This is a genomic window from Salmonella sp. NW177 (assembly GCF_051811585.1).
Taxonomy (GTDB): Bacteria; Pseudomonadota; Gammaproteobacteria; order Enterobacterales; family Enterobacteriaceae; genus Salmonella; species Salmonella enterica.
In genome coordinates this window covers 115,343-230,685 of the sequence record NZ_JAMMZV010000001.1, presented here as the reverse complement: position 1 = coordinate 230,685, position 115,343 = coordinate 115,343, and the positions used below count along the sequence as shown (strand labels likewise).

The 115,343-nt window shown below is 51.0% G+C and carries 118 protein-coding genes, 1 pseudogene and 1 other annotated feature (2 of these 120 running past the window's edge); of the genes and pseudogenes, 33 read left to right on the top strand and 86 right to left on the bottom strand.

Annotation, left to right across the window (positions count from 1 at the left end):
- From NA986_RS01185 to NA986_RS00990, 40 genes and pseudogenes are all read right to left on the bottom strand, one after another.
- Nucleotides 1-169, bottom strand: the start of a protein-coding gene (locus NA986_RS01185; RefSeq protein WP_022630975.1) for a phage baseplate assembly protein V. The gene continues 380 nt to the left of window position 1, outside the view; 169 of the gene's 549 nt are visible here — the first part of the coding sequence; the start codon lies at nucleotides 167-169; its stop codon lies off the left edge, out of view.
- Nucleotides 169-1,248, bottom strand: a complete 1,080-nt coding sequence (locus tag NA986_RS01180) for a phage baseplate assembly protein (RefSeq protein WP_000999499.1) — start codon at nucleotides 1,246-1,248, stop codon at nucleotides 169-171. The genes NA986_RS01185 and NA986_RS01180 overlap by 1 nt, the downstream gene beginning before the upstream one ends.
- Complete coding sequence (locus tag NA986_RS01175; protein WP_000219913.1) at nucleotides 1,245-2,573, bottom strand: DNA circularization protein; 1,329 nt, start codon at nucleotides 2,571-2,573, stop codon at nucleotides 1,245-1,247. Before NA986_RS01175 ends, NA986_RS01180 begins: the two co-directional genes overlap by 4 nt.
- 90 nt (nucleotides 2,574-2,663) lie before the next feature.
- On the bottom strand, nucleotides 2,664-3,158 hold the full coding sequence (locus NA986_RS01170; RefSeq protein WP_001219112.1) for a hypothetical protein: 495 nt from the start codon (nucleotides 3,156-3,158) through the stop codon (nucleotides 2,664-2,666).
- Between the two features lie 99 nt (nucleotides 3,159-3,257).
- The gene (locus NA986_RS01165; protein WP_023200330.1) at nucleotides 3,258-5,090 is read right to left on the bottom strand and encodes a phage tail tape measure protein; all 1,833 of its coding nucleotides are present in this window, start codon (nucleotides 5,088-5,090) and stop codon (nucleotides 3,258-3,260) included.
- Between the two features lie 141 nt (nucleotides 5,091-5,231).
- Nucleotides 5,232-5,501 (bottom strand): phage tail assembly protein, encoded by a 270-nt coding sequence (locus NA986_RS01160; protein WP_000661047.1) that lies wholly within the window; start codon nucleotides 5,499-5,501, stop codon nucleotides 5,232-5,234.
- Entirely contained in the window at nucleotides 5,501-5,857 is a 357-nt protein-coding gene (locus tag NA986_RS01155; protein ID WP_000090998.1) for a phage tail tube protein, read from the bottom strand. Before NA986_RS01155 ends, NA986_RS01160 begins: the two co-directional genes overlap by 1 nt.
- Entirely contained in the window at nucleotides 5,857-7,353 is a 1,497-nt protein-coding gene (locus tag NA986_RS01150; RefSeq protein WP_022630977.1) for a phage tail sheath subtilisin-like domain-containing protein, read from the bottom strand. The genes NA986_RS01155 and NA986_RS01150 overlap by 1 nt, the downstream gene beginning before the upstream one ends.
- Nucleotides 7,337-7,507: a DUF2635 domain-containing protein gene (locus NA986_RS01145; RefSeq protein WP_000497751.1), complete on the bottom strand. Its 171-nt coding sequence runs from the start codon at nucleotides 7,505-7,507 to the stop codon at nucleotides 7,337-7,339. Before NA986_RS01145 ends, NA986_RS01150 begins: the two co-directional genes overlap by 17 nt.
- An 8-nt stretch (nucleotides 7,508-7,515) precedes the next feature.
- Nucleotides 7,516-8,076, bottom strand: a complete 561-nt coding sequence (locus tag NA986_RS01140; RefSeq protein ID WP_000779279.1) for a phage tail terminator protein — start codon at nucleotides 8,074-8,076, stop codon at nucleotides 7,516-7,518.
- Complete coding sequence (locus NA986_RS01135; RefSeq protein ID WP_022630978.1) at nucleotides 8,073-8,579, bottom strand: hypothetical protein; 507 nt, start codon at nucleotides 8,577-8,579, stop codon at nucleotides 8,073-8,075. Before NA986_RS01135 ends, NA986_RS01140 begins: the two co-directional genes overlap by 4 nt.
- Complete coding sequence (locus NA986_RS01130; RefSeq protein ID WP_000702388.1) at nucleotides 8,554-8,964, bottom strand: phage head closure protein; 411 nt, start codon at nucleotides 8,962-8,964, stop codon at nucleotides 8,554-8,556. The genes NA986_RS01135 and NA986_RS01130 overlap by 26 nt, the downstream gene beginning before the upstream one ends.
- Nucleotides 8,961-9,284 (bottom strand): head-tail connector protein, encoded by a 324-nt coding sequence (locus tag NA986_RS01125; protein ID WP_000927719.1) that lies wholly within the window; start codon nucleotides 9,282-9,284, stop codon nucleotides 8,961-8,963. The genes NA986_RS01130 and NA986_RS01125 overlap by 4 nt, the downstream gene beginning before the upstream one ends.
- A gap of 2 nt (nucleotides 9,285-9,286) precedes the next feature.
- Nucleotides 9,287-9,486 (bottom strand): annotated as a pseudogene (locus NA986_RS01120) (hypothetical protein).
- Between the two features lie 49 nt (nucleotides 9,487-9,535).
- Entirely contained in the window at nucleotides 9,536-10,741 is a 1,206-nt protein-coding gene (locus NA986_RS01115; protein ID WP_021567480.1) for a phage major capsid protein, read from the bottom strand.
- Nucleotides 10,742-10,755: 14 nt separating this feature from the next.
- Nucleotides 10,756-11,406 (bottom strand): HK97 family phage prohead protease, encoded by a 651-nt coding sequence (locus NA986_RS01110; protein ID WP_021578635.1) that lies wholly within the window; start codon nucleotides 11,404-11,406, stop codon nucleotides 10,756-10,758.
- Nucleotides 11,384-12,625 (bottom strand): phage portal protein, encoded by a 1,242-nt coding sequence (locus NA986_RS01105; RefSeq protein ID WP_001514795.1) that lies wholly within the window; start codon nucleotides 12,623-12,625, stop codon nucleotides 11,384-11,386. The genes NA986_RS01110 and NA986_RS01105 overlap by 23 nt, the downstream gene beginning before the upstream one ends.
- On the bottom strand, nucleotides 12,625-12,807 hold the full coding sequence (ymfR, locus tag NA986_RS01100) for a protein YmfR (RefSeq protein WP_000605606.1): 183 nt from the start codon (nucleotides 12,805-12,807) through the stop codon (nucleotides 12,625-12,627). Before ymfR ends, NA986_RS01105 begins: the two co-directional genes overlap by 1 nt.
- A gap of 11 nt (nucleotides 12,808-12,818) precedes the next feature.
- On the bottom strand, nucleotides 12,819-14,552 hold the full coding sequence (locus NA986_RS01095) for a terminase large subunit (RefSeq protein WP_000088161.1): 1,734 nt from the start codon (nucleotides 14,550-14,552) through the stop codon (nucleotides 12,819-12,821).
- A gap of 13 nt (nucleotides 14,553-14,565) precedes the next feature.
- A complete protein-coding gene (locus NA986_RS01090; RefSeq protein ID WP_000929174.1) occupies nucleotides 14,566-15,051 on the bottom strand; it encodes a phage terminase small subunit P27 family in 486 nt (161 codons plus the stop codon).
- Nucleotides 15,052-15,176: 125 nt separating this feature from the next.
- Complete coding sequence (locus tag NA986_RS01085) at nucleotides 15,177-15,527, bottom strand: HNH endonuclease (RefSeq protein WP_001135098.1); 351 nt, start codon at nucleotides 15,525-15,527, stop codon at nucleotides 15,177-15,179.
- Between the two features lie 50 nt (nucleotides 15,528-15,577).
- The gene (locus NA986_RS01080; RefSeq protein WP_001005132.1) at nucleotides 15,578-16,132 is read right to left on the bottom strand and encodes a hypothetical protein; all 555 of its coding nucleotides are present in this window, start codon (nucleotides 16,130-16,132) and stop codon (nucleotides 15,578-15,580) included.
- A gap of 77 nt (nucleotides 16,133-16,209) precedes the next feature.
- A complete protein-coding gene (lysC, locus tag NA986_RS01075; RefSeq protein ID WP_001181625.1) occupies nucleotides 16,210-16,554 on the bottom strand; it encodes an Rz1-like lysis system protein LysC in 345 nt (114 codons plus the stop codon).
- A 207-nt stretch (nucleotides 16,555-16,761) separates the two neighbouring features.
- On the bottom strand, nucleotides 16,762-17,376 hold the full coding sequence (locus NA986_RS01070) for a glycoside hydrolase family 19 protein (protein WP_001005893.1): 615 nt from the start codon (nucleotides 17,374-17,376) through the stop codon (nucleotides 16,762-16,764).
- A 2-nt stretch (nucleotides 17,377-17,378) separates the two neighbouring features.
- On the bottom strand, nucleotides 17,379-17,720 hold the full coding sequence (locus NA986_RS01065) for a phage holin, lambda family (protein ID WP_162264800.1): 342 nt from the start codon (nucleotides 17,718-17,720) through the stop codon (nucleotides 17,379-17,381).
- A 200-nt stretch (nucleotides 17,721-17,920) separates the two neighbouring features.
- Nucleotides 17,921-18,610, bottom strand: coding sequence for a bacteriophage antitermination protein Q (locus tag NA986_RS01060; RefSeq protein ID WP_001097244.1), 690 nt, complete (start codon nucleotides 18,608-18,610; stop codon nucleotides 17,921-17,923).
- Entirely contained in the window at nucleotides 18,607-18,747 is a 141-nt protein-coding gene (locus NA986_RS01055) for a YlcG family protein (protein WP_000801757.1), read from the bottom strand. Before NA986_RS01055 ends, NA986_RS01060 begins: the two co-directional genes overlap by 4 nt.
- The gene (locus NA986_RS01050) at nucleotides 18,744-19,355 is read right to left on the bottom strand and encodes a recombination protein NinG (RefSeq protein ID WP_039501156.1); all 612 of its coding nucleotides are present in this window, start codon (nucleotides 19,353-19,355) and stop codon (nucleotides 18,744-18,746) included. Before NA986_RS01050 ends, NA986_RS01055 begins: the two co-directional genes overlap by 4 nt.
- A 2-nt stretch (nucleotides 19,356-19,357) precedes the next feature.
- The gene (locus NA986_RS01045; protein ID WP_001241019.1) at nucleotides 19,358-19,564 is read right to left on the bottom strand and encodes a hypothetical protein; all 207 of its coding nucleotides are present in this window, start codon (nucleotides 19,562-19,564) and stop codon (nucleotides 19,358-19,360) included.
- A complete protein-coding gene (locus tag NA986_RS01040) occupies nucleotides 19,564-20,166 on the bottom strand; it encodes a DUF1367 family protein (RefSeq protein ID WP_000929790.1) in 603 nt (200 codons plus the stop codon). The genes NA986_RS01045 and NA986_RS01040 overlap by 1 nt, the downstream gene beginning before the upstream one ends.
- Before the next feature lie 34 nt (nucleotides 20,167-20,200).
- On the bottom strand, nucleotides 20,201-20,449 hold the full coding sequence (locus tag NA986_RS01035) for a hypothetical protein (RefSeq protein ID WP_071841283.1): 249 nt from the start codon (nucleotides 20,447-20,449) through the stop codon (nucleotides 20,201-20,203).
- Between the two features lie 116 nt (nucleotides 20,450-20,565).
- On the bottom strand, nucleotides 20,566-20,799 hold the full coding sequence (locus NA986_RS01030; RefSeq protein WP_001217669.1) for a DinI family protein: 234 nt from the start codon (nucleotides 20,797-20,799) through the stop codon (nucleotides 20,566-20,568).
- A 488-nt stretch (nucleotides 20,800-21,287) separates the two neighbouring features.
- Complete coding sequence (locus NA986_RS01025; RefSeq protein WP_016062831.1) at nucleotides 21,288-21,920, bottom strand: Nmad5 family putative nucleotide modification protein; 633 nt, start codon at nucleotides 21,918-21,920, stop codon at nucleotides 21,288-21,290.
- Nucleotides 21,921-22,071: 151 nt separating this feature from the next.
- Nucleotides 22,072-22,986, bottom strand: coding sequence for a DUF550 domain-containing protein (locus NA986_RS01020; protein ID WP_046597594.1), 915 nt, complete (start codon nucleotides 22,984-22,986; stop codon nucleotides 22,072-22,074).
- A complete protein-coding gene (locus NA986_RS01015; protein WP_045718384.1) occupies nucleotides 22,983-23,483 on the bottom strand; it encodes an ead/Ea22-like family protein in 501 nt (166 codons plus the stop codon). Before NA986_RS01015 ends, NA986_RS01020 begins: the two co-directional genes overlap by 4 nt.
- A 109-nt stretch (nucleotides 23,484-23,592) precedes the next feature.
- Nucleotides 23,593-23,988: a hypothetical protein gene (locus NA986_RS01010; RefSeq protein ID WP_371062116.1), complete on the bottom strand. Its 396-nt coding sequence runs from the start codon at nucleotides 23,986-23,988 to the stop codon at nucleotides 23,593-23,595.
- Between the two features lie 151 nt (nucleotides 23,989-24,139).
- Entirely contained in the window at nucleotides 24,140-24,835 is a 696-nt protein-coding gene (locus NA986_RS01005; protein WP_045718387.1) for a replication protein P, read from the bottom strand.
- The gene (locus NA986_RS01000) at nucleotides 24,832-25,668 is read right to left on the bottom strand and encodes a replication protein (protein WP_046597590.1); all 837 of its coding nucleotides are present in this window, start codon (nucleotides 25,666-25,668) and stop codon (nucleotides 24,832-24,834) included. Before NA986_RS01000 ends, NA986_RS01005 begins: the two co-directional genes overlap by 4 nt.
- Nucleotides 25,669-25,759: 91 nt before the next feature.
- Nucleotides 25,760-26,134, bottom strand: a complete 375-nt coding sequence (locus NA986_RS00995) for a CII family transcriptional regulator (RefSeq protein ID WP_010835408.1) — start codon at nucleotides 26,132-26,134, stop codon at nucleotides 25,760-25,762.
- Nucleotides 26,094-26,336 (bottom strand): transcriptional regulator, encoded by a 243-nt coding sequence (locus tag NA986_RS00990; protein ID WP_000643689.1) that lies wholly within the window; start codon nucleotides 26,334-26,336, stop codon nucleotides 26,094-26,096. The genes NA986_RS00995 and NA986_RS00990 overlap by 41 nt, the downstream gene beginning before the upstream one ends.
- 99 nt (nucleotides 26,337-26,435) lie before the next feature.
- On the opposite strand from NA986_RS00990, the gene NA986_RS00985 reads away from it, so the two are divergent.
- The 11 genes from NA986_RS00985 to NA986_RS00935 all read left to right on the top strand — a co-directional run bounded on the left by NA986_RS00985 (nucleotide 26,436) and on the right by NA986_RS00935 (nucleotide 32,668).
- Entirely contained in the window at nucleotides 26,436-26,831 is a 396-nt protein-coding gene (locus NA986_RS00985; protein WP_000660736.1) for a helix-turn-helix domain-containing protein, read from the top strand.
- A gap of 58 nt (nucleotides 26,832-26,889) precedes the next feature.
- Nucleotides 26,890-27,729 (top strand): ParA family protein, encoded by an 840-nt coding sequence (locus tag NA986_RS00980; RefSeq protein WP_001111772.1) that lies wholly within the window; start codon nucleotides 26,890-26,892, stop codon nucleotides 27,727-27,729.
- Nucleotides 27,722-28,108 (top strand): hypothetical protein, encoded by a 387-nt coding sequence (locus tag NA986_RS00975; RefSeq protein WP_000356948.1) that lies wholly within the window; start codon nucleotides 27,722-27,724, stop codon nucleotides 28,106-28,108. Before NA986_RS00980 ends, NA986_RS00975 begins: the two co-directional genes overlap by 8 nt.
- Nucleotides 28,108-28,770 (top strand): hypothetical protein, encoded by a 663-nt coding sequence (locus NA986_RS00970; RefSeq protein ID WP_000950426.1) that lies wholly within the window; start codon nucleotides 28,108-28,110, stop codon nucleotides 28,768-28,770. Before NA986_RS00975 ends, NA986_RS00970 begins: the two co-directional genes overlap by 1 nt.
- A 348-nt stretch (nucleotides 28,771-29,118) precedes the next feature.
- Entirely contained in the window at nucleotides 29,119-29,319 is a 201-nt protein-coding gene (locus tag NA986_RS00965) for a cell division protein FtsZ (protein ID WP_039501146.1), read from the top strand.
- Between the two features lie 90 nt (nucleotides 29,320-29,409).
- Nucleotides 29,410-29,706 (top strand): host-nuclease inhibitor Gam family protein, encoded by a 297-nt coding sequence (locus NA986_RS00960; RefSeq protein ID WP_039501144.1) that lies wholly within the window; start codon nucleotides 29,410-29,412, stop codon nucleotides 29,704-29,706.
- Nucleotides 29,707-29,711: 5 nt separating this feature from the next.
- Nucleotides 29,712-30,497 (top strand): phage recombination protein Bet, encoded by a 786-nt coding sequence (bet, locus tag NA986_RS00955; RefSeq protein ID WP_001648679.1) that lies wholly within the window; start codon nucleotides 29,712-29,714, stop codon nucleotides 30,495-30,497.
- Nucleotides 30,494-31,174 carry a lambda exonuclease family protein gene (locus NA986_RS00950; RefSeq protein ID WP_000187056.1) on the top strand — a complete coding sequence of 227 codons (681 nt, stop codon included), beginning with the start codon at nucleotides 30,494-30,496 and terminating at the stop codon, nucleotides 31,172-31,174. Before bet ends, NA986_RS00950 begins: the two co-directional genes overlap by 4 nt.
- The gene (locus NA986_RS00945) at nucleotides 31,171-32,040 is read left to right on the top strand and encodes a DNA adenine methylase (RefSeq protein ID WP_039501142.1); all 870 of its coding nucleotides are present in this window, start codon (nucleotides 31,171-31,173) and stop codon (nucleotides 32,038-32,040) included. The genes NA986_RS00950 and NA986_RS00945 overlap by 4 nt, the downstream gene beginning before the upstream one ends.
- Before the next feature lie 5 nt (nucleotides 32,041-32,045).
- On the top strand, nucleotides 32,046-32,285 hold the full coding sequence (locus NA986_RS00940) for a DUF4060 family protein (RefSeq protein ID WP_001754984.1): 240 nt from the start codon (nucleotides 32,046-32,048) through the stop codon (nucleotides 32,283-32,285).
- 176 nt (nucleotides 32,286-32,461) lie between these two features.
- Nucleotides 32,462-32,668, top strand: a complete 207-nt coding sequence (locus NA986_RS00935; protein WP_000997833.1) for a helix-turn-helix transcriptional regulator — start codon at nucleotides 32,462-32,464, stop codon at nucleotides 32,666-32,668.
- Here NA986_RS00935 and NA986_RS00930 read toward each other — a convergent pair.
- Nucleotides 32,649-33,830: a tyrosine-type recombinase/integrase gene (locus tag NA986_RS00930; RefSeq protein WP_001007943.1), complete on the bottom strand. Its 1,182-nt coding sequence runs from the start codon at nucleotides 33,828-33,830 to the stop codon at nucleotides 32,649-32,651. The two genes, NA986_RS00935 and NA986_RS00930, sit on opposite strands and share 20 nt — an antisense overlap.
- A gap of 175 nt (nucleotides 33,831-34,005) precedes the next feature.
- On the opposite strand from NA986_RS00930, the gene sbcB reads away from it, so the two are divergent.
- Nucleotides 34,006-35,436: an exodeoxyribonuclease I gene (gene sbcB / locus NA986_RS00925; RefSeq protein ID WP_076735769.1), complete on the top strand. Its 1,431-nt coding sequence runs from the start codon at nucleotides 34,006-34,008 to the stop codon at nucleotides 35,434-35,436.
- A gap of 131 nt (nucleotides 35,437-35,567) precedes the next feature.
- On the opposite strand, the gene plaP is transcribed toward sbcB, so the two are convergent.
- The 4 genes from plaP to NA986_RS00905 form a co-directional block, all read right to left on the bottom strand.
- Nucleotides 35,568-36,926, bottom strand: coding sequence for a putrescine/proton symporter PlaP (gene plaP / locus NA986_RS00920; protein ID WP_001519005.1), 1,359 nt, complete (start codon nucleotides 36,924-36,926; stop codon nucleotides 35,568-35,570).
- Nucleotides 36,916-36,978: a membrane protein YoeI gene (yoeI, locus tag NA986_RS00915; protein ID WP_096335044.1), complete on the bottom strand. Its 63-nt coding sequence runs from the start codon at nucleotides 36,976-36,978 to the stop codon at nucleotides 36,916-36,918. Before yoeI ends, plaP begins: the two co-directional genes overlap by 11 nt.
- Before the next feature lie 233 nt (nucleotides 36,979-37,211).
- On the bottom strand, nucleotides 37,212-38,126 hold the full coding sequence (locus NA986_RS00910; protein WP_000803316.1) for a LysR family transcriptional regulator: 915 nt from the start codon (nucleotides 38,124-38,126) through the stop codon (nucleotides 37,212-37,214).
- 45 nt (nucleotides 38,127-38,171) lie between these two features.
- Complete coding sequence (locus NA986_RS00905) at nucleotides 38,172-38,996, bottom strand: SDR family oxidoreductase (protein WP_023216044.1); 825 nt, start codon at nucleotides 38,994-38,996, stop codon at nucleotides 38,172-38,174.
- A 162-nt stretch (nucleotides 38,997-39,158) separates the two neighbouring features.
- On the opposite strand from NA986_RS00905, the gene hisL reads away from it, so the two are divergent.
- The 9 genes from hisL (at nucleotide 39,159) to hisIE (ending at nucleotide 46,492) form a co-directional block, all read left to right on the top strand.
- The gene (hisL, locus tag NA986_RS00900; RefSeq protein WP_001364200.1) at nucleotides 39,159-39,209 is read left to right on the top strand and encodes a his operon leader peptide; all 51 of its coding nucleotides are present in this window, start codon (nucleotides 39,159-39,161) and stop codon (nucleotides 39,207-39,209) included.
- Nucleotides 39,185-39,308: a sequence feature (His leader region), on the top strand. (Overlaps the previous gene by 25 nt.)
- Nucleotides 39,309-39,355: 47 nt before the next feature.
- Nucleotides 39,356-40,255 carry an ATP phosphoribosyltransferase gene (hisG, locus tag NA986_RS00895; RefSeq protein WP_000886599.1) on the top strand — a complete coding sequence of 300 codons (900 nt, stop codon included), beginning with the start codon at nucleotides 39,356-39,358 and terminating at the stop codon, nucleotides 40,253-40,255.
- A gap of 102 nt (nucleotides 40,256-40,357) precedes the next feature.
- Nucleotides 40,358-41,662, top strand: a complete 1,305-nt coding sequence (gene hisD / locus NA986_RS00890) for a histidinol dehydrogenase (RefSeq protein ID WP_023216042.1) — start codon at nucleotides 40,358-40,360, stop codon at nucleotides 41,660-41,662.
- Nucleotides 41,659-42,738, top strand: a complete 1,080-nt coding sequence (gene hisC / locus NA986_RS00885; protein WP_023216041.1) for a histidinol-phosphate transaminase — start codon at nucleotides 41,659-41,661, stop codon at nucleotides 42,736-42,738. The genes hisD and hisC overlap by 4 nt, the downstream gene beginning before the upstream one ends.
- A complete protein-coding gene (gene hisB / locus NA986_RS00880) occupies nucleotides 42,735-43,802 on the top strand; it encodes a bifunctional histidinol-phosphatase/imidazoleglycerol-phosphate dehydratase HisB (protein WP_000080050.1) in 1,068 nt (355 codons plus the stop codon). The genes hisC and hisB overlap by 4 nt, the downstream gene beginning before the upstream one ends.
- Nucleotides 43,802-44,392 carry an imidazole glycerol phosphate synthase subunit HisH gene (gene hisH / locus NA986_RS00875; RefSeq protein WP_001103593.1) on the top strand — a complete coding sequence of 197 codons (591 nt, stop codon included), beginning with the start codon at nucleotides 43,802-43,804 and terminating at the stop codon, nucleotides 44,390-44,392. The genes hisB and hisH overlap by 1 nt, the downstream gene beginning before the upstream one ends.
- Nucleotides 44,392-45,129 carry a 1-(5-phosphoribosyl)-5-[(5-phosphoribosylamino)methylideneamino]imidazole-4-carboxamide isomerase gene (hisA, locus tag NA986_RS00870; protein WP_023216040.1) on the top strand — a complete coding sequence of 246 codons (738 nt, stop codon included), beginning with the start codon at nucleotides 44,392-44,394 and terminating at the stop codon, nucleotides 45,127-45,129. The genes hisH and hisA overlap by 1 nt, the downstream gene beginning before the upstream one ends.
- A complete protein-coding gene (gene hisF, locus NA986_RS00865; protein WP_000880128.1) occupies nucleotides 45,111-45,887 on the top strand; it encodes an imidazole glycerol phosphate synthase subunit HisF in 777 nt (258 codons plus the stop codon). Before hisA ends, hisF begins: the two co-directional genes overlap by 19 nt.
- Complete coding sequence (gene hisIE / locus NA986_RS00860) at nucleotides 45,881-46,492, top strand: bifunctional phosphoribosyl-AMP cyclohydrolase/phosphoribosyl-ATP diphosphatase HisIE (protein WP_000954845.1); 612 nt, start codon at nucleotides 45,881-45,883, stop codon at nucleotides 46,490-46,492. The genes hisF and hisIE overlap by 7 nt, the downstream gene beginning before the upstream one ends.
- Nucleotides 46,493-46,573: 81 nt before the next feature.
- Here the strand turns inward: hisIE and wzzB are convergent, their stop codons facing one another.
- The 36 genes from wzzB to NA986_RS00680 form a co-directional block, all read right to left on the bottom strand.
- Nucleotides 46,574-47,557 (bottom strand): LPS O-antigen chain length determinant protein WzzB, encoded by a 984-nt coding sequence (gene wzzB, locus NA986_RS00855; protein ID WP_000215255.1) that lies wholly within the window; start codon nucleotides 47,555-47,557, stop codon nucleotides 46,574-46,576.
- Nucleotides 47,558-47,699: 142 nt separating this feature from the next.
- Nucleotides 47,700-48,866, bottom strand: a complete 1,167-nt coding sequence (gene ugd / locus NA986_RS00850) for a UDP-glucose 6-dehydrogenase (protein WP_000704833.1) — start codon at nucleotides 48,864-48,866, stop codon at nucleotides 47,700-47,702.
- Between the two features lie 235 nt (nucleotides 48,867-49,101).
- Nucleotides 49,102-50,508 (bottom strand): NADP-dependent phosphogluconate dehydrogenase, encoded by a 1,407-nt coding sequence (gene gndA / locus NA986_RS00845; protein WP_000043533.1) that lies wholly within the window; start codon nucleotides 50,506-50,508, stop codon nucleotides 49,102-49,104.
- 251 nt (nucleotides 50,509-50,759) lie between these two features.
- Complete coding sequence (locus NA986_RS00840; RefSeq protein WP_023216039.1) at nucleotides 50,760-51,866, bottom strand: acyltransferase family protein; 1,107 nt, start codon at nucleotides 51,864-51,866, stop codon at nucleotides 50,760-50,762.
- 190 nt (nucleotides 51,867-52,056) lie between these two features.
- On the bottom strand, nucleotides 52,057-53,487 hold the full coding sequence (locus NA986_RS00835) for an undecaprenyl-phosphate galactose phosphotransferase (RefSeq protein ID WP_023216038.1): 1,431 nt from the start codon (nucleotides 53,485-53,487) through the stop codon (nucleotides 52,057-52,059).
- A gap of 71 nt (nucleotides 53,488-53,558) precedes the next feature.
- Nucleotides 53,559-54,992, bottom strand: a complete 1,434-nt coding sequence (gene rfbK, locus NA986_RS00830; protein WP_023216037.1) for an O-antigen biosynthesis phosphomannomutase RfbK — start codon at nucleotides 54,990-54,992, stop codon at nucleotides 53,559-53,561.
- Nucleotides 54,979-56,418, bottom strand: coding sequence for a mannose-1-phosphate guanylyltransferase/mannose-6-phosphate isomerase (locus NA986_RS00825; RefSeq protein ID WP_023216036.1), 1,440 nt, complete (start codon nucleotides 56,416-56,418; stop codon nucleotides 54,979-54,981). The genes rfbK and NA986_RS00825 overlap by 14 nt, the downstream gene beginning before the upstream one ends.
- Nucleotides 56,419-57,366 (bottom strand): glycosyltransferase family 2 protein, encoded by a 948-nt coding sequence (locus tag NA986_RS00820; protein ID WP_070793944.1) that lies wholly within the window; start codon nucleotides 57,364-57,366, stop codon nucleotides 56,419-56,421. It abuts the gene before it with no gap.
- A gap of 3 nt (nucleotides 57,367-57,369) precedes the next feature.
- Nucleotides 57,370-58,440, bottom strand: coding sequence for a glycosyltransferase (locus NA986_RS00815; RefSeq protein ID WP_000549718.1), 1,071 nt, complete (start codon nucleotides 58,438-58,440; stop codon nucleotides 57,370-57,372).
- Nucleotides 58,441-58,447: 7 nt separating this feature from the next.
- Nucleotides 58,448-59,626, bottom strand: a complete 1,179-nt coding sequence (locus NA986_RS00810) for an O-antigen polymerase (protein WP_000231471.1) — start codon at nucleotides 59,624-59,626, stop codon at nucleotides 58,448-58,450.
- A gap of 188 nt (nucleotides 59,627-59,814) precedes the next feature.
- The gene (locus NA986_RS00805) at nucleotides 59,815-61,353 is read right to left on the bottom strand and encodes a lipopolysaccharide biosynthesis protein (protein WP_001649976.1); all 1,539 of its coding nucleotides are present in this window, start codon (nucleotides 61,351-61,353) and stop codon (nucleotides 59,815-59,817) included.
- A gap of 346 nt (nucleotides 61,354-61,699) precedes the next feature.
- Nucleotides 61,700-62,230, bottom strand: coding sequence for a dTDP-4-dehydrorhamnose 3,5-epimerase (gene rfbC / locus NA986_RS00800; RefSeq protein WP_023215753.1), 531 nt, complete (start codon nucleotides 62,228-62,230; stop codon nucleotides 61,700-61,702).
- Nucleotides 62,231-62,234: 4 nt separating this feature from the next.
- The gene (rfbA, locus tag NA986_RS00795; protein WP_023215752.1) at nucleotides 62,235-63,113 is read right to left on the bottom strand and encodes a glucose-1-phosphate thymidylyltransferase RfbA; all 879 of its coding nucleotides are present in this window, start codon (nucleotides 63,111-63,113) and stop codon (nucleotides 62,235-62,237) included.
- 47 nt (nucleotides 63,114-63,160) lie between these two features.
- Complete coding sequence (gene rfbD, locus NA986_RS00790) at nucleotides 63,161-64,060, bottom strand: dTDP-4-dehydrorhamnose reductase (protein ID WP_001023658.1); 900 nt, start codon at nucleotides 64,058-64,060, stop codon at nucleotides 63,161-63,163.
- Nucleotides 64,060-65,145 (bottom strand): dTDP-glucose 4,6-dehydratase, encoded by a 1,086-nt coding sequence (gene rfbB / locus NA986_RS00785; RefSeq protein ID WP_000697840.1) that lies wholly within the window; start codon nucleotides 65,143-65,145, stop codon nucleotides 64,060-64,062. Before rfbB ends, rfbD begins: the two co-directional genes overlap by 1 nt.
- A gap of 376 nt (nucleotides 65,146-65,521) precedes the next feature.
- Nucleotides 65,522-66,415 carry a GalU regulator GalF gene (gene galF, locus NA986_RS00780; protein WP_000981469.1) on the bottom strand — a complete coding sequence of 298 codons (894 nt, stop codon included), beginning with the start codon at nucleotides 66,413-66,415 and terminating at the stop codon, nucleotides 65,522-65,524.
- Between the two features lie 177 nt (nucleotides 66,416-66,592).
- Nucleotides 66,593-67,996, bottom strand: coding sequence for a colanic acid biosynthesis protein WcaM (wcaM, locus tag NA986_RS00775; protein WP_070793941.1), 1,404 nt, complete (start codon nucleotides 67,994-67,996; stop codon nucleotides 66,593-66,595).
- A 10-nt stretch (nucleotides 67,997-68,006) separates the two neighbouring features.
- On the bottom strand, nucleotides 68,007-69,227 hold the full coding sequence (gene wcaL, locus NA986_RS00770; protein ID WP_023215899.1) for a colanic acid biosynthesis glycosyltransferase WcaL: 1,221 nt from the start codon (nucleotides 69,225-69,227) through the stop codon (nucleotides 68,007-68,009).
- The gene (wcaK, locus tag NA986_RS00765; RefSeq protein WP_023215900.1) at nucleotides 69,224-70,504 is read right to left on the bottom strand and encodes a colanic acid biosynthesis pyruvyl transferase WcaK; all 1,281 of its coding nucleotides are present in this window, start codon (nucleotides 70,502-70,504) and stop codon (nucleotides 69,224-69,226) included. The genes wcaL and wcaK overlap by 4 nt, the downstream gene beginning before the upstream one ends.
- A 21-nt stretch (nucleotides 70,505-70,525) precedes the next feature.
- Complete coding sequence (wzxC, locus tag NA986_RS00760) at nucleotides 70,526-72,004, bottom strand: colanic acid undecaprenyl disphosphate flippase WzxC (protein ID WP_070793940.1); 1,479 nt, start codon at nucleotides 72,002-72,004, stop codon at nucleotides 70,526-70,528.
- Nucleotides 72,005-72,105: 101 nt separating this feature from the next.
- A complete protein-coding gene (wcaJ, locus tag NA986_RS00755) occupies nucleotides 72,106-73,500 on the bottom strand; it encodes an undecaprenyl-phosphate glucose phosphotransferase (RefSeq protein ID WP_023217018.1) in 1,395 nt (464 codons plus the stop codon).
- A gap of 53 nt (nucleotides 73,501-73,553) precedes the next feature.
- On the bottom strand, nucleotides 73,554-74,924 hold the full coding sequence (gene cpsG / locus NA986_RS00750; protein ID WP_023217017.1) for a colanic acid biosynthesis phosphomannomutase CpsG: 1,371 nt from the start codon (nucleotides 74,922-74,924) through the stop codon (nucleotides 73,554-73,556).
- Between the two features lie 110 nt (nucleotides 74,925-75,034).
- The gene (gene cpsB, locus NA986_RS00745; RefSeq protein ID WP_072276115.1) at nucleotides 75,035-76,477 is read right to left on the bottom strand and encodes a mannose-1-phosphate guanyltransferase; all 1,443 of its coding nucleotides are present in this window, start codon (nucleotides 76,475-76,477) and stop codon (nucleotides 75,035-75,037) included.
- Complete coding sequence (gene wcaI / locus NA986_RS00740) at nucleotides 76,474-77,697, bottom strand: colanic acid biosynthesis fucosyltransferase WcaI (RefSeq protein WP_023206162.1); 1,224 nt, start codon at nucleotides 77,695-77,697, stop codon at nucleotides 76,474-76,476. Before wcaI ends, cpsB begins: the two co-directional genes overlap by 4 nt.
- Entirely contained in the window at nucleotides 77,694-78,167 is a 474-nt protein-coding gene (locus NA986_RS00735) for a GDP-mannose mannosyl hydrolase (protein ID WP_023217013.1), read from the bottom strand. Before NA986_RS00735 ends, wcaI begins: the two co-directional genes overlap by 4 nt.
- Nucleotides 78,168-78,169: 2 nt before the next feature.
- On the bottom strand, nucleotides 78,170-79,135 hold the full coding sequence (gene fcl / locus NA986_RS00730; RefSeq protein ID WP_001041701.1) for a GDP-L-fucose synthase: 966 nt from the start codon (nucleotides 79,133-79,135) through the stop codon (nucleotides 78,170-78,172).
- Nucleotides 79,136-79,137: 2 nt separating this feature from the next.
- A complete protein-coding gene (gene gmd / locus NA986_RS00725) occupies nucleotides 79,138-80,259 on the bottom strand; it encodes a GDP-mannose 4,6-dehydratase (RefSeq protein WP_000048160.1) in 1,122 nt (373 codons plus the stop codon).
- A 23-nt stretch (nucleotides 80,260-80,282) separates the two neighbouring features.
- Entirely contained in the window at nucleotides 80,283-80,837 is a 555-nt protein-coding gene (wcaF, locus tag NA986_RS00720) for a colanic acid biosynthesis acetyltransferase WcaF (protein ID WP_001153603.1), read from the bottom strand.
- 15 nt (nucleotides 80,838-80,852) lie between these two features.
- On the bottom strand, nucleotides 80,853-81,599 hold the full coding sequence (gene wcaE, locus NA986_RS00715) for a colanic acid biosynthesis glycosyltransferase WcaE (RefSeq protein ID WP_000480132.1): 747 nt from the start codon (nucleotides 81,597-81,599) through the stop codon (nucleotides 80,853-80,855).
- A gap of 12 nt (nucleotides 81,600-81,611) precedes the next feature.
- Nucleotides 81,612-82,826, bottom strand: coding sequence for a colanic acid polymerase WcaD (gene wcaD, locus NA986_RS00710; RefSeq protein WP_000091392.1), 1,215 nt, complete (start codon nucleotides 82,824-82,826; stop codon nucleotides 81,612-81,614).
- A complete protein-coding gene (gene wcaC, locus NA986_RS00705; RefSeq protein WP_001023845.1) occupies nucleotides 82,801-84,018 on the bottom strand; it encodes a colanic acid biosynthesis glycosyltransferase WcaC in 1,218 nt (405 codons plus the stop codon). Before wcaC ends, wcaD begins: the two co-directional genes overlap by 26 nt.
- A complete protein-coding gene (wcaB, locus tag NA986_RS00700; RefSeq protein WP_000888724.1) occupies nucleotides 84,015-84,503 on the bottom strand; it encodes a colanic acid biosynthesis acetyltransferase WcaB in 489 nt (162 codons plus the stop codon). Before wcaB ends, wcaC begins: the two co-directional genes overlap by 4 nt.
- Nucleotides 84,504-84,505: 2 nt before the next feature.
- Nucleotides 84,506-85,348, bottom strand: coding sequence for a colanic acid biosynthesis glycosyltransferase WcaA (gene wcaA / locus NA986_RS00695; RefSeq protein ID WP_000205695.1), 843 nt, complete (start codon nucleotides 85,346-85,348; stop codon nucleotides 84,506-84,508).
- An 86-nt stretch (nucleotides 85,349-85,434) separates the two neighbouring features.
- Entirely contained in the window at nucleotides 85,435-87,594 is a 2,160-nt protein-coding gene (gene wzc, locus NA986_RS00690; RefSeq protein ID WP_070793939.1) for a tyrosine-protein kinase Wzc, read from the bottom strand.
- On the bottom strand, nucleotides 87,591-88,040 hold the full coding sequence (gene wzb, locus NA986_RS00685) for a low molecular weight protein-tyrosine-phosphatase Wzb (protein ID WP_000482224.1): 450 nt from the start codon (nucleotides 88,038-88,040) through the stop codon (nucleotides 87,591-87,593). The genes wzc and wzb overlap by 4 nt, the downstream gene beginning before the upstream one ends.
- Before the next feature lie 5 nt (nucleotides 88,041-88,045).
- Complete coding sequence (locus NA986_RS00680) at nucleotides 88,046-89,185, bottom strand: polysaccharide export protein (RefSeq protein WP_000978077.1); 1,140 nt, start codon at nucleotides 89,183-89,185, stop codon at nucleotides 88,046-88,048.
- Between the two features lie 674 nt (nucleotides 89,186-89,859).
- On the opposite strand from NA986_RS00680, the gene NA986_RS00675 reads away from it, so the two are divergent.
- Nucleotides 89,860-91,440 carry a TerC family protein gene (locus tag NA986_RS00675; RefSeq protein ID WP_000454712.1) on the top strand — a complete coding sequence of 527 codons (1,581 nt, stop codon included), beginning with the start codon at nucleotides 89,860-89,862 and terminating at the stop codon, nucleotides 91,438-91,440.
- Between the two features lie 85 nt (nucleotides 91,441-91,525).
- On the opposite strand, the gene asmA is transcribed toward NA986_RS00675, so the two are convergent.
- From asmA to udk, 3 genes are all read right to left on the bottom strand, one after another.
- Nucleotides 91,526-93,382, bottom strand: coding sequence for an outer membrane assembly protein AsmA (asmA, locus tag NA986_RS00670; RefSeq protein WP_023216954.1), 1,857 nt, complete (start codon nucleotides 93,380-93,382; stop codon nucleotides 91,526-91,528).
- A 38-nt stretch (nucleotides 93,383-93,420) separates the two neighbouring features.
- Nucleotides 93,421-94,002 (bottom strand): dCTP deaminase, encoded by a 582-nt coding sequence (gene dcd, locus NA986_RS00665; protein WP_001234783.1) that lies wholly within the window; start codon nucleotides 94,000-94,002, stop codon nucleotides 93,421-93,423.
- Nucleotides 94,003-94,092: 90 nt separating this feature from the next.
- A complete protein-coding gene (udk, locus tag NA986_RS00660; RefSeq protein WP_000132082.1) occupies nucleotides 94,093-94,734 on the bottom strand; it encodes a uridine kinase in 642 nt (213 codons plus the stop codon).
- A gap of 329 nt (nucleotides 94,735-95,063) precedes the next feature.
- Here udk and NA986_RS00655 point away from each other — a divergent pair, with 329 nt between their 5' ends.
- Entirely contained in the window at nucleotides 95,064-98,054 is a 2,991-nt protein-coding gene (locus NA986_RS00655) for an MASE1 domain-containing protein (protein ID WP_198889132.1), read from the top strand.
- On the opposite strand, the gene alkA is transcribed toward NA986_RS00655, so the two are convergent.
- A complete protein-coding gene (gene alkA, locus NA986_RS00650; protein WP_023216952.1) occupies nucleotides 98,022-98,891 on the bottom strand; it encodes a DNA-3-methyladenine glycosylase 2 in 870 nt (289 codons plus the stop codon). The genes NA986_RS00655 and alkA overlap by 33 nt on opposite strands.
- Nucleotides 98,892-99,024: 133 nt before the next feature.
- Between alkA and yegD the strand changes: the two genes are divergently transcribed.
- The gene (yegD, locus tag NA986_RS00645; protein WP_023206606.1) at nucleotides 99,025-100,377 is read left to right on the top strand and encodes a molecular chaperone; all 1,353 of its coding nucleotides are present in this window, start codon (nucleotides 99,025-99,027) and stop codon (nucleotides 100,375-100,377) included.
- 97 nt (nucleotides 100,378-100,474) lie between these two features.
- Here yegD and ibsA read toward each other — a convergent pair whose 3' ends face one another.
- The gene (ibsA, locus tag NA986_RS00640) at nucleotides 100,475-100,534 is read right to left on the bottom strand and encodes a type I toxin-antitoxin system Ibs family toxin (protein WP_001805500.1); all 60 of its coding nucleotides are present in this window, start codon (nucleotides 100,532-100,534) and stop codon (nucleotides 100,475-100,477) included.
- Nucleotides 100,535-100,816: 282 nt separating this feature from the next.
- On the opposite strand from ibsA, the gene mdtA reads away from it, so the two are divergent.
- The 9 genes from mdtA to NA986_RS00595 form a co-directional block, all read left to right on the top strand.
- Nucleotides 100,817-102,058, top strand: a complete 1,242-nt coding sequence (mdtA, locus tag NA986_RS00635; RefSeq protein WP_023181959.1) for a multidrug efflux RND transporter subunit MdtA — start codon at nucleotides 100,817-100,819, stop codon at nucleotides 102,056-102,058.
- Entirely contained in the window at nucleotides 102,058-105,180 is a 3,123-nt protein-coding gene (mdtB, locus tag NA986_RS00630) for a multidrug efflux RND transporter permease subunit MdtB (protein ID WP_070793938.1), read from the top strand. Before mdtA ends, mdtB begins: the two co-directional genes overlap by 1 nt.
- A complete protein-coding gene (gene mdtC / locus NA986_RS00625) occupies nucleotides 105,181-108,261 on the top strand; it encodes a multidrug efflux RND transporter permease subunit MdtC (RefSeq protein ID WP_023216354.1) in 3,081 nt (1,026 codons plus the stop codon). It begins immediately after the preceding gene.
- Entirely contained in the window at nucleotides 108,258-109,670 is a 1,413-nt protein-coding gene (locus tag NA986_RS00620) for an MFS transporter (RefSeq protein ID WP_023216353.1), read from the top strand. The genes mdtC and NA986_RS00620 overlap by 4 nt, the downstream gene beginning before the upstream one ends.
- Entirely contained in the window at nucleotides 109,670-111,073 is a 1,404-nt protein-coding gene (baeS, locus tag NA986_RS00615) for a two-component system sensor histidine kinase BaeS (RefSeq protein ID WP_000870081.1), read from the top strand. Before NA986_RS00620 ends, baeS begins: the two co-directional genes overlap by 1 nt.
- Nucleotides 111,070-111,792 (top strand): two-component system response regulator BaeR, encoded by a 723-nt coding sequence (gene baeR / locus NA986_RS00610; RefSeq protein ID WP_000137854.1) that lies wholly within the window; start codon nucleotides 111,070-111,072, stop codon nucleotides 111,790-111,792. Before baeS ends, baeR begins: the two co-directional genes overlap by 4 nt.
- 268 nt (nucleotides 111,793-112,060) lie before the next feature.
- Nucleotides 112,061-113,263, top strand: a complete 1,203-nt coding sequence (locus tag NA986_RS00605) for a hypothetical protein (protein ID WP_023216352.1) — start codon at nucleotides 112,061-112,063, stop codon at nucleotides 113,261-113,263.
- Nucleotides 113,263-113,979 (top strand): DUF1266 domain-containing protein, encoded by a 717-nt coding sequence (locus NA986_RS00600; RefSeq protein ID WP_001650029.1) that lies wholly within the window; start codon nucleotides 113,263-113,265, stop codon nucleotides 113,977-113,979. Before NA986_RS00605 ends, NA986_RS00600 begins: the two co-directional genes overlap by 1 nt.
- Nucleotides 113,980-113,989: 10 nt before the next feature.
- Nucleotides 113,990-115,343 carry the 5' portion of a DUF4034 domain-containing protein gene (locus NA986_RS00595; protein ID WP_070793937.1) on the top strand. It continues 758 nt past the right edge of the window, so only the first 1,354 of its 2,112 coding nucleotides appear in the window; the start codon lies at nucleotides 113,990-113,992; the stop codon falls past the right edge of the window.

The window sequence follows — 115,343 nt, the reverse complement described above, 5'->3', positions numbered from 1 at the left end:
CCCTTGAGGTAAAACCGTAGGGTTCAAGATGTTCAACCCCGGCTTTGGGTTCACCGGCAATCAGGGACACATCCACGGTCTGACATTTCGTGGCGGCACTGATGCTTTTCACCACGGCCCGCCCAATCAGGCCGAGGAGTTGTCGCTGCATGGCTTCAATCGTCCTCATCAGAACGGGTCCTCCTGTACTCTGGCTTTTTTCTTTTTCCGCGCGCCGGGGGCTTCGGGTTCAGGCAGATAAGCATCAGGTGGGCCGACACGGATTTCCGTCAGGGTGCCGTTCTGGTCCTGAGTAAACGTGACTTCCGAAACAAGCAGTTCGGTATTGTCGAAACCACAGACCGGATCAAAGACAATCACCCGCTGGTTGGGCTGCCACAGCGTACCGTTACCCTGTCGCCAGCCCTGCACCACATAGGTGGTTTCATCCGTCCGCGCCGCCCGTTGTCGGGCTTCAAAGTCCGCACGGGCAATACAGCCTGCCCCCGTAGCCTGCCCTGTCTGCCTGATATACATCGGACGGTAACGGGCAATAAATGCGTCCTCTGTGCGGGCCCGCAGCGCGGTGGTGGTGGCCTCACCGAAATCATCGTCGTTTCCGGCACGCTGCCCCGCCACCTGGTAAACAGAAAACCGCTCCCGGATACTCTTCTCCGTATCGCAGGAAAGGATGTTTTCCCCGAGTACCAGCGCAGTATGTGCCCGCGTTGAGCCAATACCGCCAATCACCAGCCTGCCGTGCGGGTCGTCGTAAGCCAGTGCCTGCTGCTGACCGAGTATTTTGTTGATTACCTCAATCACCGTTTCACCGTGATCAGGCTGGACATCAGGAATAACACCCGACGGCGCACCGTTGTTCACCACCTCAATGCCGAAAGGCGCAGCAAGCGCCTGCGCAATCTGTACCAGCGATCGTCCATTAAACTGTGTCGGTTCGGCTGCACAGTCAATCAGGTCAGCGGTCAGACTGCGTCCGGCAATACCGGTGCTGACCGAACGGGCATCGTAACGAACGGGCGTCGCCTCCACCCAGCCGGTGATCACCAGCTCATCACCAATCAGCACCTCCACTTTTGAACCGTTTTTAATGCGCGGCTGAAGCGTGGTGATACCCTCATCTCCCGGCCACTGGCGGGTGATCTCCACACTGAAATCCCGCGCCAGCCGTTCAATACCGGCACCGATGCGCACCGATGTCCAGCCATTCCACTCCCGGCCATTTACCCGTAGCGTGACATTGTCGTTCATTGCACTGGCACCTTCAGAGGGATCACCGGCACAAAGCCGGGATGCGTAATGGCATTACGCCGGATAATGTCCGCGTCACGCGCCGCGTTATCAAACCAGGTCGCCGCCAGCACCAGCGCGGGTAAAACCTCATCCGGTGTGCGCTGAATGATCCGTGCAGACTGTTCAAGGCGCGTGTTGATATCCGCATTCAGATCTGCTTTCACCCGGCGCAGCGCCAGAAACAGCGCATCGCTGGTTGTACGGGACAACTCCTTATCAATTGCCGTATTCAGTGTGTCGCGAATGTCAGTCAGTTCTTCCCACGTCGGCAGGTCAACCGTGTTTTTCACCGCCGGTGCATTGTTCAGTGCCGGATGCGTGACGGAAGGCCAGCCAGTGCTCTGCGCGGGTGTTGTTGCCTGCCCCACTGCGGAATTCTGCATCACCGCGGAAGTTGTTGGCGCAGGCAATCGGGTGACGGCATACGCCGCTTCGCTGATTGCGGTCGTACGAAGGGTGCTGGCAACCACGTTACGCTGCTGCGTCGCCGTGGCGGTGGTTTTACTGTCCGTTTTCCAGACGCCGCGCGGTTGCAGATCGCTGCCGAGGCTGACACCGGAAAGCGTTTTGATCATGGTGACCAGGTCGCTGGCGTTACCATAAAGGCGTTTCCCGGTACGCCACATTTTCTGCACCTGCTCAACGAAATTTTTGCCTGACGATGGCGGCGGCAGAAGTACCGAGATATCCCCCTGCAACAGCCTGGCGGCATCCGATACGGCAGAATCCACCACTTTCATCGCATCAGAAACATACCCCAGCATTATGCTGGCATTACCGATAACGTCGTTCTGCACGAAATCCGCCACACCATCGATACTGAAACCGCTGAAGCTGTCACTGATGCAGTCATCCAGTGCAGAACAGGATGACATCAGCGTCTGCGCCGTCGCCGCACCTGATGTGGGGTAAGAGAGTTCTCCTGCTTCGACAAACTTCAGGTCAAAGCGGACAATACGCCCTTCACTTTTCGATGTGCTGACCCGAACTTCCCCGTCAACACAGACTTTCAGCTCACCATATGTCGGGTGGACAAGCGTGCCGGGACCGGGTTTATTCAGCGCGTCAATCAGGCGATCGCGCTGGTCAAAGCAGTCATCTCCCACCACATAAGCTGTGATGGACGGGCGGAAAGTGACTTTTCCCAGATCTTCGGTATAGGGCTTGTCGCGGTTCGGATATTCGTGTGTTTCCACACGGCGACCGGTTCCCGCACTTTCTTCTTCAACCTTAAACGGTACGCCGCGAAATGACGCATCCTGAAGCCTGTCTTTCCACGTCATATAAACTCCGGATACAAAAAACCCGCCAAATCTGCTTTGTCAGTTATTTACATCGCAGAAGATGTGGCGGGAACCTAATATTTTTAATTACTATCTGAGTTGAACATCAATGGAATAAATATCACCACTCTTTATAAATTTAGAATCTGTCCTTTCATCAAAAGATTCAAATGACTGTACCTTTAAAAACTTTTTCATTTTATTTTCAAAAATACTTTCATTAACACCAGTTAAATACTTGAACGCTCTACCAGCAAGGACCTCATTACTTAAATCCATTGTGTTTTTATTGTCTTTGAAAAACCAAACAATAACCTTTTGTGGGCATGATGGATTATAAACAGATATATAAAACTGCGGCTCATATTTTTCATCAGCGTCATCACTAAGCATTTCTTCAGAAGATAATTCTCTTCTGAATTCATATTGCCGCTTAGTTATTCCTTCGTCCTTTATTATCTCTTGCTTAACTGGTGCAATACCTATAGAAGAGATTAATTCTGACTCATTAAAGCTGAACTTACACTCTTCCGCAGCCAAGTTAAAAGATAAAAGTGCAGATATAAAAAAAACAAAGATACGCATAATCATCCCTTCAATCATTTGTAAGGAATGATTATATTAACTACTTAAAGCTGAAAACCCAAATTATGCCAGACAAAAACACATTAATCATTTTGTACACTACCTGAACCGCGTATAGCCAACATCATGGCTGACATCAAAACCGCTGGATCGCGTTTCCATAACCCGCATACCCGGAGGCGAATTCACAAAAGATACCTTGATCTCACCATCAACTTTTGGCACAGAAGCTTTGTTAATCATGAAGGGATTCGAGCCTGTGGCATCGGAGGCGTTGTTTGACTGAGCCGGATCCACCGCCGGATAAGGTGTGTATCCCCGCGCCGGTATTCCCGTCCCATAAGCATCATAAGCACCCGCGCCCCACTGCGCAGAGTTAATGGCATCGACCGTGTCACCGAAACTGTCGGTAAACCACTCAATAATTGGCTTCAGCTTGTCCCACATATCCTGAAACCACTTAACAACCGGTCCCCAGTTATTGATCACCATCCCCAGCGGCGACCAGGCAAAAACCTTCTTCAGAAGTTCCCAACCTGCCTCAAAATAAGGACCAATGGTTTCCCAGAGCTTCTTGAAATAAGGTCCGACAACATCCCAGTTAGTGATAATTAATCCCGCAGCCAGAGCAATCGCCGTCGCAATCATGCCAATCGGCGTCATCGACATAATCCTGCTGACAATACTGATGGCACTGCCCACGCCCATCAATCCCAGTTTCAGAATCGCAAGACCGGCAGCAAGCCCGACGACGCCGCGAATAACCCGGGGATTTTCATCCGCAAACTTCGTGAATTTCTCCCCCAACTCCCCCAGCCATTGTGTGATATTTTTAGCGTCACCAGAAAATGCGCCGCCAATAGCCGCAAGGCCGTTAGTTGCGGTCCCTGTCATTGCCTCCCACAGGTTGGACAGCGTACCAAGCTGTGCCTGAACACGTTTATTCAGGCTGGCCTGTTTATTCATCTTCTGCTGGATCTGATCGTAGCCATCCTTTCCTTTATCGATTAGTGCATTGACCACCTGAAGGGTTTCGGCATCATCACCAAATATTGCCTTAAGTACACCTGTTCGCTTAACGTCGGTCAGTTTTCGCAGCTTTGCCAGTTGCCTGAACATGTTATCAAGACCGCCAAAACTTCCTTTGCCGTCAGTAAAATCGAGCTGTACCCCGAGTTTCTGGCGGGCCATAACTTTATTAACGTCCCTGATTTTCTTAACGCTTAATCCGGACTGGATAACTTTTCGCAGGGCATTACCTGCCGACTCCCCGTTCATCCCCATCTGATCCATCATGACGCTGATGGGGGCAAGGCTCTGTGCAGCCTGAAGACCATCCTTGTTCACCATCTTCAGAACAGAACTGGTTTTAGTGAAGAAGGACAACATGTTGGTATCGTCAACGCCCAGATAAAACGCCTTCTGGATAGTGTCGAACAGCCCCATCATGTCTTCTGACGCCGTTCCGGTAGCATCCTGCATCTTTGCAGCAAACTCAGCAGCCGCTTCCGGTGTTTTTTTCAGTTGTACCGCAAGATAAGCTGTCGCTTTACCCACACCACCCAGAATGTTTTCTGCCGGGATCCCCTGACGCACCAGCATCTGCATCATGTTCTGGAAATCAGCCGTTGTACCAGGTAGCTGGTTACCCAGGCCAATAGCCAGTTTATTGATGTCCTGAAAGCTCTTTCCAACCTCGCCGTTCGCATCCATCATGGCGACTTTCAGCCCGGTGGCGGCGTTTTCCTGATCGGCATAAGATTTCAGGGAAAGCGTCAGACCCGCTGCCAATCCGCCCCCAAGCGCCAGCCCACCCTGTGACGCTTCTTCCGCCTGGCGTTTAAATCCCCGGATTTTCTTTTGCATTTTCGACAGCGCGGGAGAAAGCCTGTCGACACCGGTGATCAACGCCTTAAGCTCAAATTCAGCCATGTGTGCGTTTCTCCTGCTCTATCCTGTTTGCCTGACTGACCAGCAAGGGAATTTCACTGATCGGCATACTCAGCAATTCGAAGGGATTAATGCGCCAGTAGCTGGCGCAGTCAAAGAAGCGATCAGTGAGGTATTCAGCCGTCAGGCCTGGAGGAAAAAACCAGCCACAAGCCACGCCGCTGCATTCAGGTCTGCCGGAGACATCTGGTCGACAGAGCTTTGCGGCACTTTCGCCAGCCGCACAATGTATTTCGACACCACATGCGCCAGAAGTCTGACGGACTCATCCTGATTCATCTGGTAGGGATACCCCAGCTCGCGGACATCCTTCCCGGTGGGTTCATCAAACTCCAGTACGGAGAGTGTCTCACCATGAGCGATAATCGGTTTCTTTAACTCAAGCTCTTTCATTACTGGTAATCCCCTTCTTCACCGTGGAACTCAAGATCAACCGTGCCTTCTTCGGCATTATGGTTCGCTTCTCCGTGCAGCCAGGCGGACGACAATACATAGACCTGACCGTTCGCCAGCTCGGCAGTGATGGTCATCTCATCAGACGAGGTGATTTTGCTCACCGGAAAATTCTTCGGCACCTTGAAGGTCCCTTTGACATAAGGCGCACGGTGAGTTTCCTTGCGGTCCACTGAACCGTCCAGGCCGATGATGTCATCATTGACCGTCCTGTTCATGGGCACCTCAATGCCGCCGGTCAGCGATAGCTGCTGACCGTCAATTTTGAAATAACAGGTTCCCCCGATACGGGCCATTATGCAGACTCCTCTGAATACTGAAGACGGAACTGGTTAACCACGGCAAAAACACGCAACTGGTTAACATAGTCAGGCGGGAACAGCGTGTTCAGGCGGTTCGGATCGCTGGCATCACGCTCCACAACCAGGTACTGCTTAAACAGTTCGTAGTTTTCCACGATCCCCGCACGCTCAAGCTGACGGTAGGTTGCCAGCAGTTCCCCTTTGATTACCGCCGGGGTGACAATCGCCTGACCGGGACCAAAGCGGGTACCGTCGCTGGCAAGCTTGTGACGCCCGTACTTACTGGTAATGACGGATTTCAGTTTGCGCAGTACATACGCACTGGTATGCAGCGTCTCGCTGTCGAGGTAGCTGTTATCCGCAACCCCGTAAGCATTTTTCCTGTACGTGGTGACATCACGCTGAATGCGCAGCACCCCGCTTTCGACATACGCCGTTGCCACGCCATGAGACAGCAGGGTCTGCTGCTCGGTCATCGTGAACCGTTTCCCCTTCGGCGCAGGCAGCATACCCACCAGCTCACCGGTCTGCGTGGGACGTGCCGGATCGTTGCGGATAAACACCGCTGCGCGGGCGGTACGGCTTGCCGCCAGCTCGTCGGCAGGCGTCTGGGTGTCTTTTTCGTACCCCGCCAGGGTAATGTGCTGCTGGTTAAACTGGTCACCTGCGGTCACCAGTTCTGACAGCGTGCCGGTCTTTGCCGTATACACATGACCATACAGCTGACGCGCATAGCTCCAGCGACCGCTGGTATCGTTCATCTCGGTCACCAGCGTGTTAACGGAGGCCGTGTCGTTGAACGGCAGGCCAATATAATCAAACGGCTCATCCGCCATTGCAGCCACCGCGCCGGTGAGAACCGGAGCACCCGTTCCGGCGGTACCCGTCGCCACGGCAATCTGTACGCCCGCTGGCAGCACTTCGCCCCCACCAAAGCCGTAGTAATTGAGGCTGACAGGAATTTCATTCCCGCAAAGCCCCTTATGACGCGCGGTCAGTGTGACCACGCCTGCCGAAGATGAAGCCGTAAACGGCAGGGTCGGAACGGCATTGATGGCATCCTGGATACTGCTGGCAATCATCGTGACGTTATCGCCGTTAGTCACCGGTGCCTGCACGCGGGTACGTCCCACATACACATTCACCGTGCCGGTTTCGGTTGCCGCCCCGGTCACCGTCAGCGTAACCGTTGCCGCCGCGCCTGTGGATTCAGGAACGGCAATCACATACAGCTCGCCAAACGGGTCAGTCTGGCGATAAGCCTCGACCATACGCGCCAGCTGACTTCCCGCACCACAAATCTGGCGTGCATAGTCTGCCGACGGCATCAGTACCAGACTGTTGGCAACAATCTCTGCACCGTTATTGGCATGACCAATCAGCAGCGATGCTCCGCTGTCCTGTGCAGTATTCGCCGCCTGGTTATCCATTTCCGCATAAAACAACGGAACCAGCGTATTCGACGGAATGGTGTTAAAGCTTATCGTCATCGGTATTCACCTTTTTATTCACGCGCCGGATATCACCAGCTGCTTCACGGCGCAGCCAGTAGTTGTTCTCGTCAACATTTCGCCCTTCGGCGGGCAAAAGGTCGCCGCGGGCAGGATCAGGAACTGACCGCCCTTTAACAGGTTTGACAAACATGAGGATCCTCAGGAAGGAAGAGTTATTTCGGTGTGATGTTCGATATCGCCGTCAGGCCCGTTACCGGGCTCGAGATAATCAACATCAATCGCCAGCGTTTGCAGTTCATCCAGACTGTTCAGATCATCCTGCTGGCGGGTATCGTCTTCAGTCAGCTCGCTGATGACCGAAAAATCGAACTGATAAATCAGCTCATGACGATTCAGATCCAGCAGCGTGCCGCCGTCATAGGTAATCGGGTTACCGCACGCCTCCGGGTTCCAGCCCAGCAGAGCCTTAAAGAGCATCTGCCGGACATCGTCCACCACATCATACGAGGCAAACTGACCGCGCTCATCACGCCCGTTACTCAGTATGACAACCACGGAGAAACCCTCTTTCAGCTCCTGCCAGTAGTCGGTCTGGCTTTTGTTTTCTCCCGGAGAATCATCACCCGGTACCACATATGCCGCCGGAAGCTTCAGCTTTCCGACCTCCGGCAGATTTTTGAACTGGGCCGCGCCTGCAACCCGGTTTTCAAAATACGGACAGCGGGCACGCAGTGCAGCAATAACAGGCGTCAGTTTCATCTGTGTCGTCGCTCCGGCTTCAGTGATTTACGCAATTCCCGCGCCAGAAAATAGCGTGTCCAGCTGCGGTTCTTTTCAAGCGTTTCCACCATGAAGTTATTACGTGGAGCAAGTCGCCAGCCGCTGCCACCGGATGCACCACGATGATGGCTGCGACGACGCTTTTCCCCTCGCCTCACGCCATAGAACAAAAAAGCCGGATAAAAATCACCGGTGATACGGCGGTTTCCCTCTCCATTACGCTGGTTAGGGGCTATACGTGCCATAAAACCAGGGCGATGTTTACTGGCTCTGGGTACCATGTAACCAATCGAACGAGCCAGGCGTCCGGTCTGATAACCGGGGTTTTCACCCGGTGCCGACCGCGCACGGCGCATCACCAGCCGACGGGCATCACGCATATGACGCTGACCAATCGTGACAAACGCCCGCCGGACACGGGCGCGGTTAAAGCGCATCTCCGCGGGCTGCTGAAAATCAACGTGCAAAAAGGAAGTCGTCATTGTTGCCTCCGTGACTCTGCCTACATTCGCCCAGCTCCGTACACTCCAGCAGCAGAAAGCGCCGCGCCCCGTTCAGATCGCGCTGACGTTTCACCCGGTACACACTGTCACCGCAGACCACCTCATAATCAGCGGTGATCCCCCGGCGGTAACGAATGGTGATGTAATGGGTGATGGCGTCCCCGGTCTGCGCGGTTTCCTGCCAGGTGGTGGCACTGGTCTGGATAACCTTCGCCCATGTCCGGAACGTAACCGGGTATTGAGGCTCCACGCCAAAGTTATCCGCGGGCATATCCACCCGCAGGCGGATCAGGACGCGTTTATTCAGTTCACCGGGGTCCGGCAGAATGTAGGTTGCGCTGGTCTGCGCCTGACGAATTTTCATTGCGGAAAGTACCTGTACGGGCCGACAAGCCAGCCAAAACTCTGCGGCATGTCGAGTTTCTCCACTTCCGTAACCGACGAGCGGTTTTCGTAAAAATGGCTGATAAGCATCAGCATCCCCAGACGAATATCATCCGGCAGGTGCAGCCCGTCCGGATCGCTGTCCGGAATGGTTTCATCCGGTGCATAGAGCTTCCGGTTCAGATACGTTTCCGTCCGCTTTTGTGCCGCACATGCCAGCAGTTGCAGATGGCGGTCATCAGTATCGAAATCCTCATCCAGCCGGAGTTGGGCTTTAATCTCTTCCATTGTCAGAAGCATACTCAGCCCTCTTTACTGGTCGTGGCTTTTTCTCTTTTGCCGCTTTACTGCTTTTTGCACTGATTCCGCGCTCTGCTAACCCGGCCTGAAGTGCAATCTCCTGCACCCGGGCAGGAAGCGCCCCGTCGTCATACTCACCGGCCTGAATGACCTCAACACGCATACCGTCCGGTGACCATTTCAGATCTTGTTTCAGGATCATGATTCTTCACCCGTCAGAACAGGGGGCGCGGTTCCGCGCCCCTGAGTGATTACGCCGCTGCAATCTTCAGCAGTTTGATGGCCTGCGAATCGACCAGCATCCCGCCGGTGCGCTTGGTGGTATAAAAACCGACAAACGGTTTATTGGTGTACGGGTCACGCAGAATGCGGGTGCCGATACGGTCAACGATGGTGTAACCCCGTTTGAAGTTACCAAATGCAATGGCTTTCGCATCAGCGGCGATATCCGGCATCTGTTCGTTTTCAGCGATACCGTAACCCGCCAGAGAGGACGGCTGCCCCAGTTCCAGCCCCGGACGCCACAGATAGTTACCCTCGGTGTCTTTCAGCAGACGGATGGCAAACAGGCTGTTGTTGTTCATCATGAACTTCGCGCCAGTGCGGTGTGCCTTACGCAGCGTGTAAATCAGTTTGATAATGGCGTCTGCGGTCACCGCGGTCGCTTCGCCGGATACAATATGCTGAAGTTTGCCGAACGCCCGGACCTTGTCGGTTTCATCAGTGGATTCATACGCCAGGAACCCTTTCGGCTTCTTGGTGCCATCGCCTGAGGTAAAGGCAATTTCTTCCTGTTCGGCAAATTCGGTTGCCAGCTCGCTGTTGATCCAGGCCTCCACGTTGAAGAAGGCATCGTCCAGCATTTTCTGGGTGGCCTGCGGGTTGCCGTAGATTTCCCCCATGAGAGGTTCAATCAGCTCCAGTCTGGAGGTGGCAGTCTGGGATCGCGTATCCGTTTCCCCCACCCATCCGGAAGCCGTGCCGCCCAGATTCACCAGTTTTTTGTAGTCGGAACCGCCAACGGTGATCACCGTGGCTTCCTGGCGCATCACCACTTCATCTTTCAGCAGGGTGAGAATGTTGCGATCCAGCGCTTCCGGCACGGCATAGCCACCGTCTTCATCGGTGCCCACCTGCAATGCCTTACGCTCCAGATCGCGCAGACCATCTTCACGGCCTTTACGCAAAAAGCCCACAAACGCTTCTTTATGCTCGGTGGCCAGTTTATTTTGCGCGCCACCTGCCGGACGTTTCAGCTCAAGCAGCTCTTTTTCAAGATCGCTTTTGAGATTTTCCAGCTCGCTGAGTTTCCCGTTCAGAGTTTCCACCTGCCCGGCAAGCTTGCCTTTTTCCTGCTCAATCGCATCCACGCGCTTGTCGTTCTTTGCTTTGAAGTCGTCAAACTTCTGCTGCAGCTCCTGCGCGACCTGTTCGACATCTTTAATATCTACCGCCATCGTATTTCTCCTGATTAGAAGTTCAGATTTTTCAGTGCATTCAGTGCAGAGCCCACATCCTCAGCGTCGCGCAGGGACAGTGCGCTATAGCCCCCGGCCATGAATGCTTTGGCCTGGGTACGGGAGAGTCCGACATCACGCAGGACTCTTTCGATTTTTTTCTGTTCGGGGATTTCCCCGCGGGCCAGCGCGTTCTTGACGTCGCTGATCCGCGCCTCGTCGTTAGACGGAAACGTCACCAGACTGACTTCCCAGAGGTCGATTTCTTTCAGCAGAAAGGCTTCTTTCGTCCGGTCGTATTCCCAGTCCTTCAGGACGTACCCAATAGAAAGGCCGGTTAACGAACCGGCCTTCATGTGTGCATGTGCGCGTTTTGCCAGGGGATCATCATCAATGAGCAACCGCCCCCTGACGTAAAGCCCGACATCGTCTTCCTTCATTTCGGTGTAAACACCGATGGGCTCATCCATGCGGTGCTGCCAGAGCAGCGCAGGTAACGCTTTTCTGTCACTCCACGCCCGCAGGGACGCAGCAAATGCCCCGGACATCACCACATCATCGTGGCTGTCCTTTACACCAAAGACGGAGCCATATCCTTCAAACTCACCGGAGTCACTGACAGATTTCAGACTCAGCGGTACATCAAGACGTTGTTTCGTCTGCATTGGCGTTATCCTTCTGCTTACCGGCTTTACTGCCATCGGAGGGTTTCGTGGTCATGTTCATCGGTGTGAGATAGACATCACCACCGGGACGCGGATTCATATCTTCCAGGTCGCGGCAGTCATTGGGAGAGTAAATTCCCCAGTTAATCCCGGTGGCGTAGGCTTCAAAACGGGACTTCATATCCCCGCGCAGTAACGCCCCGGCGTTAAATTTGGCGTAATAAACACCCTGCTTACTTTTTCGTACCAGTCCGGTGTTGATCCGCTGCTCAATGCGGGTCAGATACGGCACCAGTGAATAGTTGATAAATCCGAGCCCCAGCTCTTCGATATTGTTGAAGGTGGCGCGATCGGTGTTCTGCACCATGTGCAATGGCACACGGAACAGACGACAAATTTCTTCAAGCTGAAACTTGCGGGTTTCCAGGAACTGGCTGTCCTCTGCGTTCAACGCCATCGACTTCCAGTCCAGCCCCATCTCAAGGATCATCGGGCGGTGAGCATTGCCAAGCCCGGTGTGACGCTCCTCAAAATCTTTCTTCAGGCGCTCATAAGCCTGATCCGACAGCGTCTGCTCTGTACGCAAAACACCCGATGTCACCGCGCCATTGCTGAACAGTCTGGCCCCGTGCTCTTCGGTCGCTGCCGCCAGCGATATTGCCTCGCGGGCATAGGCGATGGGATTCAGCCCCACCAGTCCGTCCAGCGTCAGCGTACGCACATGCCAGATATCCTCCTGGCTCAGTACATCCGTGGAGCCATCCGGGAATGTGACCTGATAGACCGGTTCCCAGCTACTGTTAAGCTTCGGTACCACACTGCCGGGATCGACGGGCAGCAGTTCAGCCACTTCGCCAAATGCTTTCACTTTGTAGGCGTAAAAGTTTCCCCTCAGGCACAGACAGGTGACCACCAGCTCCCAGAACTCCTGCGGCGTCATATAGCCATTGGGATGCGTGGAGATCAGTTTATGCAGACGTTCGCCGGTGGCTCTCTGCTTCAGGCTGCCGTTCAGGTGATACAGATTGCAGGGCAACATCCCGACCGACTCTGCCAGCACTCTGACGCAGGAAAAAACCGCCGTCAGTCGCATGGCCCGCTGACTGCTGATCTGCTTTCCGGTATAGGTGTCATACGACAGCCCGATGGCATCCGCCAGCTCTGCTGGCGTGGTCACCGGTGCGTCACTTTTTCGTTGAAATAATCCCGAAAAGAACACTATTTACCTCCGCCGACAGACGACTGTGTACGGTCGAGATATCGCGCCACCAGCCACGACCAGAACAGGCACAGCGCCCCGGCAACAACAAAACCCGCCGGGGGATAAATCAGCCAGGCACCATACGCCAGCAAAAGCGCACCCAGCACGCCCACCAGAGGCGCGAGAATCAGCATGATCATAATTACCTCAGTTAAAGCGAGCGGATCCCATAGGACTCAATGTGGTCAGACAGCGTGTCTTCTTTCTCGTACAGCATGGCTCTGCCAACCGCCATAATCAGCGCAACTGCACCATCGATTTTGTTTTCCGCCTGCTCTTTGACGGGCTTCACTAAATCATCGTTACCTGGCATGTTTTTGCCGACCACATTGCCGATACACCAGGTCATGATGGGATTGCCGTCATGATGAAAGCGTCCCGATTCAATCGCTGCCTCCAGCTCTTTCATCGGGTCGGACATATTGGCGAAGTTCTGGACGATAGTAACGGGATTCAGGTCTTCATCAGCAAGGTCATGTGACAGCCCGGTCGCTCCAAAAGGGTCGATGGGTGACTCACTGACCGGGCTGATTTTGTTCGCCGCTTTGGCCTCTTCGAGGATGTAGCGATAATCCACCTCTGCACCATCGGTAACGGTCAGAACGCCCATTTCCACCCATTTCTGAAAGCGTTCGGCTGTCCGGCGATCTTCATTTTTCTCGACGCTGTACACCGTGTCATACGGTACCCAGAAACGCGGGGCCACACTGTAGTAATGCGTTTTACCGTCAATCTCGCGGGTATAAAGTCGCGCCATGCTGTTCATATCCAGCTTACGCGCCAGGTCAAAGGCCAGAATGCACGGCTGCCCCTCGAACTGCTCAAGAGTCAGTGATTTATCCTCGCAGCTCTGCCAGCTCACCAGGTTGAAATACGCCGAACGCGCCGACACCCAGATATTGAGGTGTTTTGTTTTAAAGACGTTTGCCAGACGGGCATTATTTTTCGCACGCTGCTGCTGACTTAACAAAAATTCGCGATAAACCGACACGCCAATATTTGGATTGGCTTTTTCCAGCACCTGCGGGTCGGTCCAGTCGTCACCTTCATCAACGGTATAGATGATCCCGAACAGTTCATCGTTAGGCACCGAGCCGTTGAGCATCTCGATGACTTCCCGCCGTTTGTCGTAGCACGGCCCCTCAATGTTGTACCCGGCGGTGGTGATGGCCCACATCAGTGGCTGACGTCGCGCCCCCATCCCGGTAAGCATTGTGGTATAAAGCGCATCGGTGGCATGCTCGTGATATTCATCCACCACGGCACAGTGGGGTGATGAACCATCACCTGGGTTGCCGATCAGCGGTTCAAACCGCGCGCCATCCTCCGGACGGTTCATGTTTGAGGCGTTAACCTCAATCCCGAACGCTTCTGTCAGCATGGGTGTGCGTTTACACATCAGTCGCGCCGGGCGAAAGACTTCCCACGCCTGTTTCTCTGTCGTGGCACCGGAATACACTTCCGCGCCAAACTCGTTATCACAGGCAAAACAATACAGGGCAACACCGGCAGAGATTGCTGATTTGCCGTTCTTACGGGGGATTTCGGTGTACACCTCCCGGAAGCGGCGCAACCGGGTGCCTTTATTGACCCAGCCAAACGCACAGCAGATCACAAATAGCTGCCACGGCTCCAGCGTGATGGGCATCCGTTTGAATGCCCACTCCCCCTTGGTGTGCGGCAACAGCTGAATAAATTTCGCGGCCCGTTCAGCCAGGTCCTTGTCGAAGCGGTAACGAAACGACTTACTTTTTTCCGCCATCAGGTCATCAAGATGGCGCTGGCAGGCCTGAATCACAAACTGGCAGGCAACAATCTTTCCGCGCACGACATCCCGGGCATACTGATTGGCTGCATTTACGTTGGGGTAAGATTTCCGGCTCATGATTCGATGATTTTCAGATTGTCAGAAACGGGTTAGTGGCTTTCTTCTTCCCCGCCAGGCCAATCAGACGCTGGCGGCTGCTGGGGTCGAGTCCGAGCATTGCCCCCGTGCTGCTCATCTCGGACTCCTGTTCTTTTTTGGCGGTCAGCTCCGGATTTTTGACCATGCCGCCCATTGCACCGGTGATGGTGTTGCCCTGTCTGGCAATATTTTTCACGGCACGTCGCCAGAATTCATAGGCCACACACCACCGCTCAAGTACCGCCAGGTCAGTCACGCACAGCAGGCCCTGACCGCAGAGTTCTTTGGTTGTCAGTTGCCACATGATCGTGGCGAGAGGGAGATCTTCTTCAGCGAACCACTCCGGTGGCTCAACACCTTTGATGGGCGTAAAAACAGGTTCATCTTTATTCAGGGCTCGCTTGCCGGGGTTTCCGGCCAGCGCCTTGCGCGCCGTTGGCTTGGGGCGACGCCCGGAACGCCCCGCCGTTCCAGCCATATGCGGCACTCCTGGTTAAATTTCATTTTTCGCGGGTATAAAAAAACGATGGGGCGGGCAGTCCGGAAGACGTCAGGTCACAGGGATTTGACCCGCCCCTCCCCTCTGGCAGCGGGAACTGGTTCTTACTTCAGCCGTTCACGGGCCGTCTTCGCCTTATGACACGGCCAGCACAGACTCTGCAGATTGCAGTCAGCATCAGTGCCGCCATGCGCTTTAGGAATAATGTGGTCAACGGTTTTCGCCTCACGCACCACACCGGCACGCAGACATAACTGACACAGGCCTTTGTCACGCTTCAGGACACGCGCGCGGATACTGTCCCACTTCGAACCGTAGCCGCGCTGATGACGGGATTGTCCTGGCTTGTATTGCTTCCAGCCTTCGCTTTTGTGACTTTCACAATAGCCTGACGGATCAGTGGTAGTTTGGCGGCAACCACGAACGCGGCAGGCTTTTGGGATTCTAGGGGGCATATAAAAAATTTATAATAAGTAAAATAATAAAGAAAAATGCTCAAAGGCAATTACCTTGACTCAAATACAAATCTAGAAGAGATGAGCTTATCAAGCATTTTCATAAGTAAATCCTTACTCTCACCACCATTTATATATTTATTAAAGTTAGACTCGAACTCATGCCAAACTTTTTCTAACTCAGTATTATCAAATAAGTGCTCTGTCGCAAACCATGAAGATTGGCAACAATCAAAAATACTCAAAAGCTCATCAAATCTTTTAACATTCTCTTCTCCCAACTCAATTTGCTGGCTAATAAGATCTACATCTTTAAATAGCCATTTAGCAATAACTTGCTCTCGTTCATCATTGAGTTGCTCGGGGTCAATATTGACAGGCATAAATAATAGAGCTGTCTTTAATTTCTTTAATGCATTCCTAAAATCTATTTTTACTTTTGTTTTCTCTTGTTCCCGCCACGTAAATAATGCCTTGAACGCCAAAAACAAAGTAACAATAGTAGCTCCAGCACTCACCCAAGATGCAATCATTGCCCAACAAGCCCACTCAGCAGCAGCACGGTTTGCTACAAGTGTCTCATATGCAATATAATTTTCGTTCATTTTTACCTCACTGTTAATAGTGAGAGTATTGTAACTAAAAGCATAATAACTAGAACAGTCAAATAAAAATATTTCACCTAATGAATATTATTATTCAAATGTAGATTGTACTTTTGCTCTCCTAGCCTACGAAGATCAGACTTATCACGGTTACATAGCCCCAGTGCTGATAGCAGACTTACATTCAAACTAAGACTATCCCCATAAGTCAGAGGATTGGGTATAACTGGCTGTGGAGTTTCAGCGAGCAGGTTCGCCGGTAACGGCATCGTTGGAACCTGCACGTATACTGTCCGCGTACTTCCGCAACCGGTCAGCAGCGACATCAGGCACAGGACGTGAAGCACAATCATCATCCGCAACAGCCACTTTGATATCTTCCTGGGTTCTCTGTGACTCCAGTGCGATCTGCTGTTTTGCATGTTGATTCGCCTCCTGAATGATGTTCGTTATTGCCATAGTACGCAGAACATTCTCGGTGATAGCCTCAGTAGAATCAGCTCGCTGTTCCGCAGCATCAGCACGCTTCTGCTCCTCCAGAAACTTTCCATGATAGTGATTCGCTGACCAGACAAGACCACCAGCGACACAAGCAATAAACGTTAAAATGAGCGCCCAATAACTCATCTTCATACCAGCAGCGCCGCCCGCGCCTTGTTGTATCGGACCTTACGATCCTCAATACCGTTCAAACCGCCGTTAATGATGCGCGTAACACGGTTAATATCGGCACCGTAGATCATGCAACCTTTAGAGGTGTAGAACCATGCAGCTGAGCGCGCAGCCTGTAGTTCCTGTTCCAGTTGTTCAGGTGAAGTCACCAGATCTAACTTCAGCGCCGCGCCACAGATGCGATAATTATGGAGGCCAGTGATTTGAATTAATCCTCTACCACGATATTTCCAGCCATCACCGGGTGCTTTGTTACCCAGCCGGTTGCTATACACCAGATTGGCAATAGCATCCTGACGAGCTGCATGTCCGGATGTTCTGCCAAGGGCATCAGCCTGCTGCTGTGTGATCCTCTTTCCGAACGTCGCCACCAGCGCAGATGGCGTGTAGTTAAAATTTTCAACTACGGCGCTAAACCCCATCGACTCATGGCCTACCTGAGCGATAAACATCGCCTGATCCGCTGGTGCTGTAATGCCGAATTCCTTCATCGCCGCATCAATGTGCGGAAACCAGCGCGCGGCCAGTTCGGCGCTGATACCAGCCGCCTGCTGAAATTGAGACTCGTTCATGATTAAACCTTGTTATTATCCCCACCGATACGACCACTGATAAACTTCATTGCAAAGCCGCGGATCGCATCCACGCCGATAAGGCCGACGCCGCCACCTATCGCAACAGACAGGGACTTGGGCCAGCCGAAATATTCCAGCGCAGATGAGAAGGTCAACGTCAGGGCGCCGCAAAGTAGAATTTCGAGTGTTTTTTTCTTCCAGCCACCGTTACCGCCAAAATAGGCAATGCGCAGACCAGCCATAAATAACGACATCAGAACAGCGCCCAGCGGGGTATCTCCTCGCCACCAGCTCTGGAACAGCTCCAGCCAGCCCTGCCAGGAATGGGGATCGTTGTGCATTTTCATAAGCCTCACCTCCGATAGCTCGGATGGCGCAGTGTGAAGTAGGAAGGCCGCCCGGTGGATTAACGACAAAACTCAGAGGGATTATTCCGGACGGCACAAACAGAAAAGCCCCGCACGATGGCGAGGCTTGAATTTGTTTGGTCGACGATTGAAGCTATGGCGACGATATCAGATTTACTCAAAATGTATGCTATTTAATTGACTTTTGCAATACCCTGCTGCGAAAAGGTCGCTTTTTGTTGTGATCTTGTTTTCACCAGGCAAAGCAGAGATTCGGTATCAAGCCTCTTAAAGATGTTACTCATCGCGCGCCAGTAGTCCGCATAGTTGTGGCTCCAGTTGTCAGGCTTAACCCCGCACAGGCTGGCAAGCTCCTGTTGCTGGTAGACGTATCGTCCGGCCAGCCCCTCTCTGACATCCTGCGCCGCCAGCCAGATAAGTTTCTTCAGCCGCTCCACTGTCTTGCCAGCCATCTTCCTCCCTGCAAGCTGCTGTCTGAACTCGCACCACGCCCAACTTGTTATTTCGACCTGGTGTTCCCAGCAGGTATTCTCACTATAATTCCACAACAACCACGCCTTGTAGTGTTCATCGAGTGAAAGAACCGCCCGGCGCCATGAGGCAGTGGAATATTCCACAGGCTTCACCAGCGGGATAGCGCTTCCTTTCGCCAGCGACTGCTTGCCGGGGATTGGCGGGTTATTTAACGTTATCCAGCTTTCTGTTTCCTCGTTCCAGATACGCTGTTTTTTTCGGGGATAGTTTTTCGTGTCGAATTGCGCGTTCTCCAGCCAGGCCAAAAGCTGCCCTTTAGTCTCCCCGCTTAAATCGGCTGTCGCTACCATTAGCTGCTCACGTACATACTGGAGGTATTGAGTGTTCATTGAGTAAATCCTGTGAACTGATAAATACGAACAAAATTGCGCAGGATGCGGTAGTCAACCAACACCGACCCCGGACGGCGGTAAATGCGGAGGCGCTGCCAGCGCATGCGGAGTATCTCGATCAGTTCTGGTTTCATGCGGCCTCCAGCTTTTTTAGCGCACGCAGATCCGCCAGAGCCGCGAGCCTGATTTCCTTCAGCTCCTCGACCGTCCAGCGGTGCGGGGTGTTATTGTTCTCGAGTGCCAGCACCGCCGCCTCACCGTAACGCTCAACCAGCGCAGTACGATATGCTTCGATGTTCCCTGATTTGTAGACGTTGCAGACATCACACTGAAGATGGATGTTGAAGCGAGTGAAGCGCAGATGCCCCGCGGCGGCCGTAGTCCTGTAATGGCCTGCATGCCATGCGAACGCCGTCTTCGTTCCACAGGAGATGCAACCGAGTCCTTCTGCCAGTTCGGTTTCGCGGCAAATGTCATTTACGGCGCGCTGCGTCAAGTCAATCCAGTGCTTCAGCGGCTTAACCGCGGCTTTCCGCTGGCGCCAGGTGGCGCGTTCTTTTTTCTCAGCGGCGCGCTGAAGGGATTGCGCCTTACGTTGCGCGGCTTCGCGAGCTTTTCTGGTTTGTTCTTTGCCGACGGCGCTGGCGCACTGGTACGAGCAAACGATCTGCCCCTCGCGTATCGGGTGAAACCACTGGCGGCATTCTTTGTTTACGCACTTACGGCGCGGTAATTTAGCCATGTTCACCCCCAGACCTTTTGGCGTAAGGATTTTGGCGTCCGCACCCGGTGTGCATATTCAGGTAATTTCGCGCTGACAGTCCAGGTAATGAAGTCAGGGTTCAGGCTCTTTTCTGTCCTTACGCCCCGCTTCTGATAATCCGATATCAGCGTGTCGGCCTGCTCGGTTGTGCAGTCATGATGATGGAACCAGGAGTATTTCATCGCCATCACCCCGCAAAGCTCATGAGCTGGGCGGCGGCGTTCTCGGCCTCGCGCTGAGTACGGAATGTCCGTGATAAAATCCATCGCCAGAGAACATCAAGCGCAGATTTATACAACTGCTGAAATTCGACCTCATCCATACTGGAAAAAGCGATGCTGCGGGGATGTTTGCGAAGGGTGCCGTCCGGTAACTGGATGGCGTCATAGTGACCAGCCTCAACCGTCACCCATGCGCGGTAGGCATCGAATGATTTACACAGGCTAATCCCGTTTGTTACCCGGCGGTTTGCAATCTGTTCCAGATACTGTTCAGCCGCATCCAGTAATGCGCTTTCATTCCCGCCATATGCAGCGAGAAACTTTGCATAACCGTTTACCAGTTTGCGCTCATTGGCAGAAATGGCGCCGCCGGTGGGTTCCCAGTATTCAAACCCAAGATTAAGCAACGCGAAAAAGCGGCGATGGAATGCAGGATTCCTCACCTGACGGAACTCAGCCACCAGCACGGCGCCGAGTTTGATTTTTGATTGCAGAATATCACTGGTCTCCGGCGTTGCGGGGATCAGAATTCCAGATGACTGCTTGATGAGTTGTAATTCGTGCGCCATGGTATTCTCCGTGGCGCAGAAGGTTAACGGTTGTTCAGGCCGTTGATTTCATATTATCAGAAGGTGGTATTACCCGGTAGCCGAGACGACGAATAAAATGCATAAAACCGTTGGGAGTAAAAACTTCTTCATCATCCAGCAAAGGACGCATAGATACCATGCCATTTACACGATAGATAAGATGCCTGCCTGATGATGGAAAGCTAAACACCACGCAGCCATCAGATCTTCTTACAATGTCATACCAGCTATCTTCTGACTTTTGCAAAGCTGAATTATTCAATTTTTGTTCTCCCTTCAGGCGATGTACAGGCGCGGTTAAAAATTGTCGGCAGCAGCATCAAAGGGATACGCAAATTGCGGTATTCTGAAAAATGCGCGCCAGCATTAAGCGCAATGTTAATAAAACCAGTCGTCAGCGCTTTCCCACGTTTCCTGCAGAATGCTCTGTATACGTTTTTTATCGCCATCAGCAGCACCGACGATACTCAGACCATCCTGACTGCCTCGACGGATGGTTAAGTTGCAGTTTTCATACTGATTCTGGAGACGGGTAATTAATTCTTTTTCAAGCGCAGGAACGGCACCTTCCGGAAGCTGTTTTGTCCGGCTGATAACAAGTTCAATTCTCATAATTCCCTCTACATTTAACTACTGTATATAAACACAGTATACCTGTTAGAAAGAATATTCAAGAGGTGAATAGCACTTTTTGCAAAAGCTAGCATGTTGTTTCATATCAGATTTTAGGCGAAAAAACCCGCCGCAGCGGGTTATGACGCAACACTTCATGCCGGAATTTTCCGATCCGTCTTGTTGTGAACCTCCCAGAGACTAATGCCGCAACTGAACACAAACTCAGCCAGATAATTTAAACCGGACCATTCCCGGATGCCGCCGCGCGCCGCTTCCACAAATACAGCGATATCCTGATCACGCCACACTCCAAACAGGCGCCAGCCGCCACTGTCAGTCTTAACGGCTGCTATACGCGTCAGAACACCAGTCTGGTACAGGTCAGTGAACGCAGGTTTCTTCCTGGTTATTATTCGCATATCTACAAACCTAAGAAATGTTGATTACAAATCACTGATTCGTATTTTTTGATTTTGTACTAATGCCTACTCCTGAATTGCTTCAGAAGGTAGCCCAATCATCTCGTTCAGCGCTTCCCGGCGAATAGCAGGAGGCAGGGGAACAACCGCATCTTCAGCAGGTAACAGTTCTTTGGCTTCAGGCCACTGTTCCAGCAGTCGCTTAACCGTTCTGGCTTTATCCAGTGCGGCGGTGACGTTCTGGCGGATGTCTGTTTCGTCGCTTTTTATTTCCCTGTAAAGCGCATCGAAGCTGTAGAACTCGGTAACGAGTGGGTCATCTGCCAGTAAGGTGTATTCATAGGGGGTTATTTTTTGGATATGGTCTGGTGAACCCGGCTCATTGTGCCGGTAATTGCCGTTGAAGTATGCAGTAACACGCGAACCCGCCAGATTCAGATAAATATCGCTGTCATATCTGACAAACGTATAGTTTGTCCTCAGTTCTTCGGGCAGTTTCGCAATAAGCGCTGCAATTTTCTTTTCGGTTTTTAATACCTCAGACTCGGCTTCCGGTCCGCCAATTGCCGCCAGCCTTACACGTTCCGCCCAGTCTGCCCGGGCAGCACGCAGGGCTTTCTTCCGTTGCGGAATACCAGCTTTTGCCAGTGCATTATCCACGATTTTCTCTTTAATGGATTTATTCAGTGTCTGGTTCATATTTTTCACCTTGTATAATTCAGGTTGTACGAATCCCGCCGCGTGAGCGGTGTTTAAAAACGTTTTTACGGTTAATTAATTATTCAGATGCGCGTTATGGCATATGCAAAAGCCCACGCTATCCCGACATATAAAAATGCGTCAGGCCAGTTCATCCATTATTTCCCTCCTGTTTTGGTGCCGCTTTAATCATCGCCGCCCAGCACAACTCAGCCCGTCGCGCAGCCCGTCGACACCCGCTTAACGCTTCGTATTCCGCCCACACTTTTTCGTCGCTGAAATGTGGATCTGGCTCAGACTCGAAGCCGTTAATCACCATGTACTCGGTTGGAACGATCGGCACCAGCGCATAGCCATCCGGAATTACTGGGGAGCTCAACTCATCACGATTACTTACAGGTTGGCCACCCTGAAGCATGGCAGCTCGGCAGGCGTTCCAGCCTTGCGCAAAGCTCTTTTGATAAAGATTCATGTCATCAGATGTCGCCATTTCATCCGGCACTACCGGCGCTGGCTGCTCTTTGATATGCAGTCGTGGCTCGCCGTCTTTCGGTTCAGGCCATTCGCGCTTCTTGTTCACCGCCAGCTTTTCTACCATCGCCAGGGTAATCTGCTCGTCACTGATACCAGCACGTCTTTGCGCATCCCATAACAGGAATTGCATATCGGCCCACTCGCTCAGGTCGTCAGGTTCTGCGGCAGTTTCCAATGCTTCTTTTGAGAGATGTTTCAGCGGCCCTACTGGCCCAACATCGCCGAACGTCTTATCAGACCATTCGGCGTGCTCGCGGCGAACCTGTTCGCGTTCTGAAGCTGGCGGGGAAGCATATAACGGCATATACACGGCAACATCATCAGCAGCGTTTGACTGCTGCTCTAACGTCACGCATGTACCTGAAAATTTATTTAGATATCGCACAGGTTCAGCGGTAAGCGCTGCCAGTGTCTGCTTCAGCACAATAAGAATTTTGGCGTCGTCATCGCTCAGTCCAAACGGAATATCGTCACGAGTGTTCTCAAATTCAGCGATGGTTTGCTGTAGCCATTCTTTGGTAATAGTGGTCATCTCAATACATCCTCCACACTGATTAACCCTTTGCTGCTCAAATAGTCCATTGCATCGATATGTAACTTGCTGTCTGGTCTGGTGTTTCTAAGCGAGTAGGCCAGGCGCTTAATCCACATCGTTAATTCTTCCACTTGCTTTTCTGCCCGATCTGCTCGCTCACCCTCAGACTCTGCCAGTCCGTGGTAATGCCATTTTTCAGCCTCGTATGCGCTGGCGTAACCGTTGGCGCTGTCCAGCTCATCCAGCAGCGCCAGCACATCCGGGTCGCTCACATCGACGACAGTGACGCGAGACTGTTCATAATGGTCATCTGCGATACTGCGGCCTTCTGCGTAGTGGCAACCTTTATCGTCGTAGGTCGCGCCCGTGCAGCCATAGGTAATTCGACTGGCAGACATGCGCTGTATTGTCATTTCTTTGCCGCAAATGTGGCATTCAGGTGCAGGTTTTGGTGAATAGCGCTCACGCAGCGCACGTTTGTCGATGTTGCTCATTGGGCTGGCCCCTCGCATTTGTGATTTTCTGGATCATCGGCTTTGAAATAACCGCCGCAGATTTTGCAGGGTATCGTCGGCACTTCGTCGTAATTTGAGGTTCCCGTAATCATGACTGCACTCCTTTGCGAAGCTGGGCGGCGAACTCGTCAGCATCAAAAATCTGGTAGCGCAGGCTCACATGCGCTGCATCAAAAATATTTTCTGAAGTTGTTGGCAATGCGGTGAGCTGCGCCCTGTATTTATCTGCGAACATCTCCACACCCTGCGCACGCACCTCAGCCAGGAAAGCGTCGGTGGCTGGGGTTTCGCCGTGGTGCAGGGCATCATTGATAATCATCGCAGCTACTCCGGCCTGTCCTGCGTCCGTGACCGACACATGCTCAAGAGTTACGGCCATTGCGTGTTTCAGCCCCGCATTCTCCGCAGCCAGCGTATTACGCTCCTGAACCAGCTTTTCCGTTGCGTCCTGCGCCAGTTTGTTTGCTTGTTCGGTGGCTTCCATAAGGTCGTTAATCATGCTCAGCTTTGCAGACAGCGCCGCGCATCTGGATTCCAGTGCCGCTATGGTAGTTACGTGTTCAGCATTACGTTCCGCAAGCTGATTCATGGTTAAACCATCAGTTATTCCACGTTCTTTCATTTGGTTGCTCCTGTTAAATCAGACCGGCGTCTTTGCGTTGTTTGTATTTCGCCATTAACATCTCGGCTGGCGTTGGACCGCGATCCCGCGACGGCGCGGATAAAGCGCGACGAACAGGCGGTATGGGTTTACCTGCAAGAGCTCGCTTTTCCCAGTCATGTAGGATATCGCCAGCGGCCCGGATAAGTTCCTTTTCACTTAATTGCCCCTCAGTTCCACGGCGGCGCAGCTCCAGGCAGACGTGGTAATACAGCGGGTTTTTATCCCTCCAGGGGAATTGCTCACTGGTCGGATAACGGAAAACAAGCTTCCGCCAACGCCAGTATTCGCCCATGATGTCGTCAACACTGACCCCGAGTACTCCACTCCCCTCACGGCACCACGAAATAAACTGACCTGGCGACGGCCAGAACGGAGACTGGCTGGAACGGGCTTTCTGCATTCCGGCGGATAGCTGCTTGCGGGTGCGGATGCCATTTTCTGAAAATGCCGCTATCCATTGCTGCTTAGCTACTCGCTCGTCAGCATCGGAGCGGAGATTGGTTTGCGTCGCGGCCGGGAAAATCTGCTTCAGTTGCATGAACAGCGCGTCAACAAGGCGCTCAGCGTCTGAATTCACAACCCGGCCATGCTCAGGGTTGCCCCCGGCTATGCTTGCCATCGCTGCGCCATCCCGATTGTTTATTGCGCGGTAGAGTTCAGGTTTCATAGGAAATCCCTCCATGCATCCGGGCTGTTCCAGTGGATACTTTCCTGATCGATATCTCTGCTGCGCTTCGCCTGTCCGTCAGGTTCGAACAGACCCTGCCAGCCATTCGCAATACTGCGGTTAATAATTTCTTCAGGTGTGTATCCGTTCAGCCTGCAGCGGTCGAGCAGGTTGATAGCCTGCGTCACGGTCTGCTGAGACTTAATCGGCTTTTTCAGGTCACGGCGGTATTCAACCCATGAAGACCAGGTGATCGAAGACAGCCAGTCAGGCAACTGAACACTTGACGCATCGAACGAAACCGCCCGGGGGGATTTAGGGGGGTTATTACTATTGTCTTTACTGTCTTTTGTAATAGTGTCTTTTGTGTTTACCTGATTTGGGTAATAGCCGTTACCTGATTCGGGTAAACTTTTCTTACCTGATTCAGGTAAATTTACCTTTTTCAGGTAAGTTTTTTTTTCTGTACCTTTTTCAGGTAAAGATGACCATTCGCTGACCGTTTTATTAATCCCGATAACACGACCGGTTTGAGTTAATATCCCCCGCTTAACCAGGGCGCTTTTTGCAGATGAGCACTTATGAGGGAGAATGCCGGTCAGCTCCGAGAGCTGCTCGTTACTGACCCAGTCAGATTTCTTATTGAAGCCGTATGTTTTGCGCATGACAGCCATGAACACCAAAAGCTGATGCTGCGACAAACCTGCATGCATTACAGCCTCAAGGATCTCATTGGCGATGCGCGTAAACCCATCATCGAGATCTGCCACGCGCGGCTCCTTATGTGCCACGTCAGGCACAGGAAAATTGATTACTTCAGCAGTGTTTGCCATAATTACTCCTGTGAATTGATCCAGTTAATTCCACCAGAAAGCCGTTGGTGACCCCTCACCGCGGCTTTCGCCTTTTTGGTTGCTACCATTTTCAGTCCCACCCCAGCGCATCCGGCCTGGCTCGTTCAGCCTTTAGCCCGGCATCAGCGAGAATCTCTACGGCTGTGAGATAGTTTCTGGATACCAGTACCGCCTCCGGTGGCGCGGCCTGAATTCCAAGAAAAGCCAGCTCTTTCGCCATGTTGCAGAAATATCCCTCAGCTTTACGTCTGCTGACTGTCGACTCGCTGATGCCCATATGCTCGGCGTAAGATTTCTGACCTACCGATGCAAGCCGGTTGAGCAGGACGCTCTCTATTTCAATCGGGTTGATTTCTGGTGGGTCTAACTTTCGTGCAATTGCGTTCTCCATGGGTAAATATCCTCTATGGTTGTTTGGCTGATGCCTCTTGGCTTGGTAATCCATCTGTTGGGTTTGGGTAGAGATCAGGGCGCAGTTCGTGTGGGGTAACACCAGTAGCGCTGTAAATTGGAAGTACTCGATCGGCAGGAACCACTCCTTGATAACGATTCCGCCAATGACTGATGGTCATTGCGCTTACTTCCAGTAGTTCAGCAAGCCGGGTTGCGGTTCCTGCTCTGGTAATGGCTTTATCAATTGCTTTCATATTTGACTCCAGTGGCAACAGCCAAATTAAACAAAATGTTTATCATAATGTCAACATTTTGAATATTGAGCTAATAAACTTTTGGTTTAGAATTGTGTTATGAAAGAAAAAACTCATCAGATTAATCACCCACAAGTGCAGAGGCTCAACGAGATCCTCGAACTTAAAAAGTTGACCAAGTCGGACATGGCTCGCATTTGCGGGGTCAGTGCTCAGTCGGTCAATAACTGGTTTGTGCGCGGTACAATTGGGAAAAGCTCGGCGATAAAACTGGCAGACGCGCTTGGGGTGAGTCTTGAGTGGGTTCTTGGCCAAGAGGTCGACGAGAGGGACGGTTTAAAGGCCGACGAACGGAGACTGCTCGAACTATATCGCCAGCTTCCAGATGACGAGGAAAAGCAGAATTTTCTTCGGGTATTATCGCTTCGTCTCAAGGAACTGGATGCCATGTACGAGAAGTACATGAAGGGAAGGATTCGAACGCGCGAAGATTAAGATAAAAGCTCGGAGTAATTATCAAAATGACTCATTCTCAACATAGCAAGGAATAATTATGCCAGCATCGGTAATTAGCTTTATTAATATGAAAGGCGGGGTAGGAAAAACAACTCTATGTGTTGGCATTGCTGAGTTCATGGCTAACTATCTTGGTAAAAGAGTTTTAGTTATTGATGTTGATCCTCAATTCAATGCAACTCAATCACTCCTAGGTCATTATGGTCGTGTCGATGAATATCTTGATCAACTTCAAACAAATAAAATCACAATACGTCGAATTTTCGAAGTTCCAACATCCATTATGGATACGGCTCAAGCCATTAGACCTGTTGATGTTATAACTAAAGTTTCTGATAACCTCGACGTCATCTTAGGTGATATTAATATAATCTTTGACACATCTCAGGAGTCTGTAAGAATATTCAAAATCAAGAGGTTCATCGATGATAACAACCTCCGTGACCAATATGATTATATTTTCCTAGATAGCCCTCCTACAATATCAATTTTCACTGATGCTTCACTTGTTGCTTCAGATTTTTATGTCGTTCCGGTAAAAATTGATCACTACTCCATTTTAGGAGCAACTAGTCTGGTCAGTGTGGTGCGAAATGTAAGACACAATCATAATCCGAATATTAGACACTTAGGATTCGTTTACACCAATACTGATGATGAATTGACATTAAAAACAAGCAAGATAAAAGATAATTTTGAAGAAAAATTCAGTGAATTTTACTTCTTTGAACATAAGTTATCATACGTACGAGATTTAATGGTTGGGCAGCAGGGTAACATTCCCTCTTGCTATACAAAGTCAAGAAGTGATATAAGCGCAATATCAACAGAATTCGCATTAAGAGTTGACCAACTAATGGTGAGTGAAAATGGATAAAGAACAATACAACACTCTATTCAGGTTTGCCCATGGCGGAGTAACAAAAGAATCCGCGATAGGTCTTTTTGTGACCATCTTACTTGATAAAGATTTGTTAAAATCAAATCATGATGTAAAAGATTTTGTTGAAAGTGTCTTTTCCATAGCCCTATTACCATACGTTGTTCGCTCAAGAACACTTATTTGCGCAAAAATATGCAGATTTTTAGTAAGCAGAGAAAGAAAAGAAATCAATAACTATGGTGTTATGGCTCGTTCATATTTCGAAAATATTTTTTCTAAAGAAGAAGACCTGCAAGGCCATAAAAAAAGAAATACAGCACTTTCTAATATGGATCTGTGGGTATCTAGGATGCTTAAGAAAGGCGATAAATAATGCTTTCTAACGACCCATACGGCAACAGAGCAGAAACTGACAGGTTTCGCCAAGAGGCAACTAAGTATCTGAGTGATGAGTCAGATATAAATACCTTGGTAAGTGTTTTCAAACACGTTAGAATTTATAGCATGATTATTGAAATGAATACCAATCTATCACACAAATCACATGTGAAGGGTATAATTTATGATTCTTTAAATTCCATCGTTGCAATATTAAATAAAAGAGAACGATATTTACATTTAAATCTTCGTTCTATGATTGAGCATATAGCAAGAATAGCTTTGAATAAAACTTATTCTGGTGGTGATTTCGATGGAACGGTACGACGACGAGATTTTGATTACCTTAAATCTAATAGAAGAAATGAAAATTGGAACTATCTGCACAATGTTTATATAAACGCTTGTCATTATGTGCATTTTTCACCGCAAGCAAATATTAACACGTCAGCAACTTTTTTGCAGTTGCTTGTAAACGACTGCCATTCATCGCAAAAGAATCTTATTCGTAATCTACATAGATTAACAAGTTCCGTAATGGAAACTTACATTACTTATTTTCACTATGAAGTTGCGAGTACATTTTATAGATCCATGGCAGATCTGAAGTATCTGCTGGGGAATAGTTTATACACCAAATTTAAAGCGCTGAACTAACACCTCTAATTTAACCGGGCAACAAAGACGTTTTTTATCCTTAGCCCCCTTCCCCAAAACTGCAAGTGATCCCAGCCTCATGGCTGGTTTTTTTTGTCCAAAATCGGCATAAATCACACCTCCAAAAGTCAGATTAAACATTTTGTTTATTGATTTATACTCATTATGTTGACATATGTTTAAACATTGTGTTTAATGAAATCACCAAAACGCACCACGACCACCCAGGCAGGACGCCCACGAAGTAGCCGTCCGGGGCATACGAAGACCGGAATGAGGTGGAAAAGTTAACGCGCAGAAGGTTTAAACAATGTTCCGCTGGCCGGGCGATATCGGCACGAGGATGAGATGACTAATTACGGCACAACAACATTACCAAGAACCAGCGTTGTACCGGGAATGCTGGTTAAGTACCAGGGGCGCACATACCGCGCATCTGCAAACGTAGGAAAAGGGTTGTACTTGTTTGCCCTTTTCGAACGCCTGCGGACAACCAACGACGAGATCGAGGTTTACCTCAACCAACACGGCAAACCTGCAACCCATTAGCAGGAAAAACCAGCAAAACGAAATACTGCACAGATTCTGGCAGACCACATGGTGTCGGGGATTCTGCAAACAAAATTCAGGAGTTCAGCCATGAACGCATATCTCACTTACGACCGGATCGAGGCTCAGGACTGGACCCAGCATTACCAGCAAATCGCCAGAGAAGAGAAAGAGTCAGAACTTGCTGACGATCTGGAGAAAGGACTGTCGCTTCACATGCTGGAGTCGCTGTGTATGGACGAGCTACCGCGTCACGGCGCCAACAAAAAAGCGATCAGTCGGGCATTTGATGACGATGTCGAATTCCAGGAGCGCGCGTCGGAGTTTGTGCGGTACATGGTTGAGGTGTTTTCCCTGCATCAAATTGATATTGAATCAGAGGAATAAGACAAATGAGCACAGCACTCGCAACACTGGCAGGAAAACTGGCTGAACGTGTAGGAATGGATTCTGTAGATCCGCAGGAACTGATCACCACATTGCGCCAGACAGCGTTTAAAGGTGATGCCAGTGATGCGCAGTTTATTGCGCTACTGATAGTCGCCAACCAGTACGGTCTTAATCCGTGGACGAAAGAAATTTACGCCTTTCCTGATAAGCAGAACGGGATCGTCCCTGTGGTGGGTGTTGATGGCTGGTCCCGTATTATCAACGAAAACCAGCAGTTTGACGGCATGGATTTTGAGCAGGATAACGAATCATGTACATGCAGGATTTACCGTAAGGACCGCAACCATCCGATCTGCGTTACCGAATGGATGGATGAATGTCGCCGGGAACCATTCAAAACCCGTGATGGTCGTGAGATTACTGGACCGTGGCAGTCACATCCCAAACGGATGTTGCGACACAAAGCAATGATCCAGTGCGCCCGTCTTGCCTTCGGTTTCGCAGGCATCTACGACAAGGATGAGGCCGAACGCATTGTCGAAAATACCACGTATACCACAGATCGCCAGACGGAACGCGACATCACTCCGGTTAGCGATGAAACCATGCGGGAAATTAATGATCTGCTGATCACCCTGAATAAAACATGGGATGACGATCTGCTGCCGCTCTGCTCCCAAATCTTCCGCCGCGATATTGGTGCATCGTCAGATCTTACGCAAATCGAAGCAGTGAAAGCCCTCGGATTCCTGAAGCAGAAAGCAGCAGAACAGAAGGTGGAAGCATGACACCAGAAATTATCCTGGCTCGTACAGGTATTGACGTTAGCAACATCGAGCAAGGTGATGAAGCATGGCACCGTCTACGCCTCGGTGTCATCACTGCTTCCGAAGTTCACAACGTCATTTCCAGGCCAAAGTCGGGCAAGAAGTGGACTGATATGAAGATGTCCTACTTTCTCACCCTTCTTGCTGAAGTTTGCACCGGCGTGGCGCCGGAAGTTAACGCCAGGGCGCTGGCCTGGGGGAAACAGTATGAGGACGATGCTCGCACCCTGTTTGAGTTCACCACTGACGTGAAGGTCACCGGATCGCCGATCCTTTTCCGTGACGAGGGCATGCGTACCGCCTGTTCTCCTGACGGCCTGTGCAGTGATGGCCGCGGTCTTGAGTTGAAGTGCCCTTTCACCTCTCGCGACTTTATGAAATTCAGGCTTGGCGGCTTCGAGGCTATCAAATCCGCCTATATGGCCCAGGTGCAATTCAGCATGTGGGTAACCGGGAGAGATGCCTGGTATTTCGCGAATTATGACCCGCGCATGAAGCGAGAAGGCATTCACCACGTGGTTGTTGAGCGCGACGACAAATACACGTCCCTCTTCAATGAAATGGTACCGGAATTTATCGAAAAGATGGACGAAGCGCTAAAGGAGATTGGCTTCACGTTCGGGGAGCAGTGGCGATGACGCACGCAACAACGGCAGTACTACCAGTTGAAAAAAGTGTTCCGCGCACCTGGCGCCGCCCGTTCCTGAAATGGGCAGGCGGTAAATATTCGCTGCTGCCGGAACTGGATCGTCTTATCCCGGCAGGTAAACGACTGATAGAACCATTTGTGGGCGGCGGTTCGGTGTTTCTCAACTCAGACAAGCACGAACGTTTCCTTCTGGCTGACGTCAACGCCGACCTGATTAACCTGTACCAGATGCTGGCCGTAGTGCCTGATTCGGTAATCGCAGAGGCAATAAAAGCTTTCAGACATCTGAATGATGCCGAAAACTACACAGTAATTCGTGAAGCATTCAACGCCCAGAAACTGAATGCGACAGAACGAGCAGCCGCATTCCTTTATCTCAACAGGCACTGCTTTAACGGTCTGATGCGTTACAACCTTGACGGTTTTTTCAATGTTGGATGGGGAAAGTATAAAGCCCCATATTTCCCGGAAGAAGAGATCAGGGCATTCAGGAAGAAGTCTCGCGCGTGCGTATTTATGACTGCGGGTTTCGAACGTACTCTCAGGCTGGCGGGTGATGGTGATGTCGTTTACTGCGATCCGCCATACGAGCCAATACCCGGCACCACTGGCTTCACTAGCTACGCCTCCGGTGGGTTCTCATGGGATAGCCAGGTAGCGCTTGCTGAAAGCTGCGTTGCAGCCCATCAGCGCGGCGCAAAGGTGTTTATCAGTAATTCTACCGCACCACGCGTTATTGAACTTTACGAGCGGCACGGCTTCACTTTGCACCGGGTCAATGCCCGCAGATCAATATCGAGTAAAGGCAGTACCCGAGAAACAGCGAACGATATCGTCGCCTCACTGGGGATTTAGTGATGATGAAACTTATTAACAGAAGCAAGCAATCACCAGTCGGTCGTCGCGCATGTGATATTGCACTGGCTGCGCATCATGAGAAGTTCGGCGATTACGGCAGACAAAAGCACGTTACCAATTACACCGTTGTAGTGGATGGCGTAAAGGTTCCTGTCGAAGTAGTTAACCGGGCCACCAGCTACGTAGCCACCGCAATGATCGGCGTCCGGAAACTTAGAAATCTGCCGGCACAGGCAAACTGAATATTAGCGATGGCCCGCTGCAGGGCCACTGGAGAAAACGATGAGCAACAAAATCGAGAACCCTGTCGTGATTGGCGGTATGCAGTGTGGGAACATTCGACGCCTAACTGCCAGCACTCTTTATTCTACTGCGATGGTCGCTGGTGCTGTCTATGTAGCCAGTCTGTGAGGTGGATATGAACGATATTGCACAGAACAATGTTGGTATGATTGACGAAAAAGAAGCTATGAGAATGATCAAAGTATCTTCACGGATGACCATTTCGAAATATACCAAGCTATATAATTTTCCAAAACCAATCCGAACTCACCCCAAACAATACCTTCAGTCTGAGGTGGTACAGTGGATCTTAAACGGGGGGATCAACCAGAAATCTTCCTGATATGCCAGAATATTTTTTCAGCGTACAGCTCATAGGCGGCTTTCTGTTCAGCAATCCAGTCATGTTTGTTATAAACAGAAAGTACGCCGCCCAGCTCATGCCCCAACATTTTCTCAATAACATGCGGAGCTATACCTTCTTCTGAAAGTCTGGTTGCCAGTGTACGCCGAAAATCATGAGCGGAAAATTCGCCAATACCCAGGGATGATTCTATCCTTCCAAGAAATCTGTTTGCACCAGCAATAGTCATGGACTTTTTCAGATCCGGACCAGGGAAAAGAATATTCCCGTATGTCATTTCTGCTTTTTTAAGCAACTGATCGGCCGCGTCAAAAATTGGTCGTCTGATAATTCTGTTCGTTTTACTTTTTTCGGCGGGTACGGTCCATATCCCCTCCTCACGATCGAATTCCTCCTTAACAGCCAGGCGAAGTTCGCTATTCCTTGCGCCATACAGCATCAGTAGTTGATGGAGCAATCGGTTAGACGTTGACCCTCTGCTACGCTCTATCGCCAGCCAGATTTTAGCAAGCTGATTATAACTGAGTGTCACCTCACCCACGGTTGGTTTTGTCCCCACATCTTTTGGCTGTAACAGCATTAAATCAGCCGTGCTGATAAATTGTCTGCGTGTACACCAGCCAATAGCTGCCCGAAGTTGTACCAGTAACTGACGAGCCCTGCGTGGGTTTAATCGCTCTTCGTCAGTAAATCGTTCAACCCACAGGCGAACAGGAATTTCTTCAATCGGAACACCGGCGAACGCATCACTCATGTGCTTTATGACCGTCGACCTGTAAAGTGCCTTAGTCTTTTCCCTCAAAGCCACGTTAACATAGTTTGCCTCCCAGTAATCCAGGCAGTCTTTTACCGTTGGTTTTTTCTTTGACTTGTTGTTTCCGGCAAGCTCACGAGGATCAATGCCTTTATCGACGGACTCTCTTAAATCTGCGACTATGTTACGGGCGTCACGCAGAGTGAGAGCAGGATAGCGACCAAGTCCCATGCGGTGCTGTTTCCCATCCCAGCGAAAACGGAACTGGAAGCTAATGATTCCCTTTGGAGTAATACGGATACCCAACCCATCAGAATCAGTAATTTCAGATGGGCCGGAATATGGTTTACCATAGACAGAGCGAAGCTTAGTGTCACTGATTGCCATTTTAGTTTTCTGTACTCAATGATTTTATGGTTTATGTACTTATTTTGTACTCAATATCGCATGTACCAACATAAACCACAATATCCAGACATGTACAAATAAAAGCAATCAATATCAAAAACGGCACTAAAAACATTTTATTTCATGGACATACAACATCAGGCGTGTACATCAGGTGACAGTTAAAAACAACAGCGTACAGAATACATTCCTCTTCCACGATTACGAAACCTTCGGTACGCATCCGGCCCTCGACAGACCTGCGCAATTCGCCGCGCTCCGTACGGATAACGACTTCAACGTTATTGGCGAGCCGGAGGTGTTTTATTGCAAACCCGCCGATGATTATCTACCGCAGCCCGGCGCGGTGCTGATTACCGGCATCACACCGCAGGAAGCGCGTGAGAAAGGAGAAAACGAAGCCGCTTTCGCCAGACGCATTCATGCGCTGTTTACCGTTCCTAAAACCTGCGTTGTGGGCTACAACAATGTACGTTTTGATGATGAAGTCACTCGCAATATTTTTTATCGCAACTTTTACGATCCCTACGCCTGGAGCTGGCAGCATGATAATTCACGTTGGGATCTATTGGATGTCATGCGCGCCTGTTATGCGCTGCGCCCGGAGGGAATTAACTGGCCGGAAAACGACGACGGCCTGCCCAGCTTTCGTCTGGAACATTTAACCCAGGCGAACGGGATCGAACACAGCAACGCGCATGATGCGATGGCGGATGTCTACGCCACTATTGCGATGGCGCAACTGGTGAAAACACGCCAGCCGCGACTGTTTGATTATCTTTATAGCCACCGCAGTAAACATAAACTGGCGGCGCTGATTGACGTTCCGCAAATGAAGCCGCTGGTGCATGTCTCCGGCATGTTTGGCGCGTGGCGCGGTAATACAAGCTGGGTCGCGCCGCTGGCGTGGCATCCTGAAAACCGTAACGCGGTGATCATGGTCGATTTAGCAGGCGATATTTCTCCTCTGCTTGAGCTGGACAGCGACACCCTTCGCGAGCGGCTTTATACGGCCAAAGCCGATCTTGGCGATCACGCCGCAGTGCCGGTAAAGCTGGTGCATATCAATAAATGTCCGGTACTGGCGCAGGCGAATACCTTGCGCCCGGAGGATGCCGACCGGCTGGGAATTAACCGCCAGCATTGCCTGGATAACCTGAAAGTGCTGCGTGAAAACCCGCAGGTCCGCGACAAAGTGGTGGCGATTTTCGCCGAAGCCGAACCTTTTGCCGCCTCGGATAACGTTGATGCCCAGCTCTATGATGGTTTTTTCAGCGATGCCGATCGCGCAGCCATGAAAATCGTACTCGAAACCGAGCCGCGTAACCTGCCCGCGCTGGATATTACCTTTGTCGATAAGCGCATTGAGAAGCTGCTGTTTAATTACCGCGCACGCAATTTTCCCGGTACGCTGGATGACGCAGAGCAGCAGCGCTGGCTGGAGCATCGCCGTCAGGTACTGACGCCAGAGTTTTTACAACAGTATGCCAACGAATTGCAGATGCTTTCTCAGCAGTATGCGGAAGATAAAACGAAGCTGGGGTTGCTGAAATCACTGTGGCAGTACGCAACCGAGATTGTGTAATTGACCAATGCCTGACGGGCATTGTTAATCCAGAGCGGATAAAGAGTGACGCCACCATCCGGTAAACGTGCTGGATGACAAAAAACCGGAGGCACTGCCTCCGGTTTTACTATTGCCGATAATACGTGCGATTACGCGACGTCTTCGTACTGTGGAACCGGGTTGCGGAAGCTTTTAGTTACGCACGCCAGATAAATCAGCCCGATACCCGCCCAGATCAGGCCCAGTACCATTGAGCTCTCTTCCAGGTTAACCCACAACGCGCCAACCGTGAGCGCGCCGCACATCGGCAGGAACAGATACTGGAAGTGATCTTTCAACGTTTTATTACGCTTCTCACGGATCCAGAACTGCGAAATCACCGACAGGTTAACAAAGGTAAACGCGACCAGCGCGCCAAAGTTAATCAGCGCCGTCGCCATCACCAGGTCAAAATTAATCGCCAGCAGCGCGATCGCCCCGACCAGGATGATGTTCATCGCTGGCGTACGCCATTTCGGATGAACGTAACCGAAGAAGCTTTTCGGGAATACGCCGTCGCGCCCCATTACGTACATCAGGCGCGCTACGCCTGCATGCGCAGCCATACCGGAAGCCAGTACGGTGATAGTAGAGAAGATCAGCGCGCCCACCTGGAAGGTTTTACCCGCCACGTACAGCATGATTTCCGGCTGAGACGCATCCGGATCTTTAAAGCGAGAGATATCCGGGAAGTACAATTGCAGGAAATAGGTTGCAAAGATGAAGATCAGGCCGCCAATCAGCGCGGTCAGGAAAATCGCACGCGGGATCACGCGCTCAGCATCTTTGGTCTCTTCCGACAGGTTACTGATGCCGTCAAAGCCAGTAAAGGAGAAGCACAGGATCGTCGCTCCCGTAATCATCGGGATAACGTGCGCATCGCCGGACCAGAACGGACGGGTGCTCGCCAGCGTACCGGCGCCTTCGCCTTCAAATACGCCATAAACCACCATGCCCAGAATGACCGCAATCAGCACCACCTGTAGCACTACAATCACGGTGTTGAAGTTAGCGACCGATTTGAGGCTGCGCAGGTTAAAGGCCGTCATAAAGGCCACCAGCGCCACAACAAACACCCATGACGGAATGGAGGGCACCAGCGCTTCAAAATAAATTTTCGCCAACAGAATGTTGATCATCGGCGCGAACAGATAATCGAGCAGAGAAGACCAACCCACCATAAAGCCAACGGTCGGGCTGATGGATTTCTGGGCATAGGTGTACGCCGAACCCGCGGAAGGGTAGCGACGCACCAGTTTCCCGTAGCTCAACGCCGTAAACAGAATCGCGATTAACGCGAATGCATACGCCGTCGGTACGTGACCGTCAGTGAGGCCTGAAACGATACCAAATGTATCGAACAGCGTCATCGGCTGCATATAGGCAAGACCCATCATTACAACCGGAACTAACGTAAGCGTTTTACGTAATTCCACGCGAGAGGTGTTTGGAGTAACGTTATGCGACATGGTCATTCTCCTTTACGGCGAATGCCGTCGCGTAAGCAAAAAATTGCCCCATTTTCTGGATTCCTCAGCGACAACAACTGTCGATTTTTAAGTAAGTATCTATCCGGTACGAAGCCCGGCCTCTTGGTATTGAATGATGTGTTTGAAGCAAAAAAATAACCGACGCGTATTAAAACGTCGGTTAGTGTCATTTTTTGCAAGCGGCGTATTCTGCCCTAAATTGAAGTGAAATGACAAGAGAATGCGAGCGCGTTCAAAAAATTATTTTTCATAAGCGATTGATTTTTAAACCGGCGATTTTGCATACACCCCAGCAATAGCATTATTTGCTAAAATTTCATCCCGCCACCAGCCGCTGGCCAGCCCGGCGGTCTGTTCATTCCAGCCAACCCACACCGGTTCATAGACGATTTGCGCCACCACTTTCTTCTCTATAAGCGCACCGCTTTCCAAAAATCGCTGCGCCAGATAACGCGGTAAATAGCCGCATCCCAGGCCGCTAATTTGCAGCTCCAGCTTGGTTTTAAAATCAAACACGGTAATCGCTTCCTGAGCGTCGAGCAGTTCAGACCCTATTGATCGCGAGGAATGGACGCTATCGCCAACCACAATCGCGCGAAAACGTTTGATCGTCTGGCGGCTAAGCGGTTCCTCTTCATGAACCAGCGGATGATGCGGGGCGACAGCAAACACCAGTTCAAGATCGCCCAGTCTTGCAAAGCCAAAGCCGGTGTCAGGCGGCGGCGCGCGCATGGCGCCAACGATGATATCCGCCCTTCCCTGCGTCAGCGTCTCCCATGAACCGCCGAGAACGCCATTGACAAATTTAAGGCGCGTCACGCTGTGGCGTTGATAAAAAGCGTCGATAAGCGGGGCCAGAAGAGAAAAGGGAAAGGTATCATCCACACCGATGACCAGTTCGTTCTCCCAGCCTTCATGCAGTTTAATCGCCTGCTTTTCCAGCTCGCGAACGGTGTGCAGCACTTCACGGCCTTTTTCCAGTAGCATTTTACCGGTTCGCGTAAATCGCGCGCGATGCCCGCTACGGTCGAGCAGTTGGATATTAAGATCGTTTTCCAGCTTATGAACGGTATAACTGAGGGCGGACGGCGTTTTAAATAATTTTGCCGACGCCGCCGCGAAGCTGCCTTCTTTTTCTAACGCATCAAGAATAATCAGAACGTCCAGCAGTGGTTTCATACTCGTCCCCTTGCGCTATATGGCGACCACCTGCTGGACAGCGACTCACTCCATCGGCATCACCAGCGGATCGGGATATTGATATTCAAATCCCAGCTCATTACAAATCCGACTACCGTCGATAATCTTCCCTTTGCCGTTGTCCGGTGCGTCACGAAAATGCGGCGGCGCCATTCCCAGCAAGCGCGTCATTTGCGGATAAAACACGTTGCGGGCTGGATGCGCCGGCGCACATATATTATAGATGTGCCCCCCTTTCGGCGCCTGTAGCAAGAGGGTAATTGCGCCAACCACGTCTTCAAGATGCACCAGATTGACCCCGTGTTGACCATCCGGCGCGGTTTTTCCGGCAAAGAAACGTCCGGGATGGCGTCCAGGCCCGACCAACCCCGCCAGCCGCAGAATATCTACTGACGTGCCCGGCAGATTATGCAGCCAATCTTCCAGTTCCTTCAGGGTACGCCCGCTGGCCGTGATCGGATTACGCGGCGTATTCTCTTTCACCACGCCTTGCGCATCGCCGTAAACAGACGTCGAACTGGTAAAAATAATACGCGGGATACGATAAGCCAGCGCGCTGTCGACCAGCTCCTGCATCGCCTGCAGATAAAAATCCTCTCCCGGACCGCTACGGCGCGCGGGCAGTGTTATCACCAGCGCATCGACATCCAGCAGAGCGTCAAGATCGTCCGCCTCACAGACCAGCTCCGGCTCCAGACGCAGCGGATAGCTTTCAATTCCACTCATACGGGCCGCTTCCACCCCGTCAAGGGTGGTTTTGCTGCCGGTAACCTGCCAGCCTCTCGCTGCCAGCGACATTGCCAGCGGCATGCCTAACCAACCTAAACCGACAATTGCGACCTTTTTCATCCATTTTCTCCTGACTTTAACGCCTCATACATAAGGCTACGCCAGCCCGCCGTGACTGACAATTCATACTATAAATGCGAAATGAAAAAAGCGCTTGCTTTAAGGCGTAAAAGTGGTTTAGGTTAAAAGGTATCAAATGAATAAGCATTCATCGGAATTTTTATGACACGCGTTCAATTTAAACACCACCATCATCACCATCATCCTGACTAGTCTTTCAGGCGATGTGTGCTGGAAGACATTCAGATCTTCCAGTGGTGCATGAACGCATGAGAAAGCCCCCGGAAGATCATCTTCCGGGGGCTTTTTTTTTGGCGCGCGATACAGACCGGTTCAGACAGGATAAAGAGGAACGCAGAATGTTAGACAACACCCGCTTACGCATAGCTATTCAGAAATCAGGCCGTTTAAGCGATGATTCACGAGAATTGCTGGCCCGCTGCGGCATAAAAATTAATTTACACACTCAGCGCCTGATTGCGATGGCGGAAAACATGCCGATTGATATCCTGCGCGTACGTGATGATGACATTCCGGGTCTGGTGATGGATGGCGTGGTCGATCTCGGCATTATCGGCGAGAACGTGCTGGAAGAAGAGCTACTCAACCGCCGCGCGCAGGGCGAAGATCCGCGCTATTTTACCCTGCGCCGTCTTGACTTCGGCGGCTGCCGTTTATCGCTGGCAACGCCGGTTGACGAAGCCTGGGACGGCCCGGCCGCGCTGGACGGTAAACGTATCGCTACCTCTTATCCGCACCTCCTCAAACGCTACCTCGACCAGAAAGGCGTCTCTTTTAAATCGTGTCTGTTAAATGGTTCTGTCGAAGTCGCGCCGCGCGCGGGGCTGGCCGACGCTATCTGCGATTTGGTCTCTACCGGCGCGACGCTTGAAGCTAACGGCCTGCGTGAAGTCGAAGTTATCTACCGCTCTAAAGCCTGTCTGATTCAGCGCGACGGTGAGATGGCACAGAGCAAGCAAGAGCTGATCGATAAATTGCTGACCCGTATTCAGGGTGTGATTCAGGCGCGCGAATCGAAATACATCATGATGCACGCGCCAAGTGAACGCCTGGAAGAGGTTATCGCCCTGCTGCCAGGCGCCGAAAGGCCGACAATTCTGCCGCTGGCGGGCGAGCAACAGCGCGTGGCGATGCACATGGTCAGCAGCGAAACGTTGTTCTGGGAAACCATGGAGAAACTGAAAGCGCTTGGCGCCAGCTCGATTCTGGTACTGCCGATCGAGAAGATGATGGAGTGATCTGACGCCTGATGGCGCTGCGCTTATCAGGCCTACGTAATGCGTTGATATTTTGGGTTCAGTAGGCCGGATAAGGCGGAACCCTGTGATGGAGTAAAGACCATGAGCTTCAATACCCTGATTGACTGGAACAGCTGTAGCCCTGAACAGCAGCGTGCGCTGCTGACGCGTCCGGCGATTTCCGCCTCTGACAGTATTACCCGGACGGTCTGCGATATTCTGGATAATGTAAAAACGCGCGGTGACGATGCCCTGCGTGAATACAGCGCTAAATTTGATAAAACAGAAGTGACAGCGCTACGCGTCACCCCTGAAGAGATCGCCGCCGCCGGCGCGCGTCTGAGCGACGAATTAAAACAGGCGATGGCCGCTGCCGTCAAAAATATTGAAACGTTCCATTCCGCGCAGACGCTACCGCCTGTAGATGTGGAAACCCAGCCAGGCGTGCGTTGCCAGCAGGTTACGCGTCCCGTCGTGTCTGTCGGTCTGTATATTCCCGGCGGCTCGGCTCCGCTCTTCTCAACGGTGCTGATGCTGGCGACGCCGGCGCGTATTGCGGGATGTCAGAACGTGGTTCTGTGCTCGCCGCCGCCCATCGCTGATGAAATCCTCTATGCGGCGCAACTGTGTGGCGTGCAGGAAATCTTTAACGTCGGCGGCGCGCAGGCGATTGCCGCTCTGGCCTTCGGCAGCGAGTCCGTACCGAAAGTGGATAAAATTTTTGGCCCCGGCAACGCCTTTGTAACCGAAGCCAAGCGTCAGGTCAGCCAGCGCCTCGACGGCGCGGCTATCGATATGCCTGCCGGGCCGTCTGAAGTGCTGGTGATCGCCGACAGCGGCGCAACACCGGATTTCGTCGCTTCTGACCTGCTCTCCCAGGCAGAACACGGTCCGGATTCGCAGGTGATCCTGCTGACGCCTGATGCTGACATTGCCCGCAAGGTGGCGGAGGCGGTAGAACGTCAACTGGCGGAACTGCCGCGCGCGGACACCGCCCGGCAGGCCCTGAGCGCCAGTCGTCTGATTGTGACCAAAGATTTAGCGCAGTGCGTCGCCATCTCTAATCAGTATGGGCCGGAACACTTAATCATCCAGACGCGCAATGCGCGCGATTTGGTGGATGCGATTACCAGCGCAGGCTCGGTATTTCTCGGCGACTGGTCGCCGGAATCCGCCGGTGATTACGCTTCCGGAACCAACCATGTCTTACCGACCTATGGCTATACTGCTACCTGTTCCAGCCTTGGGTTAGCGGATTTCCAGAAACGGATGACCGTTCAGGAACTGTCGAAAGCGGGCTTTTCCGCTCTGGCATCAACCATTGAAACATTGGCGGCGGCAGAACGTCTGACCGCCCATAAAAATGCCGTGACCCTGCGCGTAAACGCCCTCAAGGAGCAAGCATGAGCACTGAAAACACTCTCAGCGTCGCTGACTTAGCCCGTGAAAATGTCCGCAACCTGGTACCGTATCAGTCCGCCCGCCGTCTGGGCGGTAACGGCGATGTCTGGCTGAACGCGAATGAATTCCCGACAGCGGTGGAGTTTCAGCTCACCAAACAAACGCTTAATCGCTACCCGGAATGCCAGCCAAAGGCCGTGATTGAAAACTACGCGCAATATGCTGGCGTAAAGCCGGAGCAGGTGCTGGTCAGCCGCGGCGCGGATGAAGGGATCGAGCTGGTGATCCGCGCCTTCTGCGAACCGGGGAAAGACGCCATTCTCTACTGTCCGCCCACTTACGGTATGTACAGCGTCAGCGCCGAAACCATTGGCGTAGAGCGCCGGACGGTTCCCGCGCTTGAAAACTGGCAGCTGGATCTACAGGGGATTTCCGACAACCTTGACGGCACAAAAGTAGTATTCGTTTGTAGCCCCAATAACCCCACCGGGCAACTTATCAACCCGCAGGATCTGCGCACGCTGCTGGAGTTGACACGCGGTAAAGCGATAGTCGTCGCCGACGAAGCTTATATTGAGTTTTGCCCACAGGCCACGCTGACAGGCTGGCTGGTTGAATATCCTCATCTGGTTATCCTGCGCACATTGTCGAAAGCTTTTGCGCTGGCGGGTCTGCGCTGCGGCTTTACGCTGGCTAATGAAGAGGTGATCAACCTGCTGTTAAAAGTGATCGCCCCTTATCCGCTTTCTACGCCAGTGGCGGATATCGCCGCCCAGGCGCTGAGTCCGCAGGGAATAAACGCAATGCGCGATCGCGTGGCGCAGACAGTGCAGGAACGTCAGTATCTGGTGAATGCCCTGCAACAGACCGCCTGCGTAGAACACGTCTTTGACTCTGAAACCAACTATATTCTGGCGCGGTTTACCGCCTCCAGCAGCGTGTTTAAATCCTTATGGGATCAGGGCATTATCTTACGCGATCAGAACAAACAACCTTCTTTAAGCGGCTGCCTGCGGATTACGGTCGGCACCCGCCAGGAAAACCAGCGCGTCATTGACGCCTTACGTGCGGAGCCAGTATGAGTCAGAAGTATCTTTTCATCGACCGGGACGGAACCTTAATTTCCGAACCACCGAGCGATTTTCAGGTAGACCGCTTTGATAAACTGGCCTTTGAGCCAGAGGTGATTCCCGTATTGCTGAAGCTGCAAAAAGCCGGTTTTAAGCTGGTGATGATCACTAACCAGGATGGACTTGGCACGCAAAGTTTCCCGCAGGCGGACTTCGACGGACCGCACAACCTGATGATGCAGATTTTCACCTCTCAGGGCGTACGCTTTGATGAGGTGCTGATCTGCCCTCACCTGCCCGCAGACGATTGCGACTGCCGCAAGCCCAAAGTGAAGCTGGTGGAGCGTTATCTTGCGGAACAAGCGATGGATAGCGCCAACAGCTATGTGATTGGCGATCGTGCGACCGATATCCAGCTCGCTGATAATATGGGCATTACTGGTTTACGCTATCACCGTGAAACATTGAACTGGACGATGATTGGCGAACAGCTAACGAAACGCGATCGTTATGCGCATGTGGTCCGCAACACCAAAGAGACACAGATTGATGTCAGCGTCTGGCTGGATCGCGAAGGCAACAGCAAGATTAATACCGGCGTCGGCTTCTTTGACCATATGCTCGATCAAATCGCCACCCACGGCGGCTTTCGCATGGAGATTACCGTTAAGGGCGATCTCTATATCGACGATCACCACACGGTAGAAGATACCGGACTGGCGCTCGGTGAGGCATTAAAACTGGCACTCGGCGACAAGCGCGGTATCTGCCGTTTTGGCTTTGTCCTGCCGATGGATGAATGTCTGGCGCGCTGCGCGCTGGATATTTCCGGTCGTCCGCATCTGGAATATAAAGCTGAATTTACCTACCAGCGTGTGGGCGATTTGAGCACAGAGATGATTGAACACTTTTTCCGCTCACTCTCTTACACGATGGGCGTCACTCTGCATCTCAAGACTAAGGGTAAGAACGATCACCACCGTGTCGAAAGTTTGTTTAAAGCCTTTGGTCGGACGCTACGCCAGGCTATTCGCGTGGAGGGCGATACATTACCGTCCTCGAAAGGAGTGCTGTGATGAACGTCGTCATCCTTGACACCGGCTGCGCCAATTTAAGCTCGGTGAAATCCGCCGTGGCGCGCCACGGTTACACCCCGGTGGTCAGCCGCGAAGCGGAAACCGTATTACGCGCTGACAAACTCTTTCTGCCCGGCGTCGGCACGGCGCAGGCCGCTATGGATCAACTGCGCGAACGTGAACTGATCGACTTAATTAAAGCGTGTACTCAGCCGGTACTGGGTATCTGCTTAGGGATGCAACTGCTGGGTCGTCGCAGCGAAGAGACGCGCGGCGTGGATCTGCTGAACATTATCGAACAAGACGTGCCGAAAATGACCGACTTTGGTCTGCCGCTGCCGCACATGGGCTGGAATCGCGTGTATCCGCAGGCGGGCAACCGGCTGTTTCAGGGCATTGAAGATGGCGCCTATTTTTACTTTGTTCACAGCTACGCGATGCCGGTCAACCCGTGGACTATCGCCCAGTGCAATTACGGCGAGCCGTTTACCGCGGCGGTACAGAAAGATAATTTCTTCGGCGTACAGTTCCATCCGGAACGTTCGGGCGCGGCGGGCGCACAGTTGCTGAAAAACTTCCTGGAGATGTAATGATTATTCCGGCATTAGATTTAATTGACGGCACCGTGGTGCGTCTCCACCAGGGTGACTACGCCCGGCAGCGGGATTACGGTAACGATCCCCTGCCCCGTTTGCAGGATTACGTCGCCCAGGGCGCCGGGGTGCTGCATCTGGTAGATCTGACCGGCGCTAAAGATCCGGCTAAGCGACAGATACCGCTGATTAAAACCCTGGTCGCGGGCGTGAACGTGCCTGTTCAGGTCGGCGGCGGCGTGCGTACCGAAGAAGACGTTGCGGCATTACTGAAAGCTGGCGTTGCCCGTGTGGTCATCGGTTCAACGGCGGTGAAATCCCCTGACGTGGTGAAAGGCTGGTTTGAACGTTTTGGCGCGCAGGCGCTGGTGCTGGCGCTGGACGTTCGCATAGACGAACACGGCACCAAGCAGGTGGCGGTTAGCGGCTGGCAGGAAAATTCCGGCGTCTCGCTGGAACAACTGGTGGAGACCTTTCTCCCCGTCGGCCTGAAACATGTACTGTGTACCGATATTTCTCGCGACGGCACGCTGGCGGGCTCTAACGTGTCGCTGTATGAAGAGGTATGCGCCAGATATCCGCAGATCGCCTTTCAATCCTCCGGCGGTATTGGCGATATCGATGATATTGCCGCCCTGCGCGGCACCGGCGTGCGCGGCGTGATTGTCGGACGCGCGCTGTTGGAAGGGAAATTTACCGTTAAGGAGGCCATCCAATGCTGGCAAAACGTATAATTCCGTGTCTGGATGTTCGTGATGGTCAGGTGGTGAAAGGCGTACAGTTTCGCAACCATGAGATCATTGGCGATATCGTTCCGCTGGCCAAACGCTATGCCGACGAAGGCGCGGACGAACTGGTGTTCTATGACATTACCGCCTCCAGCGATGGTCGCGTAGTCGATAAAAGCTGGGTGGCGCGCGTTGCCGAGGTGATCGACATTCCGTTTTGTGTAGCGGGCGGTATCCGGTCAATTGACGACGCCGCCAAAATTCTTTCTTTCGGGGCGGATAAGATCTCTATCAACTCCCCGGCGCTGGCTGACCCAACGCTGATTACCCGTCTGGCTGACCGTTTTGGCGTACAGTGTATTGTCGTCGGGATTGATACCTGGTTTGACGACGCCACGGGGAAATACCATGTTAACCAGTATACCGGCAATGAAAACCGTACCCGCGTGACGCAGTGGGAGACGCTGGACTGGGTGCAAGAGGTACAACAGCGCGGCGCAGGGGAAATCGTCCTGAATATGATGAACCAGGACGGCGTGCGTAACGGTTATGATCTGACGCAGTTGAAAAAAGTCCGTGACGTTTGCCGCGTGCCGCTGATCGCCTCCGGCGGCGCGGGCACGATGGAACACTTTCTTGAGGCATTCCGTGATGCCGATGTCGACGGCGCGCTTGCCGCCTCCGTTTTTCACAAGCAAATCATCAATATTGGCGAATTAAAAGCGTACCTGGCAGGCCAGGGCGTGGAGATCAGGATATGTTAACAGAGCAACAACGCCGCGAGCTGGACTGGGAAAAAACCGATGGCCTGATGCCAGCCATCGTGCAACATGCGGTATCCGGCGAAGTATTGATGCTGGGCTATATGAACCCACAAGCGCTGGACAAAACCATTGAATCCGGCCATGTTACGTTCTTCTCACGCACGAAACAGCGTTTATGGACCAAAGGCGAAACCTCAGGCCATGTGCTGAATGTCGTCAGCATTGCGCCAGATTGCGACAACGATACACTGCTGGTGCTGGCAAACCCTGTCGGGCCGACCTGCCACAAAGGTACCAGTAGCTGCTTTGGCGACGCCAGCCATCAGTGGTTATTCCTGTATCAACTGGAGCAGCTACTGGCAGAGCGCAAAACCGCCGATCCGGCCAGCTCTTACACGGCGAAACTGTACGCCAGCGGTACCAAACGTATTGCGCAAAAAGTTGGCGAAGAAGGTGTAGAAACCGCGCTGGCGGCCACCGTTAACGATCGTTTTGAATTAACCAATGAAGCGTCTGATTTGATGTACCACCTGCTGGTGCTGTTGCAGGATCAGGATCTCAACCTCACCGCCGTGATCGACAATCTTCGTAAGCGTCATCAATAAGCGTAAAAAAACCGGGCAATGCCCGGTTTTTTAGTGAGAAATTTTACCTTTCGAAGCCAACCCACCATCCGGCAAAGAAGCTTACAAGGCTTTTGGCTTATAGCTACGTAGCGCATTGCGCCCCAGCACAATCCCGGCGCCGATCATCCCGCCCAGCAACACAGCCAGCACGAGGGTAATGGCGGTTTTCGGGCTATCGCGACGGACCGGCAGCGTCGGCTTCATCACATAACGATAGACGTGCACCGTATCGGCAGTCACTTTCAGATTTTTAATGTCCAGCAGTGTCTGCTTCGTCTGGTAATAGGCCGGAGAAAAGACCAGCGGACGCGTCGCTTCGTTCTGTATCATCGATTTTAGCGCATCGCTCCCCAACAGGAACATCGTGTCCTGGGTAACATCCTGGGTTTGCTGAATCTGCGGCTGCGTGATTTTGGCCTCATCCGCATAGCGCAACGCTTCTTCGATTTGCTTAATACGCAGATCTTTTTGCTCCTGCGCCACAACTTCCTGCGTCTCAAGGGACTCCTGCAACGTTTTGGTTTGCAGCGTGATGTTATCTTTCAGGTCAACTTCCAGTTCCTTAGCGACCTCTTCATCCACCTGTTGGATATATTCCGCCAGCCGACGCTGCGCCCCTTCAGCGGTAGTACTCACATAAGAAACCGAGAGCGGCAGCGTCTGCCCCTTTACCGACTGTTCAATGGTGAGCTTTTCCCGCTCTTTCTGATTATCCAGCGCTTCCGATAATGCGGAAAACGCAGAACTAAAGCGGCTTATAAAATTCGCCTGCACTTCAGAGATTTTGGGGGCATTCCCGCCATACAAGACGTTGAGCGCGTTGGTATAGGTGGCAACCTGCGCGGCATCAGGTTGGGTAATAATCGCCGTGGATGTCCATTTTTCTTTGGCTATCATCAGGTAGCCTACGGCCAGCAAAATGGCGATAATAACGGCTACAATAATGGTCATCTTCCCACGCCATAACTGTAGCAATAACTCAATCAAATCAATCTGTTCCGGATCGTTCCCACGCCCGGAAGACGTATTACTATCCACTGTCATAGATACCCTAACTAAAAAAAGGATGAAGCTGGAGACAGTGTAGTCATAAAGCAAATATATGCCATAGGATTAATGATAAAAATCAGACATTATTTCCATTTGGTCAATAAATCATCGGGACTCATCAGCCCCGATTGCCTTATTAATCACTACCGAAAAGATCGCGGGTATACACTTTTTCAGCAACATCCAAAAGCTCTGCCGCCATCCTGTTGGAAATAATGACATCCGCCTGCTGTTTAAAGCAGTGCAAATCACGTTCAAGACGTGAGTTAAAGAAAGTATCTTCTTCCATTACCGGCTCATAGATGATGACCTCTACGCCTTTCGCTTTAATGCGCTTCATAATCCCCTGAATCGATGAGGCGCGGAAGTTATCGGAGCCACTCTTCATAATCAGGCGATAAATGCCCACCACTTTAGGCTTTCTGGCGAGGATAGCGTCGGCAATAAAATCTTTACGCGTACGGTTTGCTTCAACGATAGCGGAGATAATATTATTAGGCACCGATTGATAATTGGCCAGCAACTGTTTGGTATCTTTTGGCAAACAATATCCGCCATAACCAAAAGAGGGATTATTATAATGATTGCCAATACGCGGGTCGAGGCACACCCCTTCAATAATTTGTCGGGTATTTAATCCTAACGTTTCAGCATAGCTGTCTAATTCATTAAAATAAGCGACTCGCATAGCGAGATAAGTATTGGCGAAAAGTTTAATGGCTTCCGCTTCAGTGGAGTCCGTAAACAGCGTCGGAATCTCCTGTTTAATAGCGCCTTCCTGGAGTAATGCGGCAAATTCTCTGGCGCGCTCAGACTGTTCCCCAATCACGATACGGGAGGGATAAAGGTTATCGTAAAGGGCTTTACCTTCACGTAAAAACTCCGGAGAGAAAATGATGTTTTCTGTCGCAAACTTCTGACGCATTGCCGCCGTGAAGCCAACCGGTACCGTAGATTTAATAATCATTACGGCTGCGGGGTTGATGCTGATCACATCCTGAATGACCGATTCCACACTGGACGTATTAAAATAGTTGGTTTTGGGATCGTAATCCGTAGGCGTAGCAATGATGACGTAATCTGCATTCTGGTACGCATCAAACTTATCCAGCGTTGCCCTGAATCTGATGTTATCTTCCTTTAAAAATTGCTGAATTTCTTTATCAACAATCGGAGATATCCGATCATTTAACAGTTCAACACGGGATGGAACAATGTCTAACGCCACCACTTCATGGTGTTGTGCAATAAGCAAACCATTAGACAAGCCAACATAACCCGTCCCGGATATCGTGATTTTCATTATTTGCTCTCAGAATTAACTTAATTATGAATCATGATGTATTTCGCATCCTGATAAGATATTAAAGTTTTAACGCCTGAGTATATAAAGTGCAACGCAGACGAAAACAATTCAGATTATCTTCATTACGATAAACACAGATTATTAAGTTAATATTAAGCAAAAGCGATAAATCAATAAGAATAGAGATAAAAAAAAGCCCAGTATTAAACCGGGCTTAAACATTTTGCAGAAATTATTCCAACCATTCGGTATGGAAAACACCTTCTTTATCAGTACGTTTATAGGTGTGCGCACCAAAGTAGTCACGCTGCGCCTGAATTAAGTTAGCTGGCAGTACTGCGGCGCGATAGCTGTCATAGTAGGCCACTGCCGCAGAGAATGTCGGCACAGGAATGCCGTTCTGCACCGCGTAAGCCACAACATCACGCAGCGCCTGCTGGTACTCATCAGCAATTTTCTTGAAGTAAGGCGCTAACAGCAAATTGGCAATACCAGCGTTTTCTGCGTAAGCATCGGTGATTTTCTGCAGGAACTGAGCGCGAATGATACAACCCGCACGGAAAATCTTAGCAATCTCGCCGTAGTTGAGATCCCAGTGATATTCATCAGACGCGGCGCGTAGCTGCGAGAAGCCCTGCGCATAGGAGACGATCTTGCCAAGATACAGCGCACGACGCACTTTCTCGATAAATTCCGCTTTGTCGCCTGCCGGTTGCGCTTTCGGCCCGGAGAGCACTTTAGATGCGGCAACACGTTGTGCTTTCAACGAAGAGATGTAACGCGCAAAGACGGATTCGGTAATCAGCGACAGCGGTTCGCCCAGATCCAGCGCGCTCTGGCTGGTCCATTTACCGGTCCCTTTGTTGGCGGCTTCATCAAGAATGACATCCACCAGGTAGTTTCCGTCTTCATCTTTTTTAGTGAAGATGTCTTTAGTGATGTCGATCAGATAGCTGCTCAGCTCGCCGTTATTCCACTCAGTAAAAGTGTTCGCCAACTCTTCATTGCTGAGATTCAGGCCGCCTTTCAGCAGGGAGTAAGCTTCAGCGATAAGCTGCATATCGCCATATTCAATACCATTGTGGACCATCTTGACGTAGTGACCAGCACCATCGGCGCCGATATAGGTCACGCACGGTTCGCCATCTTCTGCCACAGCAGCAATCTTCGTCAGGATCGGCGCCACCAGTTCATAGGCATCTTTCTGACCGCCAGGCATGATAGATGGCCCCTTCAGCGCGCCCTCTTCACCACCGGAAACACCGGTACCGATAAAGTTAAAACCTTCCGCAGACAGCTCGCGATTGCGACGGATTGTGTCCTGGAAGAAGGTGTTACCGCCATCAATAATGATATCGCCTTTTTCCAGATACGGTTTCAGCGAATCGATAGCTGCATCAGTACCTGCACCCGCTTTCACCATTAACAGGATACGACGAGGCGTTTCGAGGGATTCAACAAACTCTTTCACCGTGTAATAAGGCACCAGCTTTTTGCCGGGATTCTCGGCAATCACTTCTTCGGTCTTTTCACGGGAGCGGTTGAAAACGGAGACGGTATAACCACGGCTTTCGATGTTGAGCGCGAGGTTGCGCCCCATCACTGCCATACCGACGACGCCGATCTGTTGCTTGGACATTACATACTCCTGTCAGGTGTGGTTACTCATAGGAACTATATCCAATGAGATGAAGTGAATAATATGATAACCCAGACTTAAAGCCCGGAGAAACAATCATTAATTACCTATTTCTACCTACGACACACCGGAATCCTTATCTGGGAACGCGTCGGTAGACTAAATAAAAATCTCCTGAGTAACCTATTATGTGATATTTATCCAAAAATTAATACTTAAACATTAGGCTGCATTAAAGCTAAAATTAGCTTTTAATTGATTCTAAAATCCCGCTTAAATTTTATCTTCCCTATTACTTTCTGTTTCAGAATACTAAAAATTAGAGGCAGTAGCAAACCTAATGCAATGTAGACAGGAACGGACCATTTAGTGATAAAGTGATTATCATATACATCTGTTCCCGATAGGCTATAATCACCTAAAATTGAAGCAATTATATCTAAAATTACATATACAAGTAAATGATATGCCATGATAGCCCTTGAATTCTGACCTATCATTTTTAGCAGCTTAATTTCTTTCATTCCCCTTGTAATTAATAGAGAGATAAAAAACACAGCATAAATACCTATCAGCGCGTTAATAACAGACATTATTAACCCATCCGGATAATAACTCCATGACATAATTGTCTGCGTAGAGAAACCATAACTTTTCGAAACATATAATATTACAGTTAATAAAATAAAAACATAAAAATTTAATAAGCTATATATCTGATTTCTTATCACGTATCCAAAAATATAAAACGACATACCGGTTAACACTTGGCATATGAAATTCAGCTTATAGTCTTTTACCAGAATATATTGAGGGGATAAATATGTTATTGAGACGGTTATTAATAATACACTAATCGCCACCAACACCGATAATAATAAAGCATTGCTAACAACGACCCGTTTTATGCTTTTTATTATAATCACCGACAAAATGCTCACAAATATATAAGCAAACAGAAACCAACCTGTTAGAAACATTTTATTGTTATGAAAATTTGATTTTATAGCAAGTTTAACCGTTTCATATAGTCCTGTCGAAAAAGCATCACCTGTGTGTATTCCATAACGTACATTAATTAATAATGCAATAGAACCAATAATCAAATAAGTTATTATAAGATAAGGTAACTGTTTTTTTATTACATGCGCTGTAAAATTTGTTATACACCGTGTATCTTTATATAAAACCCCACCAATAAAGAAAAATAATGGCATATGGAAAAGATAGGCATAATAAACATTAAATATGTCATTATTTATATGCCCAACCAATACGAAAATCATACCAAAAGCTTTAACATAATCCATAGTTAAGGAATGTTCGTGGCTTATGGAAAAAGAGTTTTTTTCCGTCATAACTCCGATGATGTCTCCATAACAATAATGTTTCTCAATATATACACTGGACGTTTTTCATATAAAAATATGAAAATATGAAAATATGAAAATAATTGCACATGATTTACAATATAAGATAATTAGTACATAAATTACCTCAAACTGAACATGACAATTATACTAACACTCTGCCAAATATAATATAAAATTAATACGCACCGTTGCGGTGAAAAACAACTTTTACCGTTTTAAACAGAATGGCAATATCATTCCAAAGCGTCCAGTTTTTAACATACCAGGAATCAAAATAAACACGGGTGTCATAATCAACATCATTACGCCCACTCACTTGCCATAGACCTGTCATGCCCGGCTTTGCCATCAAATAATAATCAACATCATCACAATAACGCTCCAGTTCATCCGAAACGATAGGTCGTGGTCCAACCAGGCTCATATCACCTTTTAGTACATTAAAAAGTTGTGGCAACTCATCAAGGCTAGTTTTACGTATAAATCGACCTACAGCTGTGATTCGAGGATCATTTTTCAGTTTAAAATCTTTTTCCCATTCAGCCCTGGCAATAGGATCGTTAGCCAAAAGTTCTTTTAGTACCTCTTGAGAATTCATAACCATAGAACGAAATTTGTAGCATGGAAAAAGTTTTCCATGCCGACCTACTCGCTGGTGACCATAAATAGCCGGACCACCATCTCGAGTAACCTTATACCACAGATAAATCATAAGTGGTGATGCAATTATAAGAATCATTATTGAACAAACAATATCAAATGTCCGTTTGAGAAAACGGGACGACCTTTTAGCCAAGTTATTTTGTATCCTTAATAACATAACTTCATGGCTAAAGATAAAAGACATATCAGTATTATATAATGGCAATCCTCTAAACGAGGGGACTACAGTAACAGAACGACAATGATGTTTTGAAAGTTCACGTAGCCAAAAATGTGTTTTCTCCAACTCGGTGTATTCATAAGCAAGGATATAATGGACATCACCTGTACGATTTAAATCCCAAATAGTCTCAGTATCCTTTATCACCGGCAACATATTTATTTCAGCATCTGACGCATCCGTATCAAAAAAAGCGATAACATCAAACCCCATCATCTCCTCACTTTGCAGCGCAGAATATGCACCATGAGCATTCTGTCCGCTCCCCAGGATGATAGTTTTTTTCTTCCAGATACCTAGCTTGTTCAATAAATGCTTTGTAAGTGCGCGAAAAAAAGGCACCAGGATTATGGCAAAAGTCCAACAAAACACCCAGACATAGCGTGAAAACTGCCATTTTGTAAACGCTATCAGAGCCAAATCAAATATAGCAAAAATAACGATCGTACGAAAAATTTCTTTTAACTCATACCAAAATGGCTTGCGGTATGTATAATGCCGCAAACGAATCCAAAACCAACCGACACATACTACTGACAAAATAAAATGTGTAATAACTCTTGTATCTAATTGGTCTTGAGGAATAAATCGCTGTACTTGATCAAAAATAAAATAGACACATCCTAATGAAAACCATAAGGCTAAATTAAAAAAAATCAAATCCGATATAGCCAAAAAAATTTTACATAGCTGTGGATTATACTTATTATCAATATTATCCATTTAATCCTCACCCTCTGACCGTGCATAATGTAAATAAAATAGGCATATTAAGTAAATAACATTCAATTCTTTTACAGCAAGCATCGTTTTTTAATATTAGCAAGCGTTGTATTTACAAGATCCTGAGCTCTATTTAATAAATTAGCTTCTGCATAGCAGCGTAACTCAGGCGCATTACCAGAAGCGCGCAAATGCACAATACATCCATCACGTAAGGTAATTCGCATACCATCTGTCATATCTGTAGAAATTGCACCTTCATTCTCCAAGCCAATATAGCTTAAGAGGTTGCTCAGATTTTCTCTGCCCATACTAATTAAGGATTGACTTTTATCAGTCGTAATCCCCTGTAATCTGTCAGAATGGGTGTAACGAGTTGGGAGTTCATTGACTAAAGCGCTAATGCTGGTATTCCTACTTTTGTAAAGCAGCATTATTGCTGGTAATACAGCATCACGAGTTGGTAAGGCATGAAGATTCTGCTCGTTAATACAGATGTCGCTTCCTAATAAAAAGCCGCCATTGGCTTCAAAACCGGCAATACGACTATAACTCCGCGATAGTTCATTAAAAGCTTCGATAACATAAGGCGAACCTATTTTCGTAAGCTTAACATGTTTAAAAAAGCAGCCAGAAGAGATTATGCTATTACAACTAACAGGAATAGCGACGGCTTCTGCATCCAATGCAAGTGAACATAATAGACCTAGTATATCGCCTCTTAGCCACTCACCGGCCTCATCAGCAATAAGAGGGCGATCGCCATCTCCATCTGTTGAGAATATGGCATCTAAATCGAACTCTTTAGCCCATGAGCGAGCTTTTTCCCGATCCTCTTTGCTTACAGCCTCTGTATCTATAGGTACAAAATTATCGCTTCTACCCAAGCTAACGACTTCAGCCCCCAATGCAATAAATAAAGGCTTATAAAGATCACGCCCAGCGCTTGAATGTTCGTAAATACCAATACGCTTATTTTTCAGGAATGGAGTAGAAAATAAAGATGTATAACGAGATATATAATTAGCAGCAGCCATTTCTGAAACTATGAGTTCTTTAAGCTCTAAATGGCTACACGTATCTTCAACACTAAGGATCGCAGCCTCATCATGTTTCGTGATTTCACCATCAGGACGATAAAACTTGAGGCCGTTCCGCTCGAATGGAATATGACTTCCCGTAACCATTATCGCAGGCATATTGTCAGACATAGACTGAAAGGCCAAAGCTGGGGTTGGTACCACTCCATAAAAAATACAGTTAACGCCTTTATCCGCCAATGCAGCAGCACACGCCTGAGCCATCCCATAACTACTTGGACGATTATCTATTGCCAATGCTACGGTATCAAAGGAAAAATGTTCCTGCATAACGGCAATAAATGAAACCGTAAAAGCAGCACATACCTGAGGTGTAAAATCTTTTACAAGACCGCGAGCCCCACTCGTTCCAAACACAATACCTGATGAATGAATAACATCACGGCTATTATTAACTACGTTCATTAGTCCACTCCTTCGAAAATCCAGAACGTTGTTCTAAACGAATAATATCATCCTCACCAAGATAGGTACCTGATTGAATCTCAATTAACTTCAGGGGGATCATTCCGGGATTTTCCAGCGCGTGAATAGTATCCGGAGGAATAAATGTTGATTCATTTTCAGAAACCATATAAATCTGCTCTCCCTTTGTAACACGAGCAGTCCCGGATAATACTATCCAATGCTCAGCCCGGTGGTGATGCATCTGCGCCACAAATTTCTCACCCGGCTTAACAGTGATACATCTAACGAGGTAATTTTTTCCGCTATCAATCACATTATATTTTCCCCAAGGGCGGAAAACTTCTTGATGTTGTTTATATTCGTTCCTATCATTTCGTTTTAAATAATCAACAATTTTTTTAACATCTTGTACTGTATCTTTATTAGCCACCAGTAAAGCGTCTGTTGTTTGAACAATGACAAGATTGTTTACGCCAATCGCACTTATAAACATATCTTCGGAATAAATGTAATTATCATTGCAAGCATGTGCGAAGATATCTCCTTTTAAAACATTTCTCTGATGATCTTTATTCGATATATCCCAAAGTGAGGACCAGGAGCCCACATCCGACCAGCCAGCGCTCATTGGTATCACCGCGGCATGCTGTGTGTGCTCCATAACTGCATAATCGATAGAATCACTCGGGCATGACATAAACTCTTCTTTATCAATACGAATAAAATCAAGATCGGGATTTATATGTCCTACCGCCTTTTCACAAGCTTTGTAAATTTCAGGTGATAAGTACTTCAATTCGTTTAAATAAGAGCTTGCACGAAATAAAAACATACCGCTATTCCAGTAATATTTCCCTGATTTGAAATAGTCACCGGCGGTATCGATATCCGGTTTCTCCACAAATTCAGCCACTGCATAAGCGTCATTTCCTATCAACTCACCACGACGAATATATCCATAACCCGTTTCAGCATGCGTTGGAACAATACCAAAAGTTACAAGCTTACCATTTGCGGCGTATTCTTCAGCATGTCTGACAGCTTTCGTAAAAGCTATTTCATCCTGGATCACATGATCTGCAGCAAGAACCAACAAAAGAGGATCAGCATTATCAGCATTCTGGAGCGCACAAAACGCGGCAAGAGCGATCGCTGGTGCAGTATTACGGCCTACTGGTTCGAGAATAATATTATTTGCTAACTTGTCAATTTCACGGAGTTGTTCAGCGACTAAGAAACGGTGTCTGTCATTGCAAATGACAACGGGTTCTTCTGTAGAAAGTGAAGCTAATCGCTTTATAGTATTTTGCAGCATTGATAGTTTACCTTCAACGCTTAGAAACTGCTTCGGATGATATTCGCGTGAAAGCGGCCATAAACGGCTACCTGTGCCGCCAGCCATAATTACGGGAAGAAAAGACATTTATTTTATCTCTTTTGACGAAGAATATTGGATATTATTCCAATAACTCTTGTACATGCTAAAATAGCGACATGTAGGCAACGGTAAAGATTGCCAATGCTTGCCTAATTTGTAACCCAGAAATTTAGCAAAGGTTGTTAATAAAGCTCTTGGAATCCAGAACGGTGCATTTTTAAGCAGGAATTGAATCTCTGATTTTACGAAGCGGAAACCCTCACCACCGGCTCCGCCAAAGTCGCGCTGAATCCAAGGGTTACAGGCATGAAATACCCCTGTATCAAAATACCGTTGGAACTCTTGTTTTGGCGTATAATTATGCGAATGCCTTACGCTGGCTTCTGCGCAATAAGCAATTTTATACCCCGCCTGGATCATTCTCGCAGCCATAAACATATCTTCAGCGAGGATAGTATGTTCAGGAAACCCCCCAAGTGCTTCAAAAACAGACCGCCGATAAGCTGCAAAAGAATTTGACATAAACACGGTTTTAATGCCGAGGTTTTTTATATCATTTTTACTTTTAATTAGAGTTTCAGTACCATAATTAAAATTTCTTGCGTGTATAGCAAGAGGATTAGCATCATGATGAGGAAGCTGTCTGCCACATACTGCAGCGACATTTTTGTCATTAAATAATGATAATATTTCTTCCAGGGCATTTTTGTTTTCAAATATAGCATCCTGGGTTAAAAAAACAACAAAATCACTTTCTTCGGCAGAAGCTAATGCTTTATTTCTCGTCCCTCCGTGATTAAATTCACTTGGTGATATAACTATAATATTGTTGGTATAAGTGCTTGCAATATTTCTAGTGTCATCTGTCGATGATGAATCAATGATTATCAATTGTGATGGCTGATTAGTTTGTTTTTGAAAAGCGTGAAACCACTCATTCCATCTAGCAGTACCAGCATTATATGTAGGAACAATTAAAGTAAAGGAGGGCATTTTTTAGTCCAAAAGCTCAAGTATTTTTTTACCAAATTGTGTTTTATTAACAATGTGAAGCTTTTTATGGCTTTCAATACCTTCAGCCCCAACCTCAGTAGCAACAACCGTTGCACCCGCCTCAAGCATCTGTAACACCTTTATTTTTACTCCAGCTCCATATAGTAAAGGTGCAACACTTAAATCGGCCTTTTGAAAAGCCAAGGTAGGATCTGATACAGCACCAGCGACATGTACGTTAGATATACACTTGCCGATCAACTTCAGTAAAGGTCTGGGAGCCAAGCCTAAAATCCAAAGATGGATATGTGGATTTTGTTTTCTTATTTTAAGAAAAACAAAAAATATAAACCATATTATAGACCAGTGGTTTTCCGCACGCTTCATGTAACCAAAAAAAATTAAATTTTTTCTATCCTTAAATTTATCTACAACCTCTTCAATCGGAATACAATTTAATACCTCACCAACTTTTTGTACTCCAAGATCAGCAACCTCTATAACTCCCTTATAATTCATTTGCTCAAGTAACAATTTATCTTTATGAGACATTGCCACAATTTTTTTCAACTTACAGAATAAGTTTGCCTCAACTTTTGCAATCTCTTTATTGATAGGTTTCTTTGTAAGAGAACGACTTGTGCGCTGTGATACAACATCATGGGCAAAATAATGAATATTTGGATGTAAAATATGTTTTACCACTCCTAAAACTGATGGAAAATCAAGCCATACTAAGTCGTAATTCGTGTGAGAGATCTTATTATTTATCCGTTTAATTAAGCTTTTATTTACTCTAGTAAAAAACCATGGCGCAATAAAAGATTTATATTTAGCATTGAAAAGTATTCCTTTAAGATAATCTTTCTTACTAACGTTGATTACTTCATAAGAATGGCATAGTGCTTTAATTTCGGGATTTTCATATTGTGTTGCAGGAGATATAACAATAACATCGACTTGACTGCCATTATTTACATGTTTTTTTAAATTATCACCACAAATGGCCTCACCAGCACCGATCGAACCTCTCGCCCCAGGATGAAAGGCACTAATAAAAAGAACTTTATGCATTTTTAATTCAACCATTATTTTTAAGTGGGAGTAACTTATAGATGAAATAAAAAATCATCATAAATATGAACAAAAGAGAAATATATTTAACACCATAGGTAAGGTCTTTTCTCATTGCAACAAATATGAGGGAAATAATTGGAAAATGATAAATTATGAGCCTGCTTTTCTTGGCTACACGATAAAATACTATTAGCATTACACCCAAGATTAAACCATGCAGGAATACTCCGACATAACCAAGTGAATGAAAAGCCTCTGTGAATATAAACTGCCCACCTTTATCCTCATAAAAACGCATCTCATTATTCTCGAACAAAGATTGTTTATCTAAACCAAAAATGCCATATATAAAAGCAGGGATAATAAATAATATGGGAGAAAATAAATCTAATACTCCCCCATAAGGTAAATTATTATATAAATGCGTTCTCACTTCATTAGCCAAAGTCGCTAAAGAAAAATGTGTTTCATACATCACGGCAAAAGGTATAGCTGTAAAAACACTTCCACCTGAAGTTGAAGTGCTTTCACGCAAATATAAACCTAATCCAGCAATGAAAAACATTATTATACAAATAATGCTTACTTTGATAATACGTTTAAAATTAATTTTATAATTTAGCATATAGAATGACACGAAACATAATATTAGCAAAATTAAATTTTCTCTTCGTCCCTGAATAAATATAGAAACAAGTATTAATAGCGATACTGCTATGACAACTTTATTAGTTATTGATATTTCTTTAAAGTTGACACGAATGCTAGTTAATAGTGCATAGTTAGCAAGCAATCCCGATGAAGATATGAGAATATCTCTGGTTTGATTTTCTGCACTACCTTCATAGATTGCTATATAAGGCGTATGTAGAAATGCTATGTAACCACCATATGCAGCGACGCCTAAGGCGAAAATTAGAAACGCTGAAATAATAAAGCATACTGAACAAAAATTTATAAAACACGGATTATTAAAATCTTTTATTCCTACTAACTTGATTTTAGAAAATGCAAAATAGCCGAGAAAAACTCCCACTACCCCCGTGGATACGACCATGATTACATCGCCCACTGTATCAGTATATGCAAGGGCCCCTAGTGGTGATAATTGAGGAAATTGAAGATAAAGAATTCCACATATTATATATATCCCAATAGCAATAAACCAAGCTAAAAATACCATAACACATCTCATATTATTAAGCGATAAGGAATAAGATAATACTTTATTACATATATTTATCTTGTTTAGATTTATACCTTATTTTCAATAGCCAAATAGTCGCTTTTGCGTACACCACTACGCTTAATATATATCGGTTTCATTATCAAACTATCAAGGCAACGATCTTTTTCTCCAATTTTAGAGAATCAATTTTCCCTATACTTTTTTTTAAACATAACAAACATGAATTTCCGAACGTTGCTATCAAAGACGCTGTATATCATTATCAATAACAATAAAGGAGTAATGCTACTCATACACACTTGTATAAAGAAATCTAGCCATTCATTGCTGACTATAACTTTTGCCCTTGTAATAAAGAAGATGGAAAGCAAGAATATGCTTATAAAGAACCATGATCTTATAAGCTCATGAATAATAAATGCATTATCCGATTTAAGGGCATTTTTGTATAAAAATACTGGTTTCAAGATCATGACAACGATGATATTACTAACGATAGTTCCAATAACTATCCCATTTAAACCTAAATAATGTACTAAAACTAATGAAACGATAATATTAATTATGGCTTCCAGTAGAGGTAATTCAACATCTGACATATAACCAAGGCCTACTTTTGCAACATCAAAAGAGATCCTTGCAATCAATACGAAGCAATTAACAGAAAGTAACAAAACTAATTGTTGGCTAAGTACAATTTCTTTTCCCATCCATAAGGATACAAATGTACTTGAAGATATATAAAACATGTACGCGCAAAAAATACCTAGCATAAAAAAAAGTGAATTATAAAGTGATATAATCCTGATAACTTTTTCCTTACTATCAGAATATAGTTTTGCTCCTATATAAGCACCCAGTGGGGAAGCTATTGCTGATATCAGAAAAGCCAATGCTTGAATTAACATCATATAGGAAGAAAAAGATGTGATAACCGTTATACCTAGAAAGACAGATATAATTAAATAATCTGTATTAAATACTACAACACCGGCAATTTTATGTACAAACGTATATTTTATCTCTCTTTTTATTTTAGATTTTACACTTATTATATTTTCTTTATTGATAGTATCAGTAATATCCAACTTCACTAATTGCGGATATTTTTTTAATGTTAGTTTGTTAAAAAGAATAAGTTGTATTACATTAGAAAGTAATTCAATAGCGCACACAATCCAAAAGGAGACGCCGCAAATCATTAGAAATATTTGCAATATATACGCTAAACTTCTAGTTAACCCAGTAATTAATTTAACCAAATAGACATTCTGGTCTGCTGTTAAAATGACAGATTGAGCAGAGTATAAATATGATAATGATGTACTTATAACAAATACCCCCCATGTTATATATAGATTTTCAGGGGATATACTTGCATTTACTATAGAATTTAATAACAAAAAGAAAAGTAGTCCAATAACTAATATGCCCAATGCTATAAAATGGTATATTTTCTTTATTATAAAATATAATTGTCTTAACTCACTATTTTCTTTTCTATGCAGTGGTTTAAATAGGATATATGTTAAGGCTGTACTTATACCTAGCTCAGCAAGATTTAATACTCCCATCAACTGTACTACTAATAAATAATACCCGGTTAAATCAGCACCATATACTTTAACAAAATAACTTCTTAAAAAAAAGTTTGTTATTAATATAAGAACTGAAGTAAACAATCCTATCTGAGACCCAAGAGCAACTTTATTTCTAAACATATTAGGATAAAACTCGAATCATCTGTATTTTGTTAGCTAAAAAGGAATGTTGAATGATAGTTTCTAATATCATATTTTTATTTTCTTGAACTGACTTTACTTATTCCAAGTAAATATCTGTCTGATATTTTTGAAATCTATCTAATTTGGTTATTTTGTCTAAAAAACCCATATTCACACATCGTTCATACAACAGATGAATAGACTAAGCTCTTTAAAATATCTCTATAACTCTCTAAATTTTAATTACAATGCAATAAATAGGATTAGAAAATTTTAATAACACCTATAAAACGCTTATAGGTGTTGAACAATATCTATTCAATTATAAATAATGGCAATTGTGTTACTTTACTAAACCTTTATGAATCTTATCTTTTAATGAAAGAATTGGACTATCTATTCCCCATGTAATATTAATATCAGGATCATTCCAAATAATACCTCTTTCATGTTCGCCAGAGTAATAGTTTGATGTCTTATAAACAAATTCAGCTTCTTCACTTAATACTAAGAACCCATGAGCAAAACCTTCAGGTATCCACAACTGCCTTTTGTTTTCAGAAGAAATATTGACACCAACCCATTTACCAAACGTTTCGGAATCTTTGCGAATATCTACAGCAACATCAAAAACTTCTCCTGCTATACAGCGTACAAGCTTCCCTTGAGCATAAGGTTCAACTTGATAATGTAAACCACGTAACACACCTTTAGTTGATTTTGAATGATTATCCTGAACAAATTCAATCTTTCGACCAACCGCTTCCTCAAATACTTTCTGATTAAAACTTTCCATAAAGAACCCACGTTCATCACTAAACACTTTAGGTTCAAAAATTAATACACCAGGAATTTCTGTTTTAATAACGTTCATTTTATTAATAACCTTTAATCATGTTCAGGAGATACTGTCCATAAGCATTCTTCGACAACGGTTTAGCCAGATTTTTAATCTGCTCTGCATCAATAAACCCTTTTCGATAAGCGATCTCTTCCGGGCAGGACACTTTTAGTCCCTGGCGTTCTTCGATGGTTGCAATAAAATTACTGGCCTCTATCAAACTCTGATGCGTCCCTGTATCCAGCCAGGCATAACCGCGCCCCATCATAGCGACAGATAATCTTCCTTGATCCATATAGATACGGTTAATATCCGTGATTTCTAACTCACCGCGAGCGGAAGGCTTAAGATTTTTCGCCATCTCCACCACGCTATTATCATAAAAATACAGCCCCGTTACCGCGTAATTACTCTTCGGTTGTAACGGTTTTTCCTCCAGACTAACGGCTGTGCCACTTTGGTCAAACTCAACCACACCGTAGCGCTCCGGATCGTTTACATGATAAGCAAAGACGGTAGCACCACTTTCTTTATTAACGGCAGCTTCCATTAACTTTGGTAAATCATGACCATAGAAGATATTGTCACCCAGTACTAATGCACAATCATCATGACCAATGAACTCTTCACCAATAATAAACGCCTGTGCTAAGCCATCCGGGCTTGGCTGTACTTTATATTGAAGATTCAGCCCCCACTGGCTGCCGTCTCCCAGCAGTTGTTGAAAACGCGGCGTGTCCTGTGGCGTACTGATGATCAGGATATCCCGAATGCCTGCCAGCATAAGCGTGGAAAGGGGATAGTAAATCATCGGTTTATCATAAATTGGTAGCAATTGCTTACTTACCGCCATGGTCACCGGATAAAGACGGGTGCCGGAGCCCCCCGCTAAAATAATGCCCTTACGCGTTTTCATTTCCATTTCTCATTCATAGAAAATGCCCTGATGGGCATTTAAATTTATCAGATGGTTGTCGTCGTAAACATTTCAGTCAGCATGCGCTTAACTCCTAATTCCCATTGCGGCAGAATAAGGTCAAAATTACGCTGAAACTTTTCAGTATTGAGACGCGAATTTCCAGGTCTGCTCGCCGGCGTCGGGTAGGCGCTGGTCGGCACAGCATTAAGCTCAGTCAGCGCAAGCGTTATCCCTGCTTTGCGCGCCTCGTCAAAGACTAAGGCCGCGTAGTCATGCCAGGTTGTGGTTCCCCCGGCAACCAGATGGTAAAGACCTGCGACTTCTGGTTTCTTTAACGCCACACGGATCGCATGAGCCGTGCAGTCAGCCAGTAATTCTGCACCGGTTGGCGCACCGTACTGATCGTTGATGACTGAAAGTGTCTGACGCTCTTTCGCCAGACGAAGCATTGTCTTTGCGAAATTATTGCCCTTACCTGCATAAACCCAACTGGTGCGGAAGATAAGATGCTTAGGGCAGTTATCCTGCAGGGCCTTTTCTCCCGCCAGTTTGGTCTTGCCATAGACATTCAGCGGCGACGTAGCGTCCGTTTCCTGCCATGGGATATCGCCGGTACCAGGAAATACATAATCGGTTGAATAATGCACTACCCATGCGCCAGTTTCGTTGGCTGCTTTAGCGATGGCTTCCACACTGGTGGCGTTAAGTAACTGCGCCAGTTCTGGTTCAGACTCTGCTTTATCTACTGCAGTATGGGCTGCTGCGTTAACAATCACATCGGGACGAAGCTTACGAACGGTTTCGGCAACGCCTTTCGGATTACTAAAATCACCGCAAAACTCTTTTGAATGGACATCCAGGGCAATCAGATTCCCTACCGGTGCCAGAGAACGTTGCAACTCCCAGCCTACTTGCCCTGTCTTACCAAAAAGTAAGATATTCATTACTGGCGTCCTTCATAGTTCTGTTCTATCCAACTCTGATACGCCCCACTTTTAACATTGTTTACCCATTGAGTATTTGCAAGGTACCATTCCACTGTTTTACGAATACCGCTTTCAAAGGTCTCCAGCGGTTTCCAGCCTAATTCGCGGCTAATTTTACCTGCATCAATGGCATAACGACGATCATGGCCCGGACGATCCGCGACATAAGTGATTTGTTCACGATAAGAAGTCGCTTTGGGTACAATCTCATCCAGCAGATCACAGATGGTAAATACCACATCGAGATTTTTCTTCTCATTGTGTCCACCAATGTTATAAGTCTCCCCTGCCTTGCCTTCAGTCACTACCATATGAAGCGCGCGAGCATGATCTTCTACATATAGCCAATCGCGAATCTGATCCCCTTTGCCATAAATTGGCAAAGGCTTTCCTTCCAGTGCGTTCAAAATGACCAACGGAATCAGTTTTTCAGGGAAGTGATAAGGGCCATAGTTATTAGAACAATTGGTAACGATCGTTGGTAGACCATAGGTACGCCGCCAGGCACGGACTAAATGATCGCTGGATGCTTTTGACGCAGAATAGGGGCTACTTGGCGCATATGCCGTCGTTTCAGTAAATAACGGCAGCGTAACGCTGTTTTCAACTTCATCAGGATGCGGTAAATCGCCGTAAACTTCATCAGTGGAAATATGATGAAAACGAAAATTATTTTTTTTATCTTCGCCAAGGGCAGACCAGTATTTACGCGCAACTTCAAGAAGTGCATAGGTGCCGACGATATTGGTTTCAATAAATGCTGCTGGCCCGGTAATCGAACGGTCCACATGACTTTCCGCAGCCAAATGCATCACCGCGTCCGGCTGGTACTGCTCAAAAATACGCGTTATTTCAGCGGAATCACAAATATCCGCGTGTTCAAAATTGTAGCGATTACTTTCAGAAATATCAGAAAGGGATTCAAGATTACCGGCGTAGGTTAATTTATCAATATTAACTACAGTGTCCTGTGTATTCTTAATAATATGGCGAACAACAGCTGATCCAATAAAACCTGCCCCGCCAGTAATAAGTATCTTCACTTTTCTATTCCATAAGGCGTATTTAATGTGGTATTTAATTTGCCAATAAAAATTAATTGCTCAAGTCGTTACACACGCTACCGCCCCTGGCTCATCAGCTACCAGTGCACTGCATACATATCGACTTGTTACAGACCTCGCCCATCAGGGCAAAGCTCACTAAAACTTAAACGCTAATTGTCTTATTAATTGCATCCGGAAACAAGGATTAATCTTATAAAATCAGCATTAAAATGCTCCAGATAACCCCTTGTTACTTAAGTCCTTTATACAAAACTAAAACGGCAGTCAACACTCGTTTCAGCCAACTTGCCGCTTCGAATGTTCACTGCCGTTATTATGTTTATCACCAACCATTTATCACGGTTGTTAATACTTATTCATGCAGAAGCTGCTCTATGCTCTTACGGAACTTCGCTCCTTCTTTCAGGTTGCGCAGCCCGTACTTCACAAATGCCTGCATGTAGCCCATTTTTTTACCGCAGTCATAGCTGTCACCCGTCATTAGCATCGCGTCAACCGACTGTTTTTTCGCCAGTTCAGCAATGGCATCGGTGAGCTGGATGCGGCCCCAGGCGCCCGGTTCGGTTCTTTCCAGTTCCGCCCAGATGTCGGCTGAAAGCACATAACGGCCTACCGCCATCAAATCGGAATCCAGCGTCTGCGGCTGATCCGGTTTTTCGATAAACTCCACAATCCGGCTGACTTTGCCTTCATTATCCAGAGGTTCTTTCGTCTGGATAACGGAATACTCCGATAAATCACCTTTCATGCGCTTCGCCAGCACCTGGCTGCGACCCGTTTCATTGAAACGCGCCACCATCGCCGCAAGGTTATAGCGCAGCGGATCGGCGGTAGCATCATCAATAATAATATCCGGGAGTACCACAATGAAAGGGTTATCGCCCACGACCGGACGCGCGCACAGAATAGAGTGCCCCAGCCCTAACGGCTGTGCCTGGCGAACGTTCATAATCGTCACGCCCGGTGGGCAGATAGATTGCACTTCCGCCAAAAGCTGACGCTTAACGCGCTGTTCAAGAAGTGATTCAAGTTCATAAGAGGTGTCGAAGTGGTTCTCAACGGCGTTTTTGGACGCGTGAGTCACCAGTACGATTTCTTTGATCCCTGCAGCCACAATCTCATCGACAATGTACTGAATCATTGGCTTGTCGACGATCGGTAGCATCTCTTTTGGGATTGCCTTGGTGGCAGGCAACATATGCATACCCAAACCCGCTACCGGTATAACTGCTTTCAAATTCATCATTGTTTCTTCCACCTGTAAAATGGTTGCTGAATTATAGCTCTTTAGCTTGTTTTCGCCAGCATGAATTACTCTGCTGCCAGGGATAATGATGGCACGCTCTACATTACGTCTTAGTCGGCACCATAACATTAAGTATGAACAACTTTTTCCCAGGAATTTTCGTAAAAATAACGGTACTTACCCTCCCCGCTTCGGCAGCGGAAAATTCACTGCTTCGACATTCACGGTTTGGTGATTAATCCTGTCGATATCCACGGAACTCTGCCCGTTTTCATTGATGGCATGAACATTAGCGAGGGAAAGCAGCGTGTCCTGGCGGGCCATAAATTGACCACGGACATCTTTACACAAATCGAAATGCATTTTTAACGCCGGGCCAATCGCTGAAGTTTGCATCACGTTGATATTGCGCAGAAAGAGGTGCTGCGGTTGATTATGCAGTTCCAGCGTAGCACGCGTCATCCGTACGTTGGTGATGGCGACAAAAGAGGGGGTGTTACCGGAGGAAATTTGAATGCCGCGTAATTTATAAGCAACCTGGCGATTATCCAACCGAATAGCGTTTAATTTAAAGTTTTGCGGAATTGACAGGTATTTTCCTTTAACGACGCCATAGCCGATGAGCATCCCAGCACTATTCGTCATATCAATATTATCAATGACGAAATTATCACAGCCATAAATTGCGATCGTTGCGTTATCAATACCCGCATTTTTACTGAAATCGGGCGTGATGTTTTTGGCTTTGACATTGCGAATGACGAAATGTTTGCCATTTTCTACGTGCACCAGCTGTCGGCAATCAGATCCGGTAATATTGGCCACCACAAAGTTTTTTACTGCCTGGTCTTCAGGATAACTGTTGTCATAGGTGCTACCCGCCAGCCCGATGCCGATCCCCCAGTTGATTTTGCCATTGGTACAATCAATGCGTTCGATGACATGATCGGAAATCAGGATGTCGCGGTCGTGAATCGCGACATTCCACTCAATGGCGTCCCCCTGTAAATCGCTAAAACGGCTATGCGTAATCCTCGCGCCGTCCATTTGGTTATGAAATCCCTGGCGGAGAATGGCGTAGTTGGCGTGGGTAACAGTGATGTCATCGATAATGAGATTACGCATCACCTGCGGTTCCTTACCACCGATGAAAATTTGCGCGACGGGGCCAAAGCCGCTCATCGCCACGCCTTTAATCACACAGTCCGACCCGCGAACATCCAGCGTCACATTGTGCAGACTGCCGCCCTGCTCCCCCACCACCTGACACCCGTCCTGCAAAATAAACCGTCCCCGGCCATTCCCACGCACCGCGCCCTGTACCCGCAGCGTTTTTCCCGCCGGAATCGTTATCGCCGCATTGATATTTTCACACACCCATCCTGGCGGTACGACCACGGTCTGTCCGTCGGCGAAGGCCTGTTTGAACGAGGCGATACCGTCATCCGCCGGATAATCCTTAATATCGACGGTCTCGCGAGGTTCACGCGCCTGTACCGGCAAGGCGCGCAGAAAAGGAAGAACAGCAAGCGCAGAACCTGCCGTCAGGAGGGTACGTCGGGAGAATTTAGTCGCGGGCATACCACCTCGTTTATATCGTTTGTAGCAGGCTGGCTAACTGGCGATTAATCGCCTGCTGATTAAAATCTTGCGCCACTTTTTCACGGGCGCGCGTGATCACCGACTCCAGCGTGTCGTGGTCAATCCGGCTGAACTCAGCAAGTCGGGCCGCCAGCGCCTGCGCATCGTTTTCCGGCACCAGCCAGCCGGATTTGCCGGCCTCCACCAGTTCCGGAATACCGCTATGCACGGTAGATACCACGGGAATCCCTACCGCCATCGCCTCCATCAGCGCTACCGGAATACCTTCCATATCGCCATCCGTACCGGTAATCGACGGCAGCAAAAAAACATCGGCGTCATCCAGCATCGCCTTCACTTCATGGCTCGGTTTAAACCCCGGCATCTCAATGACATCCTCTAGCTGATACTGCTCGATGAGCGTGCGCAGCCGACGTTCCCACGGGCCAATCCCCAGAATGCGGTAGCGAAACGCCACGCCCTGTGCTTTCAGTTGCCGACAGGCTTCAATCGCCACATGCAGGCCTTTTTTTTCTGTCAGGCGCGCGACGGAAATCATCTCCAGCGGCATCCCTGGCGCTTTCACCGAACGATGGGTAAAACGCGTCATGTCGACGCCCATGCGCGAAACGGCAATCTTTTCCGGCGGACAGCCCATACTTTTCAGGCGACCGGCCCACAGTTCGCTGATGGGCAGCATCAGATCGCCACGACGAAACAACTGCTGATACTCCGGCGTGTAATGACTGAGCACTTCGCGGCTGGAAATATCAATCCCGTGGAAAATAGTCGCAATTTTGCCGCGAAGCACGCCCAGTTCGCGTAGTTTGGCCGCCGTCACGCCCGCCGGGCCAAAGTGTGCGATGAACACATCCGCTCCAAAAGGCTGGCTCACCTGCGCGCAAATCGCGGAAAGGATCAAATTGCGTGATTCATCGCCATAGCGGGTAAAATTGAGCGCTTTCCAGGTCGCCGCCCGATGCAGCCCCGGCAGCGTTTTACATGCCCGGTAGCGCAGTTTCGCCAGCCGTCCCTGGGGCTCATCCTGTAACCAGCGGGTTTTCGCCGCCAGGCCATACTTCTCCCAGGCGGCGTGAGTATGTTGGGTATCGCCTTTTTGTAACGCGACAATCTCCACCTCATGGCCCATATCAATAAACGCAGTAATCTGATTCAGCACAAAGGTTTCCGATGAGAGTGGAAATTTCAGCAGAAAAAAGCTGACTTTCATTGCGCCTCCCGAATTCTGTCGAGAACAGATTTGATCATCGTGAACCCTTTCGCCCGCTCCTCGGTGACGGCGTTAGCCACTTTTGCCTTTAGCGCAGGCAATTGATTGAGCGTATCGGCCACCACGCTTTGTAATGAACCGTTCAGCAAGTGACGGATATCGATGGCCAATTCCGCCAGGCCTAGCTGCTGCATAATCCCGGCGGATTTATGTTCATAATTAATGGCGATGGCGGGTGTGCCAAAATTCATGGAGATAATGGCGGAATGCAGGCGCGTCCCGATGGTCAGTACGCAGGAGGCGAGGATCTTTCCGATTTCCACGTCATTGAGTTCGTCCATCGCGATATGGAAATGCTCTGAGTCGTTTACATACTTCGCCATCCGTAACGCAACCATCCGGTCATCGCGGTTATAGCGATCGATACTGGTGCAGGTCGACAGCGCCAGTACCTGATAACCGTCCGCAATCAGGCGATTCACGACCTGGGCAAATGCTTGCTCATAGGCCTGCTGAGTGGTGCCCAGGCGTTTATCAAACGGCTCCAGATCGCGCAACGTAATCGCGACGGTTTTGCGGCGCGCGGTGACGTCCAGCCAGTGCTGCACAGCATAACTGGCAACAAACTCGTCGTGACGGCGTTCGACTAACCAGGCGGTATCCACCCCCTGCTCCACTTTCCGGGTATCGATCTGCGCGGCGGTCATCAGATCGCGGCTGACGGTTTCACGCAGGATCAACGCACTGGTGCGTCCAAAAACATAATTGGCGAGCTGGTTAAAGTCAGGGGTCTGGAAAGGGCCGACGCTATGTCCCACCATATAAATTGGTTTGTTCGCCATAAACGCGCACAGCGGATATTCAAAGTGAGTCAAACCGTATAAGTCGACATAGTTTGAACCGCCCACCTGAATGACGGCGTCATACTGCGCAATAAATTGCGCGAATTCGGCAAATTCCGGCGCGATAGCAAAATTACGCAGCGATCCTTCCTGGGCGACTTTAGACAATAAAATTTTATGCTGAAAACGACGGCGTAATATTTTTTTCACCCGACCGTTAAGCCCTGCCGCCGCCTGCTGTTTCTGGCTTAACTGATACAGCGGGTCGGCAATAATCGGGCGCCCCTGCAACCAGGCGGAACTCACCGGGAAACGGCTCATCACATCCATCTCCGCCTCTGGCGCCTGTTGACGGATGGCATCAAGCAAACCGCGCATAATGGCGCTATCACCACGGTTGCCGCATGTGTGGTTGCCTAAAATTAATAATTTCATAAATAGCCTCTTATATCCCCGTCATCCGACACGTAATAACTTTTTCATTTTTGCACTGCCAAAAAGCTGATTTTTAATTTCCATCACCAGCGCATTGCGTGAAAAAATAATCATTAAAATAAAACTCAAAATACCGACTACAACCTGTAGTGCGAATACCCCTGACAACGGTAAATAGCCGTCGACCAGCTTTCCTGCGCCGTAGCTGGTAATAAATGTTGGCAATGAGAGATAAAACGGTAGCCACAGGCTGAGAATATACTGACGATAGCTGGAGCCGAGTACTGGCTTAATCATCACGAAATAGCTCAGAATGGTGTTGATGATTTGCACCACCAGGAACCCCAGCGTCACGCCAATCGCCCCCGCCAGATGGCCGCCAATGAGAATGGCCGGGATAAACAGAAACGTTTTAAAGACGTTGAACTTAAAGCTGATATCCACGCGCGCTTTCGCCATCAGCAGCGAACCAATCGGGTTGCCGACCGAGCGCAACAGCCCCACTACGCACAGCAATTGCAGGATCGGGATAATGCTGTTCCACTTCTCGCCAAACACTAACGGCACAAAATTGTTCGCCACTACCATCAGGCCCAACAGCGCGGGAAAATTGATAATTCCCACCACGGAAAGCAACTTATAGAAGTTGACGCGCAGCTTCTCGGTATCGTCCTGGATTTTGGCGAATGCCGGAAATAGCACGCGAGTAATGATGGGGTTAAGCTTCGCCGGCGGCACAACCGCCACGTTGTACGCGAGGTTATATCCCCCGGCGACGCTTGCGCCGAGAATTCTCGCCAGTACCAGCGTCGATAAATTCGTGTTGATGTAATTGACGATACTGTCCGCCGTCAGCCACGCGCCAAAACGCAGGTTCGTGGACACCGATGCCAGCGAAAAATGCAGCCCCGGACGGTAAATCTTGCGGCCTAAGTAACCAAACAGCAGCGTTCGCACCACGCTGTTCACCAGATAGCCGAGAATCGCGGTTAACGCCAGCGGCCAGTAATGGGCGCTAATCACCGTAAAGGTGAACCCCGCCAGTACGGAGGTCGTTTCGATCATGCCGATCTTATTGAACTCCAGCTCTTTTTGCATCAGCGCGCGGAACTGCTGCCCGTGAGGGATCACGATAAACGCCAGCGACAACGTTTTGATTAACGGCGCGAGATCCGGATTATGCAAAACATGGGCAATCGCATCGCTCAGCCAAAAGACCACCGCAAATACCACAATCCCAAGCCCAACGTTTAGCCAGTAAAGCGTGGTCAGCTCCAGATGCCCAATCGTTTTACGCTGGATAATCGAGTTCGCGATGCCAAAGTCTGAGATCGTGTCGGCCAGCGCGATAATCACCAGCGAGACGGTCAACAGGCCAAACTGGTGGTTGTCGATGATCCGCGCCAGCACCGTCATCTGAATTAACCCCAGACCGATAATCACTATCGTGGCGATAGCCGACCATTTAGCGCCGCTGATCGTTTTTTGTCGTAAACTCATTCTTTTCTCCAGAACCTGTTCACAAGGCGTCATTGGCGCAGCCAGATTGAGCACTGCCCTGGTGCAATATGGCAAGTAAAATAGCCTTGTGGGTCAGGTTCTTAATACGCCGCTTTATTAACAAACCCTTTAAAAATCGTCAGAAAAACGATTTTGATATCGAACCAAATACTCCATTCGCGGATGTATTCCAGGTCGAATTCCACGCGTTTTTCCATTTTCTCCAGCGTATCGGTCTCACCACGCCAGCCATTAATTTGCGCCCAGCCGGTGATGCCCGGCTTCATCTTGTGGCGTAGCATGTAACCTTCAATCAACTGACGATACTGTTCGTTATGCGCCACCGCGTGCGGGCGAGGACCGACGATGGACATCCCGCCGGTTAATACGTTGATAAACTGCGGCAATTCATCCAGCGAGGTACGACGCAAAAAGTTACCTACCCGGGTGACGCGCGGATCGTTTTGCGTCGCCTGGGTAACGACCTTATCGTTCTCCATCACCTTCATTGAGCGGAACTTCCAGACCTTGATCGGCTTGCCGTCCATCCCGTAGCGCGTCTGACGGAAAATCACCGGCCCGGGCGAGCTCAATTTGACCGCCAGCGCAATGCAGCACAGTACCGGTGAGATGAGCAGCAGAATCAGCGACGCCAGCACGATATCTTCTGCCCGTTTAAGCAGACGGTTAATCCCTGACAGCGGCGTGTCATACAGCGGAACGACCGGAACGCCGCTCATCTCCTCCACGCGCGAGTGGAGAATATTAAAGGTGAACACATCGGGAATAAGGATCACCGAGCAGGTGGTGTCGGCCAGCTCGCGCACCAGTTTTTTCACCATGGTGCCGTCGCTCATCGACATGGCGATATAAACATTGTGAATTCGCAAGGCTTTCGCATCGTCAATTAACTGCTCGAAGTTCCCGGCCCAATCAGCAGAGACGCCGCCCGGTTTAGGATCGTGATAGACGCCCACCACCTCAAAACCCAGCCACGGCTCATTACGGAAGCTATCCAGCAACGCCTGGCCCGCAGGCAAATCTCCGGCGACGGCGACCCGGCGAGTGTTATAACCACGATTGCGTAGCCAGCCCGCGCCGAAACGAATAAATGAACGGCATAACACTAAGCCCAGGCTGGACAGCGCATACCAGGCCAGCCAGGTGGCGAGGCGGTTGTCAAAGTCATCATTAAACGCCACCAGACCGGCGCTGAAGATCAGGCTCAGCGTCCAGTTTTGCAGTAACAGCGTTAACTCTGTCGACATTTTGACGCCGCGCCAGGAGCGATAAAAATCGGTCATCCCGCCCAGCATTTGAAAAACAACCAGCGTAATCAGCGCCACCAACAGGTGCATGTACAGGAATGGCAGTCCACTGACTTCACAGATGAACCACAGCCCGCCAAACATGATGGTGATATCTGAAAAGCGTTGCACCATAGAGATTAACGATGCATTGGTTTTGGCTCGTTCGCGCTTTTTTAGATTTGTCATCGTTGTTCCTGTGATTGGCCCCTTACCCGCAGGCGGTAAGGGGAGATCTGACGTTACTGATTCAGCAGCGCCAGCAGAGTGCGTGTTCGCGCTTCCATCAGCGGTATATCGCCGCGTGATTCCACATTCAGGCGCACCACCGGTTCGGTGTTCGACGAGCGCAGGTTGAAACGCCAGTCCGGGAATGACATGCTGAGACCGTCCGTGCGATCCACCGCCTGCGCCTCTTCCGCGAAGTGCGCTTCCACCCGCGCAATGGCTGCCGCCGGCTCCGCCAGCCTGCTGTTGATTTCCCCGCTCGCCGGGAACGCCGCCATCCGGTCGCGGACCAGCTCACCCAGCGACTGCCCCTTCAGGCACACCAGCTCCGCCACCAGCAGCCACGGGATCATCCCGCTGTCGCAGTAGGCAAAATCACGAAAATAGTGATGCGCGCTCATTTCCCCGCCATAAATGGCATCCTCCGTACGCATCCGCTCCTTGATAAAGGCGTGCCCGGTTTTTGACATCACCGGCGTCCCGCCCGCCGCCGTCACCACTGCCTCCGTGTTCCAGGTCAGGCGCGGGTCGTGGATAATCTTCGCCCCCGGATGTTTTTCCAGAAACGCTTCCGCCAGCAGCCCGACGATGTAGTACCCCTCGATAAACTGCCCTTTCTCATCGAACAGGAAGCAGCGGTCGAAGTCGCCGTCAAAGGCGATACCCATGTCCGCCCCGTGTTCAATAACGGCCTTGCGGGTGTCGTCGCGACACTCCGGCAGCAACGGGTTGGGAATGCCGTTCGGGAAGGTGCCGTCCGGGGTGTTGTGGATTTTGATGAACTCCACCGGCGCGCCCAGCGCCTTCAGGCGCGCTTCGATGGCGTCAATGACCGGCCCCGCCGCGCCGTTGCCGGCGTTAAACACCAGCTTCAGCGGGGTGAGATTGTTAACACTGATATAGCCGAGCAGGTGGCCGATGTAGGCGTCGCGCAGGCTGATTTGTCTGTAGCTGCCGCGCGCGGCCTCGTTCACCGGCGGGAAGTCGCCCGCTTCCGCCAGACGCTGAACGTCGCGCAGACCGGTGTCGCCGCTTATCGGGCGGGCGCCCTCGCGCACCAGCTTCATACCGTTGTAGTCCATCGGATTATGGCTGGCGGTCACTTCAATACCGCCGTCCACGCCGAGGTGGAAGGTGGCGAAGTAAATCTCTTCGGTGCCGGACATACCGATATCCAGCACGTCGACGCCCGCGTCCTGTAACCCTTTCGCCAGCGCCAGCTTCAGCGCCTCGCTGGTCAGGCGCACGTCGCCGCCCAGCACGATGGTCTTCGGTTTTAAATATTCGCCGTAAGCGCGGCCAATCCGCCACGCGATATCTTCATTGAGCTCTTCGCCCAGCCTGCCGCGAATGTCGTAGGCCTTGAAACAGGTTAATTTTGTCATGTGCTTACCCTTCTTCAGGCAACAGTTAGCCCTGACCGTAAATGGCCAACATCGTTATTGTTGTTCATTGCCGGATGGCGCGTTGCGCTTACCGAGCACCATTGCAGGCGTCAGACCCGCCCGTAACGGTCCTCGAACCGCACCACGTCGTCCTCTTCGAGATACGAGCCGGAACGCACTTCAATTAAATCGAGCGGTATTTTTCCCGGATTTTCCAGGCAGTGGGTCGCCCCCAGCGGAATATAGATGGACTCGTTTTCACCGAGCAGCTTAACCTCGCCGTTGATGGTGACTCTGGCGGTCCCCGCCACCACCACCCAGTGCTCGGCGCGGTGATGGTGCATCTGCACCGACAGTCCTTCCCCCGGCTTGACGGTAATACGCTTCACCTGATAGCGCTCGCCCGCGTCGATGGAGTCGTATTTGCCCCACGGACGGTAAACCTCGCGGTGCATGTGGTGCTCATGGCGTCCGTCGGCCTTGATCTTCTCCACCACCTTTTTCACGTCCTGCACCGCGTGGCGATCGGCAATCAGCACGGCGTCTTTGGTCTGCACCACCACCAGATCCTTCACGCCGACGGTAGTCACCAGGCCGGATTCGGCGTAAACGTAGCTGTTTTCCGTTTTATGGCTGATGACGTCGCCGTGGTGGACGTTTCCCTCCGGGGTGTGGGCGCTGATTTCCCACAGCGAGGACCACGAGCCGACATCGCTCCAGCCCGCGTCCATTGGCATCACCACCGCGTCCGCCGTCCGCTCCATCACCGCGTAGTCAATGGACTCTTCCGGACAGGCGAGGAAGGCCTCTTCATCCACGCGAATGAAGTCAAGATCCGGATCGACGCCGCGCATCGCCTGTTCACAGGCGGCCAGAATATCGGGGCGGAACTTTTTCAGCTCTTCCAGATAGCGTCCGGCGCGGAACAGAAACATGCCGCTGTTCCAGTAGTAATCGCCGCTGGCGACGTAGGCCTGGGCGGTTTCCAGCCCCGGCTTCTCAACGAACTGCGCCACCTCAAAAGCCACCGCATCCGTCGCGCCCGGCACGACATCACCGCGCCGGATATAGCCATAGCCGGTTTCCGGCAGATCCGGCACGATACCGAAGGTCACCAGTTTGCCCGCGTCGGCACAGGGCATGGCGCCGCGCACCGCGTCGCGGAAGGCCTCTTCATTGGCGATCGCATGATCCGCCGCCAGTACCAGCATCAGCGGATCGCAGTCCGTATGCTGGCGCGTCGCCGCCAGCGCCGCCAACGCAATCGCCGGCGCGGTATTGCGCCCGGCGGGCTCAAGAATAATGTTCTCCGTCAGCTTATTGAGCTGGCGGAGCTGTTCGGCAACGATAAAACGGTGCTGTTCGTTGCAGATAACCACCGGGCTTTCGCACTCCACGCCGTTCAGACGGCAAATGGTGGTTTGCAGCATGGTGAGATCGCCTTTCAGGCACAAAAACTGTTTTGGATAAAGCACGCGAGAAAGCGGCCACAATCGGCTACCGGAGCCACCGGCCATCACAACCGGGTAAAGTTTTGTCTGACGCATTATCATCCCCGAATATCTGCAATAAATTGGCGTAGCACGTTCTCTTTATTGAGCGTGCGTTCGGCGTATTCACGTGCCGTCGTGTTGTTTTTCGGCATGGCGAGCGCCTGGCTAATCCCGTCGACCAGCGCGTCGGTTGACTCCGGCTCCACGCAAACGGCGATGCCCGGATAACGCGCGCAAAGTTGCCCTAATTCGGTGTGCGGCTCAGCGGTAATTACCGCATTGCCGCCGACCGCCAGAATGTTAGTCAGCTTGGAGGGCAGTACCGCATCCGCCGCGCCGCGCTTTTGCACCACCAGATGGCAGTCGCCCATTTTCAGCAGAGCTGGTAAGGCGTCGTAAGGCTGCAGCGGGAGGAATTTAATATTTGGCAGGCCGCGTTCGCGGGCCATGTTCTCCAGCCGCGCCTTGCCGCCCCCCTGGCCGACAATCGCGAAAATCAGCGGTCGATCGCGTAATCGTTCCGCGGCGTCAATTACCTTTTCCAGCCCTTGCTTTTCGCCGATATTGCCGGAATAGAGCACAATTTTTTTGCCCTCTGGCAAGCCAAGCTGCTGACGCAAAGCCGTCACGTCAGCGTCATTAACGTCCTGAAAGCGCGCCACTTCCGACCAGTTCGGAAAAAAGAGGATTTTTTCCGCCGCGACGCCTTTTTCCCGCGCTTTATTCATCATGGAGCGAGAAATGGTCGAAACATTATCAACGTTACGCAGCGCGCTGCGTTCAAAGGCCGTCGCTAACCGCGCTACGCTGCCGCGCTTGCCTTTTCCCGCCATTCCTAAGCCGAGCATGGCGTCCACTTCGTAATCCTGAATATGCAGAACGGTACGCGCGCCGGAGAGTGTCGCCAGCAGGCGCATTCCCGGCGTACAAAAGAGCGTCGGTACAACGCCGATAATCCGATCCGGCTTCCAGCGACGCTGCGCCATCAGTGGGAAAAAACTGCTCAATGCAAAGCTCCCAAGATGAAGCAACCGTTTTAAGGTGGAGGGTTGTTTCGGCACATACAGCGGGCAGCGCCAGACGGTAGCCTCGCCCTCTTCCCGGCGATAGCGCCAGGCGGAATAGCGCTCACCGACCTTCCACTGCGGGTAGTACGGCGGCGCAGTAATGACCCGCACCTCATGGCCTTCCTGCGCCATCCACGCCACCATTTCGCCGGTATATTTGCCGATACCGGTCAGTTCCGGCGAATAGTTAATGCCATAGACCAGGATCTTCATAGGCCCACCGCCGGCGCGTCAGGAAGGAAGTAGGCCCGACTGTTCTCATGAACATTGTCGCTTGCCAGAAGCTGTTCCGGCGTCAGCCAGCGGTAACTGCCATGCTGGGTGTCAGGCAGGCGTAAATCGCTCTCCGCCACGCGCAGACGAAAGCCGAGCACGATGTAGTGAGTTGAAAAATCCTCACCGGAAAAGTTGTCGTCATAGAAGTGCTGCCAGACGCCATAAAACGTCCCTGCCGCCAGCGGCAGACGCACGCCCAGTTCCGCCTGCGTCAGGCGTGCAAAGGCGGCCTCCAGCGTTTCGTCTTTGCACACCCGCCCCCCCGGCACAAACCAGTAGCCCTGCGCCGGACGGTTGAGACGCTGGCCCAGTAAAATTTCCCCCTGGCCGTTTTCCACGATGAAATCGAGGGAGATGAGGGGCGTGGTCCGCACCACGGCGGCGAAATCTTCCTGACGTAAAAACATTGTCACCCCCGGAACCGTTGCTGATTCTCAAGGAACCACTGGTAAGTACCGGCAAGCCCTGCCTCCAGTGAAATTTCGTGATACCAGCCAAGCTGATGCAGGCGCGTGACGTCGAGCAATTTACGCGGCGTGCCGTCCGGCTTCGCGGCGTCGAACACCACCCGGCCCTGGTAACCCACCACCTTTGCGATAGTCTGCGCCAGCTCGCGGATGGTGCAGTCCACGCCAGTGCCGACGTTAATGTGCGACAGCATCGGGGCAGTGTTCTCCTGCCACACTTCGCGCGCCAGCTCCATCACGTGAATACTGGCCGCCGCCATATCGTCAACGTGCAGAAATTCACGCATCGGCGTGCCGCTGCCCCACACCACCACCTCCGGCGCGTGGCTCTGCGCAGCCTCATGAAAGCGACGCAGCAGCGCCGGGATCACATGTGAATTGTCCGGGTGGAAATTATCATGCGGGCCGTACAGGTTGGTCGGCATCACCGAACGGTAGTCGCGACCGTACTGCCGGTTGTAGGACTCGCACAGTTTAATCCCGGCGATCTTGGCGATGGCATACGGCTCGTTGGTCGGCTCCAGCGTCCCCTGCAGCAGCTCGCTTTCCGCCATCGGCTGCCTTGCCAGTTTCGGATAGATACAGGACGAACCGAGAAACAGCAGTTTGTTCACGTTGTGCAGGTGCGCGGCGTGAATAATGTTGCTCTCTATCATCATGTTTTCATAAATAAAATCCGCCGGATACGTGTTGTTGGCGACAATGCCGCCCACTTTCGCCGCCGCCAGATAAACCTGGTCGATACCCGCTCCGGCAAAGAACGCCTGTACCGCGCGCCCGTCGAGCAGATCCAGCTCATCGCGGGTGCGCAGCACCAGTTCCACGTCGCCGCGCTGCGCAAGCTGCCGTACAATGGCGGAGCCCACCATCCCGCGATGGCCCGCCACAAAAATTCGTTGCTTATTCATTCTCAGGACTCCAGCGCGATGGCCACCTCGTAACCGTGAGATTTCAGCAGTGAGTGTTTTTTCGCGGCTTCCAGATCGTTCGCCACCATCTCGGAGACCATCTCCGACAGGGTGATTTCCGGTTTCCAGCCCAGTTTCTCATGCGCTTTGGACGGGTCGCCCAGCAGGGTTTCCACTTCCGCCGGACGGAAATAACGCGGATCAACGGCCACAATTACATCCCCCGGTTTCACGCCCGGCGCATCGTGTCCGGTAACGGATACCACAATCCCTTTCTCATTAATGCCTTCGCCTTCAAAGCGCAGTTTTATCCCCAGTTGCGCCGCCGCCAGCTCCACAAACTGGCGTACGGAATACTGCACGCCGGTGGCAATCACGAAATCTTCCGGCTGCTCCTGCTGTAACATCATCCACTGCATCCGCACGTAATCTTTCGCATGACCCCAGTCGCGCAGCGAGTCCATGTTGCCGAGATACAGGCAGGACTCCAGTCCCTGGGCGATATTGGCGATGGCGCGGGTGATCTTACGGGTGACGAAGGTTTCGCCGCGACGCGGGGACTCGTGGTTAAACAGAATGCCGTTACAGGCGTAAATACCGTAGGATTCACGGTAGTTGACGGTGATCCAGTAGGCGTACAGTTTCGCCACCGCATAGGGGGAACGCGGGTAGAACGGCGTGGTCTCTTTCTGCGGAATTTCCTGCACCAGCCCGTACAGTTCAGAGGTGGAGGCCTGGTAGAACCGCGTTTTCTTTTCAAGACCGAGGAAGCGAATCGCCTCCAGCAGGCGCAGCGTGCCCATCGCATCCACATCGGCGGTATATTCCGGCGACTCAAACGACACCGCCACGTGGCTCATTGCGCCCAGATTGTAGACCTCATCCGGCTGCACTTCCTGTAAAATGCGGGTCAGGTTGGAGGCGTCGGTCAGGTCGCCATAATGCAGATGAAATTTCGGGTTGCAGCTGTGCGGGTCCTGATAAATATGGTCCACGCGCTCGGTATTAAACGATGACGCGCGGCGCTTGATACCATGCACCTCATACCCTTTTTCCAGCAGAAATTCTGCCAGGTAAGACCCATCCTGTCCGGTTACGCCAGTAATGAGAGCGACTTTTGACATTTTCATTTCCTCAAATAGTCCCGTTAGGGAGTAACTTTCTGAACGCGCTGGCGCGTTACCACTGCGGGATTGCCCCGACAAATCGCATTTGCCGGTAATGATTTAAATACGCTGCTGCGCGCGCCGACGACGGTGCCATGTCCTATCGTCACGCCGGGCGCGACAAAAACATCGGTCGCCAGCCAACATTTTTCGCCAATAACAATCGGCGCGGCGTTAATATCGAAATGAGCGCTGGTATAATCATGGCTACCGGTACACAAATACCCTTTTTGTGAAATAACCGCATGTGCGCCAATATTAATTTCACCCAACGTATATAACACAGCGTCGTCGCCTACCCAGGCATAATCGCCGACGGTTAATTTCCACGGGTAGGTAATTTTTACTGACGGTCGAATAACCACATTCTTTCCAATTTTGGCGCCAAACAGACGCAGCAAAAAGGCTCGCCAGCGATACAATATTTGCGGCGACCCGGCGAATAATGTCGCCTGTACCGCCCACCATAATTGTACTTTTAGCGCATTAGCGCCGCGGAACCCTTTCGGCACCGTAAAGCCGCTAAGATCCTGCATAATAACTCCCGGTGATTAGACTTTGTTATACCGCGCTTTTGTTTTACCCGTCGTTTTCAGACGTAATAAATAGGATAATTGCGCCCAAAACCCTGGCACACGTAATATTTTTCGCTGTACGTTTTTTGCATCCTGACATAATTCCAGATTATTCGAGGTTGACACGCCGCCCATCGAAAATTCAGATACCAGTCCGTTAATTCGCCGAAAAGGATAGCCTGCTTTATAGAGACGGGCCGCCAGCGCATAATCTGAAGAGACATGATATTGCAGATCATAAGGATACTTTTTTAACGCTGCCGTCGGGAAAAATATCGCCTGATGGCTGGCTGGCAAACTATGGTAGATATAATACCCGGGTTTAGCCTTCCGGCGTATTTTATGCCCGCCGCCGAAATCCAGCAGCGCGTCGCCAATATACATCGCCTCGCCCTTTTGTCGCGCCAGTTGGCGGACAAACAGCGCGGCATCATCATGGAACGCATCACCGGAATTAAGAAACAGGGTATAGCGCCCCTGCGCCAGCGCAATGCCTTTGTTCATGGCATCATAAATACCGCGATCCTTTTCACTGATAAAACGCAGGTTAAACTCACCGTGACGTTTTTGCAGAAATTCGCGCGTGCCGTCCTCCGAACCGCCATCCACTACGATCCATTCAAATGACAGGCCCGGATCGCGCGCCAGATTGCGCAGCGAGCGCCAGGTTTTTACCACCCCTTCGTAATTGCGAAAGGCGACGGTAACGACGCTTAAAAACATGCCACCACCCCGTTATGAAATTTTTAACGCCTTGCGCAAAATGAACGGACAGACGATTAAAAAAGCATATTCCGGGCTAAATATTGAACCGGTAAAAAACAGTGACACCGGCGTAAAAAGATAGAGCTGTACCCGAAAATTGCGATTATCGCCAAACGCATTTAGCGCCATTTTTAAAACTTTCCCCATATACCACAGCGTCATTAGCACTGCGAACCAGGAAAAATAAATAATCAGCAGATACAATCCATTGTCTATGGTTTTCCCGACATCCGCACCGTTAAAGATTCCGAATGATGCGACATATTCATAAAGTGAGCCAAATCTGACTACACCATCAATATGGGTCAAGGAATATCCGACCATGACTAACGGGCCCACAATACGATAATAAGAAGATGAGCCTTCCGTCCCTAAATCGCCAAGTCGTGTCGCGATATAAGGAAATGCAATAATTACCCCAACCAAAAACAGGGTTAATGAGACCAGCGCCAGTGGAAGTTTTTTCTTTATCGCATCCTTATTCAAATATTGGAACGCCCACTCCAGAAGGTAAAACAGGATAAATGTCATTACCCCTGAAAATGATCCTGATAATATTATCCCTGCCAGAATCATAGCATCGCTTTTCGGTGTTTTGATACCAAACTGTTTGATGCTCAGCCAAATTGAGATTAGTGCCAAAGCGAAAAATGCCGGTTCAAAATAAAGTGCAGTGGTACGCTTACCGCCAAATTTTATGAAGTTCAGTACGTAGCTATTACTGTAAATGAGATATTTCGAAATTCCTTCCATAATACTGCTGCCGCCGGTAAGGATAATTTGCGCCATCTCAACCGCGGCGAGCGCGACCACTATACCCACCACCAGATAAAAAAAACGCAAAATCTTTCGGTGGTTATGCGCGGAAATGGTTTTGAATCGGATACTCCAGACCATCCCGATAATGACCACAATATAGACAAACAGCATCGTGGACGTGACATATTTACCGGCATTCAGCGACTGGCCGAACAGGAAGTTAAATGCCGTAAGCCCCGCGCCGATGCCTAAGGCGATCATCAATTTTTTTACGCTAATGCGTTCCACAAATAACAGCAGCAACAGCGGTAAAAAAGTGACGATGGTAATGGGAAAGCTTTCCCCCAGTTGGGCAATCTTGACATTGACCAGTAGGTAGATCAGCGGCAGCAGCAGATAGCTACAGATTCTGATAGAACGAGACATACTCCTCCAGCATCTGTTGACCGCTGTACGCGACGCGGCTACGCATACGAAAGGCGTCCAGCGTGGCGCCAAATACCGCCTGAGCAATCTCTGGCTTACGCCGCTGCGCCAGGCGCAGGACATCTGTAGCGGCAAAAGTCTGGCCGCCGGATTTCGCCAGCACCTCCTGCGCCGCCTCGCTGTGGGTGGCGATTACCGGTACGCCGATCGAGAGCGCTTCACACAAGATCAGCGGATAGTTATCGACCCGCGAGCTAAAGACCAGCGCATCCATCTCATTGAGCGCGCTCATTAATTTGCGCTTATCGGTTTCAAAACCGTGATTAACAACGTTTTGGCCAGTAAAAGGCGAAAATTTACCGAAGGTATGCAGTTCAATTTTTTCGCCCAGCGCCATCATGTCGTGTACCAGACGCTGGTCAGTTTTGCCGTCATAACGCAAGTCATGCGCCACAATGGCAATTCGCGGTTTGCCCGGATTCAGCGGCACAGGTGATAGCTGCGCGAGAATCGCCTCGGTCGCCAGATCGATACCGTTGTTAATAATCTGGCAGCGCCCCGCGCCATAAACGCTGTTAAAGGCCTCGGCCACGTGCTGGCTCGGTGAAATAAACCGGCAGCCCAGCCGCAGCATGTCCCGAAAGCGCTGACGTTTGCCGCCAATAAGCTGGTGCGCCCGATCCACCCTGACCGGCGGATAATTGCTTAGGGTCGGACATTTTTGGCAGCCGCTTTTCCAGCCCTCGCAACCGTCGGTGAAGGCGCAACGCCCGGTGACGCTCCAGTGATCGTGCAGCGTCCAGACCAGAGTGACGTCTGGTTTTTGCGCTTTGACTTTTTCGCAAAACGTCACGATGTCCGCCAGGTTTAGCCAGTAACTGTGGAGAACATGAAAATGCAGCACCAGCGGGCCGGATGTCTGGATAACCGTGCGGTAAAGATTGTCGAGATTGCCAAACAGATCGCGATTCAGGAAACGAAACAGCGCGATATTAGCGATTGCCGTGCCGCGCGGCGTCTGTTTTATCACCTGCGGATAACGGTGGTGGCTGACGCTTTTTTTTCCGCCTTTGCCATAACCATAGACAAAACGTGACGTCAGCCCTTTTTGCAGCGCCCGCAGATGGAGATCCAACGCCACTCCCGCCGCGCCGCCTTCCGCCAGCCGTACATTAAATTGCAGAATATTCATGTGCTGACCTTCACCCGTGCTTTTTCTCCCACCACCAGCGCATGGTCCGGAATACTGTCAAGCACCACGCTACCCGCGCCAATCGTGACGTGATTACCGATAGTAATATCGCCAAGCAGGATGACATTCGCCCCCAGCTCAACGCCGTGACCAATCACCGGACAAGCCAGGCTGTCCGCGCCGCGATTGCCAATGGTGACGCCGTGGCGAATGGTAAAATCGTCGCCAGCGACGACATGTTTGTTGATCACTACCGCGTAACCATGATGGATAGTGAACCGCCGACCAATGGTCGCGGCGGCCTGGATTTCATACCCGAACAGGCATTCCGTGATCACGCGATACAGCACCAGCACCGGCGCGGCCCACAGATTATTCAGCACATTCTTTTTGCGCCAGACGGAACAAAAATGAGCGATACGGTAGGCCAGCACCATGCAACAGGGGCGTAAGCTCCAGCTATTCGCGCGTAAGTCTTCCAGCATCGTTATCGCCCCCGCAGCCCGGCCGCCAGGCGTTTGCTGTTACGCACGGAGAGCAACGTCAGCAACGTGCGCCAGGTCATTCGCTTATTGCGAATTTGGTACAGCGTAAAAAGCTGGTATTTTTTGCTGGCGCGATCGAATTTATCTTTGTGCTTACGATAAAAATGGAAATAACCGGAGAACTTTTTCGGCGAAGAGGTAATCTGCATCTCGCCGTGGTTGATATGTAAAATTTGCGTCGCCTCTTCGACTTTCCACGGTTCGCCATACTCCACCACCATACGCAGAAAAATGTCGTAATCCTGCGCCGCCTTGAGTTCGGTATCGAACAAACACGCTTTAAAACGCCAGGCCCAGGTAAAAACCTGATTGCCAATAATATTGCGCTTGTAGAACAAGCGGCGCGAATAAGGGGATTTCGGATACAGCGGCAGGCTGGCAGGCTGAGAGTAGACCTCGCCCTCGCACACATAGTCGTTGGCATACAAAAAGGCGTGCGTAGTCAACTGGTGTTTATGGGCCAGAAACACGCTCAGACGGTTTGGCGTCCATTCATCGTCATCATCAATACCGGTAATGTAGTGCCCTTGCGCCTGCATAATGGCCTGGTTGCGAACCGCGCAGGCGCCGGTATTCCTGGCGTTATGGGTATAACGGACGCGCGGGTCGTTCAGCTCCTCAACAAATTGTTGTAGCTGCTGATAAGATGAGGAGCAATCATCCACGATGATCATCTCCCAGTGACGGTAGTCCTGACGTAGTACTGATTTAATCGCCCGGATAGCCAACTGCTGCCTGTTCCAGGTTGGCATATAAATTGAGATCAGCGGATTGTCTGTTGTCATGCTTATTCCCCAGATAGTTTTGCCGCATGGCGCTACGCTTGTCCGGCCTACAGTCACAGGCCGCGCCATCCGGCACGCCTTATTTTTTATTTGGAATCTGACTGGTATTCATACTCGTAATAGCCATAATCCTGGTAGCCCGTCGCCCGGCGGAAAATGGAGTTGAGAATGACGCCTTTGACCTGAATGCCATTCTGGTCAAAACGGCTCAGACTGGTTTCCACCTCTTTTAAGGTGTTGACGGCATAACGCGCCACCATCAGCGTTGTCCCGACGTGACGACCCACAATCGCGGCGTCCGTCACGGCCAGAATCGGCGGCGTGTCGATTAATACCAGATCGTAGCGGCTGCTTGCCCAGGCGATCAGCTCGCCGAAGCGCTCGCTCATCAGCAGTTCCGATGGATTAGGCGGCACCTGACCGCGCGGAATAAGATCAAAATTAGCGATCGCCGTAGGTTTCGCGCAGGAGGCTATCTCGCCTTTGCCCGCCAGAATGTCAGATAAGCCGTCCACGTTATTGGTGCCGAGCAGTTCATGGGTGTAGCCCTTACGCATATCGCAGTCGATCAGTAATACCCGTTTATGCGTCTGGCTGATGACGGCCGCCAGATTGGCGCAAACAAAGGTTTTGCCGATAGAGGGGCTGACGCCTGTGAGCATGAGTACATTATTTTGCGCCTGCATCATGGCGAAATGCAGGCTGGTGCGCAGGCTGCGAATCGCCTCAATCGCCAGATCGGTCGGATTACCCACCGCCAGCAGTTGGCTCTGCTTGTAACGCTTAATCCCTTTAATGGTTTTGACGCTATCGCGCGCTTTTTGCCATTCCGACAGCGGAATACTGGCATAGACGCTGATCCCGTGCTCCTCCAGCGCCTGCGGGCTTTCAATACCGCGATTAAACAGCGAGCGCAGCAGCACGCCGACAATCGATAACATTAATCCCAGAATAATGCTGCCGAGAATAATCAACGCCTTTTTCGGCTTTAGCACGCCCGGCTGGGTAATCGCCGGGTCAACGATGCGCACGTCGCCAACGGTGCTGGCTTCGGTGATTTTCAGCTCCTGCTGTTTATTAAGCAGTTGCATATAAACCTGCTGGCCGGACTCCACATCACGGGTCAAACGCACAATCTCCTGCTGGGTTTTCGGCATTGCCGTCACCCGCCCGTTCAGTTTGGCTTTTTCATCTTCCAGCGCTTTACGTTTTTCCAGCAGGGTGCGGTAAGCCGGATGCGCTTTGGTAAAGAGCTTGGAAATTTCCGCCTCTTTAAACGTCAACTCATTCAACTGGGCGTCGATATTAACCATCGAATCGAGCACCGCCTTCGCCTCCAGCGGTAAATCCACCGAGTCTTTATCCTGGCGGAAAGCGTTTAGCTTGTTTTCCGCCACATCCAGACGGCTGCGGACTTCCGGCAGTTGTTTTGCCAGAAACGCCAGGCTCTTCCCCGCCTCTTCAGATTTCCGCGCAATATCCTGTTGCAGATAGTTACGGGTAATACTGTTGAGAATTTCGCGGATCTGGTCGCGATCCTCTCCCGTGAACGTCAGGCTCAGAACGCCGGTATCTTTGCCGGTTTCCGTTACGGTGAGGTTATTTTGCAGGTTATTAATCATGCCAAGCGTTGAGAATTTACTCACCGTAAATTCTGTTTCAGGACGGGCGTCAATCGCCTCTACCTGCATCGTCACGCCGTCTTTATTGAGTGGCTGGCCCACAACGCCCTGCGCGCTAAATCCGCCGTCGCTAACCAACTGATAACGTTTGTCGCCCAGCACTTTGAGGGTGAAGATCTGTCCGCTCATCGTCTCTGGTCGGGTGAATGTCGTGACTTTCACCCTTTCATTGTGACGTCCCATCAGCCGTTCCCACCCGGCGCCAAAGAGCGGAAAGGTGTTTTTGGTGACGGCAATATCCAGATCCAGATCGTCAACGGTCTTCCCCAGCACCAGGCGCGATCGAATGAGCTGAATTTCCGCATCGGAAGCCGGCGGCTTATTCGCTAATGCGCTGTTGATATCCTGTACCAGCGAATTACCGGCGTTTTGTTCAATCTGCACCAGCGCATCGGCGCTATAGATGGGCGTGGCGAAGAACGTATAAATTACCGCGCACAGCGCAAATATGGCCGTCGTCCCCAACACCCACCAACGCGCTTCAATCACCGTTCCGACCAGACGCCCGATATCGATTTCATCGCTACCCGTAACCGCCGCAGATTGTTTTACTTTTTCTGTCATGGTTTTCCCTGCTCTGCATTCAGTGCCTGCGCCCACTGGCGGGCAGACCTTTCCAGTAATGTGTACACCGCCTCAAACGCATCGCGGCTTTTGCGATACGGGTCCGGTATTTCACGCTCGCTGTCCCAGTGACCAAACAGCATTACCTTGCCGCGCATTTCCGGCGCAATGTCGCACAGGGCGGCGATGTGACGTTTCTCCATCGTCAGAATCAGGTCATATTCCCGGCACAGACGCGCGGAAATTTGCCTTGCGCAGTGATTTTCCAAAGACAGATCGTGGGCGCTCGCCACGCTCGCCGCCGCAGGATCGGCGCCTTTGCCGACCAGCGCGCCTAACCCGGCGGACGCAACCGTCAGCGAGGGATGAAAGCGCTTTAGCAAACGTTCTGCCGTCGGGGAACGGCAAACATTCCCCACACAGACCACTAAGATTTTGTTAAACATAACGATTACCAGGAATGAATGTCGCTGGCCGTATCCGTCATATAACGGACACCGCTAATGGTTGGCAGCAACTGATTGATCAGACGGTTCCAGCGAGCAACCGGCGCGGTCGTGACGTACACCACATCGTAAGGCTGAAGTCGGAATTCCGTCGCCATCACCAATGACGTGGCGTCAGACATATCAAGCTGGTAGATATTGGCGATCTTGCCGCCGCGTCCCCCCTCGCCTTTCAACGGACGAATCACAAAAATGCCGCTGGCGTTGGAGGTGGTCAGATCGATGCCTTCCGCATTGCCTAATGCTTCGGTGAGCGTCATGCCGCTGAAATCCATTTTGAGGGTGCTCTGTTTTTTCACTTCGCCCATGACAAAGACTTTCAGATCGTCATTGCGCGGCACATACAGAATGTCGCCAGGGTAGAGCAAGCGGTTCTGGCTAAGATCGCCATTTTGCATCAGAGCCTGTAGCGAAATGCGTTGTTCTTTGCCGTTGTGCGTCAACACGACGTTGCGCCAGTCCGCCATATCGGTCAGGCCGCCCGCAGCGTTAATCGCATCCAGGACGGTTAACGGTACGTTAGTAATGGCCTGCTGACCGGATTTATTCACCTGGCCGGAGATGTACGCTTTTTGCGAGCGGAAAGCGGCGATATTGACATCCACCTGCGGGTCCGCGATGTACTTCGCTAAACGCCCGGTAATATCGCTGCGAATCTCTGACAAAGTTTTACCGACGACGCTAACCTTGCCAATGTAGGGATAAAACATGGTGCCGTCCGGCTGAACCCAGTTGCCGGTATCGCTTGAGCTACGGTACTGGCCTGCTGGCGTGGTCAATTCCGGGTGATCCCAGACGGTGACATTCAGCACATCGCCAGGCCCGACGCGATACTGATAGCTGGCGATCTCCTGGTCCAGCGACATATTCGGTTGCGCGACATTGGGCCGCGGGCGTAATTGCTCAACCAACCGTGGCGTCAGCGGATACACATTGACCATCCGGTCGAGATCAAAGTCAGCGTCTTGCTGTTTGATCACATCTTTCCCCATCGTAGACATATTGCTGCCCGGAAGTACTGTGCAACCACTTATCAAGCTGAGCGACGCCAATAATGGCATCAATTTCATTTTGGATTTCATCATTGATTATTTATCACTTTGGCAGAGTCATTATCCTGTGCAATTTAAATAGCGGCTTCGTCCGTGCACATTTACCTTGCAGTTAATGGCAGAGAAAATTAACTGGCATCATACTGAAAAAAAATCAATTCATCCGCAGGCTATTGACAGAATAATAAAGGCTTATATTCAGGCTTTCAGGCACGCTACCGCCCCTGGCTTCTTAGCTACCAATACACTGATTATTCTAAATTTTCGCATTCCCCTCCGATTTCATCCTCGTTCAGATAAAAATCTTCAGCGAAATAAAGGTTACGTATTAATAGTTTTCTCGATGTCGTGACAGGATATTTAAGAGCGCTATCTTAATCCTGCAAGAATTGTTGCAGCTAACCTAATGACAGGCAAGGTAACAAACCCGCCATTCTATATTTTTAAGATTAATATTAAATGAATTAACAGATGATTTTAGGATTTTATTGATGTTGACAATATTTATTTACTCCACTCCACCTGCGATATTTCCTAAATATATTCTTGACATTATTTAGTTTCCGACAGAAACATTACGGCTATTTTAAAGTTATTTTATAGCCGCGTAACAAAGATAAATTGCTCTGCGGCATTGCATTTTTCCGCCGTATTATCCATGATCGAATTGTGACAATTGTCATATTACAGAAGGTATTGCTCTTACTATGGAATGGATTGCCGATCCGTCAATCTGGGCCGGACTGGTAACGTTAATCGTTATCGAACTTGTTCTCGGCATTGATAACCTGGTCTTTATTGCCATCCTCGCTGAAAAACTACCGCCGGGGCAGCGCGACCGCGCGCGCATTACCGGCCTGATACTGGCGATGATCATGCGCCTGCTGCTGCTGGCGTCAATCTCGTGGCTGGTCACCTTGACTAAGCCGCTCTTTAGCGTACAGGCGTTAAGCTTCAGCGCCCGCGATCTGATTATGCTGTTCGGCGGCTTCTTCCTGCTCTTTAAAGCCACCATGGAGCTCAACGAACGGCTGGAAGGGAAAGATAGCGCCAACCCTACCCAGCGTAAGGGGGCGAAATTCTGGGCGGTGGTCGCGCAAATCGTGGTGCTGGACGCTATCTTTTCTCTCGACTCCGTGATTACCGCCGTGGGGATGGTCGATCACCTGGCGGTCATGATGGCGGCAGTGATAATCGCCATTAGCCTGATGCTGCTCGCCAGCAAGTCCCTGACCCGATTTGTGAACAACCATCCCACCATTGTCATTTTGTGCCTTAGCTTCCTGCTAATGATCGGCTTTAGCCTGGTGGCGGAAGGGTTTGGTTTCCACATTCCGAAAGGGTATCTGTACGCGGCTATCGGCTTCTCGGTGATGATCGAGGCGCTCAACCAACTGGCTATTTTTAACCGCCGCCGTTTTCTTTCCGCTAACCATACGCTGCGCCAGCGCACAACGGAGGCCGTGATGCGGCTGATTAGCGGTAAAAAAGAGGATGCCGAACTGGATGCGGAAACCGCCGCGATGCTGGCAGACCATGACGACAGCCAGATTTTTAATCCGCAGGAGCGCAGGATGATTGAGCGGGTGCTGAATCTCAACCAGCGCACCGTAAGTAGCATCATGACGTCGCGTCATGATATCGAGCATATCGATCTCAACGCGCCGGAAGCGGAAATCCGCGCTCTGCTGGAAAAGAACCAGCATACGCGTCTGGTCGTGACGGGTGAAAATGAACAGGAAGATTTACTCGGCGTCGTCCACGTCATCGATCTGTTGCAACAATCGCTGCGCGGCGAACCGCTCAACCTGCGGGCGCTGATTCGCCAACCGCTGGTTTTCCCGGAAACATTGCCGCTGCTGCCTGCGCTGGAGCAGTTCCGTAACGCCAGAACCCATTTTGCCTTTGTCGTAGATGAGTTTGGCTCGGTTGAAGGCATTGTGACATTAAGCGATGTCATGGAGACTATTGCCGGTAATCTGCCGAATGAAGTCGAGGAAATTGACGCCCGCCACGATATTCAGAAGAACCCGGACGGTTCCTGGACAGCAAACGGCCATATGCCGCTGGAGGATTTGGTGCAGTACGTGCCGCTACCGCTGGATGAAAAACGGGAATACCATACGATTGCCGGATTATTGATGGAATATTTGCAGCGCATACCGCAAACCGGTGAAGAGGTTCAGGTGGGCGATTATTTGCTGAAAACATTGCAGGTAGAAAGCCATCGAGTGCAGAAAGTGCAGTTAATTCCGCTGCATAACGGCGAGCCAGACCCGGAGATGTAACGTCTGTTCGCCTGCCCCGGCCTGCTTACCAGGCAGGCCGGAGGCGCGTTAGCCTCGCCATCCGGCACTCCTCTTTGGCCAAAAACTACAGCTTATTCAGCAGCTTCTTCACATCTTTACCGTTGCGGGTATCTTTATTGCGATCCGCCCAGTCGTTGAGCCGACGCTTCGCCTCATCCTGTAAATGCTTGCGCAATAACTGATCCACTTGCAGGGTATAGTTCAGCTCCTGCCACTTGCCATAGACGCGCAGCGGCACCGGCGTCTCTTTCAGGAAGGTGATCAGGTTGCTATCGCCGTTCCAGCCGCCCAGCACACGCAGATTAAATTGCGTATCACAGCTCTGCTTAACCAGATCCAGCGTTCCGCTGCCGGTTAACGCCAGCATAGAAGATTGCCCGACCATGTCGTCGAGCGTCAGCGTGCCCTTATTTAGCGTCAGATCGGTCGTGAAGCGATCCAGTCGGGTCGCATTGTCCATATTTTCCTGCGACTGCTGCGCGTCGCCGCCGCTTCGCTCTACGGCCTGCTGCACCAGTTGCTGGAAATTCATTCCTTCAAGGCGCGTATTGCTCATGTCAACATGCGCTTTTCCTTTCCAGCTATGGCGAAATGCCTCCGCGTCAATATCCGCCCCGGAGAAATCGCCAACCAGCGACATCTTACCGGTCAGGCTAATCGGATAATTGAAGGCTTTCAGGATAGTCCCAATCTCAACATGGTTGAGGCGAGGGTGGAATTCGATGCGCGGACTGGCGGTGCGGGCGTCCAGCGTGCCGGGCAGCGACATCTCTCCGTCGGCCAGTTTCCCCTGCAACTCGGTGATATCCAGCAATCCGGCCTGATTAGACATCTTCGTCGAAACCTGGGTAAAGTCCATTCCCCGCCAGCGAACTGAATCCGCCTGTAAAGCAATCTCCGCCGTAAAGCTTTGCAGCCCCTGATAAGGCGGCGCACCAACACGCGACGCGATAACTGGCCTGGTCAGGGGGAGCGTATTTTGCCCCTGCGACACCGCGCCGCCCGTCTGTGCCACGGTGCTATGATGCGGCAACAGGTTGTCCAGATTAAGCCTGCTGGACCGGAGGTCAATTTGCCATTCCGGCTGCTCCGCCAGCGTTACCTGAACATGCCCGGTCAGAGAACTGTCATTCGCCGTTAAATTTAAGTGGTTAAATGAAAGACGTTTTTGCGCCTCCTGCCACTGCGCCTGCAGTTGTCCCTGCCCCTCAATCCCCTGCGCCGGTAGATCCGCGCCCTGCAATTGCCAGCGCAGTTGCTCAATACCCGCGGTTAAATTATGCGGATAATCGGAAGCATCCACCGTTCCGCTGAACGATAAAGCAAGATCCCGCTGATCGCGGTTCACGCGTCCCGAAAAATCAAACGTGCCGCGATGCTCGGCATCTTGTTCCATATTCAGACGAATATCGCGCACCGTGACCTGATCATCATTTTCATGCTGGAAAACCAGCACGCTGTCGGCAACGCGCAGGCTACGAATATCAAACGACCAGCCGCGATCTTCCGCTACGTCCGGCAAGGTATTATCTTTCGGCGCGACCGGCGCATCATCACTGCGTACCGCTTCCGTTTGCGGCGTCAGTTGAATCACCCCGCCTTTCAGCATCACCTGCTTAACATGAAGCTGATGACTCAACAGCGGCCATAAAGCGACATCCAGGCGCATATTGTCAGCCCGCACCAGCGGTTCGCTGGCGCCTCGCGCCGTTAGCGTCATTCGCCCGGAAAGGATGCTGAGTTGCGGCCATACGTGCCAGCGCAGCGGCCCGTCCAGTTGCAACTGATATTCACTACGCGCGGCAACCTGCTGCACCATATAGGCGCGGAAATCATTCGGATTGACCAACAATACCAACGCAGAGAATCCGGCCACCAGCACGACCAGGAGAATCATCAGCGTCGTCAGAAATCGTCTCATGCTACCCTCAATGGACCGGCAGTATTGCGCCGAATGGCTCAGTCTTTATCAATCCGGCTGGCAACAGCGCCCTGCTGATCGCGATATTTGGCATCCTGACGGCGGTTATAAGGCCGCGCCGCCGGGCCGGACAGCGGCTCAAAGCTCAGCGCGCCGATGAGCATACCCGGACGCAACGCCAGCGGCAGCTTCCCGGAGTTGTAAAACTCAAGCACAATGCAGCCCGACCAGCCGGGATCGATACGGTGCGCCGTCACATGCACCATCAGTCCCAGACGCGCCAGCGAGGAACGACCATCCAGCCAGCCCACTAAATCCGGCGGCAGGGTAACGGATTCAAAGGTGACGGCCAGCGCCAACTCGCCCGGATGCAGATAAAATGCCTCGCCGTCCGGCAAAACGATTTCATCGCTCATCACGCGATCCAGCGCCGCGCTGACCTCATCTTTCGGCCCGCTCAGATCGATAAACGCCGCCGTATGGCCACGGAAGGTTCGAAATTTATTGCCAAGACGTACATCGACCGTCGCGCCGTTAATGCGCTCTACGGGAGGTCGCGGGGTGATAGACAAACGGCCTTCATCCAGCCAGGCTTCAATATCTCGGTCGCATAAACGCATGGCACTTTCTCCTTTCGCGCATCAAGCCCTTAAATCAAGCACATCAAGGGCTAACCAGGTTATCACTGAACGGTACACAATTCGCCAGATTTATTCAAAGAACTGGCTGATTTTCGCTTTCAGAATATCAATAGCGATGCGGTTTTTACCGCCGCGCGGCACGATAATATCCGCATATTGTTTGGAAGGCTCAATAAATTGCAGGAACATCGGACGCACCGTTTTCTGGTATTGCGCCATCACCGAATCCATTGAGCGACCACGCTCGTTCACATCGCGTTTGATACGGCGCATCAAACAGATATCCAGCGGCGTATCGACAAAAATAGAGAAGTTCATCTCTTCACGCAAACGCGCGTCGGTCAGTAACAGAATACCTTCAAGAATAATCACTTTCTTCGGTTCTACGCGAACCGTTTCCTGCATACGGGTATGCTCAACATAACTGTATACCGGTAATTCAATCGCCGAACCGCGCTTGAGCGCCTGAAGATGCTGAAATAGCAGGCTGTGATCCATCGCATTCGGATGGTCATAGTTGGTTTTTACGCGTTCTTCCATCGACAGATGGCTTTGATCTTTGTAATAACTGTCTTCGGGAATAACGCCAATATGTTCGTCACCCACTTGTTCACGCAATTCGCGGTAAAGGGTACTGGCAATAAGACTCTTGCCGGAAGCCGATGCGCCAGCGATACCGATAATGACGCACTGATGAGACTGATCAGTCATAAATTTAGCGACCTGATTAACCTGGATGTAAGGAAGGGGGCGCCGAAACGCCAAACGCGGCAATTATAGGGATTTCAGCAGCGCGATACCAGTCCGGCGCTATGCCACGGTGAATTTGTTGGCGGCGCATTCGACGTCGCGACGTAAAAGCGTTCAGTTTTAACGCGGACAGCGGATTTATCGCCCCGTCTGGAGGAGGAATACGCCGGGAGCCACAATTTATATTCAGCCAGCGTATAAATCATTACGCGTTTATACTAGCATAATCACAGAGTAAACTGACGCGTCCGGTATTCCGCGACGTTACCGGCGATTCGGATAGAGTGGTAATGAGTAAACCATCCCAACATGTTTTCGTTACCGTCCCCCACCCGCTATTGCGTCTGGTCAGTTTAGGCCTGGTCGCGTTTGTCTTTACGCTCTTTTCGCTCGTATTATCGCGTGTCGGCACCCAACTCGCGCCGCTGTGGTTCCCCACCTCCATTATGATGGTCGCGTTTTACCGCCATGCGGGCCGTCTGTGGCCAGGGATCGCGGTCGCCTGCTCGCTCGGCAGCATCGGCGCCTCACTGACTTTATTTCCTGCCGCCTCGCTTAACTTTAGCTGGACGGCAATAAATATTATCGAGGCGGCCACTGGCGCGATACTGCTGCGAAAACTGCTCCCCAGCTACAACCCCTTACAAAATTTGAATGACTGGTTTCGTCTGGCTATCGGCAGCGCCGTGATTCCGCCGCTACTCGGCGGCCTGTTATTTTGGCTGATAGCGCCGGAAGCGGTCGCCTCGAAAGCGTTTCTGATTTGGGTATTATCGGAAGCCATCGGCGCGCTGACGCTGGTGCCGTTAGGTTTACTGTTTAAACCACACTATCTGTTGCGTCATCGCGACCCGCATCTGTTGCTGGAAACGCTATTGACGCTGGTCATTACGCTGGCGCTAAGCTGGCTCGCTATGCGCTATATTCCGTGGCCGTTTACGTGCGTTATCGTCCTGTTGATGTGGAGTGCGGTGCGCCTGCCGCGAATGGAGGCGTTTTTAATTTTTTTAGCTACCGTTATCGTGGTCTCGCTCATGCTGGCCAATGACCCCACGCTGCTCGCCACGCCGAAAACCGACGTGATGGTCAATATGCCGTGGCTGCCTTTTTTAATGATCCTGCTGCCTGCCAATATGATGACGATGGTGATGTACGCGTTTCGCACGGAACGCAAACATATCACCGAGAGCGAATCCCGCTTTCGCAACGCGATGGAGTATTCAGCCATTGGTATGGCGCTGGTCGGTACGGAGGGTCAGTGGCTACAGGTCAATAAATCTCTGAGCCATTTTCTTGGCTATAGCCAGGATGAATTACGCACGATGACATTTCAGCAATTGACCTGGCCGGAAGACCTGAATAACGACCTTGAACAGCTAAACATGCTGGTGCGCGGCGACATCAATAGCTATTCCATGGAAAAACGCTACTACACCCGCAACGGCGATGTCGTCTGGGCGCTACTGGCCGTCTCGCTGGTTCGTCATAAAGACAATAAACCTCTCTATTTTATTGCTCAGATTGAAGATATTAACGATCTCAAGCAAAGCGAGCAGGAAAACCAGCGGTTGATGGAACATATTACACAAGCGAACGACGCGCTGTTTCAGGAAAAAGAACGGTTGCACATCACGCTTGACTCTATCGGAGAAGCGGTGGTGTGTATTGATGTCGCGATGAATATCACCTTTATGAACCCGATCGCCGAGAAGATGAGCGGCTGGCGGCAAGAGGATGCTTTAGGCACGCCATTATTAACGGTTCTGCGCATTACGTCAGGTGATAAGGGGCCGCTGCTGGAGGATATTTATCGCGCCGACAGGTCGCGATCGGACATGGAACAGGAGATAGTGCTCCATTGTCATAACGGCGGCAGCTACGATATTCATTATAGTATCACGCCGCTCAGTACGCTTGATGGCGATAAGATTGGTTCGGTTCTGGTTATCCAGGACGTTACCGAATCACGAAAAATGTTACGCCAGCTCAGCTACAGCGCAACGCATGACGCCCTCACCCATCTTGCCAACCGCGCCAGTTTTGAAAAACAGCTTCAACAGCGCCTGCAAACAATACAGGAATCGCCTCAACATCATGCGCTGGTGTTTATCGATCTGGACCGTTTTAAAGCGGTTAACGACAGCGCGGGACATGCCGCCGGCGATGCCTTATTACGCGAGCTCGCATCACTGATGCTCAGTATGCTTCGCTCCGGCGATCTCCTGGCCCGTCTGGGTGGCGATGAGTTTGGCCTGTTGCTGCCGGATTGTAATAGTGACAGCGCGCGCTTTATCGTGACGCGGCTTATCAACGCCGTTAATGAATATCACTTTATGTGGGAAGGACGCCTGCATCGGATCGGCGCCAGCGCCGGGATCACAATGATAAATGAACATAACTGCCAGCTCACAGAGGTCGTGTCTCAGGCCGATATTGCCTGCTACGCCGCGAAAAATAGCGGTCGCGGCCGTCTGACCGTGTACGAACCGCAGCACGCATTAACCTCCTCAAAGGGAATGATGCCGCTGGAAGAACAGTGGCATATGATTAAAAATAACCACCTGCTGATGCTTGCCAGAAACGTCGCGCCGCCGCGTACGCCGGAGGCCACCAGCTTTTGGCTGGTCTCACTCAGGCTGTGGACCAGCGAAGGGGAAGTGATGGAAGAGCGCGCGTTCCGGGCAGGGTTAGCCGACTCCGCGCTGCATCACGCGCTTGACCGACGGGTATTCCATGAGTTTTTCCACCATGCGGCGACCGCCGTCGCCAGCAAGGGATTAAGCGTTGCGCTGCCGCTGTCCGCCGCGGGATTATACAGCGCGACCCTTATTGATGAGCTGCTGGAACAACTGGAGCATAGCCCACTGCCGCCACGGTTATTACACCTGATTATCCCGGCTGACGTTATCGTTAAGCAGGCGCAGACCGCCGCTGCGACTCTGCGAAAACTGCGGCAACGCGGCTGCCAGGTGATTCTCAGCCATGTCGGGCGCGATTTACAGCTGTTTAATTTACTGCCCCCGCATATCGTCGATTATTTACTGCTGGATAGCGACCTTATCGCCAACGTTCATGAAAGTTTAATGGATGAAATGCTGACCTCGATCATCCAGGGACACGCCCAGCATCTGGACATCAAAACGCTCGCCGGGCCGGTACAAAACCCACAGGTGCTGGATACGCTCTCCCGTATTGGCGTGGATCTGATTTATGGCGACACTATCGCCGAAGCGCAACCGTTGGATTTGTTACTGAATACCAGCTATTTCGCTATCCATTGACGGTTGCCAGCCGTGGGTATACCAGATATGCAGTAGCGCGTAGGAACGCCACGGTTTCCAGCGCTCCGCGTAGCGACGGATCTGCGCGGCCGTCATCCCGGCGAAGCGCTGTTTAATTAAGTAATCATCGGGTAAAAAGATATCTTTTGCCTGCCAACCGCGCAGGGCGAAATAGTTCGCCGTCCAGCGGCCAATTCCCGGAAACGTTTGTAAATTTTTAACGCTCTGCTCAATATCCGGCGGCGCGGCGAGCGCCAGTTTTCCCGCCAGCGTCGCCTGCGCCAGATGAATCAGCGCTTCGGCGCGCCGCAGCGGCATCCCCAGAGCTTTAAGCGCCAGCGGATCGGCCAACGCCAGCGTTTCCGGACCGGGAAAACAGACATAATCGGGCGCATCCGGCAACGCCTCGCCATAGCGGCGCGCCACTTTCGCCGTCAACCTTGCCGCCATCGCGACACTCACCAGTTGCCCCAGTATCGCCCGCACGCCTTGTTCAAACGTATCAACCGATCCCGGTAAACGCAGCCCCGGTCTGTCCTCGCCCAGTGACCCCAGCACGGCGGCAACCTGCGCGGGCTGGCAGTCAAGATCAAACAGACGCGAAACCTTCGCCAGACACGCCGGCGCGACAGGAAGTAATCCGGCGCTCACGCTGACCTGCACAGTGTGGGTGGGCAGATGGGGGCTCACGCTGATCAGTCCACGATGCTCGCCCACCACCAGGCTGCGCGCATAAAAGCCCTCGCCTACCGTTTCCACGCCATCCACCGCACGCGCGGCAAGAAAGCCCAACATCCACGACCAGTCGTAAGGCGGCTGCCAGCTCAGGGTAAACATACTTTTCTCCTTTATTTGACCTTTCAGCATAAACGCTAATCGCACGTAACGCCTTGCTTTCATATTCCAGTTGTCGCCGCGACGACATTTCGCTAAAGTCACGCCCCTTCTTCACTGGCATGGGGATTTTAAGGTGTTTATCGGATTTGATTACGGTACGGCAAACTGCTCGGTCGCCATTATGCGCGACGGGCATCCACAGTTGCTGACAATGGAGAATAACAGCGCATTACTGCCGTCTATGCTGTGCGCGCCGACGCGCGAAGCGGTGAGCGAGTGGCTGTATCGCCATCATGATGTGCCGGCAACGGACGAAGAAACCCAGGCGCTGCTGCGCCGCGCGATACGCTACAACCGCGAGGAAGATATTGAGGTTGGCGCGCAAAGCGTACAGTTTGGTCTGGCGTCGCTGGCGCACTATATTGACGATCCCCAGGAGGTCTGGTTTGTCAAATCGCCGAAATCCTTTTTAGGCGCCAGCGGCCTGAAACCGCAGCAGGTCGCGCTGTTTGAAGATTTGGTCTGCGCCATGATGGTACATATTCGTCATACGGCGCACAGCCAATTGCCGGAGGCCATTACTCAGGCGGTGATCGGTCGCCCGATCAACTTTCAGGGACTCGGCGGCGATGACGCGAACCGCCAGGCGCAGGGTATTCTGGAGCGGGCGGCAAAACGCGCCGGTTTTCAGGAGGTGGTATTCCAGTATGAACCGGTTGCGGCGGGCCTGGACTACGAGGCTACGCTGCGGGAAGAGAAGCGTGTGCTGGTCGTGGATATTGGCGGCGGCACCACCGACTGCTCCATGCTGCTGATGGGGCCGCAGTGGCGTCAGCGCGCCGATCGTGAAAGCAGCCTGTTGGGGCACAGCGGTTGCCGCGTGGGCGGAAACGATCTGGATATCGCGCTGGCCTTTAAAAATCTGATGCCTTTGCTGGGCATGGGCGGCGAAACCGAAAAAGGCATCGCCCTGCCGGTGCTGCCGTGGTGGAACGCCGTGGCGATTAACGACGTCCCGGCGCAAAGCGATTTTTACAGTAGCGCGAATGGTCGTCTGTTGAACGATTTGGTTCGCAACGCGCGTGAAGCAGACAAGGTCGCGTTGCTGCTCAAGGTCTGGCGCCAGCGACTTAGTTACCGCCTGGTACGCTGCGCGGAAGAGAGCAAAATCGCCCTTTCCGGCCAGGCGGATGTTACGGCGAGGCTGCCATTTATCAGCGACGACCTGGCGGTCGCTATCAGCCAGCAAGGACTGGAAGCGGCGCTGGATCAACCGCTGGCGCGTATTCTGGAACAGGTGCAACTGGCGCTGGACAGCGCGCAGGAAAAACCGGATGTCATCTATCTGACCGGCGGCAGCGCCCGTTCGCCATTGATTAAAAAAGCGCTTTCCGAACAGCTACCGGGCATACCCGTCGCTGGCGGCGATGATTTCGGCTCCGTCACCGCAGGACTGGCGCGCTGGGCGGAGGTCGTTTTCCGCTAAGCGCCTCGCAAGCCCAGCGCAGATGGATTGACATTATTCTTGATGTGGCTTAACGTCAGGAGTGAGGGTAAGGGAGGATTCCTCCTCCCCTGGTGTCTTAGTAAGCCTGGAAGCTAATCACTAAGAGTATCACCAGTATGATGACTACCTTCATCATAACCCTTTCCTTATTTTGGCCCCTTCCTCGGGAGGGGCTTTCCCGTTTCAGCGTCCTGCTGAAATCGGTGGCTTACCTTTATTGCCGTGCCGCCACTTTACCGCACTCCGGCGCGTTAACGATTTTCACCGATGAGAGTTGCGTAGCGCCTCGCAAAGCGGGCCGCCATTCAGAATAATCCCGACCGTGTTCCATAATTCCTCCATTTTTCTCCCTTCCCTGCTGACTACAATAGAGGGAGCAACATTCCGCAAAACGTTTCAGGATGAGAAACTTATACCGATGAAAGGCAGTAATACTTTCCGTTGGGCAATAGCGATTGGGGTTGTAGTGGCCGCCGCCGCATTCTGGTTCTGGCATAGCCGTAGCGAAAGCCCGACCGCCGCGCCGGGCGTCGCCGCGCAAGCGCCGCATACCGCCGCCGCAGGTCGCCGCGGTATGCGCGACGGCCCTCTGGCGCCGGTACAGGCCGCGACCGCGACCACGCAGGCCGTACCGCGCTATCTGAGCGGGCTGGGTACCGTGACCGCAGCGAATACCGTTACGGTACGTAGCCGCGTGGATGGTCAACTCATCGCCCTGCACTTTCAGGAAGGTCAGCAGGTCAACGCAGGCGATCTGCTGGCGCAAATCGATCCCAGCCAGTTTAAGGTCGCCCTGGCGCAGGCTCAGGGACAGTTGGCGAAAGATAACGCTACGCTGGCGAATGCGCGTCGTGATCTGGCGCGCTATCAACAACTGGCAAAAACCAATCTGGTTTCCCGTCAGGAACTGGATGCGCAACAGGCGCTGGTCAACGAAACCCAGGGAACCATTAAAGCGGATGAAGCCAATGTCGCCAGCGCGCAGTTACAGCTCGACTGGAGTCGTATCACGGCCCCGGTCTCGGGACGCGTGGGTCTGAAACAGGTGGATGTCGGCAACCAGATTTCCAGCAGCGATACCGCAGGTATTGTCGTCATTACGCAAACGCACCCGATTGATCTCATTTTTACTCTGCCGGAAAGCGATATCGCGACCGTGGTTCAGGCGCAGAAAGCGGGGAAAACGCTGGTCGTAGAAGCCTGGGATCGGACTAACTCGCACAAATTGAGCGAAGGTGTGTTGCTCAGTCTGGACAACCAGATTGATCCCACGACGGGAACGATCAAAATTAAAGCGCGCTTTACCAATCAGGACGATACGCTGTTCCCCAATCAATTTGTGAACGCCCGGATGTTGGTCGATACCGAACAAAATGCCGTTGTGGTGCCTGCCGCGGCGGTGCAAATGGGCAATGAGGGCCACTTTGTGTGGGTGCTGAACGACGAAAATAACGTCAGCAAGAAGCGGGTAAAAATCGGTATTCAGAATAACCAAAACGTGGTGATCAGCGCAGGCTTGTCGGCAGGCGATCGCGTCGTTACCGATGGTATTGATCGGCTGACGGAAGGCGCAAAAGTCGAGGTCGTTGAGCCGCAAACCACCGTGGCGGATGAAAAATCCCCTTCCCGCCATGAAGGTCAAAAAGGAGCGCGCGCCTGATGCAGGTATTACCTCCGGGCAGCACGGGCGGCCCTTCGCGTCTGTTTATTCTGCGCCCCGTGGCCACCACTCTGCTGATGGCGGCGATTTTACTCGCCGGGATTATCGGCTATCGCTTCCTGCCCGTCGCCGCTTTGCCGGAGGTCGACTACCCCACTATTCAGGTTGTTACGCTCTACCCTGGCGCCAGCCCGGATGTCATGACCTCCGCCGTCACCGCGCCGCTTGAGCGCCAGTTCGGCCAGATGTCAGGACTGAAGCAGATGTCGTCGCAAAGCTCCGGCGGCGCGTCGGTGGTAACGCTACAGTTTCAGTTGACGCTGCCGCTGGACGTTGCCGAGCAGGAAGTACAGGCGGCGATTAACGCAGCCACCAATTTATTGCCTTCCGACCTGCCGAATCCGCCGATTTATAGCAAAGTCAATCCGGCGGACCCGCCGATTATGACGCTTGCCGTCACCTCAAACGCGATGCCAATGACTCAGGTAGAGGACATGGTAGAAACCCGCGTGGCGCAGAAGATCTCGCAGGTCTCCGGCGTCGGGCTGGTGACGCTTGCCGGCGGGCAGCGCCCTGCGGTGCGTGTAAAACTGAATGCTCAGGCTATCGCCGCGCTCGGTCTGACCAGCGAAACGGTCCGTACCGCAATTACCGGCGCCAACGTCAACTCGGCGAAAGGCAGTCTGGATGGCCCCGAACGGGCGGTGACGCTTTCTGCTAACGATCAGATGCAGTCTGCCGACGAATACCGCAGGCTTATCATCGCGTATCAAAACGGCGCGCCGGTACGGCTGGGCGATGTCGCCACCGTCGAACAGGGGGCGGAAAATAGCTGGCTCGGCGCATGGGCGAATCAAGCGCCGGCTATCGTGATGAACGTTCAACGCCAGCCTGGCGCCAATATCATTGCGACAGCGGACAGCATTCGCCAGATGCTGCCCCAGCTTACCGAAAGCCTGCCGAAATCGGTGAAGGTCACGGTCCTGTCCGATCGCACCACCAATATTCGCGCTTCCGTGCGCGATACCCAGTTTGAACTGATGCTGGCGATCGCGCTGGTCGTCATGATTATCTATCTGTTTTTACGTAACATTCCCGCCACAATTATTCCCGGCGTCGCCGTACCGCTGTCGCTTATCGGCACCTTTGCGGTGATGGTATTTTTGGATTTTTCCATTAATAACCTGACGCTGATGGCGCTCACTATCGCCACGGGTTTCGTGGTGGACGATGCGATTGTGGTGATCGAGAACATCTCGCGCTACATCGAAAAAGGAGAAAAACCGCTGGCGGCGGCGCTCAAAGGCGCGGGCGAAATCGGCTTTACCATTATTTCCCTCACCTTTTCACTGATTGCAGTGCTGATCCCGTTGCTCTTTATGGGCGATATTGTTGGTCGACTGTTCCGCGAATTTGCGGTGACGTTGGCGGTAGCGATTTTAATCTCCGCCGTCGTCTCTTTGACGCTCACGCCCATGATGTGCGCGCGTATGCTCAGCCAGCAGTCTCTGCGTAAACAAAACCGCTTTTCCCGCGCCTGCGAGCGGATGTTTGACCGCGTGATCGCCAGCTATGGACGCGGATTAGCGAAAGTACTCAACCATCCGTGGCTTACATTGAGCGTGGCATTCGCCACGCTCCTGCTCAGCGTTATGCTGTGGATAGTCATCCCGAAAGGGTTCTTTCCGGTACAGGATAACGGCATTATCCAGGGGACGCTGCAGGCGCCGCAATCGTCATCGTATGCCAGTATGGCGCAACGTCAGCGCCAGGTGGCGGAACGGATATTACAGGACCCGGCGGTGCAAAGCCTGACGACTTTTGTTGGCGTAGACGGCGCTAACCCCACGCTGAATAGCGCGCGCCTGCAAATTAACCTCAAGCCGCTGGATGCGCGTGATGACCGCGTGCAGCAGGTGATCTCCCGGCTGCAAACCGCCGTGGCGACGATTCCCGGCGTGGCGCTGTATCTCCAGCCGACGCAGGATTTAACCATCGACACGCAGGTCAGCCGCACGCAGTATCAGTTTACCCTGCAGGCCACGACGCTCGATGCGCTCAGCCACTGGGTGCCAAAACTGCAGAACGCGCTACAGTCGTTACCACAGCTTTCCGAGGTAAGCAGCGACTGGCAAGATCGAGGATTAGCGGCCTGGGTGAATGTCGACCGCGACAGCGCCAGCCGTCTGGGTATCAGCATGGCGGATGTGGATAACGCGCTCTACAACGCGTTCGGACAACGCCTGATTTCAACGATTTATACCCAGGCGAACCAGTACCGCGTCGTGCTGGAACATAATACCGCCAGCACGCCGGGCCTGGCGGCGCTGGAGACGATTCGCCTGACGAGCCGCGACGGCGGCACCGTACCGCTCAGCGCGATTGCCCGCATTGAGCAGCGCTTCGCTCCGCTCTCCATCAATCATTTAGATCAGTTCCCGGTTACGACATTTTCGTTTAACGTGCCGGAGGGCTATTCGCTCGGCGATGCGGTGCAGGTGATTCTCGATACGGAAAAAACGCTCGCCCTGCCAGCGGATATTACAACGCAGTTTCAGGGCAGTACGCTCGCCTTCCAGGCGGCGCTGGGCAGCACCGTCTGGCTTATTGTCGCCGCCGTGGTGGCGATGTATATCGTGCTCGGCGTGCTGTATGAGAGTTTTATCCATCCGATCACGATTCTCTCAACGCTGCCTACGGCGGGCGTCGGCGCGCTGCTGGCGCTGATCATCGCTGGTAGCGAGCTCGATATTATCGCCATTATCGGCATTATTTTGCTGATCGGCATCGTGAAGAAAAACGCCATCATGATGATTGACTTCGCCCTCGCCGCCGAACGCGAACAGGGGATGAGCCCGCGCGACGCTATCTTCCAGGCCTGTCTGCTGCGTTTTCGACCGATTCTGATGACCACGCTGGCGGCGTTGCTCGGGGCATTGCCATTAATGTTGAGTACCGGCGTTGGCGCGGAATTACGTCGCCCGTTGGGGATCGCGATGGTGGGCGGCCTACTGGTCAGCCAGGTATTAACTCTGTTTACCACACCGGTGATTTATCTCCTGTTTGACCGCCTGTCGCTGTACGTGAAAAGTCGCTTTCCGCACCATAAAGAGGAGGCGTAGATGCGCTTTTTCGCCCTTTTCATCTACCGCCCGGTCGCCACCATTTTGATTGCCGCCGCCATTACGCTGTGCGGCATTCTGGGCTTTCGTCTGCTGCCGGTCGCCCCGCTGCCGCAGGTCGATTTCCCGGTGATTATGGTTAGCGCCTCGCTGCCGGGCGCCTCGCCGGAAACCATGGCTTCGTCAGTGGCGACGCCGTTGGAACGCTCTTTGGGACGCATTGCAGGCGTCAATGAAATGACCTCCAGCAGCTCGCTCGGCAGTACGCGCATTATTCTCGAATTTAATTTCGATCGTGATATTAACGGCGCGGCGCGCGACGTGCAGGCCGCCATTAACGCCGCGCAAAGCTTGTTGCCAGGCGGAATGCCCAGCCGCCCGACTTATCGCAAGGCCAACCCGTCCGACGCGCCGATTATGATTTTAACGCTCACCTCGGAGAGCTGGTCACAGGGCAAACTGTATGATTTCGCCTCTACCCAACTGGCGCAAACCATCGCGCAAATTGACGGCGTCGGCGATGTTGACGTCGGCGGCAGCTCCCTGCCCGCAGTACGTGTAGGCTTAAACCCGCAGGCGCTCTTTAACCAGGGCGTCTCGCTGGATGAGGTCCGCGAAGCGATCGACAGCGCCAACGTACGCCGACCGCAAGGCGCAATTGAAGATAGCGTCCACCGCTGGCAAATCCAGACCAACGACGAACTGAAAACCGCCGCCGAATACCAGCCGCTGATTATTCACTATAACAACGGCGCGGCGGTACGCCTGGGCGACGTCGCCAGCGTCACCGACTCGGTGCAGGATGTCCGTAACGCCGGGATGACGAACGCTAAACCCGCTATTTTATTGATGATCCGCAAGCTGCCGGAGGCCAATATTATTCAGACGGTCGACGGCATCCGGGCAAAACTGCCGGAACTACGGGCAATGATCCCCGCCGCTATCGATTTACAAATCGCCCAGGATCGTTCGCCGACGATTCGCGCGTCGCTGCAAGAGGTAGAAGAGACGCTGGCTATCTCTGTCGCGCTGGTGATCCTGGTGGTGTTTTTATTCCTGCGTTCCGGGCGCGCCACGCTAATCCCCGCCGTCGCCGTTCCCGTTTCGCTCATCGGCACCTTCGCCGCCATGTATCTGTGCGGCTTCAGCCTCAACAATCTGTCGCTGATGGCGCTGACTATCGCGACCGGATTTGTCGTTGATGATGCCATTGTGGTGCTGGAAAATATCGCCCGCCATCTGGAGGCGGGAATGAAACCTTTGCAGGCGGCATTACAGGGTACGCGGGAAGTCGGGTTTACGGTCATCTCCATGAGTCTGTCGCTGGTGGCGGTATTTCTGCCGCTGCTGTTAATGGGCGGTCTGCCAGGGCGATTATTACGGGAATTCGCCGTTACCCTCTCGGTGGCGATTGGCATTTCGCTGGTGGTCTCGCTCACGCTGACGCCGATGATGTGCGGCTGGATGCTTAAATCAAGCAAACCGCGCACCCAACCGCGTAAACGGGGCGTTGGCCGTTTGCTGGTCGCCTTGCAACAGGGTTACGGCACGTCGTTAAAATGGGTGCTTAACCATACGCGTCTTGTCGGTGTGGTTTTTCTTGGCACCATTGCGCTGAACATCTGGCTTTATATCGCCATCCCTAAAACATTCTTTCCGGAGCAGGACACCGGCGTGTTGATGGGCGGTATTCAGGCTGACCAGAGCATCTCTTTCCAGGCCATGCGCGGCAAGCTGCAGGATTTTATGAAAATTATTCGCGACGATCCGGCGGTGAATAATGTCACTGGTTTTACCGGCGGCTCGCGGGTGAATAGCGGCATGATGTTTATTACGCTGAAGCCGCGCGGCGAACGCAAAGAGACGGCGCAGCAAGTCATTGATCGACTGCGGGTCAAACTGGCAAAAGAACCCGGCGCCAGGCTGTTTCTGATGGCGGTACAGGATATTCGCGTCGGCGGGCGGCAGGCTAACGCCAGTTATCAATACACATTGCTGTCTGACTCTCTGGCGGCGCTGCGCGAGTGGGAGCCGAAAATACGCAAAGCGCTCTCGGCCCTGCCGCAACTGGCGGACGTAAACTCCGACCAGCAGGATAACGGCGCGGAGATGAACCTTATCTACGACCGCGACACCATGTCACGGCTGGGTATTGATGTTCAGGCCGCAAACAGTCTGTTAAATAATGCTTTCGGCCAGCGGCAAATTTCCACCATTTATCAGCCGATGAACCAGTATAAAGTGGTGATGGAAGTCGATCCGCGCTATAGCCAGGATATCAGCGCGCTGGAGAAAATGTTCGTTATCAACCGTGACGGAAAAGCGATCCCCCTCTCTTATTTCGCCCAATGGCGGCCCGCCAATGCGCCGCTGTCGGTGAACCATCAGGGACTTTCCGCGGCGTCCACGATTGCCTTTAACCTGCCGACCGGCACATCGTTATCGCAGGCGACGGAGGCCATTAATCGCACCATGACGCAGCTTGGCGTCCCCCCGACGGTACGCGGCAGTTTTTCCGGAACGGCGCAAGTCTTCCAGCAGACCATGAATTCACAGCTTGTTTTGATAGTGGCGGCGATCGCTACCGTCTACATTGTGCTGGGGATACTGTACGAAAGCTACGTCCATCCGCTGACCATTCTCTCTACTCTGCCATCGGCAGGCGTTGGGGCGCTTCTGGCGCTGGAGCTCTTCAATGCCCCTTTCAGCCTAATCGCCCTGATAGGGATCATGCTATTAATTGGCATTGTGAAGAAAAACGCCATTATGATGGTCGATTTTGCGCTTGAAGCGCAACGAAGCGGCGGCCTGACGCCGGAACAAGCCATTTTCCAGGCCTGCTTGTTACGCTTCCGTCCAATAATGATGACCACGCTGGCGGCGCTGTTCGGCGCACTGCCATTGGTGTTATCTGGCGGAGACGGTTCGGAATTACGGCAGCCGTTGGGGATAACCATTGTCGGCGGTTTGGTCATGAGCCAGCTCCTGACGCTCTATACCACGCCGGTGGTGTACCTCTTTTTCGATCGTCTGCGGCTGCGTTTTTCGCGTAAAAATAGCAAACCGGTAGTAGAGATATGACAGAACTTCCTGACAACACCCGCTGGCAACTCTGGATTGTGGCATTCGGCTTTTTTATGCAGTCGCTGGATACCACCATCGTCAACACTGCGCTGCCCTCCATGGCGAAAAGCCTGGGGGAAAGCCCGCTGCATATGCACATGGTAGTGGTGTCATATGTTCTTACCGTCGCCGTGATGCTCCCCGCCAGCGGCTGGCTGGCAGACAAAATCGGCGTGCGTAATATTTTCTTTGCCGCCATTGTGCTGTTCACGCTGGGTTCGCTGTTTTGCGCCCTCTCCGGCACGCTTAATCAACTGGTATTAGCGCGGGTTTTACAAGGCGTAGGCGGCGCGATGATGGTGCCGGTCGGACGCCTGACGGTCATGAAAATCGTGCCGCGCGTGCAATATATGGCGGCGATGACCTTCGTCACCCTACCGGGACAGATCGGGCCGTTACTCGGCCCCGCGCTGGGCGGGGTGCTGGTGGAATATGCTTCATGGCACTGGATCTTTCTGATCAATATCCCGGTGGGAATTGTCGGCGCTATGGCGACCTTTATGCTGATGCCAAACTACACCATAGAGACCCGGCGCTTTGATCTGCCGGGGTTCCTGCTGTTAGCTATCGGCATGGCGGTACTCACGCTGGCGCTGGACGGTAGTAAAAGCATGGGGATTTCGCCCTGGACATTAGCCGGACTTGCTGCGGGCGGCGCGGCAGCCATTCTGCTCTATCTCTTCCATGCCAAAAAAAACTCAGGCGCGTTATTCAGCCTGCGATTGTTCCGCACGCCCACGTTTTCACTGGGGTTGCTGGGCAGTTTTGCCGGGCGTATCGGCAGCGGTATGCTGCCGTTTATGACGCCGGTCTTTTTGCAAATTGGTCTTGGTTTTTCACCGTTTCATGCCGGTTTGATGATGATTCCCATGGTGCTGGGCAGCATGGGAATGAAGCGGATTGTAGTGCAGATAGTTAACCGTTTTGGCTATCGTCGGGTTCTGGTGGCGACTACGCTCGGACTGGCATTGGTTAGCCTGTTGTTTATGTCGGTCGCGCTGCTCGGCTGGTATTATCTCCTGCCGCTGGTACTGCTTTTGCAGGGAATGGTGAACTCGGCGCGCTTTTCTTCCATGAACACCTTAACGCTAAAAGACCTTCCCGATACGCTGGCCAGCAGCGGCAATAGCTTATTATCGATGATTATGCAGCTCTCGATGAGTATCGGCGTCACTATTGCCGGAATGCTGCTGGGTATGTTTGGCCAACAGCATATCGGGATAGACAGTAGCGCCACACATCACGTCTTTATGTACACCTGGTTATGTATGGCGGTTATTATCGCGCTACCGGCGATAATTTTTGCCCGCGTGCCGAACGATACACAGCAAAACATGGTCATTTCACGGCGTAAAAGGAGCCTGTAATGAAAGTCTGGCGGCCCGGAATCACCGGCAAGCTGTTTCTGGCGATCTTCGCCACCTGCATCGTGCTGCTGATCAGTATGCATTGGGCCGTGCGCGTCAGTTTTGAACGCGGATTTATTGACTATATCAAACACGGCAACGAGCAGCGGCTACAAATGCTGGGCGATGCGCTGGGCGACCAGTACCAGCAACACGGCAACTGGCGTTTTTTACGCAACAACGATCGCTTCGTTTTCCAGATTCTGCGTTCATTTGAGCATGACAACGACCGGGATAAACCCGGCCCCGGTATGCCGCCGCACGGTTGGCGCACCCAGTTCTGGGTCGTCGATCAAAATGGCCGGGTGCTGGTCGGCCCACGCGGTCCGGTGCCGCATGACGGTACTCGCCGCCCCATTCTGGTCAATGGCGTCGAAGTCGGCGCGATTATCGCCTCGCCTGTCGAGCGGCTGACGCGCAATACGGATATTAATTTTGATATGCAGCAGCGGCGCGCCAGTTGGATGATCGTGGCGTTATCAACGTTGCTGGCCGCGCTGGCGACATTTTTGCTGGCGCGTGGCCTGCTCGCCCCGGTCAAACGGTTGGTCGAGGGTACGCACAGGCTGGCGGCGGGGGATTTTACCACGCGCGTGACCCCAACCAGCGCCGATGAGCTGGGAAAACTGGCGCAGGACTTTAACCAGCTTGCCAGCACGCTGGAAAAAAACCAGCAGATGCGCCGCGACTTTATGGCGGATATTTCCCACGAACTGCGCACGCCGCTGGCGGTATTGCGCGGCGAACTGGAAGCCATTCAGGATGGCGTTCGCCAGTTCACGCCAGAATCGGTTACCTCGCTACAGGCGGAAGTCGGTACGCTTACCAAACTGGTTGACGACCTGCATCAGCTGTCGTTGTCTGACGAGGGCGCGCTGGCTTACCAAAAAACGACCGTCGATCTTGTTCCCCTGTTGGAAGTCGCTGGCGGCGCGTTCAGAGAGCGCTTTACCAGCCGGGGGCTAACGCTACATTACGCGTTGCCGGATAGTATGACCGTCTTCGGCGACCCGGATCGCCTGATGCAACTGTTTAATAATCTACTGGAAAACAGTCTGCGCTACACCGACAGCGGCGGCGGCCTGCATATTTCCGCCGAACAACGCGACAAATCATTATTCCTGACCTTTGCCGATTCTGCACCGGGCGTCAGCGATGAACAGTTACAAAAGCTTTTTGACCGTTTTTACCGCACGGAAGTGTCCCGTAACCGCGCCAGCGGCGGTTCTGGACTGGGGCTGGCAATATGCGTCAATATTGTACACGCGCATAACGGTCATCTTCACGCCGCTCATTCGCCTTTTGGCGGGGTTAGCATTACAGTAGAGTTACCGCTGGATCGCGATTTACAGAGAGAAGTATGACTGAATTACCCATTGATGAAAACACGCCGCGCATTTTGATTGTTGAAGATGAACCCAAGCTGGGACAGCTGCTTATTGACTACTTACGCGCGGCGAGTTACGCCCCCACGCTCATCAATCACGGCGACAAGGTACTGCCGTATGTGCGTCAAACGCCGCCGGATCTGATCCTGCTGGATCTGATGCTGCCGGGTACCGATGGTCTGACGCTATGCCGGGAGATTCGCCGTTTTTCCGACATCCCCATTGTGATGGTCACGGCCAAAATCGAAGAGATCGACCGGCTGCTTGGGCTGGAAATCGGCGCCGATGATTATATCTGTAAGCCTTACAGCCCGCGCGAAGTCGTGGCCCGCGTGAAAACCATTTTGCGCCGCTGTAAACCGCAGCGCGAACTCCAGCAGCAGGATGCCGAAAGCCCGTTAATGATTGATGAAAGCCGCTTTCAGGCCTCCTGGTGTGGTAAAGCGCTGGATTTAACCCCCGCTGAATTCCGCCTGCTAAAAACCTTATCGCTTGAACCGGGTAAAGTTTTTTCCCGCGAGCAGTTGTTAAACCACCTCTACGACGACTACCGTGTGGTGACCGATCGTACTATCGACAGCCACATTAAAAACCTGCGCCGTAAACTGGAATCGCTGGATGCCGAACAGTCATTTATACGCGCGGTGTACGGTGTAGGGTATCGCTGGGAAGCGGATGCGTGTCGCCTGGTATAATGATTATTGGCATAACAATAACAAGGTCGTAAGACGATATTTTCCGCCAACGCTATTCTGGCGGAATTAACACACTGCCCTCTTTCCTTTGGCCGAGCGGTATCCCGAAAACCATGACGAACGCGATCGGGGACAATAAATTATTTGGCCGCTCTTTTTAGTTTACCGATATACTGTGAGTAGTTTTTTAAACTTATTGCGCATTAATTCATTAAGTGAATCTAAAAATACATAAACATAATACCAGCTTAATTATACATGGATTTTTATGACAGAAACGTCATCTCACCGCTATAAACCACGCAATATAATAAATGCGCCAAATGTAAAATCGTCTATTTTTTCCCGGAGCCAACAACGCGGCGACAGCGAAAATATCCAGCGCTGGTTAAGCAACCATTTTTATCGTTGGATCATCGGTGACTTTCCTCATGTTTATCCTGTGCGTTCCGTCGCCGATTATGCCGTTTATTTTAGCGCTGATGCAGAAATCCCCGCCTGGCTGGCGCCAAAGCTGGGTGGCGATGAGCGCTTTTACTACCTTAACGTTCAGCACCCGCAACTTGTGGCAATGGAAAGAGATTTAGTGGAATTTCTTTCGCGTCAGGAAGGAACGCGGCTGGAAACTAAACTGCAGCGCATCAACTGCTTTACCGTGCTGGCAATGCGCGAAGCGGAGCATCAAAAAATGCAGCGCCTGCGTGAACAAGGTTGGTATCCCTCCAACAGCGAGGCGCTAAAACCGGTGATGGCGGTGAATAACGGTGTACTGGTTGAGCTTGATGCAACAAACCCCGGCCTGCGCAGTGAGATGGCGTATGAATCCTGGCATATGCAACACTGCGTCGGAGATTTTGATAATAAAGGCGCGCTTTCCGGCGGCTACGGCGATTACTACGCCCGGCAAATTGAACAACAAAAACTTCGCCTGTTCAGCCTGCGCGACGGCAATAATATTCCCCACGTCACAATAAGCCTGGTGGTTGGTAATAACGGCCTGAGCATTGATCAGATTAAAGGTAAGCAAAATCGCCACCCTATTAAGAAATATGCTAACGATGTTTTATCTCTGTTACGCCATCTGCAACCACTTCCTGAACGCCACGCCGATTGTGAAGGGATGGGAATAGTTTATGAATCGACGCCGGAATATTCAGGTTGGAAATTTATTACTCATATTCATGACCTCAATTTTCTGCTCAATGTGCTGCATGACAATTTTCATTTAATGGAACACTTCCCTACGCCTCCGGTGGCTTTACAGTGGCTGCTGCTGCACAGCGCCCCGGAGGCGCTACGCTACCTTCAGGTTGTTGATCCTAACGTGGCGACGGCTGCGGAAATGCTGTTTCCGCAGCATGAATGGCATCCTACGCTTGCCGGGAAAAACACCAGTAGCAAACCTTTCGAAATTGAAAGCCTGACGCTACAAACCACGCGCTATCTTTCTGCAACCAGGGAGGAGCGCTAATGTTCTGGGTTGTTCTTATTATTGCCGCCCTATTTTTTAGCTGGCGCAACTACAAAAAAAACAAACCGCTGATTGCGGCCCGTATCGCCGAGGAGAAAGAAAAAGATCGCCTGAAGGATCTGCGTCGCGATACCCGACGGCGGCAATGGGCGCTGGCGCTAGCCGATATCCTCGCCCGGCGCAACGGGCTACCGACCAAAGGCGTTGAGCTGGTCTTCAAACTTGACGATGACAAACGCCGCTATCTGGCACAGCAGGTAAAAAAAGAGCTGGGCTTGAGCGAAAACCTCGACGGCGCGGCGTTACGCCACAAGGTCGAGGATATCTTACGCCGCTGGCCTGCGGGCATCGGCAGCTCGCCGCGCACGTTTTATCATCATCTGGCGGCCCAGGGCCAGGTCCGCGACGCGCTGGCTTTCGACTGCATGCGCACCGCCTTTCTGACCCGCTGTATCGCCGGGCTCGGCTGGTGCGACGTACATCAGGCCTGGCTGGTGTTATTACTTAACGCCCAGCGCGCTCAGGACTGTTTTGATTCCTGGGAGGATTACGCCACCGCCTACGTTCGCGCCCGCCGGGTATGGCTCACGCTACGTGACACGCCAACAGCGCTTGCCGGACGGGATTTACAGGAAGCCACCCATTATTTGCAAGACCCGGTCAGCCGCTGGCGACAACTGCCGTGGAATGAATTCAAAATTTTCGAGCCGATTTAAAGGACGCTTTATGGAACAGGATGATCGTCTGCTCAACGCTATGTTTGAGATGTGCAACCACAAAAATCCCCTCAATGACGGGCAACGAGAGTGGCATATTGCCGATATTCCCGGCCTGCTGCGCGAAGAACGCTATGACGAACTGGACGAACGCTACAACCAGGCGCTGACGGAGAGCTTTACCAGCCGCGAAGCGGAAAAGCGCTATTTCTTCGCCTGGAATCAAATGGACAACCCTTTTTACGATATGGACACGCTGGTTGAGGCTGGGCCGCAAGGATTAGCGCTGATCAAAAACTGGCAGCGCGCTCGTCCCCGCTCCACTCACGCCTGGCTTGCCGAGGCGCAATACTGGAATCACCGTGCGTGGCTGTATCGCAGCTATGGCTGGGCGAGAGAAACCACCCGAGCAATGTGGATCTGCGCCGCCGCCTGCAACGAACGGATGGTCATCGCCGCGCTCAATGCTATCGACTGTGAACCGCGCCAGTGGATGGCGGCGGCCCTGACCAGCACCAACTCAAAAGTCTTCGGCCAGCCCGACTGGCTGGTTGAGTTCCTCGTGGGCGCGGATGTTGCCGGGCAGCCATTAATGGAAGATCTGGCTGAATATCATCGCCATTCACCGCAGGAGGTGGACGCGCTGATGGCCCATTCCGGGCTGTCGTTTGCCGACGCGGTTTGCCCAAATTTGCCGCGCCCGTCCGTGCTGCCGGAGTGCAATGACGATGCCGGGCAAAAATACTGGCTCGCCGTCTGCCTGGCTATTTTCCCGACGGCATTTTACGTGCTGGATGAATATATCCCGTTTCGTATGCCACGCTGGAGAGGGTCTCACGAGGAGATCCGCGAATTTCTGGAATCAAGCGTATGCGATCACCTTTCTGCCGCAGAACGTGAACATCTGGAGCTATTGATCTGGTGGGACGATCACCGCGATCTGCGCATCAAAGAGGTTGACTCCCCGGCAGAACAGGAACGTATTATCACCAAAGCCGAAGAGATTAGCCTGCGAGCGCATATTCAGGAATCTCGCCACAACGCGCTGGAGTGGCTGCGGGTCTGCTATAGCGATCTGGACGATAATGACGCGCTCTGGCGAACCCTTCAGCGTTCGATCGTGGAAAAAGTTAAGCTCAACAATTACTTCTCTGATGACACGATAAAGTTCGCCCTGCGCGATTTTCCTGACACCTGGTGGATGTATAACTTTCTCTGTCAGAATGCGCAGCAAACGGAATTCGCAGTGCCGAAAATCCGTCGTGGCTACTTTCAGTACGCCGGGTTATTGGGTTTCGAAAAGGATGAGGCGCAAGGCCTCGCCTGGCTCGATAGCGTCGCCGACATTCAATATAACCATAACT

Bases quoted from the DNA above. Each gene is read 5' to 3' on its own strand.
- NA986_RS01180 (WP_000999499.1), bottom strand. From the start codon at position 1,248: ATGAACGACAATGTCACGCTACGGGTAAATGGCCGGGAGTGGAATGGC.
- NA986_RS01175 (WP_000219913.1), bottom strand. From the start codon at position 2,573: ATGACGTGGAAAGACAGGCTTCAGGATGCGTCATTTCGCGGCGTACCG.
- NA986_RS01170 (WP_001219112.1), bottom strand. From the start codon at position 3,158: ATGCGTATCTTTGTTTTTTTTATATCTGCACTTTTATCTTTTAACTTG.
- NA986_RS01165 (WP_023200330.1), bottom strand. From the start codon at position 5,090: ATGGCTGAATTTGAGCTTAAGGCGTTGATCACCGGTGTCGACAGGCTT.
- NA986_RS01160 (WP_000661047.1), bottom strand. From the start codon at position 5,501: ATGAAAGAGCTTGAGTTAAAGAAACCGATTATCGCTCATGGTGAGACA.
- NA986_RS01155 (WP_000090998.1), bottom strand. From the start codon at position 5,857: ATGGCCCGTATCGGGGGAACCTGTTATTTCAAAATTGACGGTCAGCAG.
- NA986_RS01150 (WP_022630977.1), bottom strand. From the start codon at position 7,353: ATGACGATAAGCTTTAACACCATTCCGTCGAATACGCTGGTTCCGTTG.
- NA986_RS01145 (WP_000497751.1), bottom strand. From the start codon at position 7,507: ATGTTTGTCAAACCTGTTAAAGGGCGGTCAGTTCCTGATCCTGCCCGC.
- NA986_RS01140 (WP_000779279.1), bottom strand. From the start codon at position 8,076: ATGAAACTGACGCCTGTTATTGCTGCACTGCGTGCCCGCTGTCCGTAT.
- NA986_RS01135 (WP_022630978.1), bottom strand. From the start codon at position 8,579: ATGACGACTTCCTTTTTGCACGTTGATTTTCAGCAGCCCGCGGAGATG.
- NA986_RS01130 (WP_000702388.1), bottom strand. From the start codon at position 8,964: ATGAAAATTCGTCAGGCGCAGACCAGCGCAACCTACATTCTGCCGGAC.
- NA986_RS01125 (WP_000927719.1), bottom strand. From the start codon at position 9,284: ATGCTTCTGACAATGGAAGAGATTAAAGCCCAACTCCGGCTGGATGAG.
- NA986_RS01115 (WP_021567480.1), bottom strand. From the start codon at position 10,741: ATGGCGGTAGATATTAAAGATGTCGAACAGGTCGCGCAGGAGCTGCAG.
- NA986_RS01110 (WP_021578635.1), bottom strand. From the start codon at position 11,406: ATGCAGACGAAACAACGTCTTGATGTACCGCTGAGTCTGAAATCTGTC.
- ymfR (WP_000605606.1), bottom strand. From the start codon at position 12,807: ATGATCATGCTGATTCTCGCGCCTCTGGTGGGCGTGCTGGGTGCGCTT.
- NA986_RS01095 (WP_000088161.1), bottom strand. From the start codon at position 14,552: ATGAGCCGGAAATCTTACCCCAACGTAAATGCAGCCAATCAGTATGCC.
- NA986_RS01090 (WP_000929174.1), bottom strand. From the start codon at position 15,051: ATGGCTGGAACGGCGGGGCGTTCCGGGCGTCGCCCCAAGCCAACGGCG.
- NA986_RS01085 (WP_001135098.1), bottom strand. From the start codon at position 15,527: ATGCCCCCTAGAATCCCAAAAGCCTGCCGCGTTCGTGGTTGCCGCCAA.
- NA986_RS01080 (WP_001005132.1), bottom strand. From the start codon at position 16,132: ATGAACGAAAATTATATTGCATATGAGACACTTGTAGCAAACCGTGCT.
- lysC (WP_001181625.1), bottom strand. From the start codon at position 16,554: ATGCAAAACAGCAGATCGCACTGGAGTCACAGAGAACCCAGGAAGATA.
- NA986_RS01070 (WP_001005893.1), bottom strand. From the start codon at position 17,376: ATGAACGAGTCTCAATTTCAGCAGGCGGCTGGTATCAGCGCCGAACTG.
- NA986_RS01065 (WP_162264800.1), bottom strand. From the start codon at position 17,720: ATGCACAACGATCCCCATTCCTGGCAGGGCTGGCTGGAGCTGTTCCAG.
- NA986_RS01060 (WP_001097244.1), bottom strand. From the start codon at position 18,610: ATGAACACTCAATACCTCCAGTATGTACGTGAGCAGCTAATGGTAGCG.
- NA986_RS01055 (WP_000801757.1), bottom strand. From the start codon at position 18,747: ATGAAACCAGAACTGATCGAGATACTCCGCATGCGCTGGCAGCGCCTC.
- NA986_RS01050 (WP_039501156.1), bottom strand. From the start codon at position 19,355: ATGGCTAAATTACCGCGCCGTAAGTGCGTAAACAAAGAATGCCGCCAG.
- NA986_RS01045 (WP_001241019.1), bottom strand. From the start codon at position 19,564: ATGGCGATGAAATACTCCTGGTTCCATCATCATGACTGCACAACCGAG.
- NA986_RS01040 (WP_000929790.1), bottom strand. From the start codon at position 20,166: ATGGCGCACGAATTACAACTCATCAAGCAGTCATCTGGAATTCTGATC.
- NA986_RS01030 (WP_001217669.1), bottom strand. From the start codon at position 20,799: ATGAGAATTGAACTTGTTATCAGCCGGACAAAACAGCTTCCGGAAGGT.
- NA986_RS01025 (WP_016062831.1), bottom strand. From the start codon at position 21,920: ATGAACCAGACACTGAATAAATCCATTAAAGAGAAAATCGTGGATAAT.
- NA986_RS01020 (WP_046597594.1), bottom strand. From the start codon at position 22,986: ATGACCACTATTACCAAAGAATGGCTACAGCAAACCATCGCTGAATTT.
- NA986_RS01015 (WP_045718384.1), bottom strand. From the start codon at position 23,483: ATGAGCAACATCGACAAACGTGCGCTGCGTGAGCGCTATTCACCAAAA.
- NA986_RS01010 (WP_371062116.1), bottom strand. From the start codon at position 23,988: ATGGAAGCCACCGAACAAGCAAACAAACTGGCGCAGGACGCAACGGAA.
- NA986_RS01005 (WP_045718387.1), bottom strand. From the start codon at position 24,835: ATGAAACCTGAACTCTACCGCGCAATAAACAATCGGGATGGCGCAGCG.
- NA986_RS01000 (WP_046597590.1), bottom strand. From the start codon at position 25,668: ATGGCAAACACTGCTGAAGTAATCAATTTTCCTGTGCCTGACGTGGCA.
- NA986_RS00995 (WP_010835408.1), bottom strand. From the start codon at position 26,134: ATGGATTACCAAGCCAAGAGGCATCAGCCAAACAACCATAGAGGATAT.
- NA986_RS00990 (WP_000643689.1), bottom strand. From the start codon at position 26,336: ATGAAAGCAATTGATAAAGCCATTACCAGAGCAGGAACCGCAACCCGG.
- NA986_RS00985 (WP_000660736.1), top strand. From the start codon at position 26,436: ATGAAAGAAAAAACTCATCAGATTAATCACCCACAAGTGCAGAGGCTC.
- NA986_RS00980 (WP_001111772.1), top strand. From the start codon at position 26,890: ATGCCAGCATCGGTAATTAGCTTTATTAATATGAAAGGCGGGGTAGGA.
- NA986_RS00975 (WP_000356948.1), top strand. From the start codon at position 27,722: ATGGATAAAGAACAATACAACACTCTATTCAGGTTTGCCCATGGCGGA.
- NA986_RS00970 (WP_000950426.1), top strand. From the start codon at position 28,108: ATGCTTTCTAACGACCCATACGGCAACAGAGCAGAAACTGACAGGTTT.
- NA986_RS00965 (WP_039501146.1), top strand. From the start codon at position 29,119: ATGACTAATTACGGCACAACAACATTACCAAGAACCAGCGTTGTACCG.
- NA986_RS00960 (WP_039501144.1), top strand. From the start codon at position 29,410: ATGAACGCATATCTCACTTACGACCGGATCGAGGCTCAGGACTGGACC.
- bet (WP_001648679.1), top strand. From the start codon at position 29,712: ATGAGCACAGCACTCGCAACACTGGCAGGAAAACTGGCTGAACGTGTA.
- NA986_RS00950 (WP_000187056.1), top strand. From the start codon at position 30,494: ATGACACCAGAAATTATCCTGGCTCGTACAGGTATTGACGTTAGCAAC.
- NA986_RS00945 (WP_039501142.1), top strand. From the start codon at position 31,171: ATGACGCACGCAACAACGGCAGTACTACCAGTTGAAAAAAGTGTTCCG.
- NA986_RS00940 (WP_001754984.1), top strand. From the start codon at position 32,046: ATGAAACTTATTAACAGAAGCAAGCAATCACCAGTCGGTCGTCGCGCA.
- NA986_RS00935 (WP_000997833.1), top strand. From the start codon at position 32,462: ATGAACGATATTGCACAGAACAATGTTGGTATGATTGACGAAAAAGAA.
- NA986_RS00930 (WP_001007943.1), bottom strand. From the start codon at position 33,830: ATGGCAATCAGTGACACTAAGCTTCGCTCTGTCTATGGTAAACCATAT.
- plaP (WP_001519005.1), bottom strand. From the start codon at position 36,926: ATGTCGCATAACGTTACTCCAAACACCTCTCGCGTGGAATTACGTAAA.
- NA986_RS00910 (WP_000803316.1), bottom strand. From the start codon at position 38,126: ATGAAACCACTGCTGGACGTTCTGATTATTCTTGATGCGTTAGAAAAA.
- NA986_RS00905 (WP_023216044.1), bottom strand. From the start codon at position 38,996: ATGAAAAAGGTCGCAATTGTCGGTTTAGGTTGGTTAGGCATGCCGCTG.
- hisG (WP_000886599.1), top strand. From the start codon at position 39,356: ATGTTAGACAACACCCGCTTACGCATAGCTATTCAGAAATCAGGCCGT.
- hisD (WP_023216042.1), top strand. From the start codon at position 40,358: ATGAGCTTCAATACCCTGATTGACTGGAACAGCTGTAGCCCTGAACAG.
- hisC (WP_023216041.1), top strand. From the start codon at position 41,659: ATGAGCACTGAAAACACTCTCAGCGTCGCTGACTTAGCCCGTGAAAAT.
- hisB (WP_000080050.1), top strand. From the start codon at position 42,735: ATGAGTCAGAAGTATCTTTTCATCGACCGGGACGGAACCTTAATTTCC.
- hisH (WP_001103593.1), top strand. From the start codon at position 43,802: ATGAACGTCGTCATCCTTGACACCGGCTGCGCCAATTTAAGCTCGGTG.
- hisA (WP_023216040.1), top strand. From the start codon at position 44,392: ATGATTATTCCGGCATTAGATTTAATTGACGGCACCGTGGTGCGTCTC.
- hisF (WP_000880128.1), top strand. From the start codon at position 45,111: ATGCTGGCAAAACGTATAATTCCGTGTCTGGATGTTCGTGATGGTCAG.
- hisIE (WP_000954845.1), top strand. From the start codon at position 45,881: ATGTTAACAGAGCAACAACGCCGCGAGCTGGACTGGGAAAAAACCGAT.
- wzzB (WP_000215255.1), bottom strand. From the start codon at position 47,557: ATGACAGTGGATAGTAATACGTCTTCCGGGCGTGGGAACGATCCGGAA.
- ugd (WP_000704833.1), bottom strand. From the start codon at position 48,866: ATGAAAATCACGATATCCGGGACGGGTTATGTTGGCTTGTCTAATGGT.
- gndA (WP_000043533.1), bottom strand. From the start codon at position 50,508: ATGTCCAAGCAACAGATCGGCGTCGTCGGTATGGCAGTGATGGGGCGC.
- NA986_RS00840 (WP_023216039.1), bottom strand. From the start codon at position 51,866: ATGACGGAAAAAAACTCTTTTTCCATAAGCCACGAACATTCCTTAACT.
- NA986_RS00835 (WP_023216038.1), bottom strand. From the start codon at position 53,487: ATGGATAATATTGATAATAAGTATAATCCACAGCTATGTAAAATTTTT.
- rfbK (WP_023216037.1), bottom strand. From the start codon at position 54,992: ATGAACGTAGTTAATAATAGCCGTGATGTTATTCATTCATCAGGTATT.
- NA986_RS00825 (WP_023216036.1), bottom strand. From the start codon at position 56,418: ATGTCTTTTCTTCCCGTAATTATGGCTGGCGGCACAGGTAGCCGTTTA.
- NA986_RS00820 (WP_070793944.1), bottom strand. From the start codon at position 57,366: ATGCCCTCCTTTACTTTAATTGTTCCTACATATAATGCTGGTACTGCT.
- NA986_RS00815 (WP_000549718.1), bottom strand. From the start codon at position 58,440: ATGCATAAAGTTCTTTTTATTAGTGCCTTTCATCCTGGGGCGAGAGGT.
- NA986_RS00810 (WP_000231471.1), bottom strand. From the start codon at position 59,626: ATGGTATTTTTAGCTTGGTTTATTGCTATTGGGATATATATAATATGT.
- NA986_RS00805 (WP_001649976.1), bottom strand. From the start codon at position 61,353: ATGTTTAGAAATAAAGTTGCTCTTGGGTCTCAGATAGGATTGTTTACT.
- rfbC (WP_023215753.1), bottom strand. From the start codon at position 62,230: ATGAACGTTATTAAAACAGAAATTCCTGGTGTATTAATTTTTGAACCT.
- rfbA (WP_023215752.1), bottom strand. From the start codon at position 63,113: ATGAAAACGCGTAAGGGCATTATTTTAGCGGGGGGCTCCGGCACCCGT.
- rfbD (WP_001023658.1), bottom strand. From the start codon at position 64,060: ATGAATATCTTACTTTTTGGTAAGACAGGGCAAGTAGGCTGGGAGTTG.
- galF (WP_000981469.1), bottom strand. From the start codon at position 66,415: ATGATGAATTTGAAAGCAGTTATACCGGTAGCGGGTTTGGGTATGCAT.
- wcaM (WP_070793941.1), bottom strand. From the start codon at position 67,996: ATGCCCGCGACTAAATTCTCCCGACGTACCCTCCTGACGGCAGGTTCT.
- wcaL (WP_023215899.1), bottom strand. From the start codon at position 69,227: ATGAAAGTCAGCTTTTTTCTGCTGAAATTTCCACTCTCATCGGAAACC.
- wcaK (WP_023215900.1), bottom strand. From the start codon at position 70,504: ATGAAATTATTAATTTTAGGCAACCACACATGCGGCAACCGTGGTGAT.
- wzxC (WP_070793940.1), bottom strand. From the start codon at position 72,004: ATGAGTTTACGACAAAAAACGATCAGCGGCGCTAAATGGTCGGCTATC.
- wcaJ (WP_023217018.1), bottom strand. From the start codon at position 73,500: ATGACAAATCTAAAAAAGCGCGAACGAGCCAAAACCAATGCATCGTTA.
- cpsG (WP_023217017.1), bottom strand. From the start codon at position 74,924: ATGACAAAATTAACCTGTTTCAAGGCCTACGACATTCGCGGCAGGCTG.
- cpsB (WP_072276115.1), bottom strand. From the start codon at position 76,477: ATGATAATGCGTCAGACAAAACTTTACCCGGTTGTGATGGCCGGTGGC.
- wcaI (WP_023206162.1), bottom strand. From the start codon at position 77,697: ATGAAGATCCTGGTCTATGGCATTAACTATTCGCCGGAACTGACCGGT.
- NA986_RS00735 (WP_023217013.1), bottom strand. From the start codon at position 78,167: ATGTTTTTACGTCAGGAAGATTTCGCCGCCGTGGTGCGGACCACGCCC.
- fcl (WP_001041701.1), bottom strand. From the start codon at position 79,135: ATGAATAAGCAACGAATTTTTGTGGCGGGCCATCGCGGGATGGTGGGC.
- gmd (WP_000048160.1), bottom strand. From the start codon at position 80,259: ATGTCAAAAGTCGCTCTCATTACTGGCGTAACCGGACAGGATGGGTCT.
- wcaF (WP_001153603.1), bottom strand. From the start codon at position 80,837: ATGCAGGATCTTAGCGGCTTTACGGTGCCGAAAGGGTTCCGCGGCGCT.
- wcaE (WP_000480132.1), bottom strand. From the start codon at position 81,599: ATGTTTTTAAGCGTCGTTACCGTCGCCTTTCGCAATTACGAAGGGGTG.
- wcaD (WP_000091392.1), bottom strand. From the start codon at position 82,826: ATGTCTCGTTCTATCAGAATCTGTAGCTATCTGCTGCTGCCGCTGATC.
- wcaC (WP_001023845.1), bottom strand. From the start codon at position 84,018: ATGAATATTCTGCAATTTAATGTACGGCTGGCGGAAGGCGGCGCGGCG.
- wcaB (WP_000888724.1), bottom strand. From the start codon at position 84,503: ATGCTGGAAGACTTACGCGCGAATAGCTGGAGCTTACGCCCCTGTTGC.
- wcaA (WP_000205695.1), bottom strand. From the start codon at position 85,348: ATGACAACAGACAATCCGCTGATCTCAATTTATATGCCAACCTGGAAC.
- wzc (WP_070793939.1), bottom strand. From the start codon at position 87,594: ATGACAGAAAAAGTAAAACAATCTGCGGCGGTTACGGGTAGCGATGAA.
- wzb (WP_000482224.1), bottom strand. From the start codon at position 88,040: ATGTTTAACAAAATCTTAGTGGTCTGTGTGGGGAATGTTTGCCGTTCC.
- NA986_RS00680 (WP_000978077.1), bottom strand. From the start codon at position 89,185: ATGATGAAATCCAAAATGAAATTGATGCCATTATTGGCGTCGCTCAGC.
- NA986_RS00675 (WP_000454712.1), top strand. From the start codon at position 89,860: ATGGAATGGATTGCCGATCCGTCAATCTGGGCCGGACTGGTAACGTTA.
- asmA (WP_023216954.1), bottom strand. From the start codon at position 93,382: ATGAGACGATTTCTGACGACGCTGATGATTCTCCTGGTCGTGCTGGTG.
- dcd (WP_001234783.1), bottom strand. From the start codon at position 94,002: ATGCGTTTATGCGACCGAGATATTGAAGCCTGGCTGGATGAAGGCCGT.
- udk (WP_000132082.1), bottom strand. From the start codon at position 94,734: ATGACTGATCAGTCTCATCAGTGCGTCATTATCGGTATCGCTGGCGCA.
- NA986_RS00655 (WP_198889132.1), top strand. From the start codon at position 95,064: ATGAGTAAACCATCCCAACATGTTTTCGTTACCGTCCCCCACCCGCTA.
- alkA (WP_023216952.1), bottom strand. From the start codon at position 98,891: ATGTTTACCCTGAGCTGGCAGCCGCCTTACGACTGGTCGTGGATGTTG.
- mdtA (WP_023181959.1), top strand. From the start codon at position 100,817: ATGAAAGGCAGTAATACTTTCCGTTGGGCAATAGCGATTGGGGTTGTA.
- mdtB (WP_070793938.1), top strand. From the start codon at position 102,058: ATGCAGGTATTACCTCCGGGCAGCACGGGCGGCCCTTCGCGTCTGTTT.
- mdtC (WP_023216354.1), top strand. From the start codon at position 105,181: ATGCGCTTTTTCGCCCTTTTCATCTACCGCCCGGTCGCCACCATTTTG.
- NA986_RS00620 (WP_023216353.1), top strand. From the start codon at position 108,258: ATGACAGAACTTCCTGACAACACCCGCTGGCAACTCTGGATTGTGGCA.
- baeS (WP_000870081.1), top strand. From the start codon at position 109,670: ATGAAAGTCTGGCGGCCCGGAATCACCGGCAAGCTGTTTCTGGCGATC.
- baeR (WP_000137854.1), top strand. From the start codon at position 111,070: ATGACTGAATTACCCATTGATGAAAACACGCCGCGCATTTTGATTGTT.
- NA986_RS00605 (WP_023216352.1), top strand. From the start codon at position 112,061: ATGACAGAAACGTCATCTCACCGCTATAAACCACGCAATATAATAAAT.
- NA986_RS00600 (WP_001650029.1), top strand. From the start codon at position 113,263: ATGTTCTGGGTTGTTCTTATTATTGCCGCCCTATTTTTTAGCTGGCGC.